92 protein-coding genes, 1 tRNA gene and 1 riboswitch (1 of these 94 only partly in view) are annotated in these 103,994 nt (G+C 64.3%); of the genes, 34 read left to right on the top strand and 59 right to left on the bottom strand.

Features of this window, described 5'->3' with window-relative positions; translation table 11 throughout:
• Positions 1 to 587: 587 nt before the first annotated feature.
• From tyrS to MHX52_RS04110, 4 genes are all read right to left on the bottom strand, one after another.
• Complete coding sequence (tyrS, locus tag MHX52_RS04125; protein WP_035005732.1) at positions 588 to 1,874, bottom strand: tyrosine--tRNA ligase; 1,287 nt, start codon at positions 1,872 to 1,874, stop codon at positions 588 to 590.
• 42 nt (positions 1,875 to 1,916) lie between these two features.
• A complete protein-coding gene (locus MHX52_RS04120) occupies positions 1,917 to 2,084 on the bottom strand; it encodes a Trm112 family protein (RefSeq protein WP_005295682.1) in 168 nt (55 codons plus the stop codon).
• A gap of 66 nt (positions 2,085 to 2,150) precedes the next feature.
• A complete protein-coding gene (locus MHX52_RS04115) occupies positions 2,151 to 2,765 on the bottom strand; it encodes a hypothetical protein (protein ID WP_035005730.1) in 615 nt (204 codons plus the stop codon).
• Positions 2,766 to 2,798: 33 nt separating this feature from the next.
• Positions 2,799 to 4,373: a VWA domain-containing protein gene (locus tag MHX52_RS04110; protein WP_239316716.1), complete on the bottom strand. Its 1,575-nt coding sequence runs from the start codon at positions 4,371 to 4,373 to the stop codon at positions 2,799 to 2,801.
• Between the two features lie 191 nt (positions 4,374 to 4,564).
• Positions 4,565 to 4,678, top strand: a riboswitch (TPP riboswitch).
• On the opposite strand from MHX52_RS04110, the gene thiC reads away from it, so the two are divergent.
• The 6 genes from thiC to MHX52_RS04080 all read left to right on the top strand — a co-directional run bounded on the left by thiC (position 4,678) and on the right by MHX52_RS04080 (position 10,757).
• Complete coding sequence (thiC, locus tag MHX52_RS04105; RefSeq protein ID WP_035005725.1) at positions 4,678 to 6,600, top strand: phosphomethylpyrimidine synthase ThiC; 1,923 nt, start codon at positions 4,678 to 4,680, stop codon at positions 6,598 to 6,600. (Overlaps the previous riboswitch by 1 nt.)
• Positions 6,590 to 7,234 (top strand): thiamine phosphate synthase, encoded by a 645-nt coding sequence (locus MHX52_RS04100; RefSeq protein WP_035005723.1) that lies wholly within the window; start codon positions 6,590 to 6,592, stop codon positions 7,232 to 7,234. The genes thiC and MHX52_RS04100 overlap by 11 nt, the downstream gene beginning before the upstream one ends.
• 41 nt (positions 7,235 to 7,275) lie before the next feature.
• Positions 7,276 to 8,448 carry a glycine oxidase ThiO gene (gene thiO / locus MHX52_RS04095; RefSeq protein WP_239316715.1) on the top strand — a complete coding sequence of 391 codons (1,173 nt, stop codon included), beginning with the start codon at positions 7,276 to 7,278 and terminating at the stop codon, positions 8,446 to 8,448.
• 39 nt (positions 8,449 to 8,487) lie between these two features.
• Complete coding sequence (gene thiS, locus MHX52_RS04090) at positions 8,488 to 8,706, top strand: sulfur carrier protein ThiS (protein ID WP_035005721.1); 219 nt, start codon at positions 8,488 to 8,490, stop codon at positions 8,704 to 8,706.
• 21 nt (positions 8,707 to 8,727) lie between these two features.
• A complete protein-coding gene (locus MHX52_RS04085; protein WP_239316714.1) occupies positions 8,728 to 9,531 on the top strand; it encodes a thiazole synthase in 804 nt (267 codons plus the stop codon).
• Positions 9,531 to 10,757, top strand: coding sequence for a ThiF family adenylyltransferase (locus MHX52_RS04080; RefSeq protein ID WP_239316713.1), 1,227 nt, complete (start codon positions 9,531 to 9,533; stop codon positions 10,755 to 10,757). Before MHX52_RS04085 ends, MHX52_RS04080 begins: the two co-directional genes overlap by 1 nt.
• 12 nt (positions 10,758 to 10,769) lie before the next feature.
• On the opposite strand, the gene argH is transcribed toward MHX52_RS04080, so the two are convergent.
• The 15 genes from argH to infC all read right to left on the bottom strand — a co-directional run bounded on the left by argH (position 10,770) and on the right by infC (position 26,298).
• Complete coding sequence (gene argH / locus MHX52_RS04075) at positions 10,770 to 12,209, bottom strand: argininosuccinate lyase (protein WP_239316712.1); 1,440 nt, start codon at positions 12,207 to 12,209, stop codon at positions 10,770 to 10,772.
• A gap of 53 nt (positions 12,210 to 12,262) precedes the next feature.
• Complete coding sequence (locus MHX52_RS04070; RefSeq protein WP_239316710.1) at positions 12,263 to 13,459, bottom strand: argininosuccinate synthase; 1,197 nt, start codon at positions 13,457 to 13,459, stop codon at positions 12,263 to 12,265.
• 60 nt (positions 13,460 to 13,519) lie between these two features.
• Positions 13,520 to 13,984, bottom strand: a complete 465-nt coding sequence (gene argR / locus MHX52_RS04065) for an arginine repressor (RefSeq protein ID WP_011273446.1) — start codon at positions 13,982 to 13,984, stop codon at positions 13,520 to 13,522.
• Complete coding sequence (gene argF, locus MHX52_RS04060; protein WP_370642215.1) at positions 13,969 to 14,895, bottom strand: ornithine carbamoyltransferase; 927 nt, start codon at positions 14,893 to 14,895, stop codon at positions 13,969 to 13,971. Before argF ends, argR begins: the two co-directional genes overlap by 16 nt.
• Positions 14,896 to 14,935: 40 nt before the next feature.
• A complete protein-coding gene (locus MHX52_RS04055; protein ID WP_239316708.1) occupies positions 14,936 to 16,150 on the bottom strand; it encodes an acetylornithine transaminase in 1,215 nt (404 codons plus the stop codon).
• Positions 16,147 to 17,100, bottom strand: coding sequence for an acetylglutamate kinase (argB, locus tag MHX52_RS04050; RefSeq protein WP_035005705.1), 954 nt, complete (start codon positions 17,098 to 17,100; stop codon positions 16,147 to 16,149). The genes MHX52_RS04055 and argB overlap by 4 nt, the downstream gene beginning before the upstream one ends.
• Before the next feature lie 65 nt (positions 17,101 to 17,165).
• Positions 17,166 to 18,383 carry a bifunctional glutamate N-acetyltransferase/amino-acid acetyltransferase ArgJ gene (argJ, locus tag MHX52_RS04045; protein WP_239316706.1) on the bottom strand — a complete coding sequence of 406 codons (1,218 nt, stop codon included), beginning with the start codon at positions 18,381 to 18,383 and terminating at the stop codon, positions 17,166 to 17,168.
• A 9-nt stretch (positions 18,384 to 18,392) separates the two neighbouring features.
• Positions 18,393 to 19,418, bottom strand: a complete 1,026-nt coding sequence (argC, locus tag MHX52_RS04040) for an N-acetyl-gamma-glutamyl-phosphate reductase (protein WP_239202307.1) — start codon at positions 19,416 to 19,418, stop codon at positions 18,393 to 18,395.
• Positions 19,419 to 19,481: 63 nt separating this feature from the next.
• The gene (gene pheT, locus MHX52_RS04035) at positions 19,482 to 22,040 is read right to left on the bottom strand and encodes a phenylalanine--tRNA ligase subunit beta (RefSeq protein WP_239316704.1); all 2,559 of its coding nucleotides are present in this window, start codon (positions 22,038 to 22,040) and stop codon (positions 19,482 to 19,484) included.
• Positions 22,041 to 22,115: 75 nt separating this feature from the next.
• A complete protein-coding gene (pheS, locus tag MHX52_RS04030) occupies positions 22,116 to 23,171 on the bottom strand; it encodes a phenylalanine--tRNA ligase subunit alpha (protein WP_011273440.1) in 1,056 nt (351 codons plus the stop codon).
• Between the two features lie 81 nt (positions 23,172 to 23,252).
• Positions 23,253 to 24,113 carry an RNA methyltransferase gene (locus tag MHX52_RS04025; protein WP_239316702.1) on the bottom strand — a complete coding sequence of 287 codons (861 nt, stop codon included), beginning with the start codon at positions 24,111 to 24,113 and terminating at the stop codon, positions 23,253 to 23,255.
• A gap of 7 nt (positions 24,114 to 24,120) precedes the next feature.
• Entirely contained in the window at positions 24,121 to 24,822 is a 702-nt protein-coding gene (locus MHX52_RS04020; RefSeq protein WP_049049565.1) for a hypothetical protein, read from the bottom strand.
• A gap of 231 nt (positions 24,823 to 25,053) precedes the next feature.
• Positions 25,054 to 25,437 carry a 50S ribosomal protein L20 gene (gene rplT, locus MHX52_RS04015; RefSeq protein WP_011273437.1) on the bottom strand — a complete coding sequence of 128 codons (384 nt, stop codon included), beginning with the start codon at positions 25,435 to 25,437 and terminating at the stop codon, positions 25,054 to 25,056.
• Positions 25,438 to 25,549: 112 nt separating this feature from the next.
• The gene (gene rpmI, locus MHX52_RS04010) at positions 25,550 to 25,744 is read right to left on the bottom strand and encodes a 50S ribosomal protein L35 (RefSeq protein WP_005295736.1); all 195 of its coding nucleotides are present in this window, start codon (positions 25,742 to 25,744) and stop codon (positions 25,550 to 25,552) included.
• Between the two features lie 32 nt (positions 25,745 to 25,776).
• Positions 25,777 to 26,298, bottom strand: coding sequence for a translation initiation factor IF-3 (infC, locus tag MHX52_RS04005; protein ID WP_077536299.1), 522 nt, complete (start codon positions 26,296 to 26,298; stop codon positions 25,777 to 25,779).
• A 380-nt stretch (positions 26,299 to 26,678) separates the two neighbouring features.
• Between infC and MHX52_RS04000 the strand changes: the two genes are divergently transcribed.
• Positions 26,679 to 29,054 carry a DUF2339 domain-containing protein gene (locus tag MHX52_RS04000; RefSeq protein WP_239316700.1) on the top strand — a complete coding sequence of 792 codons (2,376 nt, stop codon included), beginning with the start codon at positions 26,679 to 26,681 and terminating at the stop codon, positions 29,052 to 29,054.
• On the opposite strand, the gene uvrA is transcribed toward MHX52_RS04000, so the two are convergent.
• Positions 29,033 to 31,879, bottom strand: a complete 2,847-nt coding sequence (uvrA, locus tag MHX52_RS03995; protein WP_239316698.1) for an excinuclease ABC subunit UvrA — start codon at positions 31,877 to 31,879, stop codon at positions 29,033 to 29,035. The genes MHX52_RS04000 and uvrA overlap by 22 nt on opposite strands.
• 74 nt (positions 31,880 to 31,953) lie before the next feature.
• Between uvrA and MHX52_RS03990 the strand changes: the two genes are divergently transcribed.
• The 3 genes from MHX52_RS03990 to MHX52_RS03980 all read left to right on the top strand — a co-directional run bounded on the left by MHX52_RS03990 (position 31,954) and on the right by MHX52_RS03980 (position 36,058).
• Complete coding sequence (locus tag MHX52_RS03990; RefSeq protein ID WP_239316696.1) at positions 31,954 to 32,640, top strand: MBL fold metallo-hydrolase; 687 nt, start codon at positions 31,954 to 31,956, stop codon at positions 32,638 to 32,640.
• A gap of 117 nt (positions 32,641 to 32,757) precedes the next feature.
• A complete protein-coding gene (locus tag MHX52_RS03985) occupies positions 32,758 to 33,609 on the top strand; it encodes a DoxX family protein (RefSeq protein WP_035005681.1) in 852 nt (283 codons plus the stop codon).
• Between the two features lie 133 nt (positions 33,610 to 33,742).
• Positions 33,743 to 36,058 (top strand): ATP-binding domain-containing protein, encoded by a 2,316-nt coding sequence (locus MHX52_RS03980; protein ID WP_239316694.1) that lies wholly within the window; start codon positions 33,743 to 33,745, stop codon positions 36,056 to 36,058.
• 26 nt (positions 36,059 to 36,084) lie between these two features.
• Here the strand turns inward: MHX52_RS03980 and MHX52_RS03975 are convergent, their stop codons facing one another.
• Positions 36,085 to 36,519 carry a universal stress protein gene (locus MHX52_RS03975; RefSeq protein WP_034985051.1) on the bottom strand — a complete coding sequence of 145 codons (435 nt, stop codon included), beginning with the start codon at positions 36,517 to 36,519 and terminating at the stop codon, positions 36,085 to 36,087.
• Positions 36,520 to 36,529: 10 nt separating this feature from the next.
• On the bottom strand, positions 36,530 to 38,677 hold the full coding sequence (gene uvrB / locus MHX52_RS03970; protein ID WP_239316692.1) for an excinuclease ABC subunit UvrB: 2,148 nt from the start codon (positions 38,675 to 38,677) through the stop codon (positions 36,530 to 36,532).
• Between the two features lie 86 nt (positions 38,678 to 38,763).
• Here uvrB and MHX52_RS03965 point away from each other — a divergent pair, with 86 nt between their 5' ends.
• On the top strand, positions 38,764 to 39,708 hold the full coding sequence (locus MHX52_RS03965; RefSeq protein WP_070489116.1) for a YdcF family protein: 945 nt from the start codon (positions 38,764 to 38,766) through the stop codon (positions 39,706 to 39,708).
• Between the two features lie 4 nt (positions 39,709 to 39,712).
• Here the strand turns inward: MHX52_RS03965 and coaE are convergent, their stop codons facing one another.
• Together coaE and MHX52_RS03955 are read right to left on the bottom strand one after the other, a co-directional pair.
• Positions 39,713 to 40,297: a dephospho-CoA kinase gene (gene coaE, locus MHX52_RS03960; RefSeq protein ID WP_239316690.1), complete on the bottom strand. Its 585-nt coding sequence runs from the start codon at positions 40,295 to 40,297 to the stop codon at positions 39,713 to 39,715.
• Between the two features lie 16 nt (positions 40,298 to 40,313).
• Positions 40,314 to 40,661, bottom strand: a complete 348-nt coding sequence (locus tag MHX52_RS03955; protein WP_239316688.1) for a hypothetical protein — start codon at positions 40,659 to 40,661, stop codon at positions 40,314 to 40,316.
• Positions 40,662 to 40,722: 61 nt separating this feature from the next.
• On the opposite strand from MHX52_RS03955, the gene MHX52_RS03950 reads away from it, so the two are divergent.
• A complete protein-coding gene (locus tag MHX52_RS03950) occupies positions 40,723 to 41,979 on the top strand; it encodes a DUF4185 domain-containing protein (protein WP_239316686.1) in 1,257 nt (418 codons plus the stop codon).
• Between the two features lie 70 nt (positions 41,980 to 42,049).
• Here the strand turns inward: MHX52_RS03950 and MHX52_RS03945 are convergent, their stop codons facing one another.
• Complete coding sequence (locus tag MHX52_RS03945) at positions 42,050 to 43,366, bottom strand: acetyl-CoA C-acetyltransferase (RefSeq protein ID WP_005295762.1); 1,317 nt, start codon at positions 43,364 to 43,366, stop codon at positions 42,050 to 42,052.
• 200 nt (positions 43,367 to 43,566) lie between these two features.
• Between MHX52_RS03945 and MHX52_RS03940 the strand changes: the two genes are divergently transcribed.
• Positions 43,567 to 44,913 (top strand): 3-oxoacyl-ACP reductase, encoded by a 1,347-nt coding sequence (locus tag MHX52_RS03940; protein ID WP_239316684.1) that lies wholly within the window; start codon positions 43,567 to 43,569, stop codon positions 44,911 to 44,913.
• A 43-nt stretch (positions 44,914 to 44,956) separates the two neighbouring features.
• Entirely contained in the window at positions 44,957 to 45,886 is a 930-nt protein-coding gene (locus MHX52_RS03935) for a MaoC family dehydratase (protein ID WP_239316682.1), read from the top strand.
• A 172-nt stretch (positions 45,887 to 46,058) separates the two neighbouring features.
• On the opposite strand, the gene rpsA is transcribed toward MHX52_RS03935, so the two are convergent.
• A complete protein-coding gene (gene rpsA / locus MHX52_RS03930; RefSeq protein ID WP_005295768.1) occupies positions 46,059 to 47,525 on the bottom strand; it encodes a 30S ribosomal protein S1 in 1,467 nt (488 codons plus the stop codon).
• Between the two features lie 262 nt (positions 47,526 to 47,787).
• On the opposite strand from rpsA, the gene MHX52_RS03925 reads away from it, so the two are divergent.
• Positions 47,788 to 48,693 (top strand): DUF368 domain-containing protein, encoded by a 906-nt coding sequence (locus MHX52_RS03925; protein ID WP_239316680.1) that lies wholly within the window; start codon positions 47,788 to 47,790, stop codon positions 48,691 to 48,693.
• Between the two features lie 18 nt (positions 48,694 to 48,711).
• Here MHX52_RS03925 and polA read toward each other — a convergent pair whose 3' ends face one another.
• Positions 48,712 to 51,291 carry a DNA polymerase I gene (polA, locus tag MHX52_RS03920; RefSeq protein WP_239316678.1) on the bottom strand — a complete coding sequence of 860 codons (2,580 nt, stop codon included), beginning with the start codon at positions 51,289 to 51,291 and terminating at the stop codon, positions 48,712 to 48,714.
• 75 nt (positions 51,292 to 51,366) lie between these two features.
• Here polA and MHX52_RS03915 point away from each other — a divergent pair.
• Positions 51,367 to 51,440 (top strand) — tRNA-Leu (locus MHX52_RS03915).
• A gap of 383 nt (positions 51,441 to 51,823) precedes the next feature.
• Here MHX52_RS03915 and MHX52_RS03910 read toward each other — a convergent pair.
• The 3 genes from MHX52_RS03910 to MHX52_RS03900 form a co-directional block, all read right to left on the bottom strand.
• Positions 51,824 to 52,147 carry a UTP--glucose-1-phosphate uridylyltransferase gene (locus MHX52_RS03910; protein WP_239316676.1) on the bottom strand — a complete coding sequence of 108 codons (324 nt, stop codon included), beginning with the start codon at positions 52,145 to 52,147 and terminating at the stop codon, positions 51,824 to 51,826.
• 79 nt (positions 52,148 to 52,226) lie between these two features.
• Entirely contained in the window at positions 52,227 to 52,841 is a 615-nt protein-coding gene (locus MHX52_RS03905) for a hypothetical protein (protein WP_239316674.1), read from the bottom strand.
• Between the two features lie 82 nt (positions 52,842 to 52,923).
• A complete protein-coding gene (locus MHX52_RS03900) occupies positions 52,924 to 53,145 on the bottom strand; it encodes a hypothetical protein (protein WP_035005506.1) in 222 nt (73 codons plus the stop codon).
• Positions 53,146 to 53,424: 279 nt separating this feature from the next.
• Here MHX52_RS03900 and MHX52_RS03895 point away from each other — a divergent pair, with 279 nt between their 5' ends.
• From MHX52_RS03895 to MHX52_RS03865, 7 genes are all read left to right on the top strand, one after another.
• Entirely contained in the window at positions 53,425 to 54,333 is a 909-nt protein-coding gene (locus MHX52_RS03895) for an ECF transporter S component (protein WP_239316672.1), read from the top strand.
• Positions 54,334 to 54,459: 126 nt separating this feature from the next.
• Positions 54,460 to 55,071 (top strand): TetR/AcrR family transcriptional regulator, encoded by a 612-nt coding sequence (locus tag MHX52_RS03890; protein ID WP_239316670.1) that lies wholly within the window; start codon positions 54,460 to 54,462, stop codon positions 55,069 to 55,071.
• 69 nt (positions 55,072 to 55,140) lie between these two features.
• On the top strand, positions 55,141 to 56,544 hold the full coding sequence (locus MHX52_RS03885; RefSeq protein ID WP_239316669.1) for a PepSY domain-containing protein: 1,404 nt from the start codon (positions 55,141 to 55,143) through the stop codon (positions 56,542 to 56,544).
• 8 nt (positions 56,545 to 56,552) lie between these two features.
• The gene (locus MHX52_RS03880) at positions 56,553 to 57,509 is read left to right on the top strand and encodes an ABC transporter substrate-binding protein (RefSeq protein WP_049049418.1); all 957 of its coding nucleotides are present in this window, start codon (positions 56,553 to 56,555) and stop codon (positions 57,507 to 57,509) included.
• Positions 57,506 to 58,453 carry an amino acid ABC transporter permease gene (locus MHX52_RS03875; RefSeq protein WP_049049419.1) on the top strand — a complete coding sequence of 316 codons (948 nt, stop codon included), beginning with the start codon at positions 57,506 to 57,508 and terminating at the stop codon, positions 58,451 to 58,453. The genes MHX52_RS03880 and MHX52_RS03875 overlap by 4 nt, the downstream gene beginning before the upstream one ends.
• Positions 58,454 to 58,461: 8 nt before the next feature.
• Positions 58,462 to 59,235 carry an amino acid ABC transporter ATP-binding protein gene (locus MHX52_RS03870; RefSeq protein ID WP_304504279.1) on the top strand — a complete coding sequence of 258 codons (774 nt, stop codon included), beginning with the start codon at positions 58,462 to 58,464 and terminating at the stop codon, positions 59,233 to 59,235.
• Positions 59,236 to 59,327: 92 nt separating this feature from the next.
• Positions 59,328 to 60,449: an HNH endonuclease signature motif containing protein gene (locus MHX52_RS03865; RefSeq protein WP_239316667.1), complete on the top strand. Its 1,122-nt coding sequence runs from the start codon at positions 59,328 to 59,330 to the stop codon at positions 60,447 to 60,449.
• On the opposite strand, the gene MHX52_RS03860 is transcribed toward MHX52_RS03865, so the two are convergent.
• Positions 60,430 to 60,819 (bottom strand): hypothetical protein, encoded by a 390-nt coding sequence (locus MHX52_RS03860; RefSeq protein ID WP_239316665.1) that lies wholly within the window; start codon positions 60,817 to 60,819, stop codon positions 60,430 to 60,432. The two genes, MHX52_RS03865 and MHX52_RS03860, sit on opposite strands and share 20 nt — an antisense overlap.
• A 98-nt stretch (positions 60,820 to 60,917) precedes the next feature.
• Here MHX52_RS03860 and MHX52_RS03855 point away from each other — a divergent pair, with 98 nt between their 5' ends.
• Together MHX52_RS03855 and MHX52_RS03850 are read left to right on the top strand one after the other, a co-directional pair.
• On the top strand, positions 60,918 to 62,285 hold the full coding sequence (locus MHX52_RS03855) for a DUF4921 family protein (protein WP_239316663.1): 1,368 nt from the start codon (positions 60,918 to 60,920) through the stop codon (positions 62,283 to 62,285).
• Positions 62,286 to 62,326: 41 nt separating this feature from the next.
• Positions 62,327 to 63,559: an amidohydrolase gene (locus MHX52_RS03850; RefSeq protein WP_239316662.1), complete on the top strand. Its 1,233-nt coding sequence runs from the start codon at positions 62,327 to 62,329 to the stop codon at positions 63,557 to 63,559.
• Here MHX52_RS03850 and pyk read toward each other — a convergent pair.
• The 16 genes from pyk to hisD form a co-directional block, all read right to left on the bottom strand.
• Positions 63,541 to 64,959 carry a pyruvate kinase gene (pyk, locus tag MHX52_RS03845; RefSeq protein ID WP_051901707.1) on the bottom strand — a complete coding sequence of 473 codons (1,419 nt, stop codon included), beginning with the start codon at positions 64,957 to 64,959 and terminating at the stop codon, positions 63,541 to 63,543. The genes MHX52_RS03850 and pyk overlap by 19 nt on opposite strands.
• Positions 64,960 to 64,992: 33 nt before the next feature.
• The gene (gene lgt, locus MHX52_RS03840) at positions 64,993 to 65,856 is read right to left on the bottom strand and encodes a prolipoprotein diacylglyceryl transferase (protein ID WP_239316660.1); all 864 of its coding nucleotides are present in this window, start codon (positions 65,854 to 65,856) and stop codon (positions 64,993 to 64,995) included.
• On the bottom strand, positions 65,853 to 66,623 hold the full coding sequence (gene trpA / locus MHX52_RS03835) for a tryptophan synthase subunit alpha (RefSeq protein WP_239316658.1): 771 nt from the start codon (positions 66,621 to 66,623) through the stop codon (positions 65,853 to 65,855). The genes lgt and trpA overlap by 4 nt, the downstream gene beginning before the upstream one ends.
• Before the next feature lie 3 nt (positions 66,624 to 66,626).
• On the bottom strand, positions 66,627 to 67,916 hold the full coding sequence (gene trpB / locus MHX52_RS03830; RefSeq protein ID WP_070489069.1) for a tryptophan synthase subunit beta: 1,290 nt from the start codon (positions 67,914 to 67,916) through the stop codon (positions 66,627 to 66,629).
• An 18-nt stretch (positions 67,917 to 67,934) separates the two neighbouring features.
• A complete protein-coding gene (gene trpC / locus MHX52_RS03825; RefSeq protein ID WP_035005418.1) occupies positions 67,935 to 68,744 on the bottom strand; it encodes an indole-3-glycerol phosphate synthase TrpC in 810 nt (269 codons plus the stop codon).
• Between the two features lie 19 nt (positions 68,745 to 68,763).
• The gene (locus MHX52_RS03820) at positions 68,764 to 69,471 is read right to left on the bottom strand and encodes a TIGR02234 family membrane protein (protein ID WP_239316656.1); all 708 of its coding nucleotides are present in this window, start codon (positions 69,469 to 69,471) and stop codon (positions 68,764 to 68,766) included.
• Positions 69,468 to 71,039, bottom strand: coding sequence for an anthranilate synthase component I (locus tag MHX52_RS03815; protein ID WP_239316655.1), 1,572 nt, complete (start codon positions 71,037 to 71,039; stop codon positions 69,468 to 69,470). Before MHX52_RS03815 ends, MHX52_RS03820 begins: the two co-directional genes overlap by 4 nt.
• A gap of 1 nt (position 71,040) precedes the next feature.
• Positions 71,041 to 71,412 carry a phosphoribosyl-AMP cyclohydrolase gene (gene hisI / locus MHX52_RS03810; RefSeq protein WP_035005420.1) on the bottom strand — a complete coding sequence of 124 codons (372 nt, stop codon included), beginning with the start codon at positions 71,410 to 71,412 and terminating at the stop codon, positions 71,041 to 71,043.
• Positions 71,409 to 72,191 (bottom strand): imidazole glycerol phosphate synthase subunit HisF, encoded by a 783-nt coding sequence (gene hisF / locus MHX52_RS03805; RefSeq protein ID WP_035005421.1) that lies wholly within the window; start codon positions 72,189 to 72,191, stop codon positions 71,409 to 71,411. Before hisF ends, hisI begins: the two co-directional genes overlap by 4 nt.
• Positions 72,188 to 73,165: an inositol monophosphatase gene (locus MHX52_RS03800; RefSeq protein ID WP_049049448.1), complete on the bottom strand. Its 978-nt coding sequence runs from the start codon at positions 73,163 to 73,165 to the stop codon at positions 72,188 to 72,190. The genes hisF and MHX52_RS03800 overlap by 4 nt, the downstream gene beginning before the upstream one ends.
• The gene (gene priA / locus MHX52_RS03795; RefSeq protein ID WP_239316653.1) at positions 73,165 to 73,941 is read right to left on the bottom strand and encodes a bifunctional 1-(5-phosphoribosyl)-5-((5-phosphoribosylamino)methylideneamino)imidazole-4-carboxamide isomerase/phosphoribosylanthranilate isomerase PriA; all 777 of its coding nucleotides are present in this window, start codon (positions 73,939 to 73,941) and stop codon (positions 73,165 to 73,167) included. Before priA ends, MHX52_RS03800 begins: the two co-directional genes overlap by 1 nt.
• 69 nt (positions 73,942 to 74,010) lie before the next feature.
• Complete coding sequence (gene hisH / locus MHX52_RS03790) at positions 74,011 to 74,739, bottom strand: imidazole glycerol phosphate synthase subunit HisH (RefSeq protein ID WP_239316651.1); 729 nt, start codon at positions 74,737 to 74,739, stop codon at positions 74,011 to 74,013.
• 11 nt (positions 74,740 to 74,750) lie between these two features.
• Positions 74,751 to 76,100 (bottom strand): MFS transporter, encoded by a 1,350-nt coding sequence (locus MHX52_RS03785; RefSeq protein WP_239316649.1) that lies wholly within the window; start codon positions 76,098 to 76,100, stop codon positions 74,751 to 74,753.
• A complete protein-coding gene (gene hisB / locus MHX52_RS03780) occupies positions 76,100 to 76,714 on the bottom strand; it encodes an imidazoleglycerol-phosphate dehydratase HisB (RefSeq protein WP_005295849.1) in 615 nt (204 codons plus the stop codon). Before hisB ends, MHX52_RS03785 begins: the two co-directional genes overlap by 1 nt.
• A 66-nt stretch (positions 76,715 to 76,780) precedes the next feature.
• On the bottom strand, positions 76,781 to 77,902 hold the full coding sequence (locus MHX52_RS03775; protein WP_239316647.1) for a histidinol-phosphate transaminase: 1,122 nt from the start codon (positions 77,900 to 77,902) through the stop codon (positions 76,781 to 76,783).
• Positions 77,903 to 77,905: 3 nt separating this feature from the next.
• Positions 77,906 to 79,258, bottom strand: coding sequence for a histidinol dehydrogenase (gene hisD / locus MHX52_RS03770; RefSeq protein ID WP_239316645.1), 1,353 nt, complete (start codon positions 79,256 to 79,258; stop codon positions 77,906 to 77,908).
• Between the two features lie 93 nt (positions 79,259 to 79,351).
• Here hisD and MHX52_RS03765 point away from each other — a divergent pair, with 93 nt between their 5' ends.
• Complete coding sequence (locus MHX52_RS03765) at positions 79,352 to 80,608, top strand: hypothetical protein (protein WP_239316643.1); 1,257 nt, start codon at positions 79,352 to 79,354, stop codon at positions 80,606 to 80,608.
• Positions 80,609 to 80,620: 12 nt separating this feature from the next.
• Here the strand turns inward: MHX52_RS03765 and nadC are convergent, their stop codons facing one another.
• The 4 genes from nadC to MHX52_RS03745 are packed head-to-tail and all read right to left on the bottom strand — an operon-like array spanning position 80,621 to position 83,693.
• Complete coding sequence (gene nadC, locus MHX52_RS03760) at positions 80,621 to 81,541, bottom strand: carboxylating nicotinate-nucleotide diphosphorylase (protein ID WP_005295859.1); 921 nt, start codon at positions 81,539 to 81,541, stop codon at positions 80,621 to 80,623.
• 2 nt (positions 81,542 to 81,543) lie between these two features.
• The gene (nadA, locus tag MHX52_RS03755) at positions 81,544 to 82,572 is read right to left on the bottom strand and encodes a quinolinate synthase NadA (protein ID WP_255721312.1); all 1,029 of its coding nucleotides are present in this window, start codon (positions 82,570 to 82,572) and stop codon (positions 81,544 to 81,546) included.
• A 34-nt stretch (positions 82,573 to 82,606) separates the two neighbouring features.
• Complete coding sequence (locus MHX52_RS03750) at positions 82,607 to 83,116, bottom strand: hypothetical protein (RefSeq protein WP_035005429.1); 510 nt, start codon at positions 83,114 to 83,116, stop codon at positions 82,607 to 82,609.
• Positions 83,117 to 83,126: 10 nt separating this feature from the next.
• Positions 83,127 to 83,693: a hypothetical protein gene (locus MHX52_RS03745; protein WP_239316641.1), complete on the bottom strand. Its 567-nt coding sequence runs from the start codon at positions 83,691 to 83,693 to the stop codon at positions 83,127 to 83,129.
• Between the two features lie 67 nt (positions 83,694 to 83,760).
• On the opposite strand from MHX52_RS03745, the gene MHX52_RS03740 reads away from it, so the two are divergent.
• From MHX52_RS03740 to MHX52_RS03720, 5 genes are read left to right on the top strand one after another with little or no spacing between them, the layout of a single operon-like run.
• Entirely contained in the window at positions 83,761 to 84,318 is a 558-nt protein-coding gene (locus MHX52_RS03740) for a TetR family transcriptional regulator (RefSeq protein ID WP_239316640.1), read from the top strand.
• A gap of 10 nt (positions 84,319 to 84,328) precedes the next feature.
• On the top strand, positions 84,329 to 86,533 hold the full coding sequence (glgX, locus tag MHX52_RS03735; RefSeq protein WP_049049570.1) for a glycogen debranching protein GlgX: 2,205 nt from the start codon (positions 84,329 to 84,331) through the stop codon (positions 86,531 to 86,533).
• Positions 86,534 to 86,535: 2 nt separating this feature from the next.
• Positions 86,536 to 87,336, top strand: a complete 801-nt coding sequence (locus MHX52_RS03730; protein WP_239316638.1) for a BRCT domain-containing protein — start codon at positions 86,536 to 86,538, stop codon at positions 87,334 to 87,336.
• A gap of 18 nt (positions 87,337 to 87,354) precedes the next feature.
• A complete protein-coding gene (gene treY, locus MHX52_RS03725) occupies positions 87,355 to 89,718 on the top strand; it encodes a malto-oligosyltrehalose synthase (RefSeq protein ID WP_239316636.1) in 2,364 nt (787 codons plus the stop codon).
• A gap of 3 nt (positions 89,719 to 89,721) precedes the next feature.
• Entirely contained in the window at positions 89,722 to 90,705 is a 984-nt protein-coding gene (locus MHX52_RS03720; RefSeq protein WP_239316634.1) for a GTP pyrophosphokinase family protein, read from the top strand.
• Positions 90,706 to 90,722: 17 nt separating this feature from the next.
• On the opposite strand, the gene MHX52_RS03715 is transcribed toward MHX52_RS03720, so the two are convergent.
• Genes MHX52_RS03715 through MHX52_RS03705 form a run of 3 tightly spaced genes read right to left on the bottom strand, consistent with a single transcriptional unit; the run spans position 90,723 to position 92,124 of the window.
• Positions 90,723 to 91,127 carry an RNA-binding S4 domain-containing protein gene (locus MHX52_RS03715; protein WP_049049475.1) on the bottom strand — a complete coding sequence of 135 codons (405 nt, stop codon included), beginning with the start codon at positions 91,125 to 91,127 and terminating at the stop codon, positions 90,723 to 90,725.
• Positions 91,128 to 91,136: 9 nt separating this feature from the next.
• Positions 91,137 to 91,388: a hypothetical protein gene (locus MHX52_RS03710; RefSeq protein ID WP_049049479.1), complete on the bottom strand. Its 252-nt coding sequence runs from the start codon at positions 91,386 to 91,388 to the stop codon at positions 91,137 to 91,139.
• Between the two features lie 52 nt (positions 91,389 to 91,440).
• A complete protein-coding gene (locus MHX52_RS03705; protein ID WP_239316632.1) occupies positions 91,441 to 92,124 on the bottom strand; it encodes a YigZ family protein in 684 nt (227 codons plus the stop codon).
• 30 nt (positions 92,125 to 92,154) lie between these two features.
• Here MHX52_RS03705 and treZ point away from each other — a divergent pair, with 30 nt between their 5' ends.
• Positions 92,155 to 93,858 carry a malto-oligosyltrehalose trehalohydrolase gene (gene treZ, locus MHX52_RS03700; RefSeq protein WP_239316630.1) on the top strand — a complete coding sequence of 568 codons (1,704 nt, stop codon included), beginning with the start codon at positions 92,155 to 92,157 and terminating at the stop codon, positions 93,856 to 93,858.
• Positions 93,859 to 93,889: 31 nt separating this feature from the next.
• Here treZ and MHX52_RS03695 read toward each other — a convergent pair whose 3' ends face one another.
• Both MHX52_RS03695 and dnaE read right to left on the bottom strand, forming a co-directional pair.
• Positions 93,890 to 95,731, bottom strand: coding sequence for a pyruvate kinase (locus MHX52_RS03695; protein ID WP_239316628.1), 1,842 nt, complete (start codon positions 95,729 to 95,731; stop codon positions 93,890 to 93,892).
• A 107-nt stretch (positions 95,732 to 95,838) separates the two neighbouring features.
• Positions 95,839 to 99,411, bottom strand: a complete 3,573-nt coding sequence (gene dnaE / locus MHX52_RS03690) for a DNA polymerase III subunit alpha (RefSeq protein WP_192816668.1) — start codon at positions 99,409 to 99,411, stop codon at positions 95,839 to 95,841.
• 74 nt (positions 99,412 to 99,485) lie between these two features.
• Between dnaE and MHX52_RS03685 the strand changes: the two genes are divergently transcribed.
• Complete coding sequence (locus MHX52_RS03685; protein ID WP_239316626.1) at positions 99,486 to 100,664, top strand: amino acid deaminase/aldolase; 1,179 nt, start codon at positions 99,486 to 99,488, stop codon at positions 100,662 to 100,664.
• Entirely contained in the window at positions 100,664 to 102,016 is a 1,353-nt protein-coding gene (locus MHX52_RS03680; protein ID WP_049049500.1) for a D-arabinono-1,4-lactone oxidase, read from the top strand. The genes MHX52_RS03685 and MHX52_RS03680 overlap by 1 nt, the downstream gene beginning before the upstream one ends.
• Here the strand turns inward: MHX52_RS03680 and rarD are convergent.
• The 3 genes in view from rarD to MHX52_RS03665 are tightly spaced (each overlapping or abutting the next) and all read right to left on the bottom strand, a layout consistent with a single transcriptional unit that may run on beyond the window.
• Positions 102,013 to 102,888 carry an EamA family transporter RarD gene (gene rarD / locus MHX52_RS03675; RefSeq protein ID WP_035005441.1) on the bottom strand — a complete coding sequence of 292 codons (876 nt, stop codon included), beginning with the start codon at positions 102,886 to 102,888 and terminating at the stop codon, positions 102,013 to 102,015. The two genes, MHX52_RS03680 and rarD, sit on opposite strands and share 4 nt — an antisense overlap.
• Positions 102,889 to 103,533, bottom strand: coding sequence for a hypothetical protein (locus MHX52_RS03670; protein WP_239316624.1), 645 nt, complete (start codon positions 103,531 to 103,533; stop codon positions 102,889 to 102,891).
• A protein-coding gene (locus MHX52_RS03665) for an RluA family pseudouridine synthase (RefSeq protein WP_035005443.1) crosses the window boundary here: on the bottom strand, positions 103,530 to 103,994 show its 3' end. 507 nt of this gene lie beyond the right edge of the window; 465 of the gene's 972 nt are visible here — the last part of the coding sequence; its start codon lies beyond the right edge, outside the window; the stop codon is at positions 103,530 to 103,532. Before MHX52_RS03665 ends, MHX52_RS03670 begins: the two co-directional genes overlap by 4 nt.

The raw sequence follows: 103,994 nt of genomic DNA, 5'->3' as shown, positions 1-103,994 counted from the left end.
AAACTCTCCATAAAAAATGCCATCAGACACATGGTGAGCCTGAAAACCAGGCAAAACAAAAAATTACTGACAAAAGAATTGAAAAAAGGATAAATAAATCACATCAACCAACACCAACAACACAAAACGCTGCTGGCTATTGATCAGACACAACATACATCCCAAACTTTCCAAAACCTCTATCAGCCCAACAAGCACCCATAAAAAGGCGACTCTTGCTGGGATACGCACATTACATATCGTGGAAGCGTTAACCCCACGCTGGCGTAACCACCACCAACCCACAATCCATATGAGCCGATGGAGCACTGAAACAAGTCACAAAAGTGATAAAGACATACAATGCATCAGAATCAACACAAAGGTTGGTCAACAAAGTATCTAAACTTGGTTCATCACGCTATTGAGTTCTCAAACAACCTACGCACACCGAGCCTCTCGAGCCGGTTTTATTTCCCCGCTCGCTCTCGGCGACTTGAATTAATGTACACCCAACGCCAAGAAAGACACAAATCCCCTGGTAGAGGCAGGAAAATGCAACTACCAAGGGATCGGGTTAGGGCATACAGGCCGTGCGGGTGGCGTCACTAAGAAGAAGCACCAACGCGCGCACCGGCGAAACGCTTCTTACCCTTGCGCAGCACCAGCCACGATCCGTGTAGCAGATCCTCGGCGGACGGGGACCACTCGATGTCCTCGATGCGCTGGTTGTTCACGTACGCGCCACCCTCCCCGACGGTGCGTCGGGCGGCACCCTTGGACTTCTCCAGGCCGGACTCGACGAGCAGGTCCAGGATGGTGGCGTCGGCGCCAACCTCGGCAACCTCGGTCTCCTGCAGGGCGGAAGCCAGGGTGGCCTCGTCCAGTTCCTGCAGCTCAGCCTTGCCGAACAGCGCCTGAGCTGCCAGCTCCACAGCCTCGGTGGCAGCCGCGCCGTGCACCAGAGTGGTCATCTCGCGGGCCAGAACTCGCTGCGCCTCGCGCTTGAAGGGCTCCTCGGCGACCTTGCGCTCCAGCTCCGCGATCTCCTCCTGGGAAAGGAAGGTGAACCAACGCAGGTAGTCGATCACCACGGAATCGCCCGCGTTGATGAAGTACTGGTACCAGGAGTACGGGCTGGTCAGCTGCGGATCCAGCCACAGCTTGCCGCCGCCAGTGGACTTGCCGAACTTGTTGCCCTCCGCGTCCGTCACCAGCGGAACCGTCAGGCCGTGCACCTTGGCGCCGTTCACACGGCGGTTCAGATCCACACCAGAAACGATGTTGCCCCACTGGTCGCCGCCGCCAATCTGCAGCACACAGTCGAACTCGTTGTGCAGGTGCACGTAGTCGTTGGCCTGCAGCAGCATGTAGGAAAACTCAGTGTAGGAAATGCCGTCGGATTCCAGGCGGCGCTTCACGGTATCGCGGTCCAGCATGGTGTTCAGCGAGAAGTTCTTGCCGACATCGCGCAGGTACTCGATGACGTTCATCTGGCTGATCCAGTCCGCGTTGTTCACCATCACGGCCGGGCTATCCACATCGCTGTCCTCGGTGAAGTCGACGAATGCCTCTAGCTGCTTCTTGATGGCCACCATGTTCTCACCGATCTGCTCCTCGGTGAGCATGGAGCGCTCGCCCACGTCGCGAGGGTCGCCGATCATGCCGGTTGCGCCGCCGGCCAGGGTGATCGGACGGTGGCCGAACTGCTGGAAGCGCTTCAGCATAATCAGCGGCACCAGGTGGCCCGCGTGCAGGGAGCTGCCCGTCGGGTCGAAACCGCAGTACAGCGTGATGGGGTTCTGCGTGGCCTCCTTCAGCGCCTCCAGGTCCGTCGACTGGTTAATCAGGCCGCGCCACTGCAGCTCGTCGATGATGTTCTTGTTGTCGCTCATGCGTGCTCGTTCTCGCTTTTCTTCTGTGCTTTTTGTGCGTTGCTACTTAACGGGCCAGTCTTTAGCTTCTTCGACCAGCAGTACCGGGATGCCGTCCTGCACCGGATAGGCCTTGTTCAGGCGGGGGTTCACCAAATAGTCACCGTGATCCTCCAGCGGCTGCTTGTCGATGGGGCACGCGAGGATCTCTAGGAGCTTCTGGTCAATCATGCTGTCTACTCTAGCCGGTGCTTCGGGCTTCTTTCTTAGTGACGCCCCCTACGCCGCCCAATACTTCTAGCTTTGTTCGTCGGGCTCATTCAGAACTCCGAACTGCAGCTCCAAGAATGTGCGATTGTCCTTTAGTTCTTGGAGATTGTCCCGCAGGATAGCTTGGTGAACCTCGTCTATCTCTGTCTGCAAAACTGCCAGCGATGCGCGGAAATCTTCAACTGCCTGCCCATGCGCTGCCGTCGGCATCTCCTCCAGGATTCTGCAGGTTTCCGGAAAATAGACATCCATAATGCGACGAACCTTTTCTTCTTGGAAGGGATCCGCTTCCAAGTGGTCCCACTCTTGGACAACGTCCCGGCAGGTTTTGAAGAAATGATCCAGATCCGCGAAAAACTCCTGCCGTTGCTCGCCGGAAAGCTTTATGGATTGCTTTAGCTGTTTGATCCGGGTGCGCATTTCCTGCAGGGACTCGACTGGAGAAACAACGGCGCTGGGTTTCGGCGGTGCTTCCAGTGCCTCTTGTGGATGCCGCTCAGGCGTCAGAACACCGGCGACACCGGCGAGGGCTCCCGCCGTGATTAGCCATAAAGAACCCAGACCCACCGCAGCGTGGGCGGCCACTACGGCGACGAACACGACAAGCGCGACGATGATCTTCAGGGAGTACTTAGAGTTCACGGCTTCTTTCTGCCTAGCGGCCTGTCTTCGTTTCTATTGGTAGCTGCGGATCTCTTCGAACGCCTTGGCCAGGTCACCGCCACGCGCGTTGAAGACCTTGCCACCGGTGAAGTTCGCCAAGAAGTTCATCTCCTCCTCGCTGGCCTCACCGTACAGGATCACAAACACCGGGATCTTGTGGTTAGTCTCGGCCATCTTGTGAGTCATCTTTGTGATGAAGTCCTGGCGACTCGTGCCAGAGTTCGACTCGCCATCGGTCATCAGCACAATCGAATTCAGGGTACCGCCCTCGCCCGCACGATCGTAGGCACGCAACACGGCGTCATAAATCGCGGTTTCACCGCGCGGCTGCAAGCCGTTAACGTAACCCCGCAGGTCCTGCTTCTGCTGTGCATTGTCCGGGTCGTAGTTCTCCTGCGTGTACCCGTCCGCAACCTTGCTACTGAAAGGCATGAGGGTAATCGTCTCTCGGCGGGTGAACCCCTTCGGGTTATTGCTTTCGCCGGCGGTGCCGTCGATGAGCTTATTCAGAATGTTCTTTAGATCCGCCAAACGGTTGCCCCGCATCGAACCAGAAGTATCTAGCAGGAAGTTACTATCCGCTGGTCGGCGCAGTTGATCCCGATACAGGCTAACGAGGGAGACAAGCTGGTCCTCGGACTTCGGGTATTCGTAGTAGCGCTGTATGCCCTTGTTCTCTGCGTCCTCGCCCCAGACGTTCAGGTGGGTCTTCTCCCCTACCTCCACGCTGTGCTCCCTAAACCAATCTGCCAGGGCCTCGACTTTCGCCTGTGCATCCTCATCGGCCTTCTGATCTCCGGGGTTCCGAAGTGCCGAGATGGGGTAATCCGCAGCACCCGCGGCATTACCGGGGACGAATACCTCGATGTCGACGTTGTCGCTTTCTTTCATCGACTGCAGGACTGCCTGATAGTTGAAGATGCCGTCGGCCTTACCCGGGTTCTTCACGAAAGTGTCCCGTAGCCAGCCGGAAGACCCGGAGGTGATCGTCTGGCCGGAGAAAAAGTCCTCCATACGGCGCTCGTCCATGCTCACCTTCGAGGAATCGAAAGCCTGCCCAGGAGTGAAGTCGCTGAATTCCGCGGCTACCGAAAGGAGGGCAAGGAAACCGGAGTTGGATTCCTGCGGATCCGTCATGCCGAAGGTCAGGTCGCCACGGGCTGCGGCATCCGCGATGTCCGCCCACCTAATGTCTTTATTGCGCCACCCCAGGCGATCCACCACGTCCTGCTTGAGCCCCAGAGCTACCGGCGAACGGGCAATGCTGTGATCTTCACCCTGCGATTTTATGCCCTGGGCTTTGGCAAAGGCGTTGGTTGCAAACCAAGTGGCGTCATACTTATCCCTATATGCACCATCATTCAGGTTACGAGTGTTGACGAGTGTGCCGCTGTCGTACTCCATTTCAATGTCGAACCCCAGGTCCGCGGAGGCCTGATGGACAAACGGCTCCATGTCCGTCAGCTCCGTGGCAGCGACGATCTTCAGTGGCTTGCTGGTATCGAAGGACTTCCCGCCCAGCTTTTTGAAGCTGTCGAGGAAATCCCCCGAGCCGACTACGTATGCACCCGCTGCAATCAACAGCAAGATGACAACAAGAAGGAACTTTATGGGGCTCTTTTTCTTACCAGTGCTGTTCAAGCTACTGGGATACGGGGTCGCCATAGGGCTGATCATATTGCACACACAGCTGCTTTTCAGGGCAAATCCAACAACCGAAACGGAAACTAATCAGGCCAGAACTACACGGCTGTGATCGGTGCGTTACAGTGGGGAGCACAACCGAACACGGGCACCCGAGGTATCGGGCTGAGATCGCGCTGAAACCCGCGCGAGTACCGCTAGAACCTGTCTGGTTAGAACCAGCGAAGGAAGAGTCAGGAGAGTCTTTATGACGGATACGTCTACCCAAAACACCACCCCCACCGACGAGTACGGCGCGGAGATCCACCCGAAGCACAGCTTCTCCCCCATCGAGAAGACCGTGGAGTCCTTCGGCAAGACCTTCACACTGCAGGTGCCGGAGACGGAGATCCAGCTGGACGACTCCCCGACCGGCCCGAACGAGCCGGTGCGTATCTACCGCACCCGTGGCCCGTGGGCCGAGCCGACCAAGGGGCTGGAGGGCCTGCGTAGCGAGTGGATCGAAGCCCGCGGCGACGTGGAGGCCTACGAAGGCCGCCGCCGTAACCTGCTGGACGACGGCAACCGCGCGGTCAAGCGCGGCGAGGCCAGTGAGGAGTGGAAGGGCTCCACCCGCCCGACTCTGCGGGCCAAGGAGGGCAAGCGCGTCACCCAGATGCACTACGCCCGCCAGGGCATCATCACCCCGGAAATGGAGTATGTGGCACTGCGCGAGCACTGCGACGTGGAGAAGGTCCGCGAGCAGGTGGCCTCCGGCAAGGCCATCATTCCGAACAACGTCAACCACCCGGAGTCCGAGCCGATGATCATCGGCAACGCCTTCACCACGAAGATCAACGCCAACATCGGTAACTCCGCCGTCACCTCCTCCATCCGCGAGGAGGTGGACAAGCTGCGCTGGGCTACCCGCTGGGGTGCGGACACCGTGATGGATCTGTCCACCGGTAACGACATCCACACCACTCGCGAGTGGATCCTGCGCAACTCCCCGGTACCGATCGGCACCGTGCCGATCTACCAGGCTCTGGAGAAGGTCGATGGCGTGGCCGAGGACCTGACCTGGGAGATTTTCCGCGATACCGTCATTGAGCAGTGCGAGCAGGGTGTGGACTACATGACCATCCATGCCGGCGTGCGCCTGCCTTTCGTACCGCTGACCACCAAGCGCGTCACCGGCATCGTCTCCCGCGGCGGCTCCATCATGGCCGGCTGGTGCCTGGCACACCACAAGGAATCCTTCCTCTACGAGAACTTCGACGAGCTGTGCGAGATCTTCGCCAAGTATGACGTCGCGTTCTCCCTGGGCGACGGCCTGCGCCCCGGCTCCATCGCGGACGCCAACGACGCAGCCCAGTTCGCAGAGCTGAAAACCATCGGCGAGCTGACCCACCGGGCCTGGGAGTACGACGTGCAGGTCATGGTGGAAGGCCCTGGCCACGTGCCGCTGAACATGGTGCAGGTCAACAACGAAAAGGAGCAGGAATGGTGCGGCGGTGCACCGTTCTACACGCTGGGGCCGCTGGTCACGGACATCGCTCCGGGCTACGACCACATCACCTCCGCCATCGGTGCGGCGAACATCGCCATGGGCGGCACCGCAATGCTGTGCTACGTCACCCCGAAGGAGCACCTGGGTTTGCCGAACAAGGACGACGTGAAGACCGGTGTGATCACTTACAAGGTCTCCGCCCACGCCGCCGATGTTGCCAAGGGCCACCCGGGCGCCCACGAATGGGACGACGCCATGAGTAAGGCCCGCTTCGAGTTCCGCTGGCACGATCAGTTCGCCCTCTCCCTGGACCCGGACACCGCGCAGGCGTATCACGACGAAACGCTGCCTGCGGAGCCCGCGAAGACCGCGCACTTCTGCTCCATGTGTGGCCCGAAGTTCTGCTCCATGCGCATCAGCCAGGACATCCGCGATGCCTTCGGCGACGAGATCGACGAGGCGCTGGCCACCGACCAGAAGCAGTCGCTGGTCAAGGACCTGGGCTTGCCGGGCTTCGGCCGACAGAGTGTAGACGGCGTAGACGGCCTCAACGCTGCGGGCGAGGAGGAAATGGCTGAGGAGTTCCGCCGCGCGGGCTCCCAGCTGTACCTGAACCGCGACGAGGCGAAGGAAGTCGCCGAGGATCTGCAGAAGGAGGCGGCAGCGCACAGTGAGCGCTAACTTGGATCTGCGCTGCTACCTGGTCACGGGCGCCCCTCACGAGAAGGTCGTGGACGTGGCCGCAGCCGCGGCCGCCGGGGGTGCGGGCGTGGTACAGGTGCGCAGCAAACCGATCAGCGTGCGCGACCTCGCGGCACTGGCCATCGAGGTCGCCGCCGCGGTGCAGCAGGCCAACCCGGCTACCAAGGTGTTGATTGACGACCGCGTGGACGTTGCCGCCGCCCTCATGCCGGAGCACAACATCCACGGCGTGCACATCGGCCAGGACGACCTGGACCCACGCTTGGCTCGTCAGGTTTTGGGCAAGGATGCCATTATCGGGCTGACCACCGGCACTCTGCCCCTGGTGCAGCAGGCCAACGAGTATGCGGATGTGATCGACTACATCGGCGCCGGGCCTTTCCGCCCCACCCCCACCAAGGATTCCGGCCGCGAGCCGCTGGGGCTAGAGGGTTATCCCGCGCTGGTGGAGGCCTCGCGCGTGCCGGTGGTCGCCATCGGCGACGTGCGCGCGGAGGATGCCGCCGACCTGGCCGCCACGGGAGTTGCGGGAGTTGCGATCGTTCGCGGGTTCATGAACTCGGCCGACCCGCGCGCCACGGCTCGGCAGGTGCTCACTGGTTTTTCTTCGTGACGCCCACCGCTTTCAACCCGCCCCAAAGGAAGTGAATAGAAGTGACTAATCCCAGCCCCACTATTTCCCAGCACTATGACCACATAGTGGTCGGCGCGGGGATCGTGGGCCTATCCACCGCCTTTAAGCTGGTGGATCTCGGGGCGGATCCGGCCACCGTGGCGGTGATCGACCCCGCCCCGGTGAGCGGAGCCTCCTTCGTCGCGGGCGGCATGCTGGCCCCGGTCGCAGAGGTGCAGTATAAGCAGGAGCCTTTGTACCCGCTGATGGTGGCGTCCAAAAACTTGTACGACGACCTGCTGCAACGGCTGGGCGAAAAAACCTCCCTCAGCACCGGCCATAGAACAGAATCGACCTTCGTGGTGGGGGCGGACCGGGCGGACGCGCGGCACCTCACCGAGCTGACCGAGCACCAGCACGGCCACGGTATGGAGGTGCAGCGACTACCGCTGCGCCAAGCGCGCAAGGCCGAGTGGGGGCTCAGTCCGCAGCTATCCGGCGTGGTCGAAATCCCCGGCGACCACCAGGTGAACCCTCGTATGTACTGCGCGGCGCTGCTAGATGCGCTGCGGAACATGGGGGTGGCGATCATCGACGAGCGGGTGAACCGCATCGAGGATGGCGCGGTGACGACCGACGCGGCGACGCACACGGGCGACATGGTGTACCTGTGCAACGGGCTGGGCGCCGGGCAGGTGCGCGGCTGGTACGAGGGCGAGCAGTCACCGCTGAAGCTGCGCCCCGTGCGCGGCGATATGCTGCGGCTACGAGTGCCGGAGGGGATGGAGGCGCCCGTGGGGCGCGTCATCCGGGCGTTTGTGGAGGACCGGCCGGTGTACATCATCCCGCGTACCGACGGCACGATCGCCGTGGGCGCGACCAGCCGCGAGGACTCGCGACGCGGCCCCGCCGTGGATGGGGTGTACACGCTGCTGCGCGACGCGATCCGGATTGTGCCGGGCATCCAGGAGTGCGAATTTATCGAGGCGATCACCGGCGAGCGGCCTGGCACGCCGGATGATCTCCCCTACCTGGGGAAAGTCGGCGAGAAGCTGGTGGTTTCCACGGGCTACTTCCGCCACGGGATTTTGCTGTCTGCGCTGGGGGCTACAGTGGGGGCAGCGCTGGGAATGGGCAAGCCGGTGTCTGCGTTGGAAGCGGAGATAGACCCAGAGATGAACCTAGCCAGCTGCGCGCCACTGCGGCATGCCTAAAGCTGCGGGGCGTATGCACAGAAGATCTAAGGAGGATCGATGAACTACACGGTGAATGAAGAGCCACGGTCGGCTGACAAGGCACCGAGCGTGGCGGAGGTCGTGGCTGCGGAGACGGGCCGCGAAGTTTCCGAGAACGAGGGCGCGAAGGGAGTCGCGGTGGCGGTGAACCGCTCTGTGGTGCCGGCAAGCGACTGGGGGCGTGCGCTGGAGGACGGCGACGCGGTGGACATCCTGATCGCCGTCCAGGGTGGTTAAAGACGGCTAGAGGACAAGATCATGCTGAAGATCGCGGATAAGGAATTCGATTCCCACCTGGTTATGGGCACCGGCGGGGCCAGCAGCCAATCACTGCTGGAGGACGCGCTGGTGGCCAGCGGCACGCAGCTGACCACGGTGGCGATGCGCCGCCACAGCGCCAAGACCACCGGCGGCGGCGAGAGCGTGTTCGAGCTGCTGAACCGCCTGGGCATCGACGTGCTGCCGAACACCGCCGGGTGCCAGACCGCCCGCGATGCAATGCTGACGGCACAGCTGGCGCACGAGGCGCTGGGTACCAACTGGGTGAAGGTGGAGGTCATCGCCGACGACCACACGCTGCTGCCCGACGTGGTGGAGCTGGTGGATGCCTGCGAGATGCTAGTGGCCGAGGGCTTCGTAGTGTTGGCCTACACCAGCGACGACCCGGTTGTCGCCCGCCGGCTGGAGGACGTGGGCGTGCACGCGGTCATGCCGCTGGGCTCCCCCATCGGCACGGGCCTGGGAATCTTGAACCCGCACAATATCGAGCTGATCTGCTCGCGCGCCCAGGTTCCAGTGCTGCTGGACGCGGGCGTGGGCACGGCCTCCGACGCGGCGCTGGCGATGGAGCTGGGCTGCGACGGAGTGCTGCTGGCCAGCGCAGTGAACCGCTGCCAGGACCCGGTAGCGATGGCGCAGGCCATGAAGTCGGCCGTGGAGGCCGGTCGGCTGGCGCGCGAGGCGGGGCGCATCCCGCAGCGCACGCACGCCCAGGGCGCGTTGGCCTCCTCTAGCTTCGACGGTCTGGCCAGTTGGGATGGCTGGGCCGACGAGGTGCTGTGATGCTCGGCGACTACACCTCCGACTACACCACCCTGCCCGCCGAGGAGCTGAAGCGCGTCGCCCGGCAGACGATCCTGCCGGGCCACGGGCTGCGGGAGCAGGAGCGGCTGCACGAGGCGCACGTGCTGGTGATCGGCGCGGGCGGGCTCGGATGTCCCTTGATGCAGGCCCTGGCCGCGGCGGGGGTCGGCGAGATTTCCGTCATCGATGACGACACGGTGGACATCACGAACATTCACCGGCAGATCCTTTTCGGCGCCAGCGACGTCGGCCGCCCCAAGGTGGAGGTCACCGGGGAACGCCTGCGGGAGCTGCAGCCCGGTTTGGTCTTCCACGGCATCCATGGGCGCCTACGGGCCGACAACGCCGCCGAACTGCTAGAGGGCGTGGACGTGCTGATCGACGGCTCGGATACATTCGCCACGAAGTTCTTGGCCGCCGATGCCGCCGAGGCCACCGGTACTCCCCTGGTCTGGGGTTCTGTCCTGCGCTACCGCGGCGACGTGGCCGTCTGGTGGTCCGGCCCTGGCGCCGGCACTGGCGCAGTGCCGGATGACCGGGGCGTCGGCATGCGCGACCTCTACCCCTCTCAACCGGACCCCGACAGCGTGCCAGACTGCGCCACCGCTGGAGTGCTGGGCGTGACGACCTCCGTGGTCGCCGGCCTGATGGCCACGGAGACCATTAAGTTCCTGCGAGCCCCGGACACTCGCGCGCAGCAGGTGGGGCGATTGCTTATTTATGACGCCCTCACGGCCAACATCCAGCACTTCAACGTGGCCGCCGATCCCCAGCGGCAGCCGGTCACCGAGATCGTGGAGGAGGACCTGTCGAGCTGCGCGGTGGATGCCGCTGAAACTCGCACGGCGGAAGAAGATACGGCCGCTTCCCTGCTGAGTAGCCTCGCCGACGGTACTGCGGTTGCCATCGACGTGCGCGAGCCGGGTGAGAAGGCTATCAAGGATCTGCCGTCCTTTGCTGAGCACCCGGGCTACCACCTGCCCACCACTGTGTGGAGCGAGCAGCCGGAGCTGGCCGAGCAGCTGATTGAGAGTCTTGGCTCCGAGGTCAGCACTGCAGCGGGAGCCGTGGACGTGGTGGTGTACTGCGCGTCCGGCAAGCGCTCTGCGAGCTTTGTCGACCGCTTTGCACAGCACGCCGCCGGGCAGGGAGTGCGTTTGCACAACCTGCCCGGCGGGGCGAATGAGCACGGGGTCGGGATCTAAGCCCGCTGACTTTTAGACCAGGCGGGTTTTCTCCGCCCACTTGCGGTCGGCGGCAGCGGCCTCGCGCACACGCTCCTTCTGCTCGGCCACGCGCACGCCGGCAGTTCCGCCGCGGGTAGCACGGGAGGCAACTGCGCCGTCGATGGTCAGCACCTCGCGCACCTCGGGGGTCAGGGCCTCGTGCACGCTCGCCAGCTCCTCATCGGTGAGGTCCACCAGGTCCACTCCACGCGATTCCGCAATGCGGACGCAAGAGCCGGAGGCCTCGTGGGCCACGCGGAACGGCACGCCCTGGCGAACCATCCACTCCGCCAGGTCGGTGGCAAGTGTAAAGCCTGCGGGGGCGAGCTCGCGCAGACGCTCCGGGTGGAATGTCAAGGTACCGACCAGCCCGGCCATCGCCGGGAGCAGCAGATTCAACTGTGCGACGGAATCCGCGATGGGTTCCTTATCCTCCTGCAGGTCGCGGTTGTAGGCCAGAGGCATGGCCTTCAGGGTGGCCAGCAGGCCGGTGGCGTTGCCAATCAGGCGGCCGGTCTTGCCACGCATCAGCTCGGCAACATCCGGGTTCTTCTTCTGCGGCATGATCGACGAGCCGGTGGACCACTCGTCGGCCAGCGTGACGTAGCCGAACTCCGGGGTGGACCAGGCGATGACCTCCTCCGCCAGGCGAGAGAGATCCACCGCCACCTGGGCAAACACAAAGGCTGCCTCAGAGGCGAAGTCGCGGGAACTGGTGGCGTCAATAGAGTTATCCGCAGCAGAGTCAAAGCCGAGCTCCTCCGCGATGGCCTCCGGGTCGAGCGCCAGGGAGGAACCGGCAAGCGCACCGGAACCATACGGGGACACAGCCAGGCGCTTATCCAGATCCTGGAAACGCTGCACGTCGCGCAGCAGCGGCTGTGCGTGCGCCAGCAGCTGGTGGGCCAGCAGTACCGGCTGGGCGGCCTGGAAGTGCGTCTTGCCCGGCATGATGGCCTCTGGGTGGCCGTCAGCCTGAGCCACCAGCGCGTCGACGACGTCGAGCACGCCCGCCGTGATGTCGCGGATCGCGTCGCGCACCCACATGCGGAACAGGGTAGCCACCTGATCGTTACGGGAACGGCCCGCGCGCAGGCGGCCGCCGACCTCGGGGCCAACGCGGTCAATCAGGCCGCGCTCCATTGCGCCGTGGACGTCCTCGTCGCTGGGTTCGGGACCGAAGGAACCATCGGCAACGTCCTCGCCCAGCTTCTGCAGGCCGGCGATGAGCGTGTCGAAGTCCTCGTCGCTCAGCAGGTTGGCCTTGTGCAACACCCGCGCGTGAGCCTGCGAGGCCAGCACGTCGTAGGGGGCCAGAACCCAGTCGAAGTGCGTGGACTTCGACAGGGCGGCCATCGCCTCAGTCGGGCCGCCGGAGAATCGGCCGCCCCACAGGGCGCCCTCGTTCGTGCCGTGTGCCTCGGTGGTCATGTTTGGGTGTGCCTTTCTGCTCTATTTATCCAGTTGCCTAGTTAGCTGGTCACCTAGTTAGCCAGGTCGCGCTTAGCGGCGATCTTGGAGGACAGGCCGTGCAGCTCCACGAAACCGCGGGCCATGGACTGGTCGAAGGAGTCGCCCTCGTCGTAGGTAGCCAGGTTGAAGTCGTACAAGGACTTACCGGAGCGGCGGCCGTTGACGGTGATGGAGCCCGCGTGCAGCACCAGGCGGATGTCGCCGGTGACGTGGGTCTGAGTGGAGTCGATGAACGCATCCAGGGAGCGCTTCAGCGGGCTGAACCACAGGCCGTCGTAAACCTGGTTGGACCACTCGGCGTCGATGCCGCGCTTGTAGCGGGCCAGCTCGCGCTCGACGGTGACCGCCTCCAGAGCCTCGTGGGCGCGGATCAGGGTAATGGCGCCCGGAGCCTCGTAGATCTCGCGGGACTTGATGCCCACCAGGCGGTCCTCAACCATGTCCAGGCGGCCGACACCCTGCGCACCTGCGCGGCGGTTCAGCTCCTCGATGGCCTCCAGGACGGTGACCTTCTTGCCGTCGATGGCCACCGGCACGCCGGACTCGAAGGAGATGATGACCTCGTCCGGTGCCTGGCCCAGGCCCGGATCCTCGGTGTAGGCGTAAACGTCCTTGGTCGGGGCGTTCCAGAGATCCTCCAGGAAGCCGGTCTCCACGGCACGGCCCCACACGTTCTGGTCGATGGAGAACGGGGAGGACTTGGACTGCTCGATCGGGATGCCGTTTTCCTCGGCGAAGGCGATGGCCTTCTCGCGGGTCCAGGCGTAGTCGCGGACCGGGGCGATGATCTCCAGGTCCGGGGCGGTGTTGGCGAAGCCAACCTCGAAGCGGACCTGGTCGTTGCCCTTGCCAGTGCAGCCGTGGGCGACGGCGGTACCACCGTGCTCCTTGGCTGCATCCGCCATGTGCTTGACGATCAGCGGGCGGGAGATCGCGGAGACCAGCGGGTACTCCTTCATGTACATGCCGTTGGCCTTGATGGTCGGCAGGCAGTAGTCGTTGGCGAACTCGTCGCGGGCGTCCACGACGATGGACTCCACGGCGCCGGCACCGAGGGCGCGCTGGCGGACGGTCTCCATGTCCTCGCCGCCCTGACCCAGGTCGATGGAGACGCAGACGACCTCTGCATTGCGCTCCTTGGCGATCCAGCTGATGGCCACGGTGGTATCCAGCCCGCCGGAGTATGCGAGTACTACGCGATCCTTCATTCTTTACGCTTCCCTTCGAAAGTCTTCTTGCGTTCTAGTTGTTGTATCCGTTATTTGATTTTAGCTATGTGCCAGCTGGAAGAAGTACTCCCCCAGCTCCTTGCCGTTGAGCGGCTCCCGTGCCAGGACGAACACGGTATCGTCGCCGGCGATGGTGGCCACCACTCGGTTTACGTCCGAGCGGTCCAGGATGCTGGCCAGGTACTGCGCAGCGCCGGGTGGGGTGCGCAGTACGGCGATGTTTCCGGAGTGGTCGTGGTCGACCAGCAGCTCGGCCAGGACGCGCCGCAGCTTGTCCGGCCCATCCACGCGCACATCGTCGGACAGGGAGTAGTAAACCTCCCCGCCCACGCGCACCTTCTTCGCGCCGAGGTCCACCAGGTCGCGCGACAGGGTGGCCTGGGTGACGTCGATGCCGCGGTTCACCAGGATTCCCAGCAGCTCGCGCTGGCTGCCGACCTTCTCGGCACCGATGATCCGCCCGATCATGTCCTGCCGGGCGGTGCGAGTCAGCGAAGAAGCCATACCAGCAGCGCCTTCTGTGCGTGCAGGCGGTTCTCCGCCTCGTCGAAGACCACCGACTGTGGCCCGTCGATAACCTCCGGCGTCACCTCGCTACCGCGGTAGGCCGGCAGGCAGTGCAGGAAGATCGCATCGTCCTTGGCAGTGCCCATCAGCTTCTCGTCCACCTGGTAGGCTCGCAGCGCGCTGCGGTCTTCGGAGGCATCTTGGCCCATGGACAGCCAGGTGTCGGTGATCACCACGTCCGCCCCCGTGGCATCCACCTTGTCGGTGACGGTCACGGTCGCGCCGGTCAGCTCGGCGCGCTTCTTGGCGCGCTCCACGAACTTCGCCTCCGGTTGGAAACCCTCTGGTGCGGCGATGGTGATGTTCACTCCCGCCGTGGCGAATCCCAGCATGTAGCTGTTGGCCATGTTGTTCGCGCCGTCGCCGAAGTACACCGCGTTCAGGCCCTTGAGCTCGCCCTTGTGTTCCTTGATGGTCACCAGGTCGGCGAGGATCTGGCAGGGGTGGAAGTCGTCGGACAGGGAGTTGACGATCGGCACGCCCGCGGTCTCCGCCATCTGGTGGAGGTTGTCGTGCGCGCCGGTGCGCCAGACAATCGCGGTGACGTAGCGGGACAGGACCGCGCCAGTGTCCTGGAAGGTCTCTCCCTTCCCCATCTGCGAACTTCCGCTGTCCACGACGATGGCGTTGCCGCCCAGCTCGGTGATGCCGGCGTCAAAAGAAAAGCGCGTGCGCGTAGAGGTCTTGTCGAACAGCACGGCGACGGAGCGGCGCTCCAGCAGGTTGCGGTAGCCGTTGCCGTAGCGGTTGTCCTTCAGCTCCTCGGCCAGCGCCAGCACTTCGGCCTGCTCTTCCGGGGTGAGGTCGTCGTCGGCCAGCATGTGGCGCAGCGGCCCCTTGTTCTGCAGGTGCAGGTTTGTCATGTGGTGTCTTCCGTTCTTTGTGTGGTTACTGGTTCTGCGCGCGGTTGTCGTCCAGCATCTGCCTAATCTTTGTGACGCCCCGCTGCACCTCATCCGCCGAGATATTCAGCGGCGGGACCAGGCGGATCACATCGGGCTGGGGCTTGTTGACGATCAGCCCGTAGTCCAGCGGATCCAGGCTAAGGGGCGCATCCAGGACGATGCCCAGCATCAACCCGCGGCCACGGATGGTCTGCACACTCGGGTGATCGGCCAGGCCGTCGCAGATTGCCTGCGACTGGGTGGCGACGTTGGCCAGCAGGTCCTCGGCTTCGATCGTGTCGATGACGGCGTTCGCGGCCGCGCAGACGACGGGGTTGCCGCCGAAGGTGGTGCCGTGCAATCCCTTGGCCAGCAGCTGCGCCTTCGGCAGGGCGAGAGTGGCGCCGATCGGCAGGCCGCCGCCCAGCCCCTTGGCCATGGTGATGACGTCCGGCAGCACCCCGGCCTCGTGCTGGAAGCCGAACCACTGGCCGGTGCGGCCCATGCCGGCCTGTACCTCGTCGACGACCATGAGGATGTCGTGGGCATCGCACAGCTCGCGCACGGCGGCGAGGAAGCCATCCGGGGCGGGGATCACGCCGGTTTCGCCCTGGATGGACTCCAGGAAGATCGCAGCAGTGTCGTCGTCAGCCATCTCCCGCAGGGCTTCGATGTCGCCGTAGGGGTAGTACTCCACGCCGCCGGGCAGGGGCTTGAAGGGCTCCTGCTTATCCGGCTGGCCGGTCAGGGCGAGGGCGCCCATGGTGCGGCCGTGGAAGCCACGCTCGGCGGCCAGGATCTTGGTCTTGCCGGTGGCGCGGGCGATCTTGAAGGCAGCCTCGTTGGCCTCGGCGCCGGAGTTGGAGAAGAACACGCGGGCACCGGCCACCGCCTTGGCGGCCTCCCCGTGCTGCTCTCCCAGCAGGCCTTTCAGCCGCTCGGCGAGCTTGATCACCTGCGGGTGGGCGAACAGGTTAGACGTGTGGCTGAGTGTGGCGATCTGATTCGTCACGGCGTCAACAATGGCAGGGTGAGCGTGCCCCAGAGCATTCACGGCTATGCCGGACAGCAGGTCGAGATACTCGTTGCCTTCCGCGTCGGTGACGATGGTGCCGCGGCCAGAGACCAGCTCGCGCGGCGGGGTGCCATAGGTTTCGAACAGCGCGGCGTTCCAGTGGCCCTGCCAGTCGTTAGATGCGTTCTCTAGGTTCTGGGTCATGGGAGATCCTCCCGATAGTTGATGTCGGGGCTGGTGACGTCTTCCCAGCCCGCGGGGCAGATCATGGTGCCGATACCGCCGGTGGTCATCAGCTCCAAGATTACGGAGTGCGGAATACGGCCGTCGATGACGTGCGCGGCCTGCACGCCGCTACGCAGCGCGTCCAGGCAGGCCTCCATCTTCGGCACCATGCCGGAATCCAGGTTGGGCAGCAGGTCGGAGAGCTGCTCCGGGGTCAGGCTGGATACCAGCGATTCCTTGTTCGGCCAGTCGGTGTACAAGCCCTTGACGTTGGTGAGCATCACGAGCCTCTCGGCGCCCAGGGCACCTGCCAGCGCGCCGGCGGCGGTATCTGCGTTGATGTTGTAGATCCGCCCCTGGTCATCCGGTGCGACCGTGGAGACCACGGGGATGCGGCCAGCGTCGATGAGGTCGATCAGGCTTTCGGCGTCGACGTGCTCGATCTGCCCCACGCGGCCCAGGTCGACCTCTTCCCCATCGATCGTGACCTTGCGCTTAGAGGCGGTGAACAGGCCGGCATCCTCGCCCGAGGCGCCGACGGCGTAGGGGCCGTGCTCGTTGATCAGCCCGACCAGCTCACGGCCGACCTTGCCGAACAGCACCATGCGGACGTACTCCATGACCTCCGGGGTGGTCACGCGGAAGCCGCCCTTAAACTCGCCCTCCAGGCCGACGGTCTTCAGCATCTCGTTGATCTGCGGGCCGCCGCCGTGGACCACAACCGGGCGGGCGCCGATGGCGCGCAGGAAGACCATGTCGGCGGCGAAGGCGCGCTTCAGATCCTCGTCGATCATCGCGTTGCCGCCGTACTTCACCACCACGATCTTGTCGCGGTAGTGCAGCAGCCACGGCAGGGCCTCGGCCAGCACATGGCTGCGCATCTCGGGGGTCAGCCCGGTGGTATCGATGGGAGTGTGTTTGGGGTTCATTGGTGCGTTTCCTGGTAGATCCGTTGTGCGGGTGAGCTCTGGGCAAGCTGGGTGAGCTGGATGAACTAGGTGGAGTATTCCGAATTGATCTCCACGTAGGAGTACGACAGGTCGGTCGTCCATACCGTCGCGCGCCCCTCGCCTACGCCGAGGTCCACCTCGACGGCAATGTCGGCGCCCGAGAGATCCACGGTGCGGGCACCGGGCGCGCCCGTGGAGTTGATGCACACCGGGTGTCCGTTGAAGGACACGCTGATGGCCTCCGGGTTCATCTTCACCGGCGCCATTCCTACGGCAGCCAGCACGCGGCCCCAGTTCGGGTCGGAGCCGAACATCGCACACTTAAACAGGTTGTCGCGGCCGATGACGCGCGCTGCGGTCTGTGCGTCCGCGTCCGTTTCTGCGCCGCCGACGGTGATGGACACTCTCTTTGTGACGCCCTCAGCGTCCGCCTGTAGCTGCATCGCAATATCGAGGCACACCTGGTGGATCGCAGCGTTGAATTCCTCTGCGTCCGGGGTGATGCCGGAAGCGCCGGAGGCCATCAGCAGCACAGTGTCGTTGGTTGAGGTCGCGCCGTCGATGTCGATGCAGTCGAAGGTTGTCGGGGTGGCGCCCGCCAGGGCCTCGTGGGCCATGTCGGCGTTGGGAAGGTGGGCGTCCGTAGTAATAAACACGAGCATCGTAGCCAGCGACGGGGCCATCATGCCGACACCCTTGCCCATGGCGCCGATGGACCAGCCATCGCCGTGGTAGACGGCCTCCTTGGCGACGAGGTCGGTGGTCATGATGGCGCGGGCGGCATCGTTGCCGGCAGTGATGGACTGGTCGAGCTTGCCGGCAAGTTCGTCGACTCCGGCGAAGACCTTATCCATCGGCAGCACGTCGCCGATCAGGCCGGTGGAGCACACGGCAACGTCGCCGGGCTGGCATCCCAGCAGCTCGGCGGTCTTCTCGGCGGTAGCGCGAGCATCCTTGTCGCCCTGGGCTCCGTTGCAGGCGTTGGCGTTGCCGGAATTAACGACGACGGCGCGGAAGGTGCCATCGTTATTCGCCTTGGTGTAACGAACGGGGGCGGCAGTGACCTGGTTACGGGTGAACATAGCGGCGGCGATGGCATCGGGCCCGTCGTTGCGGATCAGAGCCATATCCGACTTGCCGGAGGGTTTGATCCCCGCCGTCACGGCTGCGGCGCTAAAGCCCTTGGGAACGGTCACGCCGAGGTCCGCGGAGGAACCTTGGGCAGTGCTGGTATCCGGATTGTTCTTGTCTGCGTTAGTCATAACTTAGAATCAGAGCCCCGTCTGCGGGAGACCCGCGGTTTCTTCCCAACCGAACATGAGGTTGAGGCATTGGATGGCGGCACCTGCGGTGCCCTTGGTGAGGTTATCGATGGCGCTGGTGGCGATGACCATGCCGTCGGCGACCTCCACTTGGATGTGCACCATGTTGGAACCGACGACGCTCTTCACCTCCGGCTGCTGGCCCTCCGGCAGCAGGTGCAGGAAGGGCTCGTTGGCGCAGAACTTTTCGTAGGCGCGGCGGATATCGCTAGCCTGGCCACGCGCGGGGGCGGTGACGGTGGTAAGGATGCCGCGGGTCAGCGGGGCCAGCACCGGGGTGAAGGTCACGTGGACATCGTCCGAGGAATAGCCGGGGGCCAGCAGCTCTTCCACGCTCTGCTTGATCTCCGGCGCGTGGCGGTGGGTGCCCACGCCATAGGCGCGCAAGTTCCCCATGGTCTCCGAACCCAGCAGGTTCACGGCGGCCTTCTTACCAGCACCGGTGGTGCCGGTGACGGAAACCACGCTGATCTGCGGGGCCATCAGGCCGCTGGCGATGGCGGGCATGAGGGCCATCGTGGCGCCGGTCGGGAAGCAACCGGGGGCGGCAACGTAGTTAGTGGCCGCGATCTCTTCCCGGCGGCCAGGCATCTCCGGGATGCCGTAGGTGCGGGTGCCGGCGTGCGGGGTGCCGTAGAAGCGCGCCCAGTGGTTGGCGTTCTTCAGGCGGTAGTCCGCGCCGCAGTCCACGATCTTCATGGATTCCGGCAGATCCAGAGCGGCGGAGACTCCGTGAGGGAGGGCCAGGATTGCAGCGTCGTGCCCGCGGAGAACTTCCTCGGTCGTCTCTTCGAGCACGCGATCCGCCAGGGCGGGCAGTCCCGGGTTGAGTTCGCCGAATCGCGTGCCCGCGTTGGAACCGCCGGTCAGCGAACCGATTTCGAAGTCCACGCCGTAGCCGGGGTGATTCAATAGGAGGCGAAGAGCCTCGCCACCCGCGTACCCACTGGCGCCTGCTACTGCAATTTTCAACATAGGACGATTCTGCCCTACTGGAACCAAAAATGCAAATTATTCAGGTTTATGGGAATTATGCAGTTAGGCGCGAAGCTGTGCGCCCACCTTCTCGGTGGCGGACTGCAAGGCCGCCTCGCGGGACTTGCTGGCCTCTTCCTCCGTCAGAGTGCGGTCGGGCGCGCGGAAGCGCAGGCTGAAGGTCAGCGAGCGCTTGCCCTCTCCCAGGGACTCGGAGTGGTAGACGTCGAACAGTCGGATCTCCTCCAACAGCTCGCCAGCGCCAGCACGCAGGGCATCTTCAACGTCCTGGGCCGGGGTAGCCTCGTCAACGACGACCGCGATGTCCTGCAACACCGCCGGGAATGCAGACAGCACCGGGCGCGGGAAGGTCTCCCTCAGCGGCAGCTCGTCCAGGTTCATCTCCATGGCCACGGTGCGCGGCGGCAGCTCCGCGCGCTCGCAGACTTGCGGGTGCAGCTCGCCTGCGTGGCCAACGACCTTGTCGCCCACCAGAATCTCAGCACAGCGGCCCGGGTGCCACGGCAGGTACTCCGCGTTGCGCACGGTGATCTCCACGCCGGCGGCACGGGCGACCACGCGGGCGGACTCGATGGCGTCCGCCGCAGTGAATGCCTCCGGCTCGCCCCAGGTGCCCTGCAGCTGACGGCTACCCGTAGCCACAACGGCAACGTGCAGCGGCTGAGCGGGCAGGGAATCCAGCAGTTCCTGCAGCTCCTCTGCACCCGGGCGCTGCTTCACAGAAGGCATCGGGGAGAACGGCTTGTCCGTCTTCGGAACGGATACCTGCTCCACGCCGTAGAGGGCTACGTCGCGCTGACCACGGGTGACGTTGCGGCGGAGGGATTCGATCATGGACGGCAGCAGCGTAGTGCCGATGCAGGCGTAGTCGCTCTCCAGCGGGTTCTGTACCTTCACCGTCAGACGGCGCGGGTCATCCGCTGGCAGGTCCCAGACGTCGAATACGTCGTTGGCGATGAACGGGGTCGGCAGGATCTCTGCGTAACCCGCCCAGGCCAGGGCCTGGCCCACGTTGCGGCGCATCCGCTGGCGTGGGGTGTAGCCGCGGCCAGCCGGGGCGGTCGGGACGATAGAGGGGATGTCCTCCAGGCCCTCCAGGCGCAGAACCTCCTCCACCAGGTCGGCGGGCATCGTCAGATCCGGGCGCCAGGTCGGCGGGGTGACCTCGATCTCGCGGGCGCCGTTGTCGTCGCGGGAGCCGGTCTCGCGCACCTCACAGCCGACCTCCCGCAGGCGGGAAATGGTGGTGCCGTCCGGGTAGATCTTGCCCGCGGTCTTGCCCGGCAGGGAGGTGTGGATGGTGATCATCGGCATCTCCGGGACCGCACCGACCAGGGTGCGCCCCTCCTCCACCTGGCCACCAGCGATGTTCACCAGCAGTGCGACGGCGAAGTCCAGCGCGTCCTCGATAATGGCGGCGTCCGTGCCGCGCTCGAAGCGGCGGGAGGCCTCGGAGGAAAGCTTGTGGCGGCGGCACGTGCGGGCCACGGTGATCTGATCCCAGTGTGCGGCCTCGAACAGCACGTTGGTGGTCGCCTCGGAAATCTCGGAGGTCGAACCGCCCATCACGCCAGCCAGCGACTGGATACCGGACTCGTCGGAGATCACCACGTCCTCCGGGTCGAGGGTGCGCTCCACGTCATCCAGCGTGGTCAGCTTCTCCCCCTTCTTCGCCAGGCGGACGTGCAGCTCTCCGGTGACCTTATCCGCGTCGAAGGCGTGCATCGGCTGGCCCAGCAGGAACATCACGTAGTTCGTCACGTCCGTCGCCGGGTTCACTGGGCGCTGTCCGCACAGCATCAGCTCTCGCTGCAGCCATAGCGGGGACTCCGCCTGCGGATCGATGCCGGTGACCTTGCGCATGCCGAACTTGGAGCACTTCGTGTCCTCGTCGACCTTCAGCGCTTGCACCTCGCCGTCGGTGCCGGGCAGGCCGGCGAAAAGGTCGTTGCGCATCGCCGCTGCTGCCGGATCCTGCGCCGGGTCGCGGAACTGCAGGTCAAAACTGGACGCCAACTCGCGGGCGAGTCCCCTGGCCGACAGCGCGTAGCCGCGGTCCGGGGTGATGTTCACGTCGAAGATGGTGTCCTGCAAACCCAGCAGCCCACGCGCGTCGTCGCCTACCTTGAGGTTGGCGCTGGCCAAATCGGCGTCAGAAATAGTCATGATCCCTGCGTTCTGCTGGCTGGCCAGGCCCACTTCCATCGCAGAACAGATCATGCCCTCGGAGATCTTGCCGTAGGTCTTACGCGCCGAGATCTCGAACGGGCCGGGCAGCACCGTGCCGGGCAGGGCGATGACGACGTTGTCGCCCTCGGCGAAGTTCCGCGCGCCACAGATGATGTGCTGCAGCTCGCCAGTGCCGTTGGCCTGGCCGACGTTGACGTCGCAGTAACGGATCGGCTTCTTGAACTCGGTGAGCTCCTCGATCTTTTCGACACGACCGATCACCAGCGGGCCGGTGGTTTCGGGGATCGCCTCGTACCCCTCGGTCTCGAAGCCAACGCGGACGAAGCCGGCGTCGAACTCCTCGGCGCTCACGCTCCACTGCGGGTTGGAGGTCTGCAGGATTCGGGTCAGCCACGACTGGGAAATAAGCATGATTTTCGAAAGATCCTTGGTTGGGGCTCTAAATGGGGTGCTCTGGGATGCTCTGGTGCTCTGGGGGAAATTGCTCTAGCGGCGAACGCCGAACGGCAGGGTGAAGCGCACATCGCCCTCCACCATGTCGCGCATGTCGGGCAGGCCGTTGCGGAACTGCAGGGTGCGCTCGATGCCCATGCCGAAGGCGAAGCCGGAGTACTCCTCCGGATCCACGCCCGCGGCGATCAGGACGTTCGGGTTGACCATGCCGCAACCGCCCCACTCGATCCAGCCAGCGCCGCCCTTCTTGTCGGCGAACCAGACGTCCACCTCGGCGGAGGGCTCAGTGAACGGGAAGTAGTTCGGGCGGATGCGGGTCTTGGCTTCCTCGCCGAACAGCGTCTTGGCCAGGTGATCCAGCGTGCCCTTCAGGTGCGCCATCGTCAGCCCCTTATCCACGGCCAGGCCTTCGACCTGGTGGAACACGGGGGTGTGGGTGGCGTCCAGCTCATCGGTGCGGAACACGCGGCCCGGGCAGGCGATGTAGATCGGCAGGTCGCGGGAGAGCATCGTGCGCATCTGCACCGGAGAGGTGTGGGTGCGCAGCACCTGGCCGGAGCCCTCCGGAGCGATGTGGAAGGTGTCCTGCAGCGTGCGCGCAGGGTGGTCTGGGATGAAGTTCAGGGAGTCGAAGTTGAAGTACTCTGCCTCGACCTCCGGGCCATCGGCGATCTCCCAGCCCATGCCGACGAAGATGTCAGCGATCTGCTCGGACAGGATGGTGATCGGGTGCTGGGCGCCGCGCTGACCACGGGTGGTCGGCTCGGTGACGTCGATGCGCTCGGCGCGCAGGACTTCCTCGTTGCGCTTGCGCTCGAGCTCGGCCTTGACCTGTGCGAAGCGCTTCTCGACGCGACCCCGCGCCATGTTCACCAGGCGACCAGCGTCCTTGCGCTGGTCCTTCGGCAGGCTGCCCAGGCTACGACGGGCGGCCGGAATGGGGGCATCGTCGCCCAGGTGCTCGCGGCGAGCGGCCGCCAGTTCCTCCAGATTTGCAGCCTCGGCAAAAGCCTTCTCGGCTGCGTCTGCTGCGGCGTTGAGCCCCTGCTCCGAAAGCTCTACCTGGGGAGTGTCCGCGGAATCCGTCACTTCAGTGCGCTCCTCTTTCTACGTGCACGGCTTAACCTCGTTAATAATACCCGGCTGGCCCACTGCCGCACCGAGTTGGGGCTAACAGTCTTCGACTGCTCCCCCGGCAGCCTCACGGGACGCCGCTTGGATGCGGGACGATTCATACATGCAGATGGAGGCCGCAGTGGCAAGGTTGAGGGATTCCGCACGCCCGCGGATCGGGATGGAAACTCGCAGGTCCGCCTCGGCCAGCAGTTCCTCGCCCAGCCCGTGCGCCTCATTACCGAACAGCCACGCAGTGGGCTTGGTAAGGATCTCCCCCGCATCATCCAGGCTGACCTCACCATCGGCCGCAGTGGCGAGAATCTGCAGCCCCTGGGCGCGCAGCTGGCCCAGCACGTCCTTCACGTTGGTGGAGCGGGCCACCGGCACGTGGAACAGCGAGCCCGCGGAGGCGCGAGCGGACTTGCACGACTGCGGGTCGACAGTCTCCCCGGCGAACACCACGGCATCCGCGCCCATGGCATCGGCCACACGGATCAGGGTGCCCGCATTGCCGGGGTCGTTGGTTTCCACTGGAACGCTCACTAGCCGAGGCTGGGGCGTCAATACCTTACCGACAGACCACAGCACCGGCTTGCACACGGCAAACAAACCTGTAGTCGTGGCGGTATCAGAAAGGTGCTTGGCCGCCTTGTCCGTGATGTAGTGCACGTAGATATTGAGGTAGCCGGCGGTGCGGATGATCGGCTCGAAGCGCTCCGCGGCGGCCAGCGTGACGTACACGTCCGTGGCACTTCCGGTGGCAATGGCGGCTTCTACGCTGTTCTCCCCCTCCACAAGGAAAACCCCCGCCTTCTTACGCGCAGCCGCCCGGTGAAGCTTGGCTGCGTTGACAATGCGAGGGGTTCTTTCGGTGAAAAGCTCTTGGGCATCCTGCGGGTTCATACCCCACAGCATAATTGACCTACTTTTCAAACAAAGTAATCTTCTCCTGCTCCGTAGTGGTAACGCCGTTCTTGGATTCAGTGCGCGTCACCGTCCCGTCCTTTACCTCGTGCGCCATGTCGATGAGGTACTGGCCATGAATACGGAGCTGGCCACCGTCCACGACAACGGCTAGGGGCTCCTTCTGCTTCGACTCGATGCCATGCAAGTCCATGTCGATGGAACCAACCGGGAACTTCACCATCGTGCGAGCACTATCGACCTTTGCCTTCTCGGGATGCGCTTTCACCTTAAGCGCGCCGCGGCCGCCGAAGAACCGCCAGACACCGTCGAGGCTGTGGTTCAGGCCAACAACTACCGCACCGCGGTCTTCATCGCTCATGTCATCAACCCCCGCGATGAAGTGACGCACGTTGTACACCTTGTCGGCTACTTCGAAGAGTTCATCCTTCTCTTCGTCGGAGAGCTTCTCGACGTTAGCCACCGTGTTGGCCCGCTTGAGCAACTCTTTATCCTCGCCGGGGAGCCTTTCGATTGTCTTGACCAAAGAGGAATCAAAGTTGGTTTGAATGAATTCCTCGACGGTCTTTGCGGCCTTCGCTGCGAAGTCCTCCTCCGACATATCGGCATAGGAGAGATCCTCATCACCGGCCCTTTCCGAGCCACCTGGGCCTTCCGAGGCTTCCTGCATAGCCCGTTCCGCGTCTTCGTTGGTGCTCATGTTGCATGATGCTAGGGAACCGCCGAGAGACAAAGCCAGGACTGCTGCCAGTGCGGCGCGCGTGTAGGTCTTCAATGCGGATTCTCCTTAGCTTTAACGGACTTCTGCCCGGCTATATCCGGGGCTGCCCCTCCAATCTATCGGGAATCGCCGCGTACATACGGCCCCATACGAGAAAACCCCACCCTGGGTGTCCAGGATGGGGTGCGCGTTACGCGTTTAGGGCTGGCTTTAGGAAGCAGCCGGTGCGTTAACGTCCTCCGGCAGGGCAGCCTTTGCAGCCTCGCACAGAGCGGTGAATGCGTCGAAGTCGTTGACGGCCAGCTCAGCCAGGTTCTTGCGGTCGACCTCGATCTCGGCCAGGCGCAGGCCCTGGATCAGACGGTTGTAGGTCATGCCGTTCTGGCGAGCACCAGCGTTGATGCGCTGGATCCACAGCTTGCGGAACTCGTTCTTACGAGCCTTGCGATCGCGGAACTCGTAAGTCTTGGAGTGGAGCATCTGCTCCTTTGCCTTGCGGTACAGGCGGGAGCGCTGACCACGGTAGCCCTTGGCGGACTTCAGTACTTCGCGACGCTTCTTCTTGGCGTTCACTGAGCGCTTGACACGTGCCACGGTGATACTTCCTTTTCTTTAAGAGTGCGCGCCTCGAACCAGCACTTTCTCAAGCGCTGAATCCACTCGATGACGCGGTTGGGTGAATAGGGGTGGAAAAGTGGGCTTTAAGTTATGCCTTGCCCAGCAGACGCTTCATGCGCTTGACATCGGCCGGAGCGACGTCCTCGGTGCCCTTCAGGCGACGGGTGCGCTTGGAGGGCTTGCCCTCCAGCAGGTGGCGGCGGTTAGCCTGCTCGCGACGCAGCTTGCCGGAACCGGAGATCTTGATGCGCTTTGCGGCACCCTTGTGAGTCTTCTGCTTCATTGGTGAAAAACCTCTAACAACTAGTTCTGTTACTACTTCTTGCCCTTGCGGACCGGGCCCAGCACCATGGTCATGTTGCGACCGTCTTGCTTGGCGCGGGTCTCAACTACGCCGTACTCCTCGACGTCGTTTGCCAGTCGCTCAAGCAACCGGAACCCAAGCTCCGGGCGAGACTGCTCACGCCCGCGGAACATGATCGTGACCTTGACCTTGGAGCCCTTCTCCAGGAAACGAATGACGTTGCCCTTCTTGGTCTCGTAGTCGTGGTCGTCGATCTTCGGACGGAACTTCTGTTCCTTCACCACGGTCTGCTGCTGGTTCTTACGAGCTTCGCGGGCCTTCTGGGCCTGCTCGTACTTGAACTTGCCGTAGTCCATGATCTTTGCCACGGGCGGCTTGGCGTTCGGTGCAACCTCTACAAGGTCGAGGTCAGCTTCATAGGCCAGCTTTCGCGCATCGTCTGTTTTGACGATACCGACCTGTTCGCCGCCTGGACCGACGAGTCGGACCTCAGGGACTCGAATACGGTCGTTGATGCGAGCTTCTGCGCTAATGTGAACTCCTCAGTAGCAGTTTTGGTTAATGTCTTACCGACCCCTGCAGTACTGAAGATCCCCTGTGTTCCCCCACAATCACAGCCACTTTGCGCCGGCGGGAACAACTGCCCTGCATCACGCATTACACTTCTGGATTCTCCTGAACCCATCCGTGCCTGTGGCTACGACCCGAGCCCAACCTCTAAAGGCGGTCCCTAGGTGGGAGAAGGAATCTCCACTTGCAGCCCGTTTCCGTTTGTTTGAGACGAATTTGAGATAAAAGCGACTCAAACTGCCGGAACGAGACGGTAGTGCTTGGAAGTATAACAATCGTCCGAGCATTTACCAAAACCGATACTGCGCCCCTGGCGCGCCGAATAAGAATAAGCTTTTGAGCCATGAACAACTCTTCTAACGGATCCGCACAGCCCACCAACGACCTCATCAAGCGCATCGATGACCTTGCCCGCTCGCAGGTGCAGGCGCAAACGCAGATGATCGCCATTCTGCGGGAGGTCGCCCTAAATCAACAAAGGCTCTCGCAGGCACAACGAGCCGCTGCTCCTTCTTCTTCCTTAGTGACGCCCCCAGCCTCACCTCCCCCGCGCCCCAAACCGGACTTACAGGCCCCGCCGCGTCAGGCTCCAAAAGCTCAGGTTCCACAGAAGCACTCCCCTGCTCCAGCTGAACGGTCGGCTGAACGCAAGATGGAGCGACCTCAAGCTCCCAAACCTCAGCCCGCACAGCCTCAGCCCGCACAACCTCAATCCAAGCCGGCTCAGCGTCAACAGCAGCCACAACAGGCGCAGCACCACCCGGCGCGCCCTGCACAACCGCCGCGCCACGAGTTCGCTCCGCCAAAGCAGCAAGCGCCCGCGCGTTCGCAGGCGTCGCGACCTCAGGCACCCCGTCCGCAGGCATCGCGACCTCAGGCTCCGCGACCAGCTGCCCCTAAGCCACAGCCCCAACCAGCAGCGAAGCAGCAGGAGCCTAAGGAGCCGAACAAGCTGCAACAGTGGTGGGAAAAGGAGGATCTGGTCACTCGCTTGCTGGCGATCATCGGCGGCTCCATCACGGTTGTCGGCCTCACCTTCCTGGCTCTATTGGCCTACGCTTCCGGAATCCTTACTCCGGAGGGAGCGGTCATTCTCGCTGCGGTGATCTGTGGCGGTTTGGCCGTGACGTCGACAATCGTGCACAAGAAGCAACCAGACGGAGTGAGCTCCTCGGCGCTATTGATAGTTGCCACACTGGGCGGTTTGGCGGACCTCTGGGTCGCGGTGTTCAACCTGGGATGGTTCGGTGAGGCGCTCGGTAGCGTGCTGACGGTGGTCATATGTGCCGGCGCATTGGCTCTGGCATATGCCTGGAAGAAGGAAGTCCTCGCGGTGGTCGTCACCGCCTTTGCGCCTCTATTCATCCTGCCGGCGGCAGCGAACTTCCTCTCTATGTTCCCCGCCGACCAGGAAGTGCAACGCGAAATCCACAATGGTTACTTCGCTGGCAGCTTGATCGCCGCCGCTATCTGCGGCTTCGCAGCCCGTTGGGGCCGCCCGTGGTTCAAGCTTCAGACCACCGCGACCATTACTTACATCTGCGCGATGCTGCTGAGTGCACCCTTCATACTTACGACGTTCCTGCTCGGCGTGGTGGGCTTCGCGCTCGTGACGATCATCAGCTTCGTCCCGCCGTTTGCATCCCGCCAGCTTCACCTCAGCGGCGTAGTTGCCGTGGTGATCATTCCGTCGGTGTGCCTGTTGTCCAGCAATTCCTGGGCGGCTGTTGTCTTTATCTCCCTAGTAACTGCATGCGCATACATCATCGCTCGCATCAACGGCGGCATCTTCCAAGCGGACTTCCAGATTCCAGGAACAGAACCGCTTCCACCACAGCTGGCCAACGCGTTCGCTTTCATAATCTCCGCCGGCACTTTCCCCATTGTCTTCATCATCCGCTTCTTCCAGTGGTACGCATTGGATTCTGAACTACGGCATTCCCCCGCTGAGGCCTCGGCGTTTGGCTACGGGAGCATCATCGTCGCTGTGGGTCTGCTGCTATACACCGCAGCCGTTGTATGGGGATTGCCGCGCATGCCTAAGAATGTCGCATGGATCTCGCTGATGTGCTCTTTCCTAGCGGTGTTCACCTACGCACCGCGCAGCTGGGTCGGGGCGGATAGCATGCGTGTTCCGGACTCGGCGATCGTCCTAGTAGTCAGTCTCGCGCTAGCGGTGGCGCTTCTGTATCGCCACCAATACCTCCTCGAAACCGGCCTGCGCGGAATCGCTGGACGCGAGATTCCGGGTAAGCAGTCCAACTCGGAAGTGACGATGTTGGTTATCGGCGTAGTCACCCTTGTGCTCGCCTCCTCCGCAATCCCCGCCGTCGCTATGGCTATCTCCACCACGAAGCTGTCATTCATGGTGGCGCACGTGCTGATCTCCGTCAGCTGGATGTTGGGCGCCGTGTACCTGCTGTACCGCAACAACTCCAAGCCCGGTCTTCTGCTGGCGATCATTGCCACCGCCAAGCTGGTCTTCTACGACCTGTCCGTACTCGGTGGGCTTGTGCAGGCCCTGGCGTTCCTCATTTGCGGCATGGTGCTACTGGTTGCCGCTATCACCCGCGAGAAGCCCAACAAGACTCCCCCGCAGTCGCGAGTGCCGCAGCCGCCATTGCCACAACAGTCTCAGCAGCCGCAGCCGCCGATGCAGCAACAGCCTCAGCAACCCCAGCAGCCCCGGATTCAGGATCAGAGCATGGACCGAAGGTAGCGGCCGGTGTGGGAGGCCTCCACCTCCGCAACCTGCTCCGGGGTTCCCTCGGCAACGACCGTTCCGCCGCCGGAGCCGCCCTCCGGCCCCATGTCCACAATCCAGTCGGCAGCCTTAATGACGTCCAGGTTGTGCTCGATGATGAACACGCTATTGCCCTTGTCCACGAGCCCCTGGATCACCAGCATCAGCTTGCGGATGTCCTCGAAATGCAGGCCGGTGGTCGGCTCGTCGAGGATGTACACCGTCCGACCATTGGAACGCTTCTGCAGTTCGGCGGCCAACTTCACGCGCTGTGCCTCACCACCGGACAAGGTCGTGGCCGCCTGCCCCAGGCGGACGTATCCCAGCCCTACATCCACCAGGGTGTTCAGGTAGCGGGAAATCGAAGTAACGGGTTCGAAGAACTCCGCTGCCTCGGAAATCGGCATGTCCAGCACCTCTGCGATGGACTTGCCCTTGTACTGGACCTCCAGCGTCTCGCGGTTGTAGCGAGCGCCCTCGCAGACTTCACAGGGCACGTACACGTCGGGCAGGAAGTTCATCTCGATCTTCAGAGTGCCGTCGCCGTGGCAGGCCTCGCAGCGCCCGCCCTTGACGTTGAACGAGAACCGGCCCGCGGTGTAGCCGCGTACCTTGGCCTCCGTCGTCTCGGCGAACAGCTTGCGGATCTTGTCGAACACGCCCGTGTACGTAGCCGGGTTGGATCGCGGAGTGCGGCCGATCGGGCTCTGATCCACCTGCACCAGCTTGTCCAGGTGCTCCGTGCCCGTGATTTTCTTGTGGTGCCCCGGCACCTGGCGCGCCTTGTTCAGGGTGTTGCTCAGAGACTTCGCCACGATGCCGTTGATCAGGGAAGACTTACCGGAGCCCGACACACCAGTGATCAGCGTCAGCACGCCCAGCGGCAGAGTGACGTCCACGTTCTTCAGGTTATTTTCCTGGGCGCCGTGTACCGTCAGCACCCGTTCCTTATCGATCGGGCGGCGCTTCTCCGGGACAGCCAGCACCCTTTCACCGGACAGGTACTGGCCGGTCAAGGAATCCTTCGCCTCGAGGATGCCCTTGGGCTCGCCCTGGTAGACAATCTCGCCGCCGTACTCGCCAGCTCGCGGACCGATATCCACCAGCCAGTCGGCCGTGCGGATCGTGTCCTCGTCGTGCTCCACCACGATCAGGGTGTTGCCCAGATCGCGCAGGTGCTGCAGAGTGCGGATCAGCCGCTCGTTATCGCGCTGGTGCAGGCCGATTGAAGGCTCATCCAGCACGTACAGCACGCCCGCCAGACCGGAACCAATTTGCGTAGCCAGGCGGATGCGCTGGGCCTCACCGCCGGAGAGCGTGCCCGCGGAGCGGGACATCGACAGGTAGTTCAGGCCAACGTCCAGCAGGAACTTCAGGCGCGCCTGGATCTCCCGCAGAACCGCCCCGGCAATCATCTCCTCGCGCTTGCTTAGAGAAAGGTTGTCGAGGAAGCTGCTGGCGTCCGCAATAGAAAGATCAGAGACCTCGGCGATGGACAGCTCCTGCTCGCCCGAGGCAATAGTTACGGCCAGAACTTCCGGCTTCAGGCGCGTGCCGTCGCACGTCGGGCAGGCGACCTCACGCATGTAGCTGCGGTAGCGCTCCTTGGACCAGTCGGAATCGGTTTGGTCGAGCTTGCGCTTCAGGAAGGGCATCACGCCCTCGAAGGGTGCGTTGTAGGTGCGCGAACGGCCGTAGCGGTTTCGGTAGCTGACCTTGATCTGCGTCTTGTGGCCGTTCAGGATGGCCTTGCGGTGGGTGGCCTTCAGATCCTTCCACGGGGACTTCGGGTCGAAGCCCATCGCCTCACCCAGCGCATTCACCAGCTTGGTGAAGTACTTGCTGTTCGGGCTAGACGACCACGGCGCGATCGCGTCGACCACGGCTGCGTCCTCGTCAGGGATCACCAGCTTCTCGTCGACCTCCAGGCGCGTGCCCAGGCCGTCACAGGCAGGGCAGGCACCATAGGGCGAGTTGAAGGAGAACGTGCGCGGCTCCAGCTCGTCCAGCTGGATCGCGTGACCATTCGGGCAGGCCATCTTCTCGGAGAAGCGGCGCGTGCGGTGCGGGTCGTCGTCCGGCAGTCCCACAAAGTCCAGGACCACGATCCCGTCGGCCAGCTGCAGCGCGGTCTCGATCGAGTCTGTCAGGCGCTGCTTCTGGGATTCCTTTACCTGCAGACGGTCCACCACTACGTCGATGTCGTGCTTGACCTGCTTTTCTAGCGTCGGCGGGTTGGACAGCTGGTACACCGCACCGTCGACCTGCACGCGGGAGTAGCCCTGCGCGGCCAGGTCCTCGAAGAGGTCCACGAACTCGCCCTTTCGGGTGCGCACCACCGGCGCGAGCACCTGAAACTTCAGCCCCTGCTCCATCGCCAGGATTTGGTCCACGATCTCCTGCGGAGTCTGCCGCTGGATAACGCCGCCGCACTCCGGGCAGTGCGGAGTACCGGTGCGGGCGTACAGCAGGCGCAGGTAGTCGAAGATTTCGGTTACCGTGCCGACGGTCGAGCGCGGGTTGCGGTTCGTGGACTTCTGGTCGATGGAAACCGCCGGAGACAGCCCCTCGATCAGCTCCACGTCTGGCTTATCCATGCGCCCGAGGAACATGCGCGCATAGGAGCTCAAAGACTCAACGTATCGGCGCTGGCCTTCTGCGAAGATCGTGTCGAAGGCCAGGGAGGATTTACCCGAGCCGGACAGCCCCGTAAACACGATCATCTTGTCGCGCGGCAGGTCGATATCCACGCCCTTGAGGTTGTGTTCGCTGGCTCCACGGACAATCAGCTGATCGGCCACTATTCACTCCTTATTTGTTGAAGCATCAACCCTGCTAGTCTACGCCATCGCCCGGACATCGCTAGTGTGGTGCCATGCAGCAAGTTACTGAATTTAGCCATCTTTCCGCACCGCGCGACGTGCAGGTTCTTAGTTCTGACGCCCATACGTACGCAGTGACGACCGTGGGTTCTATGGACAACAATTGCTGGTTGTTGTGCCGGGGCGGCGAGGCGCTGCTGGTGGATGCCGCCGACGATACAGAACACCTGCTGGGACTGGCCGAACAGCTGGGTGTGCGCATCACCGATGTGCTCACTACCCACCAGCACGCGGACCACACTCGCGCGCTGGCTGACGTGCTGAAGGCGACAGGTGCACGCCACCACGGGCCGCGCCTGGATGCCGAGGCGCTGCCCGTGGCGCCGGATCGGGTGTACGGAAACGACGAAGGTGAGCGGGAGCCGCTGGACCTGGCTGGCGCACAGCTGCCGGAGCTGGGCTTGCAGGTAGTCGAGCTACGGGGCCACACCCCGGGCGGCTTGGCAGTGCTGGATCTGGCCGACGGGCGCGTGCCACGAGCGTGGGTGGGTGACAGCGTTTTCCCCGGTGGCGTCGGAAAAACAAACAACCCCGAGCAGTTCCAGCAGCTCCTGGGCGACGTGCGCGACAGGATCTTCACCCTCCCCGAAGAAACCCGAATCCACCCTGGTCACGGGGATTCCACGTCCGTTGGGGAGGAAAAGGGCAAGGTCGATGAGTGGGCCGCGCGAGGCTGGTAGATAGCCCCGGACCTCACTCCCGGTGAGGTTGATTCAGGTAACCTGGGAGATTGTTCGAGCACGACTAAACGCAGTCAAGGGTCGTGCCACCAACTAAAGAGGAGTGTGTAGACCCAAATGTTCCGTACCCTTGCCCGCCCGCTGCTGGCTTCCGCTTTCGCCGTTGACGGCGCCCAGATGCTGCTGAACAGCAACGAATATGCAGAAGACGCAAAGGCTATCAACGGCACTCTGCGTTCCGTGCTGCCGCAGGATAAGGCCGGCCTGATTCCCGATGATGCCGAGACCACCGTGCGCGTGGTCGGCACCACCAAGGTCGTTGCCTCCGCCCTGCTGGCCACCGGCAAGGCTCCGCGCCTGGCCGCCGCTACCCTGGCCGCCGTACAGATCCCGACCGCACTGTCCCGCCACGCTTTCTGGAATGCTTCCAATGGCGCGGAGCGCAAGGAGGAGATCCGCGGCCTGGTGACCGACCTGGCGCTGCTGGGTGGTCTGGTTATCACCTCTGCAGATACCGCCGGCAAGCCGGGCCTGAAGTGGCGTGCGCAGCAGGCAATGCCGGGCAAGACTGAGCAGCAGAAGATGCTGGAGAATGCTCAGACCCAGTCCAAGGCTTTCGCCGCTAACGCTTCCGACCAGGCCCAGGGCTTCTTCGCCAAGACGAAGGAGGTTGCTGGCCAGGTGCAGGATAAGGTTGCCGACTACGTTGACGAGCACCAGGATGAGTGGAAGGAAGCAGCCGAGAACCTGCGCGAGCGCGCAGCTGAGTTCGGCGACCAGGCTTCCGACTACGCACAGTCCGCTGCTGCCAAGGCGCAGGATGCATGGGACGACTTTGACGCCGAGGATCTGAAGAAGGACGTTCAGAAGGCCACCAAGAGGTCCCGCAAGCGCGCCCAGAAGGCGCAGAAGCAGGCCCAGAAGCGAGCAAAGAAGGCTCAGAAGAAGGCGCAAAAGCGCTTCAAGTAAGAGCTAAAAGCACTACGAGCCCCTGGTTAGTTCAACTACCAGGGGTTCTTTGCTATCGAAAGCATCGCGGAGGGAGTAAACTAGCGTGCTCTATACCTAACACCCCACACGCAGAAGGGAATCCCCACCCACCTTGTCGCCCACCGACGACATCGCCGCCGAGCAGCGCTACCTCGACGACCTCCTAGAACGGGTAGACCAGGCCCGCGAGAAGCTGGAACAGCGGCTCAAGGCTGTCCGACTGGAGGCCGATATCGACGACCCGCAGGGTCTGATGGTGCGCGACCGCGAGGCACGCGACATTGCTCAGCGCCTGGATTCCTACTCCGCGGCGGAGGTTGGCCTGATGTTCGGGCGCATCGACGTGGAGGATGCGGAAGCGGAAAACCCCGTCCCCGGAAACGAACACCTGGATCGCCGATACATCGGGCGCATCGGCCTGCACGATGACGACGAGCAGATGCGCACCCTGCTGATGGACTGGCGTGCTCCCCTGGCCCGCCCCTTCTACCTGGCCACCACCCTGCACCCCGACGGGGTGCACACGCGGCGGCACATCACCACCCGTGGTCGGACGGTGCGCAGCGTGGCAGACGAACAGCTATCCACCACGGCAGGACCGACCGATGCGGTAGGTACTGGGTCGCGAGGTGGCGTCGCCAAAGAAGAAGCGCTACTCGATGCCGTCAATAGGGCGCGCACCGCGTATATGCAGGACATCGTAGAGACGATCGCGGCGGAGCAGGACGCGATCATCCGCGCGGCACACCGTGGCGTGACCGTGGTTCAGGGAGCGCCTGGAACCGGCAAGACGGCCGTGGCGCTGCACCGGGCGGCGTACCTGCTGTACACATGGCGCGAGCAGCTCGATAACACGGGCGTGCTGATCATCGGCCCTAACGACCGCTTCCTTTCCTACATTTCGCAGGTGCTGCCCTCGCTGGGCGAAACTGGCGTGGTGCTGGCAACCCCCGGCACCCTGCTGCCGAACCTGCACACCGTGCCGGAAACGAACCTGCTGGCGCGCGAGGTCAAGGGATCGGCGGAGATGCTGACGATCCTGGGCGATGCGATCAAGACGTACCAGACCGTGCCGGAAGACAGCATCGACATCAGCATCGACGGGCTCAACGTGCAGCTCACGCCGAAGATGGTGCGGGCGGCCAGGACTCGCGCGCGCCGCTCCCGCAAGCCGCACAACCATGCGAGGGCGGCTTTCCTGGACCACGGGCTGAATTCGCTGGCGGAGGCTCTGGGCGAGAGCATCGGCGCCGACCCGCTGGGAGGCGAGAACCTGCTGGGCAAGGGCGACATCGCCAGCCTGCGCGAGGAACTCGGTGCGGATCCGGCAGTCGTGGACGCACTCGGGCAATTCTGGCCCGAGCTGCGCCCCACCCAGGTGCTGGAGCGGCTATACGCGGACCCGGCTAGCATCGCCGTCGACTACGACGAGGACACCTGCCGCGGCCTGGCCGCCCACCCCAGCGGCGAATGGACCGACGCCGACGCGCCGCTCATCGACGAACTGATCGACATGCTGGGCTACGTCTCCGACGAGGAAACCGCCGCCGAGGAGCGAGAGCAGTGGCTGGAGAAGATCACCGAGGCGCAGGAAGCTCTGGACATCCTGACCGGCTCGGCCAGCCAGGATCTAGACGATGGGTTCGCGCCCGAAGTGCTGATGGCCTACGACGTTATCGACGCCGAAACGCTGGCCGCCCGCCAGCGAGTCCGCGACCACCGCACCACCGCTGAGCGCGCGGCAGCCGATAGCCGGTGGGCGTTCGGGCACGTGATTGTGGACGAGGCCCAAGAGCTCAGCGAGATGGCCTGGCGGATGGTGTTCCGCCGCTCGCCGAATAAGTGGATGACTTTGGTGGGCGACCCGGCGCAGACCGGCAATCCAGGCGGGGTGGATAGCTGGGCGGAGGCGCTCTCCCCCTTCGTGGCCGACCGCTGGCAGCTGCACCAGCTGACGGTGAACTACCGCACCCCGAAGGACATTGCGGACCTAGCCGCGCCACTGTTGCACGAGATCGACCCCTCCCAGCCTTCTCCCCTGGCCCTGCGCGAATCGGGCACCGGGGTGCGGTACATGCCGGCTGAGGGCGCCGAGCTCGGTTCGAAGGTTCAGGCCGCAGTTGAGCAGGCCCGGGAGCTGACGGGCGAATCCGGCCTGATCGGTGTGATTACTGCGAACCCTGCGCGCCTTCAGGACGTTGTGACGGAGCAGGCAGCGGAGCAGTCCGAGACGGAAACAACTGGCGCGGAGGTTGTGCTCGTGGATACCGCCGCCGCGAAGGGCCTGGAGTTCGACGAGGTGATCTTGGTCGAGCCGGCGGACATTGTGGAAAGCTCCCCCCAGGGGCTCAACGACCTCTACGTAGCCATGACGCGCGCCACCCAGGGACTGACGGTCGTACATGCCCGCCCGTTGCCCTGGGATTAGCCGGGGCTAGCGCGGATCAGGAAGGGCTAGTCCCTGGTGCCGACGGTGTGGACGATCATCACGTCGCACTCCGCCTGGCGCGCCGCATCGGCTGGCACGCTGCCCAGCAGGCGCCCGGTCAGCGAGTTAATGCCACGGTTGCCGACGACCAGCAGGTCCGCCTCCTCGCTCTTGACGATGCTCATTAGCGCCTCCACCGGGTCGCCTTCCTTCAGCACCGCGCGGACCTTCTTCGCGCCCTCGCCTTCGGCCTCTTTTCGTGCGGACGCCAACACCTCAGCCGCAGACATCTCCCCTTCCACCGCAGTGGTCTGCTTGGTCGCGGTATCCGCGTGCTCCCCCACATACGCGCTGGCCAGGACGAGCTCCGCGTCCATGGCGGCGGCTACGCCCGCGGCGCGTCGCACTGCTAGAAAAGAAGATTCTGACCCATCGGTTCCGACCACGACTGTGTTGTACATAACTCTAATATTACAACCCAGCTTCGATCATGCCCCGGAGTTCCTTTTTTAGATCCGCGATTTCGTCGCGGAGGCGGCCGGCGAGCTCGAACTTCAGCTCCTTCGCCGCGGACTTCATCTGCTCTGTCATCTCCTGGATCAGCTTCTCCAGCTGCGGGCGCGCCATGGGTTCGTCGCTGGAACCGCGCACCAGCGCCCAGTCGGCTTCGGGCGATTCGCCCCGTCCGCCGACACTGGAATCGGTATCGGCGCCGCCTGTGGCGTCCGTACCAGATTCCGCTTCGAGCTCCGCGACCTGGTCCAAGATATCGGCGATCTTTTTGCGCAAAGGCTGCGGGTCAATGCCGTGCTCTTCGTTGTAGGCGATCTGCTTGGCGCGGCGGCGCTCGGTCTCGTCGATGGCGTACTGCATCGAGTCGGTGACTTTGTCGGCGTACATGATGACCTCGCCGGAGACGTTACGGGCTGCACGGCCGATGGTCTGGATCAGCGAGCGTTCGGAGCGTAGGAAGCCCTCCTTGTCCGCATCTAGGATGGCCACCAGCGAGACCTCCGGGAGGTCCAAGCCCTCACGCAGCAGGTTGATGCCCACGAGCACGTCGAATTCGCCCAGGCGCAGCTGGCGGAGCAGCTCCACACGCTTGAGGGTATCGATGTCGGAGTGCATGTAGCGGACCTTCACGCCGTGCTCCAGCAGGTAATCGGTGAGGTCCTCGGCCATGCGCTTGGTCAGGGTGGTGACCAGCACTCGCTCGTTCTTCTCGGTGCGCTGGCGGATCTGTTCGATCAGGTCGTCGATCTGGCCTTCGGTCGGGCGTACCTCCACCTTCGGATCTACCAGGCCGGTCGGGCGAATGACCTGTTCGACGTACTCGCCCTGGGCTGCGGCGATCTCGTAATCGCCGGGAGTGGCGGACATGTAGACGCACTGGCCCTTGCGGTCGTCGAACTCCTCCCACGTCAGCGGACGGTTATCCAGCGCGCTGGGTAGGCGGAAGCCGTGCTCCACCAGGTTGCGCTTGCGGGACATGTCGCCTTCGAACATGCCGCCGATCTGCGGGACAGTCACGTGGGACTCGTCGATGATGGTGAGGAAGTCCTCGGGAAAGTAGTCGATCAGGGTGGCGGGCGCGGAACCGGCGGCGCGGCCGTCGATGTGGCGGGAGTAGTTCTCGATGCCGCTAGTGAAGCCCACCTGCTGGATCATTTCCAGGTCGTATTCGGTGCGCATGCGCAGGCGCTGGGCCTCCAGCAGTTTGCCGCGGTTTTCCAGCTCCTCCAGGCGCTGCGCCAGCTCCTCCTTGATGGCCTGCATGGCCTTTTCCATGCGCTCCGGGCCGGCCACGTAGTGGGTCGCCGGGAAAATGCGCAGCTCGTCGACCTGGCGAATCACGTCGCCGGTCAGCGGATGGATGTAGTACAGCGCATCGATGTCATCGCCGAAGAACTCCACGCGCACCGCCAGCTCCTCGTAGGCCGGGATGATGTCCACCGTGTCGCCCTTCACACGGAAAGTGCCGCGGGTAAAGGCGACGTCGTTGCGGGAGTATTGGATATCCACCAGCAGGCGCAGAAACCGATCGCGTTCGACCTCCTCGTCGACCTTCAAGACCACAGAACGGTCCAGGTAGGACTGCGGAGTGCCGAGGCCGTAGATGCAGGAGACCGAGGACACAACCACCACGTCCCGGCGCGACAGCAGCGCGGAGGTCGCGGAGTGGCGCAGGCGCTCCACGTCTTCGTTGATCGACGAGTCCTTCTCGATGTACGTATCCGTCTGCGCGATATACGCCTCCGGTTGGTAGTAGTCGTAGTAGGAGACGAAGTACTCCACCGCGTTGTTCGGCAGCAGGCTGCGCAGTTCGTTGGCCAGCTGGGCGGCCAGCGTCTTATTCGGCGCCATCACGAGGGTGGGGCGCTGTTCCTTCTCGATCAGCCAGGCGGCCGTCGCAGACTTACCCGTACCGGTGGCGCCCATCAGCACCACGTCGCGTTCGCCGCGGTTAAGGCGCTGGTGCAGCTCTTCGATCGCCTTCGGCTGGTCGCCGGCGGGCTTGTAGTCGCTGATGACTTCGAACTTCGCATTCGAGCGTTCGACCTCCCCCACGGGGCGGAACTCGGAGTACGACAATTCGGGACGTTCTGCTGCAAAGGCCATGCCCGCAAGTCTACTTGCCGCCCCGGACAACCCCCTTCGCCCCGGCTGCCCAGCGCCTTTGCCGGTGCCGCTCTAAGGTAAGTCACATGAAGCTTTCCTCCCGCACTCGCGCCGCTATCGCCCCTGTCATCGCTCTTTCACTCTTGGCTACCCCCTCTGCCGTCGCCGCACCTGCACCGTCTGTGCCCGCCGTCCCGCCGATCGTTGCCGGTTCTGCGCCGATCGGCCCCAACACCGTCGTTATTCCTGGCGAGCTGTTGCCGGTAGGCCCCAGCGGTGCGCGTACTGCTCGTACTGTTGATGACGCCTACTCCGCGGCCGCCATCGCTGCCCAGTATCTGAACCAGAATCCACGCCCGGCGTTGGATCGGCTCTCCCCCGCCCGGCGCACCGAGGTCAGCCACATCCTGAAGGTCTTGGAGGCTCCTGTGAAGGCTCCTTGCAAGGCCACCAGCCCGCGTGCAACCGTAGTGGTGCTGGGTAACGGGCTAAACGCGGATGGTTCCGTGCACCCCAACCTGCAGCGCCGCTTGGAGGTTGCCCGCGATTATGCGTTGAAGCACCCAGCCAGCCCGATCATCACCTCCGGCGGCAAGACCGAGCACGGGCACGTGGAGGCCGAATCGATGAAGCGGTGGCTTGTCCGCGCCGGAATCTCCCCGCAGCGCATCCACGTGGAGGGCAACTCCTGGTCCACCATCAGCAATGCGTGGCACAGCGCGAAGGTGTTCGGAAAGATGAACGAGCAGGCCAAGAACGCTCCCCACGGCAATCCGCTGCCGCGCGAGCTGGTGATCGCCACTACTGATAGCCACCTGCACCGTGGCGTAAGCGACTACCGCATTGCTTTCGGACCGCGCACCACTGTCTACGGCCTGGCCTCCAAGTCCGATCCCGTGCAGCAGCGAAACCTGGCCAAGGAGCGCACCTCCCGTTACCGCGACGCGGTGGGGCTATTCATTTTCCCGGAGACAGTTGTGGCTGACGGTCTGCCGCCGATCTTCGGCGCTGGCATCCCCCGCTTCTGGTAGGGCTCTAGAGGCCGGCCCAGAAGTCGTCGACCTGCTCGAGTAGCTGTTCCACGGTTCCGGAGTTATCCAGAACCGTGTCCGCCGCATTGAGGCGGGTCGCGCGGTCGATCTGGGCGGCAAGGCGGCGGCGGGCGTCATCCTCGTCCAAACCACGGTGCTGCACTAGCCGGTCGATGCGCAGCTCGTCGGGAGCGTCCACCACCAACACGTGATCGACCTTGTCCACCTCACCGTTTTCGATGAGCAGCGGCATGTCGTAGACGAGCACTTGCGCGCCGGACTCCCTCCCCTGCTTAAACAGTTCCTCAGTACGGGCGCGGATGCGCGGGTGGGTGATCGCGTTCAGCTTCTCTGTCGCCTCCGGCGTGGCAAAGGCCTGCCGGGCCAGCTCCGCGCGGTTTAACGTGCCGTCGGGGTTCAGCACCCCGTCAAAGGCCTCCGCCAGCTCGGCCAATGCTGGCTGACCTGGTTCGACGATCTCGCGCGCCACCAGGTCGGCGTCAACAATAAAAGCACCGAGCTCCGCCAACCGCGAAGAGACGGTTGACTTGCCCGATCCGATTCCACCAGTCAGCCCAATTGTGATCATGAGGCCATGCTAGCGCCTAGAGCGAGCCGACCAGAGTGTTTCCGGCCAGGCGGCACTGGTAGTAGCTGGCGGCAAGGTTGCCGAACTCCATGCGCAGGCCGTTGGCCTTGTAGATATCCTGTTCGGCGACTGCTTCGTCCCACTGCTTACGGACCTCTTCGATTTGCTGGTCCAGCTTCTGGCAGGCCTTCGGAACATAAGACGAGCCACCCAGGCTGCCCGACGCGGGGGTCTCGACAGTCGGCAGAGGCTGGAGGGTCTCGGGTGCGGTATCAGCGTCTGCGGCGCCGGCGATGCCCGCGGCGCTGGACAGAGTAAGAACAGCAGCGACGGCGGTGGAAGCAATGCGAGAGGAATTAGCCATAGCCGAGAATATAGCGGAGCTCGGCGGGCGCCGCAGGGCACTGTATGCAAATATAACTTGCATGCATAAGATTCCCGCCTCTCGCCGCTCGCTTGCCGCTACCCTGACCGCCGGTTCGATCCTGGCCACCGCCACCGCCGTGACCGCCCTGTCTACGGGGCACGCCGCGGCGGATCCATGCTGGACCTACGCTCCCACCACCAGCGATGGGTTGGCCGCCAGCAGCACCGGGTCGCTAGCCGGTAGCCTTGGCCAACCACAGTGGCTGACCGGCAAGCCCGAGGGCATGCCGAAGGTCACCGGTAATACCGAGGCAATGCACATGCTCACCGGCCGCTTCAGCCCCGACCGCACCGACAAGACGGGTTTGAGCTCCACAGACCTGGGCATCATGTGGGATTCCGGCGATGGGCGCGTGCTGGCAGCGTTCGGTGATTCCTTCCGCTGCGGTGCCGGAAACAACGGCTGGCACTCCAATGCTCTGTACGAGACCGACGATATGGATCCCTCCAACGGCATCCACTTGGGTGGTCCTGCTACGGGGGCGGACTCCGCGGAGTTCCTGCCTGAATCTCTAAAGATCGACGGTGTGGAGAAGACAATCATCCCGACCGCAGGCATCGAGGTAAATGGTGCGCAGTACGTGGACTTCATGTCCGTGCGCGACTGGGGGCGCCCGGGACAGTGGCGCACGAACTACGCCGCGACGGCGAAATCCACAGATGGCGGGAAGACTTTCTCCGTGGTGCCGGGCTCCTACCGCACCAGCTCCGTGGCTTCTAAGGACAGCCGCCTGCCGGACTTGCCAGCACACAGCCGTGGCAACGACTACTTCCAGATGACCGCCTTCGCCAAGGCACCGGAGGGCTCCGCTGCGGGCGACGACGGCTACGTGTACGTCTACGGCACCCCGTCGGGGCGCTCCGGCCAGGCGCGCTTGGCACGCATTAGCGAGGCAGAGTTCCCCGATTTCAGCTCTGCAGAGTACTGGGACGGCAGCGGCTGGACCTCCCGCATGGACGCCGCAAAGCCGGTGCTCGACGGGCGAGTCTCCGAGCTCTCCGTGCAGTACAACGAGCACCTCGGCAAGTGGTTGGCGCTCTACGAATCCACTCAAGGAATGGTGCTGCGCCAGGCCGATAGCCCAGAAGGGCCCTGGAGCAGCGCGAAAACGCTGATCTCCAGGGCCCAGGTGCCGGATATCTACGGCGGGTATATGTACCCGCACCAGACCGATGGGAACTTGTACTGGGTGGCCACCTCGTGGCACAGCTACAACGCGGTGGTGTACAAGACTGATCTGGCGAAGGTGTTCTAGCAACCGGCGGCACGCAACCGCTGGCCGCTAGAAGCTAGCGGCTAACTAGTAGCTAGCGGCTAGCGGCGCTTTAGCGCTCGACGATGGCGACGATGCCCTGACCACCTGCAGCGCAGATGGAAACCAGGGTGCGACCGCCGCCGTTTTCCTCCAGCACCTTCGCAGCGGTGGCGATGATGCGGCCGCCGGTAGCGGCGAACGGGTGGCCAGCAGCCAGGGAGGAGCCCTTGACGTTCAGCTTCGCGCGGTCGATGGCACCCAGGGCGCCATCCAGGCCTAGGCGCTCGCGGCAGTACTCGTCGGACTCCCAAGCCTTGAGGGTGGCGCAGGTCTGGGAGGCGAAGGCCTCGTGGATCTCGTAGAAGTCGAAGTCCTGCAGGGTGAGGTTGTTGCGCTTCAGCAGGCGAGCAACCGCGTAGGTCGGGGACATCAGCAGTCCGTCCGGGGTCATGCCGTCGCGGCCGTTGATGAAGTCCACGGAGGCAACCTCGGAATCCACCAGGTATGCCTTGACCGGGATGTTGTGCTCTGCCGCCCACTCCTCGGAGGAGATCAGGACTGCGGAAGCACCGTCGGTCAGCGGGGTGGAGTTACCGGCGGTCATGGTGGCCTTGGTGCCGTGCTGCTCGGCATCCTTCTTGCCGAAGACCGGCTTCAGCTTGGCCAGCTTCTCCACGTTGGAGTCCGGGCGCAGGTTGGTATCGCGCTGCACGCCCAGGTACGGGGTGATGAGGTCCTCGAAGAAGCCCTCGTCGTATGCCTTGGCCAGCTTCTGGTGGGACTCAGCTGCCAGCTGGTCCTGCTCCTCGCGAGTCAGGCCGAACTCGCGGGCGGTGATGGCCGCATGGTCACCCATGGACAGTCCGGTGCGGGGCTCGCCGTTGTTCGGCTGCTCCGGGGCCAGCTGGGAGGGGCGGATCTGGCCGACCAGCTTCAGGCGGTCGGTGGTGGTCTTCGCGTTGTTCAGCTTGATCAGGGTCTTGCGCAGCTGATCATTGACGGCCAGTGGTGCGTCGGAGGTGGTGTCCACGCCGCCGCCGATGCCGGACTCGATGCGGCCCAGGGCGATTGCGTCTGCAACCTGTACCAGAGCAGCCAGGCCAGTACCGCAGGCCATCTGCAGGTCGAAGGCCGGAGTGGTGGAGGACAACGCGGAGCCGAGGACGGTCTCGCGGGTCAGGTTGAAGTCGCGGGAGTGCTTCAGCACGGCGCCGGCGACGACCTGGCCAAGCTCCTCGCCCTGCAGGCCGTAGCGTGCGACCAGGCCATCGATGGCGGCGGTCAGCATGTCTTGGTTAGACGCGTTCGCGTACTCCTTGTTGGAACGGGCGAACGGGATGCGGTTGCCGCCGAGGATGGCGACCTTGCGGGGTGCTCCGTTAGTCATATTTTTGTGTCACTCCATCGAAGAATGTGAATTGAAAGAACGTATTCCTACACGGTGTGCTCGATCACACCGTATGGTTATACATGAGAACATACATTGTCTCGGCAACGCGCGTGTGCGTATCGCCAACAAGACTTGTATATTTCGCGCCGACTTGCCACCCACTGTGGCGAATTTATAGATATGAGGAGTTAAAGCTAGTGCCTGAAAACCAGGATGCATACCTTAAGTTCATCAACTCGGACCTCGGCAAGAAGATCTCCAAGCAGGCTGGCCTGCCGGTACCGACGAAGCTGCGTCGTTACAAGGAGGGCGAGCCCGCGCTGGACGGCCGTGTTCTGCTGGGCGGTTCCGGTCGCCTGGTCGGCCGCATCGAGGAGCTGCTCGCCGACGACTACAAGGTCTCTACCTCCGCTGGCGATAACAAGTACGCCGGTCTGGTTTTTGACGCCACCGGCATCACCAAGCCGGAAGACCTCCGTCAGCTGTACGACTTCTTCCACCCGGTCATGCGCCAGCTGCAGCCCTGCGCCCGCCTGCTGGTCATCGGCACCACCCCGGAGCTAATCGACAACGCTGACGAGCGCATCGCTCAGCGTGCCCTGGAGGGCTTCACCCGCTCCGTCGGTAAGGAGCTGCTGCGCGGCGCCACCGTCCAGCTGGTGTACACCGCCCCGGACGCTTCCGCCGACCTCGCTGGCCTGGAGTCCACCCTGCGCTTCGTCCTGTCCGCCAAGTCGGCCTTCGTGGACGCTCAGGTTATTCGTGTTGACGCCCAGTCCGCGACCGCCCCGGCCAACTGGGACAAGCCTTCCGAGGGCAAGATCGCCGTGGTCACCGGCGCTGCCCGCGGCATCGGCGCCACCATCGCAGAGGTGCTGGCTCGCGACGGTGCGAAGGTCATCTGCGTGGACATCCCGCAGGCTGGCGAAGGCCTGGCAGAGACCGCCAACAAGGTTGGCGGCACTGCCCTGCCGCTGGACGTCACCGCTGCCGACGCTGCTGAGAAGCTGAAGGAGCACGCGGAGGCTCGCCACGGCGGCCCGATCGACATCATCGTCCACAACGCCGGCATCACCCGCGATAAGCTGCTGGCCAACATGGACGAGGGTCGTTGGGATTCCGTCATCGCCGTCAACCTGGCTGCACCGGTGCGCATCACCGAGAAGCTGCTGGATAACGGTGGCCTGGCCGACAACGGTCGTGTCATCGGCGTGGCTTCCATCGCCGGTATCGCCGGTAACCGTGGCCAGACCAACTACGGCGCTACCAAGGCCGGCGTGATCGGCTTCGTGGATTCCTTCTCCGAGAAGCTGGCTGACCGTGGCATCACCGTCAACGCTGTGGCTCCGGGCTTCATCGAGACCCAGATGACCGCCGCCATCCCGTTCGGCACTCGCGTCGGTGGCCGTCTGCTGTCCTCCCTGCAGCAGGGTGGCGAGACCGTGGACGTCGCCGAGACCATCGCCTACTTCGCCGCTCCGGCTTCCCAGGCTGTCACCGGCAACGTTGTGCGCGTATGTGGCCAGGCAATGCTGGGCGCCTAAGACGAACCCGTCAAGCGAACTGTAGAGAAAGGAGCCACGACCAGTGGTTGACTACAAGAAGCTGGATTCCATCCCAGTGCTGATGGACGAGTACCGCAACGCCGTCAAGGATGTTGTTCCGGGCGTGGGTAGCCCCCGCAGTGCCAAGGACAATCCGAAGACTGCGTTCAAGGTTGAGGGCGTCAAGATCAAGGTGCCAGAGCTGGCTGCCTACAACGCGGCAACGGGCCTGCGCCTGCGCAACGAGCTGCCGATCACGTACCCGTACGTGCTGAGCTTCCCGATTGTCATGAAGATCCTGACGGCCAAGGACTCCCCCGTCAATGCCGTGGGCCTGGTGCACCTGACCAACCGCATCGAGCAGACCCGCGACCTGACCGTGGACGATGTGCTGGACATCCGCGTGCACGCGGAGAACCTGCGTCCGCACACCAAGGGTGTGCTGCTGAATGTCGTTACCGTAGTTTCCGTCGACGGCGAGGACGTGTGGAAGCAGACCAGTGGCTTCCTGTCTAAGGGTGCGAAGCTTTCCAGCTCCTCGCCTTACAAGGACAAGCAGCCGACCGACGGCCGCATTCTGGAGCCGGTTGAGTTCGATGAGTACGACGCGACCCCATCCGCGAAGTTCCGCGTAACCCCGGCGGACATCCAGGAGTACGCGCAGGCTTCGGGTGATAAGAACCCGATCCACGTCTCCAGCGTTGGCGCGAAGGCTTTCGGCTTCCCGGCCGTCATTGCGCACGGCATGTGGTCCGCTGCCACGATGCTGCGTGGCCTGGAGGGCTTGCTGCCTTCCGCTGCACGTTTCAGCGTGGAGTTTGCCAAGCCCGTTACGCTGCCGACCACCGTGGCATTCTTCGCCGAGGCTGCGGGCGACAAGGCCTACCCACGTCCCAGCGAGTGGGATTTGCAGCTGCGCAAGGCTTCTAAGCTAAAGACCCTGCACGCTGTGGGCAAGGTCGAGGCGCTGTAAAGCACGCCTAGCGCTACACGCCTAGATCAAGGGCGCGCCACCGGAGAGCAACCGGGAGCGCGCCCTTTCTTTGTGTCCGCTCCAAAAAACAGAATCAACCCCCGGCCTCCCAGCAAAGGGAAGTCGGGGGTTAGTCGCTTAAAGCTCTACCGAACTAGCGGTATCGAGTGGTTTACTCGCCGCCGGCCAGCTTCTCGCGCAGAGCAGCCAGCTGCTCGTCGGAAGCCAGGGTGCCAGCGTCCTGAGCCGGCGCCTCGGAGGAAGCCGGTGCGGACTCGGTCTGAGTCTCAGAGGAGTAGCCACCCTCGCCGTTTGCAGCGGCCTCGGCAGCTGCGGCGCGGTTGCGCTCGATCTGAGCGGTGTGCAGGCGGTGGCGACGCTCGGACTCTGCGTAGCGCTCCTCCCATGCCTGACGCTGCTCGTCGTAGCCCTCGAGCCACTCGTTGGTCTCCGGGTCGAAGCCCTCCGGGAAGATGTAGTTGCCCTGCTCGTCGTAGGAGTCAGCCATGCCGTACTTGGACGGGTCGAACTCCTCGGTGTAGTCCTCATCAGCCTGCTTCAGGGACAGGGAGATGCGGCGACGCTCCAGGTCGATGTCGATGACCTTGACCATTGCGTCCTGGCCAACGCCAACAACCTGATCCGGAACCTCGACGTGGCGCTCGGCCAGCTCGGAGATGTGAACCAGGCCCTCGATGCCCTCCTCGACGCGGACGAATGCGCCGAACGGAACCAGCTTGGTGACCTTGCCCGGCACGATCTGGCCGATGGCGTGGGTGCGTGCGAATACGCGCCACGGGTCCTCCTGGGTTGCCTTCAGGGACAGGGACACGCGCTCGCGGTCCAGATCCACATCCAGAACCTCGACGGTGACCTCGTCGCCGACTGCGACAACCTCAGACGGGTGATCGATGTGCTTCCAGGACAGCTGGGAGACGTGAACCAGGCCGTCGACACCGCCGAGATCGACGAATGCGCCGAAGTTGACGATGGAGGAGACAACGCCCTTGCGGACCTGACCCTTCTGCAGCTGGTGCAGGAACTCGGAGCGGACCTCGGACTGGGTCTGCTCGAGCCATGCGCGGCGGGACAGCACAACGTTGTTGCGGTGCTTGTCCAGCTCGATGATCTTGGCCTCGATCTCCTGGCCGATGTAGGGCTGCAGGTCGCGGACGCGACGCATCTCCACCAGGGAGGCGGGCAGGAAGCCGCGCAGGCCGATGTCCAGAATCAGGCCGCCCTTGACGACCTCGATGACGGTACCGGTGACCGGCTCCTCGTTCTTCTTGAGCTCCTCGATCGTGCCCCAAGCGCGCTCGTACTGTGCACGCTTCTTGGACAGGATCAGGCGGCCTTCCTTGTCTTCCTTGGTGAGAACCAGAGCGTCGATCTCGTCGCCGACCTCAACAACCTCACCCGGGTCAACGTCGTGCTTGATCGACAGCTCGCGGGAAGGGATGACACCCTCCGTCTTGTATCCGATGTCCAGCAGGACCTCGTCGTGATCGACCTTGACGACGGTGCCCTCGACAATGTCACCATCGTTGAAGTACTTGATGGTGGAGTCGACGGCAGCGAGGAAATCCTCAGCGGAGCCAATGTCGTTAATGGCTACCTGAGGGACGTTGTTGGTGGGCATATGTTGAATGTCTTTCGAAACGAATAGAAATAGAAGATGGACAGTTACTCTAGTTCTGCAAACCCTTCTTTTTGACGCCACCACCAGCGTCAATTACCTGGCGGGGAACCTCTAGGAGCTCCACGTGGGGGCGTCCTAAAGAATCAAAAAGGGGGCGCACAACGGGCATAACGCTACACGACCACAGTGAACAGCGCAAACATGGGCTTTCGGCCGCGAGTTGAGGCGGGGTTGTCGGGGGCGTGCAGTACGATAGTGCGCGATGAAGATACTGCAAATATTAGTAAATATGGTCCGCGGCGGGTTGATTGGCATGGCCGAGCTCGTCCCGGGCGTTTCCGGTGGCACGATCGCGTTGGTTACCGGCGTGTACGAGCGCGTCCTGCACCAGGCGAACCTTTTCCTGGATGCCACGAAGAAGCTGCCGAAAGATCGCAAGGCCGCGTTTGCCCAGTACAAGACGCTGGACTGGATGCTACTGCTCCCCATGTTGGTGGGCATGGCGGCCGTGGTGCTCTCGCTGGCGGGTGTGATGGAGAGCTTCGTGACGGACAAGCCGGTGCACTCGCGCGCGCTGTTCTTCGGCATGGTGCTGCTCTCCCTGGCCGTGCCGATTGGCATGACGGATAAGGAGGACGCGCGCCGGCGGCTACCCATGGCGATCCTCGGCTTGGTTGTGACGGCAGTGGCCACGTTCTTCCTGACGGGCGTTACCAGTGCCCCACAATCCGACCCGAACCTACTGTGGGTCTTCGTGGCTGCGGCGATTGCAGTGTGTGCGTTGGTGCTGCCTGGTGTATCCGGCTCCTTCTTCCTGCTGGCAGTGGGTCTGTACTCCGCGACGATGGCGGCGGTGGATGATAGGAACCTGGTCTACCTGGGCGTGTTCTTCCTGGGCGCGATCACCGGAATTGTGTGCTTCGTGCGTCTGCTGGAGTACCTGCTTAACAACCACCGCACCATCACGCTGTTTGTGATGACGGGCCTGATGCTGGGCTCCCTGCGTGCGCTGTGGCCGTGGCAGGACGGGGATGCGAACCTGCAGGCGCCGGGCGAGCACCTGGGCGCCGCCATCGGCCTGTTCCTGCTGGGCGCGGTGATCGTCGTGGCGATGCTGGCAGCCGAGAAGGCCTCGAACGCAAAGGCCACGCAGGCAGACGCTAGCTAACCCGGCTGGCGCGCGCGACTAGTGCGCTGCCAGGTCCCAGTTATCGCCCGTGCCGGCGGAGACATCCAGCGGCACGCGCAGCTGGGCGGCGGCATCCATTTCCCGCTCGACTAGCTCGGTGATCTGCTCCAGCTCCCCGGGCGCAACCTCCACCACGAGTTCATCGTGAACCTGCAGCAACACGCGGGAAGCCAGCTGCTGGCGGGTGATCTCACGATCCACGCGCAGCATGGCCAGCTTGATGATGTCCGCGGCCGTGCCCTGGATCGGCGCATTGAGGGCGGCGCGCTCGGCATTCTCCCTGGCCACGCGGTTAGAGGAGTTTAGCTCCGGCAGGTAGCGGCGGCGGCCGTAGAGAGTCTCCGTGTAGCCGGTCTCCTTGGCAACTTCCACCACGTGGTCGAGGTAGCGCTTCACACCGCCGAAACGCTCGAAGTAGTTATCCATGATCTTCTTCGCCTCCCCCGCGCTGATCTTCAGCTGCTGGGATAGGCCAAAGGCGGACAGGCCGTAGACCAGGCCATAGCTCAGCGCCTTCACCCGGCGGCGCAGTTCCGGGGTGACCTCATCGACCGGGACATCGAACACGCGCGAGCCGACGTAGTTGTGCAGGTCCTCGCCGCTGGCGTAGGCCTCGATCAGGCCCGCGTCCTCCGACAGGTGCGCCATCACGCGCATCTCGATCTGGGAATAGTCGGCGGTCAGCAGAGTCTCGTAGCCCTCCCCGACCGTGAATGCGGCGCGGATCTTGCGGCCGGCGTCGGTGCGCACGGGGATGTTCTGCAGGTTCGGGTCGGAGGAAGACAGACGGCCCGTCGCCGCGCCCTTCTGGTTGAAGGTGGTGTGGATGCGTCCGTCGTCGCCCACAGCCTCGATAAGTCCGTCGATGGTGGACTTCATCTTCTGATACTCGCGGTGGGCCATGAGGTGTCCCAGGAACGGGTGGTTGGACTGGGCGGCCAGTTTCTCCAGTTCCGCGGCGGCCGTAGAATACCCGGTCTTGGTCTTCTTCGTCTTCGGCAGGTCGAAGGTCTCGAACAGGACCTTCTGCAGCTGCTTCGGGGAGGAAAGGTTGAGCTCCGGCTCCCCCGCCAGCTCGCGGGCGGCGGCGATCTCCTCGTTAAGGCGCGCGCCGTAGTCGTCGGAGAGTTCCTGCAGCGCTGCGTCATCCACAGCAATGCCGGCGTGCTCCATGGCCGCCAGGATCAGGGCCAGCGGGACTTCCAGGTCGAAGTACAGCTCGGACTGGCCGGCGGCCTCGATCTCTGGAGTAAGGGCCTTCACCAGTTCGGCGACAGCCTGAGCACGTTCGGGGCCGGTGGCATTGTCCGACAGTTCGTGGCCCACGTGGCGCTGCACGACGTCCGCCAGGCCGAGCGTACGCACGTCGGGGCGCAGCAGATACGCCGCCAGGGACGTGTCATGTTCCACCCCGTCAAGCTTTAAGCCTTGATTCTGTAGCGTGTGATATGTCTGCTTGGAGTCATGCAACCACTTTGTGGCCTGCGGGTTGGCCAGCCACTCCGCCAGCGCCTTCTCATCCTTCGGGTCCACGTCGGCGAGGTCCTGAACGATGGCAACGTTGTCGCGGTCCAGCAGGGTCAGCTGCTCGCCATCCACGTCCACCACCGTGCCGCGGGTGCGCTTCTTCAGCCACGCCCCCAGCTTCCCCGGCTGCGGCTCCTCCACCGTGACGGGGATAGCTGCACTGTCGGCGAACTCCACGCCCATGATCTTGAATGCCCTATTGCGCAGCCCCGTGCCAAACTGCAGCTCCTCGAACATGCCGAGCGCCTCGTTGGGATCGATGTCGTGGGGACTGAGGGCGTCCAAATCATCAACGAGCTTAAGGTCCCGCACCATTTCCGTAATGTCGCGCGCGAGCACCACATTGTCGATGTTTTCGCGCAGGTTGGCGCCGACCTTCCCGCCGATGTCATCCATGTTGTCGATCACGCCTTGCAGGCTGCCGTACTTGGCGATCCACTTCTGCGCGGTCTTCGGCCCCACCCCGGGCACGCCGGGCATGTTGTCGGAGGTATCGCCGCGCAGCGCCGCGAGGTCCGGGTACTGGGTGGGGGTCACGCCATACTTTTCTTCGACGGCCTGCGGGGTGAAACGATGCAGCTCAGAGACACCCTTAAGCGTGTACAGCACCGTCACATCCTCGGTGACCAGCTGCAACGAATCGCGGTCGCCGGTGCAGATCAGCACGTCCATGCCATCCTTCGCACCCTCGGTAGCTAAGGTCGCGATGATGTCGTCGGCCTCGTAGGACTCTTTATCTAGGGTCGTGACGCCCAACGCTTCGAGCGTGCGACGAATCAGCTCGATCTGGCCCTTGAACTCCTCGGGCGTGCTCGGGCGCTGCGCCTTGTACTCCGGGAAGGATTCTTCGCGGAATGTGGGGCCGGACAGGTCAAACGCGGCGGCCACATGGGTGGGCTGTTCCTTATCCATGAGGGTGAGGAACATGCCTAAGAAGCCATACACCGCGTTGGTGTGCTGGCCACCAACGGTGGAGAAGTTGGCTGCGGGCAGGGCGTAGAAGGCGCGGAACGCCAACGAATGCCCGTCGAGGAGAAGGAGTTTAGCCATGCGCTCAACTCTAACGGAGTGCGGTTTTGGTTGGCTGAAAGGCCGTGGCGTATTATGCTCCGGTAAGCACTTATCGCCCCAGTAGCCCAATTGGCAGAGGCAACGGATTCAAAACCCGTCCAGTGTGAGTTCGAGTCTCACCTGGGGCACAATTTCACCCCCGCCTCCGACCAGTGTAAATGCTGGTCAGGCAGGGGTTTCGCTTTCTTGACTACCCCGCTCGTTAAGCCTCTTTAGGCCTGTTTTAGCCCCTTATGTCGTGGGATTGTCGTGGCGAAATCGTGCCACACAAACACAAAATGCCCCCACCGGGGAGCGGTGCTATCCGAGCCGCAGCAAAGAACGCTCTCTTGCTTTTCCGCTTCTAGGGCGGCTATGCGTTCCTGTGCTTTCTGCAGTTCACTCTTGCCTGCTTCCTCGGCTTCCTTAGCTCGCTCCGCTAGTGGGCGGAGTTCCTTGTTTTCGGTGCGGTACCGTTCGGACACGCGAGAATCCCGAACCACCGAAGCAGAGCGAGGCTCTCTCAAACGAATTAGTCGTCCGGCCAGAGGAGCATTGGAGCCTTTGCCCCGGCAGGGCGACTCAGAGACTTATACGGGAAATCAGATTCTTCATCCAATCCGTCCCAGTCGAGAGTCAAGGCCCAGTTTGTTTGCGTAATCATCCTTTTGAACAGGGCGTTGAATTGATCCAAATACTCATCGGCGAGACTATGCAGGGTGTACTTTCGCTCTCCATCCACGAGCTCCTCAAGCTGAAAAAACCCCTGCGATTCAATTACGGGCGGTAAAAAGCTGGCAAATTCCGCAGTAGAAACATCAGTCTGCAAGAGAATAATCTCCGGGTAGCAACTCATGACGCCTCCCAAAACCAAAAAGTCCTATAGTGCCGCTCTGTTCTCTTGAACCTTGATGGCCATGATCAGTCACAACCAGCTATTTGGCAGCAGTTTGGAACTCGAACTCTATCTTTGCTTCGGTGTCGATAGCGCGGATGATGCCTTCGTAGAAAGTCCTGGCCTGTTCCTTCAATAGTTCATGGTTCAGCTGGATGTGTTCCTTACGCTTTCCCTCATTCAGGACCTCGTTGATACCCTCCGCGGTATCAATATCCGCCGTAGCGAAGCTCAAAACCTGACCATGCTGGTGCACAGTTTTGAATTCCGGATCAGAGAAGCCAATAAACTTGAAGGGCGGAATGGTGAGCTTGAAGTGACCGGGAGCTGTTTCCTCGACCTTTACTTTCTTGCCGTCGAGCCCCAGTTTGGCGGTGAATTTGTACTGCAGGATATTCGTCTTCCGACTTCCGGGGACTCCCCATTTGAAGAGTTTCGCAGTGTTTTGCGTAGTGTAGATCCCCTGGGTAGATGTGGAGAGCAGCACAACCTCTTCCCGGCGTTGCACCGCGAGGATAACCTCCGAGTTGTCTGTCTCAGTGACGGTTTCTACCGGAGAATTGAGGATGGTTGACTTCCCCCACAGGAACCCGCCGCCCAGCAAAGTGAGAACCAGGATGAACCCACCAGCGGCGAACATGATTTTCTTGGCCATAATGAAGTAACTATATACCGGCTGCTCAGAAAACCAGATTTGCGCGGATACCGGCCTATCTCCAGACAACAGCGTTCCAGAACTACTCCAAGAGGTAATCCGCCTCTTCCCTACTGAGCTTGCCCAGTGCCTGTGCGATGGTCACGTCCTCGAAGATTGACGGTGGCGTCCATTTCACATCGTTCAAATCTGGCTGCCTGTAGGGTGGCTGTTCCTTGCGCATGCCTACCCTCTGGCGCGCAACCTCGGCCTTCACATCCTCCGCAGTCGCCTTACCCGCGAGATAGTCGTGCAAAACACTCATGGTGTTTTCCTTTCCGAGCAGCATTACAGCACTTCCCGTGATTATATTCCACAGGCTGATGCAAGATTAGGAAACTTAGGCAGCCCGCCCTGAATACGTGAGATGACTTTTCGTTCGTTGGAATATAGGCGTCAATAAGAAAAGGGCAGCACCCCCGACATGCCGCGACCATCACCTAACCCGTCGGGCTCGAAGGTTGTCCGTTAATATAAGTCGCGAAGAAATCACGCAGCCCTTTCTTAAGGGGTGCTAAGACAGATTCTTGACGCGAGGAGAACCATGACGGACGAGAACTTCGGTTCCAACGACCCGGCCAACAACGGCAACAACGGTGCACCGCAACAGCCGCAGGGCCAGGACTGGAACCAGAACCCCTACGGCCAGCAGAACCCGGCACCGCAGCAGCAAGGCCAGAATGCATATGGCGCTCCGCAGCAGGGTGCACAGAACGGCTACGGCCAGAACAACTTCCAGAACCAGCAGGGCTTCAACGGCCAGAACCAGCAGAACGGCCAGGGCGCACAGTTCGACATCAAGCAGTACCTGGACTTCTCCAACAAGTCCGTAATCTGGCTGCTCTGCGCCGCAGGTGCCGCTCTGATCAGCTTCATCGGCAGCTTCATGCCATGGGGCAAGGTCACGGTTCCCTTCTACGGCACCATCACGGTCTCCGGCACCGACGGTGACGGCATTCTCACCATGTTCCTGTCCCTGATCATCATCGGCGGAATTGCAGCCTACCTGTTCGTAGAGCAGCTGGCCCAGAAGTGGTGGCGCGCCATTCCAGTGATCGCCATCGGCGCCATCCTTCTGCTGATCTCCATCATCGACTGGGCCAGCATCGGCTCTAAGGCCGGTGATTTTGACGAGGACGTTGTAAACGTAAGCGTCGGCGCAGGCCTGATCCTGATTCTGCTGGCCTCCATCGCCATCATCGCCTTCGGCGTGCTCGCACTGCTCAACGACCGCAAGAACAACCCGCAAGCTCCGAAGCAGGCTTTCGCGCAGCAGGGGTACGGCCAGCAGAACTTCGGCCAGCAGAGCTTTGGTCAGCAGGGCTACGGCCAGCAGCCGCAGAACAACTTTGACCAGAACAACTACGGTCAGAACAACTTCGGCCAGCAGCCGAACCAGGGCTGGCAGGGCAACACCCCGCAGGACCCCCAGAACCCGCAGAACCCGCAGTAGTCTAAACGGCTAAAACAGCACTACAATCGCCCCTGTTCTTTAGCATTTAAAGAGCAGGGGTAATTGCTTTTCTTTCCGGGGGCACCTGTTAGCAATATAAATAAAAAATGAACTAATGTTCACTGCATGTCCACCCCGCTTCCCTCAGAAGGAAAACGCCCTCACCGCAAGACCGGCCCGAAGCCCACCTTCGACCGCGAAGACGTCATCAACCAGGCACTTGCAATCGGTCTTGATAAATTCACCATGTCTGAGGTCGCCAAAGGCCTGGGAGTGGCCACGTCCGCGCTGTACCGAATCTACAGCCGCGACACGCTCCTGACCGCCTGCATCGAACACATCACCGATAGCCCACGGGAATACCCCGATGGCGATTGGAAGGAACTGCTCCGCGACTACGCCTACTACCTATCGCGGATGTGCTCCACCTACCCGGGCCTCGCACAAGCCCTGCTGAGCCACCCAAACAGCCTTTTCGCCTACCGAAAGCACGTCACGAATCTTCTGGAAAGGCTTAATGACGCCGGTTTCAGCCGCGGACAGGCCCTATTCGCCATCGACGTAGTCACGAACTTCGTGTTCAGCTCCGGGCCTTTCAGGCACTCCTTCGAGCTTTTCGCAATGACGGACTCGCTGCCCGCAGACCGCGAGGACGACGAGGACATGGCGCTGCGAATCCTCGACAAGAAGCTGGACTTCGTTTTCCAGGCGCTTGAGACGAACCGTCCCTCCTACTAACCACCCCCGGGTGCTACCCCGCTCGTCGCTATTGGGAACCGATTCCGCCAGGCATGCGACTAATGGAGCATGTCTCGCAGAATTATTCGCAGAGTCCACACCCTCGCTGGGCTCTTCATCGCACCCCTCATCCTTGTAGCCGCTTTCTCCGGCTTCTTCTACGCACTCGCCCCCACCATCGAAACGTGGGTCTACAAGTCTGAGCTGACTGCCACCTCAAGCAGTCCAGCGCAGCCGGTAGCCAAGCAAATAGAGGCCGCAAAGCGCATCCACCCCGACCTCGATGTTGCTAAGGTGCAGATCCCAGACGAAGAGGGCAAGACCACCCGTGTGCTCTTCGCCGATCCAACTCTGCCCTCGGAAAGCTACAGCCGAGCAGTCTTCGTCGATCCGGGTGATCTGCACATTACCGGCGAGCTCACCCAGTACGGTAGCGCCGCTTCCCTGCCGTTCCGCGCCTGGCTATCCGAAGGCCACCGCAGCCTTTGGCTGGGGGAGCCCGGTCGCATCTACTCCGAAACCGCCGCGACGTGGCTAGGCCCAATGGCCGTCACCGGCGTGGCCATGTGGTGGTTCATGCGCAAACAGAAGAGCCAGCGCAAGCCCAAGAAAAAGTCCCGCCGCCAGGCCATGCAGCGCCACACCCTCATAGGGCTGATAGCCGCACCGGGGCTGGTCTTCCTCTGCGTCTCCGGCCTGACTTGGTCCCACTTCGCAGGCGACAACATCGCGACTGTCCGCGAAGAACTGAACTGGATGGCGCCCGAACCGAACACGAACATCAGCGGCGAACAGTCTGCGCAAATCGGCGGCTCTGGTCACGCCGGCCACGGCGAGCACGCAGGGCACGCGGGTCACAGCGGTCACAGCGGAACTGTAGAGATCGACCTGGCACAGGCCGATACGGCCCTCCAGGTTGGCCGTAACGAGGGATTGACCGGCACCCTGCAGCTGGCTCCCCCGAGCGAAACCGGCCAGGCGTGGACCGTCAGCGAACCGCGCCAGGCGTACAAGATGCACAACGACGCAATCACGGTGAATGGCGACAACGGCGAAGTTATCGACCGCCTGCCGTTTAGCTCCTGGCCCATCGCAGCCCAGCTGACCAGCTGGATCATCCAGCTACACATGGGAACCCTGTTCGGGCTGGTCAGCCAGATTGCACTGGCACTGCTGGCGCTAGGCATCGGCGCGCTCGTGGTGTACGGGTACATCATGTGGTGGCGCAGGCGCGGCGGCAAGAACAGCGGCGCCCGTGTGGCCCTTCGAGAACTCACCTGGAAGCACTGGCTAGCGCTGGGGATCCTGCTCGGCGGATACAGCGTGATCGCTCCCCTATTCGCGGCAAGTGGCGCGATCCTGTTCGGCATCTCCCTGGCACTCAACTTCCTCGGCGGAAAAAAGACCGGCAGGCCCAACGCGGAGGTTCAGGGAACGAAAGCCATTAAAGAATATTCACATACTCCGATATAATCCACGGTATGAAACATAGCCACCCACGCTCTCTGGCCCGTACCGTGGCCAAGGGCACCCTCGCGATCCTGCTCTCAGCATCGCTGGCGGGGTGTGTGACCAACGAAGAACTCGGCAACCCGGAAGGCTGGGAGGAAATCCTCCCGGCGAAGAACCCGCAGCTCGCCGCCCTTGTGCCCCCGGACGTCCAGGCCAAAGGAAAAATTACCGTCGGCACCAACCCGCCCTACGCGCCCAACGAGTTTAAAGACTCCGACGGAAACATCATCGGCTTCGAAATGGACCTCATCCGCGCCGCCGGTGCCATGATGGGCCTCGACGTCGAAGTCAACCAAATGGACTTCAACCTGATCCTGCCGGCCATCAGCGCCGGATCCGTCGACGTCGGAGCCAGCGCCTTCACAGACACCGAAGAGCGGCAGAAAAACTACGACTTCGTCGACTTCTACAGCGCCGGTATCTCCTGGGCCACCCAGCCCGGCAACGAGGACAACATCGACCCCGACAACGCCTGCGGCCTAAAGGTCGCCGTGCAGAAAGGCACCTACTCCGACACGGACGAAGTGCAGGGACGCTCCGACGAGTGCGAAGCCCAGGGCAAGGAGCCGATTGAGAAGCTGGTCTACGAAAAGGCCGACGCCGCCGCCACCGCCACCATTCTGAAGAAGGCAAACGCCTACAGCTCCGACTCGCCGGTGATCGACTTCGCCATCGCCCGCTCTGACGGCAAATTGGTGCGGGTTGGCGAACCTTTCGATACCGCCCCGTTCGGTATGGGCGTCAAAAAGAACAACCCGCTTGGAAAAGCCCTGGCCGCAACAATGCAGACCATGATGAACGACGGCACCTACGAGGCCATCCTCAAACAATGGGAACTCGAAGATGGCGGGTTAGACGCAGTGACGTTCAACCTCAAGCCCTACCAACTGCCCCACACGCTCGAACCGAAAGAAGGCACCAAGTGAGCACCCCAAACGCCTCCTCCGCAACGCAGCGTAGGCGCCCCACCGAGAACAAAGCGATCCCGCTACGCCACCCCGGCCGCTGGATCGCGGCGGTCATCCTCGCGGCCCTCGTGGTGTGGTTCATCATCTCCGCAGCCCAAAACGAGGCCTATCACTGGGACACTTACTTCCAGTACCTGCTGGATACCCGCATCGTAAAGGCGGCGATGCACACCATCGCGCTGACGATCCTGGCGATGATCATCGGCGTGGTCATCGGTGCGATCGTCGCGGTTCTGCGCATGTCGCCGAACCCCGTGCTGCAGGGTGTGGCGTGGCTGTTCCTGTGGGTCTTCCGCGGCACGCCCGTGTACGTGCAGCTGGTGTTCTGGGGCCTGCTGAGCTCCCTGTACCAGTCCGTGAGCGTGGGCTTCGCCGAAATCGACCTCGAGCAGGTACTGCAGAACGCCTTCATCCTGGCCGTGCTGGGCCTCGGCCTGAACGAAGCCGCCTACATGGCCGAAATCGTCCGCGCCGGCATCCAGGCCGTTCCCGAAGGACAGTCCGAAGCCTCGAAGGCACTGGGCATGACCTGGGGACAGAATATGCGCCGCACCGTGATGCCGCAGGCCATGCGCATCATCATTCCGCCGACGGGCAACGAGTTCATCTCGCTGCTGAAGACCACCTCGCTGGTTATTGCCGTGCCCTATACCGCTGAGCTTTACGGCCGCGCCACCGACATCTCTAACTCACTGTTCCAGCCCGTTCCGCTGCTGCTTGTTGCCGCCACGTGGTACCTGGTGATCACCAGCATTCTGATGGTTGGGCAGTTCTACGTTGAGCGCTACTTCTCTCGCGGATCGTCGCGCCAGCTCACGCAGCGCCAACTCGCCGCTCTTGCTGACGCCGAAGGCGTACCCCCACGCAATATCACTGTCGGGCCGAACGAAAAGAAGGACTAGTAACCACCATGTCTGAAACCAACGCACCGATGATTGCCATCAAGAACGTGTGGAAGCGCTACGGCCGGCTCGACGTTCTGAAAGGCATCGACCTGGAAGTCCCCCGCGGCGGCGTGACCTGCCTGATCGGCCCCTCCGGCTCTGGCAAGTCCACCCTGCTACGCTGCGTGAACCACCTGGAGAAGGTCACCTCCGGACGGATTGAAGTAGACGGCGAGCTGATCGGCTACCGCGAGAAGAACGGCAACCTCTACGAGCTGACGCCGAAGCAAGCAGCGGCGCAGCGCGTGGACATCGGAATGGTGTTCCAGCACTTCAACCTGTTCACCCACCGCACCGTGCTGGAGAACATCATCGAAGCGCCCGTGCAAGTGCGCGGCGAGGACAAAGACGACGCGATCGAGCACGCGCGCAAGCTGCTGGACCAGGTGGGGCTCGCCCACAAGGCTGACGCCTACCCGGTGCAGCTCTCCGGCGGACAGCAGCAGCGCGTGGCCATCGCCCGCGCACTGGCAATGCGGCCGAAGCTGATGCTCTTTGACGAGCCGACCTCCGCGCTGGACCCCGAGCTGGTCGGCGAGGTGCTGAACGTGATGCGCCGCCTGGCCGATGACGGCATGACGATGCTGGTCGTGACCCACGAGATGGGATTCGCACGCGAAGTCGCCGACGAGGTTGCCTTCATGGACGGCGGCGTGATCGTGGAGCATGGCCCGGCCGCGGAAGTCATTGGAAATCCGCAGCACGAACGCACCCAAGAGTTCCTATCGAGCCTGCTCTAGGGGTGAAAATGAGGGGGCGTCACTAAGAAGGGCGAGGGGTTGTCCGGGGCCGTGTGTAAGGTAAGCGGCGCTCGGACAAGAAGGGGGCAAAAATGGATGCCGACGAGATGCGGCGGATGTGCAACAGGGTCGACGCGGCGTATGCCTACAGCGTGATCGACGACCCGACCGTGGCGCGGATACAAGCGCTGCGGAAGGCGGGGACGGCGGATGCGATAGTGTTCTCGCACGCGGCGCAGATACTCGCCGTGATGAACATGCTAGGGCTGGCGGCGCTGAAAGCCGGGGTGATCGGCGTGCGGCACCTCGAGCAAGTGTGGCGGGTGCGCAACGCCTACGCGGCACAGCTGACGGAGCCCGACGAGGCGGGGCAGGCGATCATGGACATGGAACAGTTCAACCGCTACCTGGAGAAGCACGCGGTGGACTGCATCAGTGCACGCGAGGAGGGGCCGACGGCGAAGGAACTGGGCGAATACCTGTGCGAAGTGATCGCGCGGGACTTCCCCACCCCATTTGCCGAAGGCGAAAAGGCGGCGGCGGAGGAACGGTCCGCGACTAAGGGATCAGTGACGACGCTGGGCGGAACCGCCGAGCTTTCCCGGTGGACGCTGAACATGCCGAAAGACCAATCGCAGCGCATGTGGGAAGCAGTAACGAAGAAGGCGAAAGTGCTGGCCGGGGAGCTAGACTGCGACCTCGCGCAAGCACGGATGGACGTGATCGCGGGGCTGATCAGCGGCGAAGAAACCAACACGGTAGTGCACGTCCACGTCTTCCGGTGGGAAGGCGGCCCAGGGTTCATCCCGGGAGTCGGGGCAATCAGCACCGAGCAGGCCGACGTGTACGAAAGCTTCGCCAAACGCGTGGACAGCGTGACTGTGCCGCCGGCCGTGGAACAGTACGCGCCAAGCAGAGAAATGAAGGAATTCCTCGTCGGCCGGGACGGCACCTGCCGCTTCCCCGGGTGCGAACACCCGGCGCCGATGTGCGACAAAGACCACATCGTGCCGTACAACCACACGGATCCTTCGGCGGGCGGCGCGACGGATGTGCGAAATATGCAGTGTTTATGTCGCGCCCACCACAACCTGAAAACTAACGGGCAGTGGCGCGCAAGCACTAGCGACGGCGGTTGGACAATCAAGTGGGTGAACCACCACGGAGAGCAGTTCACCACCCACGCGAGAGGAGTTATACCGAAGCCACAGTGACGTGCCAAGGCACGCGAGGTGTGCCAGGGTCGTCCTGGACCTGGCGCAGAAGCGGCTCGGCAGGTTCCTTCTCGCGGACCGTGAGGAGCTCGGCGAAGTGCATCGCTAGGCCGGAGACGGAGCCGATGTCATAGCGGACAACGTCGACGGTTAGCTCGGCGCCGGTGACGGGGTCGTTGCCCTCGTCGGGGCTCTCGCCGAAAAGCTCCACCCAGGTAGTGACCAGTTCGGGGTCTGCAGCTTGCCCGGACTGGAGATTTAGCGTGCCCTCGAACGCTTCGCCGAGGGCGGAGATCATGGAGCGGAAATCCTGCTCGATAGCGGCCAGCTGCTCCTGGTTAGCCAGCAGCCTGAAAATAATCTTTGGCATTCCCCTAGTGTGGCAGCACGCAGCAGCGAACAGCAAGCACGGCGGCACGTCGGCGGAGTGCACGGCGGTGTGATCGATAGAACAGGAAACCTACTAGAATGTGTGCCGTGATTGGTTCCCATGCTTCGCACCCCGCGCCCGTACCGCCCCTGACCACCCTGCCGGACGGAACGATCAAACAGGTCAACCCGTTTTCCGGCACCGAAGTGTGGACCGTACCCGGCCGCGGCAACCGCCCCATCGCCGAGCACCGTCCAGAGGTGCGCACCGTCGGCGACCGCGACTCCGCCACCGCATTCGGCCTGAACCGCAAGCTGGACACCCCGCCGGAGAAGTCCCGCCTCGTGCTCGACGAGGACGGGCAGGCACACATCCTGCGCGGACTGCCGGTGAGCGAGCTGGAGGAAACCGAACCGCTGTTCCGCCGCGTGGCGAACCTTTTCGAGATCCTCACCTACGACTACTGGCTCATGAACTACGGCTACCGGATGAACCCCGCCGCCGCCAAGCACATGACCGACTACCTGGCCGAGGAAGCCGGCCAGGATCACGTCGAGCAGATCCTGCGCGCCAAGTGGTCTGCCGGCGGCACCACACAAGAAGAACTCGACGAGCTCTTCTCCCCCGAAAGTCGCATGCAAACCCTCTACGAGAAAAGCGCCGGGCTCTTCGCCGGCGGCCACGACGTGATCATCGCCCGCGACCACTACGTCCCCGGCGCAGACACTACCGACCAGTTGGCCTCCAGCGGCACTCTCAGCTGGGAGAACCACCGCCACTTCATCGCCTTCACCGTCGACGGCATGGATCGCCTCTACCGCGCGAACCGCTACGTCCGCTACGTCGCCGCGTTCCAGAACTGGCTCGCCCCGGCGGGCGCCAGCTTCGAGCACCTCCACAAGCAGCTCGTTGCCATCGACGAGCACGGCCTGCAGAACGAGCTGGAGATCGCCCAGGTCCGCGCGAACCCGAACATGTACAACGAGTGGGCCGTCGACTACGCCGCCCGCCACAACCTCGTCATCGCCGAGAACGACCACGCCATTGCATTTGCTGGTTTTGGGCACCGTTGGCCGACCCTCGAGGTTTTCTCCAAGTCCGCCACGACCGAACCTTGGCTGATGTCTGACACCGAACGCGATGCCGTCTCGGATTTGGTTCACGCCTGTCACGTCGCCGCCGGGCCGCACATCTCCTGCAATGAGGAGTGGCTGCACCGTCCCCTCGACGTTGACGTCCCGATGCCCTGGCGCATCGTCATTAAATGGCGCGTATCCACCATGGCCGGTTTCGAAGGCGGCACGAAGATCTTCATCAACACCATTTCCCCGGCGGACCTCCGGGAGCGCGTGCTCAATGCCCTGGTTAAGGCTCAGGAGGAAGGTCAGCTGGCCCCGGGTATCCGCCTTGGCGACGACTGCGCCACCCGCCCCAACATGCTGAAGTACAACCCGGCCATCCGCTAATCCGCTAATCCGCTAATCCGCTAGAAAGGACAAGTTTCGCTTTGCGCAACGCAGATATTGCAGAGTTCATCGCAAACCACGGCGTGGATCTGAGCTGGCAGGATAGCTTCTACCAGTGGATGCACGAGAACCCCGAGTTGTCGTTGCAGGAGGAGCAGACCGCCAAGCACATTACTGCGCGGTTGGCGCAGATGGATTGTGAGGTGACCACGGGTATCGGGGGTTATGGCGTCACCGCCGTGTTCCGTAACCCGAGCAGCGAGGCAACCAGCGCAGACGAGCCAACCGTCCTCATGCGCGCCGACTTCGATGCCCTCCCCGTGCAGGAAACAACGGGTCTGCCCTATGCCTCCAAGAACGACGGGGTCATGCATGCGTGCGGCCACGATATGCACGCCGCGGCACTCATGGGTCTGTGTGCGGTTCTCGACGAGCGCCGCGATGCCTGGCACGGCACCTTCATTGCGCTGTTCCAACCCGCGGAGGAGGTCACCGCCGGCGCCAGCAACATGATCAACGACGGCCTGGCGGAGAAGATCCCCACCCCCGATGTGTGCCTGGGCCAGCACGTCCTACCCGGCCGCCTCGGCACCGTCATGTCCGCGCCCGGTCCGGTGCTGGCAGCCTGCGACACGATCACCATCAAGCTCTACGGCAAGTCTTCCCACGGCTCGCGCCCGCAGGAATCAATCGACCCGACGTTCCTGGCAGCGATGATCGTTGTCCGCCTGCAGGGCATCGTCGGCCGCGAGGTTGCCCCGTCGGACTTCGCCGTCATCACCGTCGGCACTCTGTCCTCCGGGCACACGAACAACACCATCCCGGAAGATGCCACGCTGGTGCTTAACTGCCGCTTCTACGACACGGACGTACGCGACAAGACCTACGCCGCCATCGAGCGGGTCGTCCGCGCCGAGTGCGATGCTTCCGGCTGCGAGCTTCCGCCCGAGTTCGAGTACTCCGCCCACGGCGAGCTCACCGACAATACCCCCAGCACGTTCGAGCACGTACGCCCGGTGTTCGATGCGGTCTTCGGGGAGGATTCTATTGACGCCGAACCCTGGACAGCCTCCGAGGACTTCTCGGAGATCCCCCGCCACTTCGGCGTGCCTTACCTTTTCTGGACTATCGGCACCACGGATCCGGAGCTGTGGGCTTCCGGGGATCCGGTGCCGGGCAACCACCACGGTGCTTTCGCCCCGCGCATTGAGGCGCTGGGCACCTCCACGGACGCGGCGTTGGCCGCGACGCTGAGTTACCTCTTCCGCTCCTGACCCAGCAGGTGCACCTGGATCATGTTGGTGTTGCCGGAAATCCCGGGTGGGGAGCCGGCAACAACGACCATCATGTCGTCGTACTTGTACTCCGGCATGGCCAGCAGGTGGTGGTCGACGGTATCCATCATCTCGTCGGTGGACTTCACGTCCTCGATAAGGAACGTCTCTACGCCCCACGTCAGCGCCAGCTGCGATCGCACGGCCTGGGAGGGCGTGAACACCAGCAGCGGCAGGTGGGAGCGTAGGCGCGCCACGCGCTTGGCTGTATCGCCAGAGGAGGTGAAGGCCACCAGTGCCTTCGCGTTCAGGCGCTCGCCGATGTCCTTGGCTGCGTAGGAAATCACGCCGCGGCGGGTGCGCGGGCGGTGCGTCAGCGGCGGCACTTCTCCGTCGATCTCTGCGGCGCGGACGATGCGGGCCATCGTCTCCACGGTGGTGATCGGGTGCTTGCCGATGGAGGTCTCGCCGGAGAGCATCACGGCATCCGCACCGTCGAGCACGGCGTTGGCCACGTCGGAGGCTTCGGCGCGCGTCGGGCGGGAGTTCTCGATCATGGAGTCCAGCATCTGCGTTGCCACGATCACTGGCTTTGCGTTCTCGCGGGCGATCTGGATGGCGCGCTTCTGCACCAGCGGCACGTCCTCCAGCGGCACCTCCACGCCCAGGTCACCGCGGGCGACCATGATTGCGTCGAAGGCCAGAATAACCGGCTCCAGCGCGTCGACTGCTTCCGGCTTCTCCAGCTTGGCGATCACCGGCACGCGGCGACCAACTTCGTCCATGATGTCGCGCACCAGCTCCACGTCGGAGGGGCTGCGCACGAAGGACAAGGCGATGAAGTCCACGCCCAGCTGCAGGGCGAAGCGCAGGTCTTCGGTGTCCTTCTCGCTCAGCGCCGGCACGGAGATGTTCATGCCTGGCAGGGAGACACCCTTGTTGTTGGAAACCGGGCCACCCTCGGTGACCTCGCACACGACGTCGTTGCCGTCGACTTCCTTGCACACCAGCGCGATCTTGCCGTCGTCGACCAGCAGGCGGTCGCCGGGGCGGGCGTCGCGGGCCAGGCCCTTGTAGGTGGTGGACACGCGGTCGTGCGTGCCCTGCACGTCGTCGACGGTGATGCGCACGGTCTCGCCTGTCGCCCAGACGGTTGCGCCCTCTGCGAAACGTCCCAGGCGGATCTTCGGGCCTTGCAGGTCGGCGAGGATACCGACGGCCTTGCCGGATTCATCGGTGGCCTGTCGAACCCAGTTGTAGTTCTGCTCGTGGTCTGCGTGCTCGCCGTGGGAAAAGTTGAGGCGCGCAACGTTCATTCCTGCGTCTACGAGCCCGCGAATCTGCTCCTTCGAAGCGACCGCGGGACCCAGGGTGCAAACAATCTTGGTTCTTCTATTCACGGACTCGAGGATAGTCCCGCGCCGTTGTCCCCGCTACTTCGTTTCTTCTTTTGTGACGCCCTCAGCCTTGCGTTGCTGCACTGTCCACCAGACGAACAGTGCTGTCGCGGCGAGGAACACCACTGCGGAAACGACAACGTTGATGCGCACGTCGCCGAATACGGTGGTGGCGGCGTCTGTTCGCATGTTTTCGATGAAGAAGCGGCCGAAGGTGTAGCCCATGACGTAGAGGGTGAACAGCCTGCCCCCGCCAACGCGCCAGTAGCGTTCCGCGACGAGCAGCAGTACGACCACGAGCAGGTTCCAGATCAACTCGTAGAGGAACGTCGGCTGGACGGTGGCCAGCACTTCCCCAGTGGAGTGCCCGGTGATGGGCGCGGAGTAGCCGTTTTCGTCCACACGGCGGTAGATCTCCAGCGCCCAGGGGGCGTCGCTCGGCCCGCCGTAGAGTTCCTGATTGAACCAGTTGCCCAGCCGGCCGATGGCCTGCGCCAGCGGTACCGTCGGCGCCACGGCGGCGGCGAAGGTCCCCAGCGGCAGCCCCTTTGCCTTGAACAACAGCCACACGGCCAGGGAGCCCAGGACAACTCCGCCCCAGATCCCCAAACCGCCATTGGTGATGTTGAACACCTGGGTGGGGTCTTTGCCCTCGCCGAAATACTTATCGTGATCGGTGATCACGTGGTAAATCCGGGCGCCGATGATGCCCGCGGGCACGGCGACGAGCAGCGCGTCGACGGTGACCTCCGGGTCCCCGCCGAGCTTCGCGTAGCGGCGGCGGGTCCAGAAGTAGGCCACGATCACGCCCGTGAGGATGCACAGCGCGTAGGCGCGGATGGGAATGGGGCCTAGCTCCCAGACACCCTGCGGTGGCGAAGGAATGGCCGCCGCGATCATGCGCGAACGCCTCGCGCCAGCTCTGCGGCCAGCTCGCTCAGATTGCCTTCGGCTGCGGCTTGGATCAGCGCGGAGCCGACGATCACGCCGTCTGCGTAGGAGGCGATGTTCGCCGCGTGCTCGCCGGTTTTCACACCCAGCCCCACTGCCACCGGCAGATCCGTGGCCTCGCGAACGCGGGCGACCAGCTCCTCGGCGGAACTGGAGACCTCGTCCTGCGCGCCCGTCACACCCATGTGGGATGCGGCGTAGATGAAGCCGTCGCCGGCGTCAACAGTAAGGGCCATGCGCTCCGGCGTGGTGGAGGGCGCGACGAGATAGACCGGCGATAGGTCGTTGGCCTTGCAGGCCTCCGCCCAACGGCCGGCTTCCTCCGGCAGCAGGTCCGGGATGATGGATCCCAGTCCCCCGGCGGCGGCCAGGTCGGCGGCGAACTTCTCCGGGCCGTACTGCAGCACGGGGTTCCAATAGGACATGATGACGGCCTGGCCGCCGGCCTCGGTAACGGCGCGGACGACGTCGAGAGTGTCCTTCACCCGAAAACCATTGGCCAGCGCTTCGTTGGCGGCGGCCTGGATGGTCGGGCCGTCCATCATCGGGTCAGTGAACGGAATACCCACCTCGATCAGGTCGGCGTGCTGGGCCAGTTCGGCGACAAGCTCCTTGGACTTAGCCACCGTGGGATAGCCGGCCGGGAAGTAGGCCACGAGTGCGGCTCGCCCCTCGGCGCGCGCGTCGGTGAAAACCTTAGAAAGTCGGGAGGTCATGGGTTAGCTGTCCTTCTCGCTCTTCTGATCCAGCATGTCGAACCACTTCGCGGCAGTGTTGACGTCCTTGTCGCCGCGGCCGGAAATGTTCACAATCAGCGTGGCGCCCGGCTTCTCCGCGGCCACCTTGATGGCGGCGGCCACGGCGTGAGAGGACTCAATGGCGGGGATGATGCCCTCCAGGCGGGTCAGCTGCTTGAAGGCGTCCATGGCCTCGGAGTCGGTGATCGGCAGGTAGCGGGCGCGCCCCTCCGCGTGCAGCTTAGAGTGCTCCGGCCCCACTCCCGGATAGTCCAACCCGGCGGAGATGGAGTGCGATTCGATGATCTGCCCGTCCTCGTCCTGCATCAGGTCGGCGAAGGAACCCTGGAACACGCCCTGCAGCCCCAGGTTGATCGGCGCGGCGTGGCGCCCAGTCTCCACACCGTCGCCCGCGGCCTCAGCGCCGACGATGTCCACGCCTTCGTCCTCGATGAACGGGTGGAACAGGCCGATCGCGTTGGAGCCGCCGCCCACACAGGCCACCACGGCGTCGGGCAGCTTGCCGGTTTCGGCCAGCAGCTGCTGGCGCGCCTCCACACCGATCACGCGCTGCAGGTCGCGCACCATCTGCGGGAACGGGTGCGGGCCGGCGGCGGTGCCGAAGCAGTAGTAGGTGTCGTCGGCGTTGGAAACCCAGAAGCGCATGGCCTCGTTGATGGCGTCCTTCAGGGTGCGGGAGCCGATCTCCACTACCTCCACGTGGGCGCCGAGCAGGCGCATGCGGGCAATGTTGAGGGCCTGACGTTCGGCGTCCACAGCCCCCATGTAGATCCGGCATTCCAGGCCGAGCAGCGCACAGGCCGTCGCCGTGGCCACACCGTGCTGGCCCGCGCCGGTCTCCGCGATCACGCGGGTCTTGCCCATGCGCTTGGCCAGCAGCACCTGCCCCAGCACGTTGTTGATCTTGTGGGAGCCGGTGTGGTTGAGGTCTTCGCGCTTCAGCCACACTTCGGCACCCACGGCCTCGGAGAAGCGGGCCGCGTAGTACAGCGGCGACGGGCGGCCGGTGTAGGTGCGGTGCAGCTCGTCGAGCTGGTCCAGGTAGCCCTGGTCCGAGCGGGCCTTCGCCCAGGCATCGGTGATCTCCTCGATCACTGCCATGAGGGCCTCGGGGACGTAGCGGCCGCCGAAGTCACCCCAGTGTCCGCGCTCGTCGGGCTCGTGGTGGGTGGCGGTCGCCAGGATCTCGCCTACCGTCGGCAGGCGCTTGCCCTGCGCGTCGGCGTTCTTGAAGGTCTTCTCGGTAGTCACAGTTTTATATGCTATCGCTTAGGAATTTTTTTGGGGGCAGGCGGGGTGCTTCCCCGCTGCGGCAAGGTCCCGGCACGCCTGTGCTGGGTTACCTGCGGTGACCAGGCCTTCGCCGACGAGCACTGCGTCCGCGCCCGCTGCGGCATAGGCGTTGAGGTCGTTTTTATTCTTGACGCCCGATTCTGCGATCTTCACTACGTCGTCCGGAAGTGTTGGGGCGATTTTGCTGAACACCTGCGGGTCGACGTCCAGCGTCTTGAGGTTTCGGGCGTTGACGCCAATGACCTTGGCACCGGCGGCAACAGCGCGTTCGGCCTCCTCGGCGGTGTGGACCTCCACCAGGGCGGTCATGCCCAGGGACTCGGTTCGGTCCAGCAGGGATTCCAGGCGCTGCTGCTCGAGGGCGGCGACGATGAGCAGCACAATGTCCGCGCCGTGCGCCCGCGCCTCGTGGATCTGGTACGGGTTCACCGTGAAGTCCTTGCGCAGCAGCGGGATGTTCACCGCGCGGCGCACCGCGTCGAAGTCCTCGAGGGAGCCCTTGAAGCGGCGCTGCTCGGTGAGGCAACTGATGGCGGTGGCCCCGTTGTCCTCGTAGGCCTTCGCCAGCACTTCCGGCTCGGCGATCTCGGCGAGATCTCCCTTAGAGGGGCTGGCGCGCTTCACCTCGGCGATGAGGCTGACCCCGGGGGCGGCCAGCGCGGCGTGGGCGTCGAGCGCCGGAGGTGCGTCCAGGGACATGGCCTTGATCTCCTTGTATGGAATCTTGGCTTCCCGCTCGGCCTGGTCTTCTAGCACCCCGGCGATGATCTGGTCGAGAACAGTCATGTGTGTCACACCTCTGAGCTTATCGCCCCTGCTTGGTGCGGGAGAAATCGGATTCTTCGGTCGGATCCACCCCCGCATCCAGGGCGTCCCACAGCACGCGGGTTGAATCTGGATTCTCCGCGAGGTCCTCCTCCGCGTCCGCGCGGCGCACCTCCGGGGTCTCGTAGCGGCTGTGCCCCCTGGACTCCTGGCCGGGCCGCAGAATCAGGATCGCACCACCGATCACACCGATTGCCGCCGCGACAAGCACCAGCACGATGCCCAGCGAGTGCACATCACCGCTGATCACTCGCGCCCATTCGGAGATCTGCACCGGGTCGGATTCCTTTTGCGTGGCCGCGCCGCTTCGCAGCAGGCTCTGCGCGCGAGCCAGGTCCACGTCGCTGCTTAGAAGCTGCACTGCGCGGAAGCTGGCGGTGGCCGCCAGCGCGACGATCACCACACCCAGCACCCGCCGGACCATGGGCTGCACCGCCATCGAGAGGATCAGCGCGGCCACCATCGCCAGCGCCAGCGGCACCAGCGCGGGGTCCCACACGGATCCCACGAGCTCCTTGGTGGAGGCCCCGGCCTTGTCGTCGTCGACGGCCACGGTCACAAACTTCAGGCGGCTTGCTCCCCACAGGCCCGCCGCGCTCAGCACCACGCACAGCAGCGCGATCTGCCGGATGCGCTTGGCCTTCTGGGTTACGTCCCCTTTTATGTCCTCTGCCGTGCTCTTGCTCACTGCTTCTCCCCTGCGTTCTTCATGGTCTCCGCCGCAGCCACCGCCCGCAGCACCGCCGCGGCCTTGTTGCGGGTCTCCAGGTCCTCCGCCTCCGGGTCGGAGTCCGCTACGATTCCGCCGCCAGCTTGGACGTACACAGTGCCGTCCTTGTACAGCCCAGTGCGGATGGCTATGGATTGGTCGGTGTTGCCGGAAAAGTCGAAGTAGCCGACCGTGCCGCCGTACACTCCGCGGCGCGTGTCCTCCAGCGTGTCGATGATCTTCAGCGCCGAGGGCTTCGGCGCGCCCGACAGGGTCCCGGCCGGGAACGTCGCATTGAATGCATCCACCGCCGTCTTCCCCGCGGCCAGCTTGCCGCTGACACCGGATACCAGGTGCATCACCGCCGAATAGCGCTCCACGTGGCGGAAGTCGTGCACTTCCACCGTGCCGGGCTCGCTGACCCTTCCGAGGTCGTTGCGCCCCAGGTCCACCAGCATCAGGTGTTCGGAGTTTTCCTTCTCGTCGTTGACCAGCTCGCGTTCGAAGGCGAAGTCCTGCTCCACTGTCTCGCCGCGCGGCCTGGATCCGGCGATGGGGAACGTCGTGACATTGCCGTCACGGACCTGCACCAGCGATTCCGGGGAGGAGCCGATGATGTGGAACGCGGTGGCGTCAAAACCCTCGGTAGGCACGTTAACCAGGAACATGTAGGGCGAAGGGTTCGATACCCGCAGCATGCGATAGATGTCGATCGGGTCGACGTCGGTCTCCATTTCGAAGCGCTGCGAGAGCACCACCTGGAAAGCATCGCCGGCCTTGATGTGCTCCTTGACTTTGCCGATGCGCTCGCGGTGGTCGTCGTAGGTGCGCTGCCTGCGGTACTTAGGTGTGGGGGTTTCGAAGGTAGTGACGCCCCCTGCCGCGCCTGTGGCCAGCCGTTCCACCATGGTGTCTAGACGTGTGACTGCCTCGGCGTATGCCTCGTCCACGCGCTCGTCGGAGTTATCCCAGTTGATCACGCTGGCGATCAGCCAGATGGTGCCCTCGTAGTGGTCGACGACGGCCATGTCCTCCACCAGCAGCTGCACCATGTCGGGAATGTTCAGGTCGTCGGTGCAGGTGTCCGGCACATTTTCGATGTAGCGGATCATGTCGTAGCCCATGTAGCCCACCAGGCCGCTGGTCAGCGGTGGCAGTCCGGGCATCGGGGCGGTCTGCAGGTGTGCCAGCGTGTTGCGGATCGCATCTAGCGGGTCGGTGCCCTCTGGGATGTCCACCGGAGGCTGGCCGATCCAACGTGCCGCGCCGCCGTCCACGCCACCCTTGACCGTCAGCGCGCAGCGGGCTCCGGTGCCGATGAAGGAGTAGCGATCCCACGACTGGCCGTGCGCCGCCGATTCCAGCAGGAACGTGCCGGGTCGGCCGTCGGCGAGCTTCCGGTAGGCGGACAGGGCGGTCTCCCCATCGGCGAGGACCTTGCGAACCACGGGCACCACGCGGTGGTTGGCCGCGAGCTCGCGGAAGGTCTCAAGGCTTGTCAGGTCACCGATGGACTTGCTGGAAGTGTTGTCACCCATGTCTGACATGTTAGGCCAAGCGGTCGGCGTCAAAACAAGTGCGGTCGCCGGTGTGGCAGGCCGCGCCGGTCTGCTCGATCTTCAGCAGCACCGTATCGCCGTCGCAGTCCAGGCGCACCTCTTCGACGCGCTGGGTGTGGCCGCTGGTCTCGCCCTTGATCCAGTAGGACTGGCGCGACCGGGACCAGTAGGTGCCCTTCTTGGTGGCCAGGGTGTGAGCTAGGGCGTGGTCGTTCATCCACGCCATCATCAGCACGTCACCATTCGTGATGTCCTGGACGATGGCGGGCACCAGGCCGTCTGCGTTAAAGCGGACGCGCTCGGCGATGGCGCGGTCTAGCTCGTAGCTTGCCGGGTCTGTGTTGGAGTCTGCACTGCTCACAGCCGTACCTCGTAGCCCGCATCGGCCAGGGCCTGCTTGACCTCGCGGATCTCCACCTCGCCGAAGTGGAAGATGGAGGCCGCCAGTACGGCATCCGCGCCGGCCTCCACGGCTGGTGGGAAGTGTTCCGGGGCGCCAGCGCCGCCGGAGGCAATGACGGGAATGGAGACGGCTTTGCGCACGGCCTGCAGCATCTCGATGTCGAAGCCGGCCTTGGTGCCGTCGCCGTCCATGGAGTTCAGCAGGATCTCCCCCACGCCCAGCTCCTCGCCCTTGCGGGCCCACTCGATGGCATCCAGCCCGGCGGATTTGGTGCCGCCGTGGGTGGTGACCTCAAAGCCGGAGGGGTACTTTTCCACCTCCGCGGGGTCCTTCACGCGGCGGGCGTCCACGGATAGGACGATGCACTGCGCGCCGAAGCGCTGGGAGAGCTCGCGCAGCAGCTCGGGTCGGGCGACCGCCGAGGAATTGACGCTGACCTTGTCGGCGCCGGCGCGCAGCAGGGCGTCTACGTCCTCCTCGCTGCGCACTCCCCCGCCGACGGTCAGCGGGATGAACACCTGGTCGGCGGTGTGACGCACGACGTCCAGCATGGTGCCGCGGCCATCCTTGGAGGCGGAGACGTCCAGGAAGGTCAGCTCGTCGGCGCCCAGTGCGTCGTAGCGCTTGGCCAGCTCCACGGGATCACCAGCGTCGCGCAGGCCCTCGAAGTTCACACCCTTGACGACGCGGCCGTTGTCCACGTCCAGGCACGGGATAACGCGCACGGTAACACTCATCGGATGCCCCCTCGATCGCGGATCTCCTGGGCGTTGCGGGCGGCGGTGCCGATCGGCACGGCCTGAATGTGCTGCAGGATGGTGGCGTGCACCTCCGGCTCGCCTGCGACCAGGCCGGAAACGCCCGGGCGCCACGGGTTGCCCGCGAAGTCGGTGGCAATGCCGCCGTTTTCCTCCACTGCGAGGATGCCCGCCGCGTTGTCCCACAGGTTCGGGCTGAAGGTGACCGTACCGCCGAACACGCCGGCGGCGGTGAAGGCCAGGTCGATGCCCACCGAGCCGGTGACGCGCATGCGGGGATAGGACTTGCCGATCTCGTTCAGCATGTCCTGGCGGTAGGAAATCGGCAGGTTGCCGCGGCGCTGCGACAGGATGGAGCCGAAGCTGATCTGCGTCACGCCCGGATCCGACGGCGGCATGGCGCGGGCCGGGTGGCCGTCCACCAGCAGCCCCTCGCCTCGGCGGGCGGTGATGCGCTTGCCCAGCAGCGGCATCTCGGTGACGGAGACCATGGTCTGCCCCTGGTGCACCAGTGAAACCAGGATGCAGGCAAAAGGATTTCCCACAGCGTAGTTGGCGGTGCCGTCGATGGGGTCTACCACCCAGAAGGTTTCCGGCAGTTCCTGGTCCCCGACCTCGAGCGACTTGCGGCGCGGGCCGTCCAGCCCGTCCGCCATCGCGTCGCTGGGGTTCGGCTCGGTGATGTTCTCCCCCGGGATCTCGCCGGGGCGCACCGTACCGAATTCCTCGCCGTGCACGGGCAGGCCGGTGTATTGCGTCAGCAGCGTGCGCAGCTGGCGCTCGACGCTTAAGTCCGCCTCGGTGGCGAAGTCGCCGGGGGACTTAATGACCTCCGGCTCCGCGCCGACGGCGGCGGTAAACGTCGTCTCGGCCTCGTCCACCGCCGCCTCGGCGATGGCCAGCAGCGAGCGGGTATCCAGTTCCTCCGGGGACAGTCCGTGGAAGGCTGTCATTAGTTGTCGCTCCCCCTTGCCGTTTCCTGGGCCGCTTCCAGGGCCTCCTCCAGGGTGAACTTGCCCGCGTACAGTGCCTTGCCCACGATCGCGGAGTCCACGCCCTCGTGCACCACAGCCGCCAGCGCGCGGATGTCGTCCAGGCTGGAGATGCCACCGGAGGCCACTACCGGCGCGTCGGTGGCAGCAGCCACCTCACGCAGCAGGTCGATGTTCGGGCCGTTTAGCATGCCGTCGCGGCTGACGTCGGTGACCACCAGGCGGGAAACCCCTTGGGAATCCAGGCGCTCCAGTACCTCCCACAGCTCGCCGCCGTCGGAGGTCCAGCCGCGGCCGCGCAGGCGCCACTCGCCGTCGACCTCGCGGGTGTCCAGGCCGATGGCCACCTTGTCGCCGTAGCGGGAGATGACGGACTCGCACCAGTCCGGATCCTCCAGCGCAGCGGTGCCGATGTTCACGCGGCGGCAGCCGGTGGACAGAGCGCGCTCCAGCGACTCGTCGTCGCGGATGCCGCCGGACAGCTCCACGTTCACGTCCAGCTGGCCGGTGACCTCCTTCAGCAGCTCGAAGTTGCTGCCCCGGCCGAAGGCTGCGTCGAGGTCCACCAGGTGGATCCACTCCGCGCCCGCGTTCTGCCAGGCCAGGGCGGCCTCGATCGGTGCTCCGTAGCTGGTTTCCGTGCCCGCCGCGCCCTGTACTAGGCGGACGGCCTGGCCGTCGGCTACGTCGACGGCGGGAAGCAGGGTCAGAGCACGGGAATTATCAGTAGAAGCCATAGGAAGAATCCTAACGTGTATCGAGGCCGTCGAAGATCAAATCCAGGAAAACTAGTGCTATTTCTAGAGCTAGAGCGTGTCCACCCAGTTTTGCAGCAGCTGCAGCCCTGCCTCGCCGGACTTCTCCGGGTGGAACTGGGTAGCCCAGAGCGGACCGTTTTCCACGGCTGCGACGAAGCGGCTGCGGCCGTGGCTCGCCCAGTGCACCAGCGGCGGCTCGGTGCGCCCATCAGTCAGCAGCTCCCACTCCTGCACTCCATACGAGTGGACGAAGTAGAAACGCTCGGACTCCTTGATCCCGGCGAACATCTTCGTCGGTTCGGCAGCGGGCTTGCCCAGCGCGCTGGCCGACGAACCATCGCCGACCCCCACGGTGTTCCATCCCATGTGCGGCAGCACATCGGCATCCAGCTTCTCCACGGTGCCGGGCCACTCGCCCATGCCCTCCGTAAAGGCTGCCTCCCCCGCGCCAGCTTCTCCCGTGCCTTCCGCGAACTCCACTCCCCGGTCGAAGAGGATCTGCATGCCCACGCAGATGCCCAGCACCGGGCGCCCGCCCGCCAGTCGCTGACCGATCAGACGGTCCCCATACACGCTGTGCAGCTGCTTCATGCACGCACTGTAGGCTCCCACACCCGGCACTAGCAGCCCGTCGGCCCGCTGTACCGTCTCCGGGTCGCGGGTCACCTCGACCTCGGCGCCTGCCCTTTCAACCGCTCGCTGGGCGGAGCGTACGTTTCCGCTGCCGTAGTCCAGGAGGGCGACATGTGGGCGTCGAGAAGAAAGAGAAGAATTCATAACTGGTTATCCTAGCCGGACTTACCCGGGCGCAGTTCACGCCGTCGCACTCGGCGCAATGTTTCGCGCACATTGCCGTACTCGGCGACGCGGTGACGCCCCACAATCCGGTCGAGGATAGCGACCACAAAGCCGAACGCGGCGACCACCCCGGCGGTGATGAAGGCCCCCTGGTAGGTCAGCGCACCGGCCACGAATCCCAGCAGGATCGCGCCCACACCGGTGCCGCCGTCGAAGGTCATGTTCCACAGCGCCGAGGCCTTGGCGGATTCAGCCCTGGGCAAGCGGTCAAAGAGCATCAGCAGCGCCTCGGTCTGGTTGATGCCGAAGCCCGCGCCGAAGAACGCAGCCGACAGCAGCGACCAGAGCAGCAACACCCCGCCCGTGGGGTGCACGGCCAGCATGATCGCCGCGGAGGCCAGTCCCACCATGCACAGCACCAGGCCTAGCGCGTTCAGGCGACCCGGCTCGCCCACGCGGTCGGCGTACCAACCGCTGAACAGGCGGGAGCCGATCTGCATCAAGCCCACCACACTCAGCGCCAAGCCGGAGATGGTGGCGGCCACTGCCACGTCGATCTCGCCGGCGGCGGGCGCTAGGAACGTGCTGAACCCGGCGAAGCCCACGGCGGCCGCACCGATGGAAAGCCCCGGCACGGTGGCCAGCTTCCACGTGGCCACGCGCGGCGCCTCCGGCGTGTAGTCCGTCTGCGCGGTTGCATTGTCGGGAATATCGGCGGCCACACCGGGCGAGTTCTCGCGCTCGACCTTCGGCAGCTGCAGCGCAGCCAGGGCACCCACGGCCGAGTACAGCGCCGCGGCCGAGCACACTCCGACCAGGCCGAAGCTGCCGTAGAGCCACATACCCAGCGGGAAGCTAATCAGCTGTGTCACACCCACCGTCGCGCCGAACACGCCAGAGGAGCGCCCCACCAGGCGCGGCGGCACCAGCTCCGCAATCAGCGCGGCCTCCGTCACCGTCACCGCACCGAAGCCCACGCCGCGCACGGCGGCGATGGCCAGCACCGTCACCGCGGACATGTCGGCCACATACGCCAATGCCGGGAAGCCCAGCAGCAGCGCGGCACCCAGCATCACGGGCGCATAGCCCACGGCGCGCAGGAGGCGCGGGGTGAAGGCCTGCGTCAGCACGGTGGCGGCCATGAACACGCCCGTGGACAGGCCCGCCACGCTATCGGTTCCGCCCCCATCGATCACGGCCAGGGGGATGACCGGCAGGAGTAGCGCCCAGCCACCGAACGCACAGAAGACCGACACCAGTGTGGCGATCAGGCCAGGGGCCTTCCACACGGAATCGATCTTTTCTAGTTCTTCAATGGTCAGCGCCTTCGGGCGCGCCATTACAGAGTTCCCTTGGTCGACGGAACCCCGCCCACGCGCGGGTCGTCCTCCACGGCGGCGCGCAGCGCGCGGGCCACGGCCTTGAATTCCGCCTCGGTGATGTGGTGCGGGTCGCGGCCGTACAGGCAGCGCACGTGCAGGGCAATGCGCGAGTTCAGCGCCAGGGTCTCAAAGAAGTGCTGGTTGATGACGGTGGCGTAGTGCCCACCGATCACCGCGCTGAGCATCTGCTCAGGCTCCCCCACGCCCACGTAGTACGGGCGGCCAGACACGTCCACAGCAGCGTGCGCCAGCGTCTCGTCCATCGGGATGAAAGCATCGCCGAAGCGGCGGATCCCCGCCTTGTCGCCCAACGCCTGCGCCAGGGCCTGCCCCATGACGATGGCGGTGTCCTCGACGGTGTGGTGCGCGTCGATCTCCACGTCGCCGCGGGCGTGCACCTTCAGGTCGAAGGAACCGTGCGCGCCGAGGGCGGTCAGCATATGGTCGAAGAACGGCACTCCCGTATCGATGTCGGTCTTTCCGGTGCCGTCCAGGTTCCACTCGACCTGAATATCTGATTCTTTGGTGGCGCGCTGGGCCTTCCCGATGCGCGGGGTGGGGTTCGTGGCCACGGTGGCTTTGCACCTACCTCTCTGGTCTCGTTCTCTAAAAGCTCTTGAAACGTCTGTCTAATGTGTCTAATCGTCCATCATCTTGGCGGCGGCGGCAAGAAACGCATCGTTTTCCTCCGGCAGCCCGACAGTTGCGCGCAGCCAGCCTGCCACACCGACGTCGCGGATCAGCACCTCTTGGTCCAGGAATCGCTGCCACACCGCGGCCGAATCGCCGACGCAGTCGAAGCCGCCGAAGAACACGAAGTTCGAGTGCGAGTCGATCACGTCGTAGCCCAGCTCGCGCAGGCGGGCAACCACTCGGTCGCGCTCCTGGCGCAGTTTCGCCACCGTCTGCAGCGTGGCCGCGGAGTGTTCCAGCGCCACTTCCGCCGCCGCCTGCGACAGGGTCGCCAGGTGGTACGGCAGGCGCACCAGCATCACGGCCTCGATAAACGCCGGGTGGGCCACGAAGTAGCCCAGCCGCCCGCCGGCGAAGTCGAAGGCCTTGGACATGGTGCGGGAAACCACCAGCTTCGTCGGGTACTGCTCCAGCAGCCCCACCGCGCTCGGCTCGTCGGAGAACTCCGCGTAGGCCTCGTCCACAATCACAATGCCGGGGGCTGCCTGCAGGATCCGCTCGATGTCGGCCAACGGTGTGCTGTTGCCCGTGGGGTTGTTGGGCGTCGTAATAAAGATGACGTTCGGCTGGCGCTCGTCGATGGCGGCGAGTGCCTCGTCCACGTCGATGTCGAAGCGGTTCTCGGCGCGGCGCTCGACCGTAACAAACTCCGTCTGCGTGCCCGCCGCCAGGATCGGGTGCATGGAGTAGCTCGGCACGAAGCCCATCGCGCTGCGCCCGGGCCCACCGAAAGCCTGCAGGAGCTGCTGCAATACCTCGTTGGAACCGTTGGCTGCCCATACCTGTTCTTTAGTGACGCCCACACCCGTCTGCTGGCTAACGTACGCCGCCAGGGCCTCGCGCAGCCCCACTGCGTCGCGGTCGGGATAACGGTTCAGCTGCTTGCCCAGCTCCGCCACGCGGCGGGCGATGCCCTCGACAATCTCCGGCGACGGCGGGTAGGGGTTTTCGTTGGTGTTTAGCTGGTTGGCTACGGACAGCTGCGGGGCTCCGTAGGCGGACTTGCCGCGCAGCTCTTCGCGCAGTGGCAGGTCGGCCAGGGAGATCTGGTTGTTCTGCTCGGCCATGGTCTAGACCTCCGTTCCGTTGGTGTTTGCGGTGCTGGTGCGTGCACTGATGGCTTCACCGTGGGCGGGCAGCCCCTCGGACTTCGACAGGGTGATCACCGTGTCGGCCACGCCCCGCAGGCCTTCCTCGTTGTAGTCGATGACGTGCACGGACTTCAGGAAAGTCAGCGTGGACAGCCCCGAGGAGTGCCGCGCCGTCCCGGAGGTCGGCAACACGTGGTTGGAGCCAGCGGCATAGTCTCCCAGCGGTACCGGGCTGAAGCGGCCGATGAAGATCGCACCGGCGTTGGTGATCTGCGCTGCTACCCCGTGGGCGTCCTCGGTGTGGATCTCCAGGTGCTCGGCGCCATAGGCGTTCGCCGCGCGGATGCCCGCGGCGATGTCGTCCACGAGCACCACTCCGGACTGCTGTCCGCTCAAGGCCTCGGCGACGCGCTCGGAGTTTTCGGTGATGTGGTAGCGCTCGTTCATCTCGGCCACGACCTCGTCGGCCAGCTTCTCACTGTCCGTGATCAGCACGGAGGCCGCCATCGTGTCGTGCTCCGCCTGACTAATCAGGTCGTAGGCGATCTCCACCGCGTTGGCGCTCTCGTCGGCCAGCACGGCGATCTCTGTCGGGCCCGCCTCGGAGTCGATGCCCACCACAGAGCGGCACAACCGCTTGGCAGCGGTGACGAAGATGTTGCCCGGGCCGGTCACCATATCCACCGGCTCCAGCTCCTCGCCGCCTTCTGCCGCGGAGCCGTGCGCGAGCAGCGCCACGGCCTGCGCCCCACCGACGGCCCAGACCTCGTCCACGCCCAGCAGCTTGCAGGCCGCCAGCACGGTCGGGTGCGGCCAGCCGCCCTCCTGCGGCGGGGAGGCCACCACGAGGGACTCCACCCCGGCCTCCTGGGCTGGCACGACGTTCATGATCACGCTCGACGGGTACACCGCGTTGCCGCCCGGCGCGTACAGGCCTACGCGCTGTACGGGGATGAAACGCTCGGTCACAATGCCGCCCGGCGCGACCTCCACCTGCTTGTCCTCAGGCCGGATCGCAGAGTGAAAGGCACGCACCCGCTTGATGGCCTCTTCGAGCGCAGCGATCACATCGTCGGCCAAAGTCCCCACGGCGGCGTCAATAACCTCGGCAGGAACCCGCACCGATTCCGGGGTGACGCCATCGAAGCGCTGCCCGATCTCCAGCGCCGCGCGTGCCCCGCCCTCGCGCACCTGGTCGACGATCGGTGCAACGGTGGGGATCACCGAGTCCACGTCCGTGCCACCGCGCGGCAGCCGATGGCGCAGCTCGGCGGTAGTCGGGGCCTGACCCCGCAGATCGATCCGGCTAAAGTCCAGCTGGGCGCTAGTCATCGTGTACGCAGCTTCCTTACTGATTAATACTGATTAAAACTGGTTGATACTGGTTAATTATGTGCGGTTATGTACTGGGCTAAAGTTTACGCCATGGCCCAGACACTCCTTTCACTGCTCCGGGACAGCCGCGCCGCCGCCCAATCGGGGGCTTCCGCGGCGACGAGTTGGCGCCTGGCCAGCGACTTCGCCCGGCAGTACTGGCTGGCCACCCCCGACGAGGTCCCGGACGAGCTGGTGGGCGAGTTCTACAGCATGCGGGCCAGCGCCGCGGATCACCTGGGTTTCGCCGACGAGGCCATCGCCGCCTTGCGGGACCTGCGAGCGTGGGCGCGCAGCAACGACGATCACGCGCTGGCGCTGGAGGCTTTGGCGCTACTGGCTCACCAGTCGCTGACTCTGGAGGAACGCCCCGCCACCCTGGCCGAGCTGCATTCGCCGCGCGAGATGTTGGCACAGCTGGCCCAGGGCTTCGCCGACTATCGCCCGGACCCGGATTCCCCCACCCTCGCCGAGGCGCCGCACATCACCCACCGCGACCTGCCCAGGTCGATCGCCGCGCGGTTGACCTCGGCCGCTACGACGGGCTTTGCTGTGGCCACGAATCTTTCTGGTTCTTCTGATGACGCTGATAATGACGCCACAGCCTTCGACTTCGCCGACACCTTTGCCCAACTCGTGCGGAGGTTCGGCTCGAAACCCCCGAGCACGGCCGACCGCCAGCTGTGGTTCGCGCAGGAGGCCTGGTTCCGCGGGCGGCGCGAGGAGGCCTACGACCGGGTGACGGCGCTGATCGACCGGTTGGAGGAGGATTCTCTGCTGGGCGGCAACACAGACGCGCAGATAGTTTCCCTCTACGAGGCGCACGACATGCTGGCGCACTTCGAGATGTTCCGCGCCACCGAAAGCGTCGGCGATGATTCCTCCCTGGCCGCCGTGGCGGATCACTGGAAGGAGTGCGTGCGCTTGGCCGGGAAGCTGGACGCGGAGGTCATCGCCCTGCAGTGCGCGGGCCTGGCGGCGATGGCCCTGCTTGGCGAGGGGCGCGAGGGCGAGGCCTGGGAGCTCGCCAGCGCGGAGCTGGCCGCCACGGAGGGCTGCCCCCTATCTCCCGCCATCCTGAACCTGCGCTACACCCTGGCAGAGGCGGCCCTGAACTGCGGACTTTTTGAGGAAGCCCTGGCGAACGCGCGCCTGGTGGCGGAGTGGTCGGAGTTCAGCGCCGACGACGAGCGCACCATCGGCGGCTATTCCATGGCGCTGGTCGCCGCCGCGGAGCTGGGCTACGCGGAAATAGCCGCAGAACTCGACGAGCGCCGACGGGCGGCGCTGGAACGCTGGGAAGCCTAAAAGGCCAGGCCCCTAGTCCAGGCCGATGTCCAGTGCCCGCACGCTGTGGGTCAACCCGCCCACGGCCACGGACTCCACGCCCGCGGCGGCGTAGTCCCCGGCGACGTCCAGGGTGAGCCCGCCGGAGGATTCCAACAGCACCTGCGGAGCCAGCTGGTCGCGCAGCTCCACGGCCTTGCGCGTGTCCTCCACCGTGAAGTTATCCAGCAGCACCTGCGGCGGGCGAGCCTTGCCCTCCGCCAGCAGGTCGGAGAGCTGATCCAGGGTATCCACCTCGACCTCTACCCACGTGGTGGCGTCCTCCCCCAAGAACTCCCGCACCCGGGCATACGCCTCGGCTGCATTCGAGAGCTCCACGTGGTTGTCCTTGACCATCACCTGGTCGCCCAGATTGTAGCGGTGCGGGTAGCCACCACCGTGGACGATCGCACGCTTTTCCAGCATGCGCATGCCGGGCAGAGTCTTGCGGGAATCGCGAACCTTGCAGCCTTGCGGGCTGGTGGCCGCGGCCTCGACCGCATCGACCCACGCGCGGGTCTGGGTGGCGATGCCGGAGGCGTGGCTCAGGATGTTCAGCAGAGTGCGCTCGAGCATGAGGATGTGCTGGATCTTGCCCTCCACCCGGGCAACCTCGTCCCCGGCCTCCACGCGGTCACCGTCAGCGACCAGCGGGACGAGCTCCACGTGCCGCTCGTCGGCGACCTCCGCGACGATGGCCAGCGCATCCAGCCCGCTGATCACACCGGCCTGGCGGGCGCGCATGACCTTCGTGCCGGTAGCGTCGGCGGGTACGGTCGCCAGGGTGCTGACGTCCGCGCCGTCGCCGAAGTCCTCCTCCAACGCGACCTTCGCCATGCGCAGATACGCTGCGCGGATGCGGGTGGGATCGGTCAGCTGTGCCGGGTAGGGAAGTTCCACTGCTTGCTCTTCCACGCCTACTCCCCGCTTCCCGGGTTGCCGATGGCGATCATGCGCTCCACGGAACGACGGGCCGCTGCGGCGGTCTCCTCGTCCACCGTCACCTCGTCCTCGCCCAGCGCCAGGCAGCGCAGCAGGGCCGCCGGGGTGATCATCTTCATGTACGTGCAGGCCGCCCGGTCGTTCACGGCGCGGAAGTCCACCTCCGGGTTGGCCTGGCGCAGCTGGTGCAGCATGCCGACCTCGGTGGCGACCAGCACGGTGGACTGGTTGGTGGACTTGGCCTGCGAGATCATGTCGCCGGTGGAGAGCATCTTCACCCGCTCCGGCTCCACAATGCCCTCGCCCGCCAGGTAAATAGCGGAGTTGGCGCAGCCGCACTCCGGGTGGATAAACAGATCCGCCGTCGGGTTGTCGTGCGCCTGCTGGCTCAGCTCCTGGCCGGAGATTCCGGCGTGCACGTGGCACTCGCCCGCCCAGACGTGGATGTTGTCCCGCCCGGTCTCGCGGCGCACGTGAGCGCCGAGGAACTGGTCGGGACCAAACAGCACCTCCTGATCCTCCGGCAGGCTGGCCACCACGTCCACCGCGTTGGAACTGGTGCAGCAGATGTCCGTCAGTGCCTTCACGTCGGCGGTGGTGTTCACGTAGCTGACCACCACGGCCCCCGGGTGCTCGGCCTTCCACTCGCGCAGCTCGTCGGCGCTAAGGGAATCGGCCAGGGAGCACCCCGCGTTGGCGTCAGGAATAAGAACAGTCTTTTCCGGCGACAGGATCTTCGCCGTCTCGGCCATAAAGTGCACGCCGCAGAAGACGATCACGTCAGCGTCCGTCTCCGCCGCGATGCGCGACAGGGCGAGGGAATCGCCGGTGTGGTCGGCAATGTCCTGGATCTCCGGCAGCTGGTAATTGTGCGCCAGAATCAGCGCATTCTTCTCTTCCTTCAGCCGGCGGACTTCCGCGGCCCACTCGTCGGTGGAGATGCTATCCGGCATGGTCCAAAGGCCATCCACGCGAGTAATACTCTCTATGGTTTTGTTAAGCATTCCCCCACTTTAGTCCCTAGCAGCGCGTTTCTACCTAATCCTCAAAGTCCTCCGGGTCGGCGAAAGTCGCCGCCATCCAGTAGACAATCAGCGCCAGCGCCGGGGCCACGACCATCCCCACCGAGGGGCCCGCGGCGTCCAGAATGTGGAAGACATCGCCCACCTGCGGGTGCTCCGGGAGCGGGTCGGCGTGCAGCCTCTCGGCCACGCTGACGCCCACCGTCCAGGCCGCCACAGCGCCCCACAGCACAGCCAGGGTGGTCCACAGCATCATCAGCAGCCCCCGCATGCGCGTGCGAAACGCCCACAGCGCCACTGCGATGCCACCCAGCGCCGTCAGCGCCACGTAGTAGGTAAACCCGCGGAACGAGGCATCCTCGGTTCCCGGCGCGATCTCCGCACCGCCGTCGGCGGTCACCACTAGCTCGGAGGTCGGGTGGATCACACCCCACAGCACTCCCAGCAGCAGGAAGCTCACCAGGGTAATAAAGAGGACCTGCGCCGCCTCCCCGATCGGGCGGGGGATCTTGAAACTTCTGCTCAATGCGCTATACCTACTCGCCGTCCTGGGTTTCCGCGGTTTCTGGCATGCCCACGGCGTGACAGAACTTCCACTTCTCGTCCTCGCGCTTGAAGTACATGCGGTTGGAGTCCTCGCGCTCGGCCTCGGAGATGGTGACCGTGGCGTGTGCGTTGTCGCCCTCGGCCATCACTTCCTGGATGTCGGTGATGTTCGGGGTGCGGCCCGGCTGTTCGTCGAAGTTGCCCTGCCCGGCGGAGGCATCGGCCTGTTCGCGCGCGGCTTCCTCGCCGCCCTGCTGCTCAATGTCGGCTCGGCAGGTGTTGTCGATGGTCCAGTGCAGGTACTCGTCCATGGGTCGGGCACCGTTGCTCAGCTCGTGCAGCAGGTTGACGATCTGCTGCTTGTCTTCGTCGCTGGCCGGGGTTTCGTAGACCGGCCCCTCGGGCATCGCTTCTTCGGCCTGGTCGACCTGTTCGGCCTGGCTAGCTTCGTTCGCTGGATTCGACTCGCCGCTGCTTTCTCCGTCGTCGGATCCGCACGCCGTGAGTGCGAGGGGCAGGGTGCACAGGGCAGCTAGGCATGTCTTCCGAATCTTCATGTCGCTCACCCTACGGCAATGTAGTCCACTACCCTTGGACACCGTGCAGTTAAACCGCAAGAAAATCGTGAGCACCGCAGTCGACATCCTGCAGCAGTACGGCCTGGCCGACCTCACGATGCGGCGACTCGCCCGCGCTCTCGACGTCGCCCCTGGCGCCCTGTACTGGCATTTCCCCAACAAGCAGGCGCTTTTGGGAGGTATCGCCGAGTCGATCCTCACCGCCGTGCCCGCCCACCCCGGCAGTGCAGCGGATTATTGTTCTTTTCTTTTTGACGCCCTCACCTCCCTGCGCGACGGTGCCGACATCACGCTGGCGGCGGTGGCCAGCGGGACGCTTGACCGGGACTTGGCCGAGGAAGTAAGTGCAGAGCTCAGCGCGGAGCTGGGCGCAGAGCACAGTGAGGAACACAGCGCGTTGGACGGCGCGAAGCTCCTCCTGCGCTTTGTTTTCGGTTCTGTGCTGGAACTCCAGGCACGCCAAAGCGTCGCCGTGAATTTGGGGGCGTCAGTGGGCGAACAGAAACAGGATAAAGACCAGGAACAAGGTGTACCTTCCGAAGCTCGCGCACGCCAGGAAGTAGTGCTGGGAGTAGAAACAATACTGCGCGGTCTTAGCCGTTAGAATGGTGGCCATGACTTTCGGACTGTCAGATAAAAGTGGATTGCGTGCGCCCGGCGAGCCTTTGGTCGGGTGGCCCGGAAAGCCCTACCCTCTCGGCGCCACTTTCGACGGCAATGGCACCAACTTTGCCCTATTCACAGAGGTCGCGGAATCCGTCGAGCTCTGCCTTTTCGACAGCCAGGGCGCGGAGACCCGGGTGAAGATGGAGGAGGTAGACGCAGACATCTGGCACTGCTACCTCCCCGGAATCGTCCCCGGCCAGCGTTATGGCTACCGCGTCGACGGTCCGTGGGACCCGGCGCGTGGCCTGCGCTGCGATCCCTCCAAGCTGCTGATGGATCCGTACGGCAAGTCCTTCGACGGCGCCTTCGATGGCGATGCCTCCCTGTTTAGCTACGACATCAACGATCCGGATAACCCGGAGAAGCGCAACCAGGAGGATTCCGCCCCGCACGCGATGCGCTCGGTGGTGATCAACCCCTACTTCGACTGGCACCACGACCGCCGTCCGAACATTGAGATGCACAAGACCGTCATCTACGAGACCCACGTCAAGGGTCTGACGATGACCCACCCGGACGTCCCGGAGCACCTGCGCGGCACCTACGCCGGACTGGGCCACCACTCCATCGTGGAGTACTTCAAGGACCTGGGCGTCACGGCCGTGGAGCTGATGCCGGTGCACCAGTTCGTCCACGACGACCGCCTGCGCGAGCTGGGTCTGCGCAACTACTGGGGATACAACACCCTGGGCTTCTTCGCCCCGCACCGGGACTACGCGGCATCCCCCAGCGCGGAGGGCGCGATCGCGGAGTTCAAGCAGATGGTCCGCAGCTACCACGAGGCGGGCATCGAGGTGATCCTGGATGTGGTCTACAACCACACCAGTGAGGGCAACCACATGGGCCCCACCCAGAACTTCCGCGGCATCGACAACGCCGCCTATTACCGCCTGGTCGACGGAGACGAGGCGCACTACATGGACTACACGGGCACGGGTAACTCCCTGAACGTCCGCCACCCGCACACCCTGCAGCTGATCATGGATTCCCTGCGCTACTGGGTGACGGAAATGCACATCGACGGCTTCCGCTTCGATCTGGCCTCCACTCTGGCCCGCGAGTTCCACGACGTGGATCGCCTCTCCGCTTTCTTCGACCTGGTGCAACAGGATCCGGTGGTCAGCCAGGTCAAGCTCATCGCCGAGCCGTGGGACGTCGGCGAGGGCGGCTACCAGGTGGGTAACTTCCCGGCCCTGTGGAACGAGTGGAACGGTAAGTACCGCGACACTGTGCGCGACTTCTGGCGCGGCGAGCCCTCCACCCTGGGCGAGTTCGCCTCCCGCCTCACCGGCTCCTCGGACCTGTACACCGGCCGGCGCCCGACGGCTTCCATCAACTTCATCACCGCCCACGACGGCTTCACCCTCAACGACCTGGTCAGCTACAACGAGAAGCAAAACGAGGCCAACGGCGAGGACAACCGCGATGGCGAGAGCCACAACCGCTCCTGGAACTGTGGCGTGGAAGGCCCGACGGATGACGAAGAGGTTTTGCAGCTGCGCGATAAGCAGCGCCGCAACTTCCTGACCACCCTCATGCTCTCCCAGGGCACGCCGATGCTCTCCCACGGCGACGAGATCGGCCGTACCCAGGGCGGAAACAACAACGTCTACTGCCAGGACAACGAAATCGCCTGGATGGACTGGGAAAACATGGATAAGGATCTGCACGCCTTCACGCGCTACCTTATCCACCTGCGCCAGGCGCACCCGGTGTTCCGCCGCCGTCGCTTCCTGGCGGGCGGCCCGCTAGGCCAGGACGTGGCCAAGCGCGACATCGCGTGGCTTACCCCGGACGGCGACCTGATGTCCGATTCCGATTGGAACGCGGACTTTGGAAAGTCCCTGATGGTTCACCTCAACGGCATGGCCATCGAGGAGCCGGATCCGCAGGGCCGCCCGGTGGAGGACGATTCCTTCATCTTCTGCTTCAACGCCCACCACGAGCCGATCACGTTCACGCTGCCGCGCCGCCACAAAGTGATGCACGTGGAGCCGAGCGAGGAGGAAAGCTGGACCGTCGTCGTGGATACCGCAGAGCCGATGGGCGTGCCGGAGGAGACCCGCCGGTTCGCCGGTGGCGACACCCTGGAGGTCGACGCGCGCAGCACTGTGGTCCTCCAGCGCCCGATCACCACGGAGGTAAAGCTCTAGGCATGGCTGCCGCTTCGTCCCCCTCCCCCGCAACCTTCCCCGCCCGCGGCGCGGAAGTCACCCTCTCCACCGAGGAGATCCGGGTGACCCGCTCGCCGCTGGCTTCCTCGCTGTACCCGGATGTCGCTCGCCCCGCCGACGAGCTCATCGGCTGGTACAAGCAGGCGCCCGAAGGCTGTTCGCCGGGGTACATCCAATTGCTTTTTGACGCCGAACGTCCCCGCGTGAACTTCTCTCCCTCGCAGACCGCGGAGTTCGCCGCACTGGATCTTCAGCTCACCAACCTGCAGGCGGGCTACCCCCTGGAAGCCGGGTCTGGATCTGCCGGGGCGGGCACTGCAGACGCTGCTGGCTCTGCAGACTCTGCAAACACTGAGAACACGGAGATCTCCGCCGCGGAATGGGTCAGCTCCGCTGAATACGCCGGCGGCGGGAACGAGGGGGCGTCACCAAAAAAGACACCAAAGAAGCAACAACAGCGCGCGCCGGCGCCGTGGGCGAAGGTAGCCACTCCTGACGAAGTCCCCGAGACGAACGAGGAGGCGGACATCGACGGGCCCATCTACGGGCAGACGGTGTGCGTGACCGGCGACGTGGAGCCCTACGACAAGGGCGAGGTGTGGGACATGATCGCCTCCCGCGGCGGCGTGGTGGCCAAGAACGTGACGAAGAAGACGACGATGCTGATTGTCGGCGAATGGCACTCCATGACCTCGAAGGAAAAGCGCGCCCGCGAGCTGCAGGATAAGGGGCAGGAGCTGCAGATCATTGGGTTCCAGGAGTTCCTGCAGCTAATCAAGTAGGCAAGTAGCCTAGAGGGCATGTCAGCGACCTATCGCCTTCAGCTCCGCGGACCCGGATCCGACCCCACCCAAGCCTTCACTTTCGCAGATGCGGAAGAGCACCTGCCCTACTTTTCCCGCCTCGGCGTTTCGCACCTCTACCTCTCCCCGGTGATGCAAGCGCCGAAGGAATCCACCCACGGCTACGACGTCACCGACCCGTCGGTCATCAACCCCGAGCTCGGGGGCATCGACGGTCTGCGGTCCCTGGCCGAGAAAGCCCACGAGGCAGGCATCAAGCTGCTGTTGGACATCGTGCCGAACCACGTCGGCGTGGACGATCCACAGCTGAACCCCTGGTGGTGGGATCTGCTGAAAAACGGCAAGGAATCCGAGTACGCGGAGTACTTCGACGTGGACTGGTCCGAGGACAACGGCGCGGGCGGACGTCTGGGGCTGCCGGTGCTGGGCAGCGAGGACGATGTCGCAGAACTGCGGATCGAAGATGGCACAGAAGGCACAGAGGGCACAGAGACAGAGCCGATGCTGTGCTACTACGACAACCGCTTCCCCATCGCCGAGGGCACGCTCGGCGGCACCCCGCAGGAGGTGCACGATCGCCAGCACTACCGCCTGATGTACTGGCGCGACGGGGTGATCAACTACCGCCGCTTCTTCAGCATCAACGGGCTGGCGGGCCTGCGGCAGGAAGACCCGGTGGTGTTCGAGCACTCCCACCGCATCCTGAACCAGCTGATCGCGGCGAACATCATCGACGGCGTGCGCGTGGACCACCCGGATGGCTTGGCGGACCCCTTTAACTACCTAAAGCAGCTGCGCAAGCTGATCGGCGACGAACGTTGGCTGCTGGTGGAGAAGATCCTGGGGGTCACCGAGCCGCTGGATCCCCGCCTGACGGTCGACGGCACCACCGGCTACGACGCGCTGCGCGAGCTGGACGGCGTATTCGTCCACCGCCCGGCCGTGGGCACCATGGCCAACCTGGCGCTGGACATGACCGGCTCGGAGTGGGACGCAGAGGCCTTTGAGAAGGCCGAATACGAGCTGAAGTCCGAAGTCGCCGGGCAGGAGCTCGCGGCCGAGGTCCGCCGCCTGGCCCGCGCTGTGCGCAGCGACAACTGGTCCACCTCCGGCGAGGCCGTGTCCGACGAGGAGCTGCGCGAAACCCTGATCGAGCTGATCGCCTCTATGCCGGTCTACCGCGCGGACTACGAGTCCCTGTCGCGCGTGACCAGCACCGTGATCGCCCAAATGATCATCCGCTACCCGGAGCGCGCCGACGCGCTGGACCTGATCGCCACCGCCTTGATCTCCCGCGGCGAGGCGAACGTGCGCTTCGCGCAGGTCTGCGGCGCGGTGATGGCCAAAGGCGTGGAGGATACTGCCTTCTACCGCGGTTCCCGCCTGGTGAGCCTGCAGGAGGTTGGCGGCGCGCCGGGCCGCTTCGGCGTGTCCCCCGCCGAGTTCCACCTGCTGCAGGCCGAGCGCGCCCGCCTGTGGCCGAAGGCGATGACCGCGCTCACGACCCACGACACGAAGCGCGGGGAGGACGTGCGCAGCCGCATCAGCTGCATCACCGAATCCGCGGAGCGCTTCGCGGAGCTCTGCGACGGCATCGATTACGTCGACGGCGGCACCTGCCACTTCCTGCTGCAGAACATGATCGGCGTGTGGCCGGTGGACGGCAACGTCACCGACGAACTGCGGGAGCGCCTGCACGCCTACGCGGAAAAGGCCATGCGCGAGGCCGGCGTGCACACCACCTGGTTCGACGTGAACGAGGAGTTCGAAGCCTCCATCCACCAGTGGATCGATTCCACCATCGACACCCAGGGTGAAGAGATCACCGCGTTCGTCGCGGAGATCGCCCCGGCGGCGGAGGTGGTCTCCATCTCCAAGAAGCTGCTGCAGATCATGGGGCCGGGCATTCCGGACATCTACCAGGGCACGGAGTTCTTCACCGACTCGCTGGTGGACCCGGACAACCGCCGCAAGGTGGACTTCGCCGAGCGCATGGAGGCCCTGGATCGCGTCTCCCGCGGCGACGTGCGCAGCATCGACGACGAGCGCCTGTACGTCATCGCCACCGCCCTGCAGATCCGCAACCAGTTCGAGCTGGACGAGGCCAGCTACCTGCCCGTCATGGCCACCGGCACCATGGAACGCCACGTGCTGGGCACCCTGCGCGGTGAGGACGTCATCACGCTCGTCACCCGCCGCCCGCTGGACATCCTCCGCGACGGCTGGGGGGACACGACGGTAGCCCTGCCCGAGGGCGTGTGGGAGGATCGCCTCTCCGGCAGCATGTGGGAGGGCAAGGTCCCGCTGGACAGCCTATTTAGCGAGCGCGGCCAGGCGATCCTCACGCGCATGGGGGCTTAAGCCTTGGCCAAGAAAGCCCGCCGGGCACTGCAGGACTACGACACCTGGATTCAGGCGCACCCCACCGTCGCCGCCGATCTGGAGGCGCACATTATTGATGTTCTTGATGACGCCGGCCTCACGTTTGACCGCGTGAGCGTCCGCATCAAGGACCGGACGAGCTTCGCCCGCAAACTCGCCAACGAGGCATACCCGGACTACGGCTCGTTTACGGACGCCCACGACGTGATCGGCGTGCGCGTGATCACCTTCCACTCCTCGGAGATCCCGCAGCTCAAGGACGCGCTATCCGGCCTATTCACAGTGGTGCGAGTGATCGACAAGGCCGCCGAAACCGCCCGCGAGGGGCGCTTCGGGTACGCCAGCCAACACCTGATTGTCTCCGCTAAGGATGAGCCGTGGGCGGCTGAAGACGGGGCGTCACCAAAGTACATAGAGATACAACTGCGCACCGTGCTGCAGCACGCATGGGCCGAGTTCGAACACGACGTGCGCTACAAGAACCAGCAGCATCCAGAGACCAGCTCCCCCGAGGTGCAGCGCGCATTCACCCTGGCCGCGGGGCTGATCGAGCTGGCGGATGAGCAGTTCGACAAGATCGCGGGCATCATCGGCACCTCCGGCGAGGAGGTCGAGGGGACGCTCGACGAGGAGTCGCTGCCGCGCGTGCTGAGCCGCATTGTGGGGTCGAAGTACCCGACCTCGCGCGTGGACTACTACCACTACGCCATCGAGATGCTGGCCGCCCACGACATCACGACGGTCGCGCAACTCCGCGAGCTGCTGGCGCCGAAGCGGCTGAAGGCGCTGCGCAAGGCGATGAACTACCCGTACTACCCCGGCCAGGTGCGACTGGTGGACGACATGCTGCTATTCGCCTACGGGCGCGAGCACATCCGCAAGACGGTACACATCGGCGACAATGCGCAATCCCGCCCCGGCAGGCTGGGCAACAGGTGGCAGCAGCTGGGGCAGAAGACCGGCTAGCCCCGAGAAAGAGCCAGTTAGAGCTCGCCGCGCTTGAAGCGCTCCAGCTGGCGGCGCTCCCGCTTCGTCGGGCGGCCCGCACCCCGATCCCGGCGCGGCATGGCGGGGATCACCGGCGGGGGTGGCGAATGGTCAATATAGGCCTTGCGGGCCAACTCCGCGCCCACGCGCTTGGAGAGCAACTGCGTGACCTCCACGATGTGCTCACGGTGGTGGATCCACACGCGCACCGTATCGCCCACCACGACCGGCTGGGCGGGCTTGACCGAGACGTCGTTGATCTTCACGTGCCCGGCGCGGCAGGCAGCGGCGGCCTGGGCACGGGTCTTGCACAGGCGAACGGCCCACACCCAGGCATCGATGCGGACCTTACTGGGAGCGCTGGAGGTGCCGGAAGCGCTAGAAGTTGCGGGGCTGGCCAACGGGGTGCGTCACCACTGATCTTTGTGCTCGATGATGCCCTTGATCTGAAAGCCGCTGTAGGCGATAAACGCCACCGCCAGGATCGGCACGATGATGGCGAAGAAGGTGGTGGGCAGGATCGTCAGGCCACCGATCAGACTGACCGCGCCGATGCCACCGGCGATCTGGATGTTCCGGGAGTGCTTGCGAACCTCCGCCTTGCGCTGGGCGATGGGATCGTTGCCCGGGCGATTGGCGGGCAGGTTGCCATAGTTGCTCATGCTTAGCCAGTGTAGTTAATCGTCCAGCGGGTGCTCGATAACCTAAAGCAAACTACAGCGCGTCCTCGATCCAGCGCTGCCCCTCCAGGTGGGCCTCCACTGCCCCGCTGGTGACGCTGGCCAGGAAAGCCGGCAGCGGCGCGCCGGGTTCGCAGGCGATCGCTAGCTCCGCTGCGGCCTTGTATTCCACTCCCACCACTGTGTATCCGGCGGCGCGGACTTCGGCTTCCACGCGCCCGGCGTCTGCGTGCGGCACCTCGCAGGTGTACAGGTCCAGCTGGCGGCGCAGCACCAGCGGCACCTGCTGCAGTACCTCGCGGGTGGCCTCCTGGTAGGCGCGCACCAGCCCGCCGGTACCCAGCTTCACCCCGCCGAAGTAGCGCACCACCACGACCGCCACGTCCTGCAGCGGCTCCGGGTCGTGCCAGCCCTTCAGTACTTCCAGCATGGGCTGGCCCGCGGTGCCGGCAGGCTCGCCGTCGTCACTGGAGCGTTCGATCGGTTGCGCGGCATCCACCTGCACTACGAACGCGCTGCAGTGGTGGCGCGCGTCCGGATACTCGCGGCGGATGGCGCCTATGAAGTCGCGCGCCTCGTCCTCGGTGGCGCAGCGCGCGGCCAGGCCGATAAAGCGGGAGCGTTTGATCTCCACCTCCGCGGAATACCTACCCGGCTGCGGGCGGACGTACGAGGGTTCGGGGTGGGAGGCGCTCTGCGGCGCTGTATCGTCAGGCATTCTCCCATTATCGCAGCTAGGGTTGAACCCATGTATTCCGTGTGGGCTCCCCTGGCCGAAAACGTAGAACTAGTCCTGCAACCTGCGCAAACAAGCACCGGTGCCGAACAACGCATCCCCATGACCCGCGAGGCGGATAACTGGTTCCTCGCCGACGTTCCCGCCAACCCCGGCGACCGATATGGCTTCTCCGTCGACGGCTCCCCTGTCTTCCCCGACCCGCGCTCCAAGCGCCAGCCCGACGGCATCCACGGTCTGTCGGAGGTGTGGCAAATCGACGAGCCACGCAAGCAGCTGGGCCGCCCGCTGCGCGGCGAGGTTCTCTACGAGCTGCACATCGGCACATTCACCCCGGAGGGCACCTTCGACGCCGCGATTGAGAAGCTCGACGAGCTTAAAGCTGTGGGCGTCACCGCCATCGAGCTCATGCCCGTGCAACCCTTCGGCGGCGAGCGTAACTGGGGCTACGACGGCGTGATGTGGCACGCGGTCACGGACGTTTACGGTGGCCCGGACGGACTGTTGAGGCTTATTGACGCCGCCCACGACCGCGACCTGGCCGTGGTGTTGGACGTGGTGTACAACCACTTCGGCCCCGACGGTAATTACACCGGGGTGTTCGGCCCCTACACCGCCGGCGGTTCGACCGGCTGGGGTGACGTAGTGAACCTGCAGGGCCGGGACTCCGACGAGGTGCGCACCTACATCCTGGAAGCCGTGCACCAGTGGACTCAGGAGTTCGGGGTGGACGGCCTACGCCTGGACGCGGTGCACGCGCTGGACGACACGGGCGCGGTGAGCCTGATCGAACAGATCCGCGATGCAGCCGAGCCCGCCTGGATCATGGCCGAATCCGACCAGAACGATCCCGTGTACACCGAGAGCTACAAGGTCGCGCAGTGGAACGACGACATCCACCACGCGATCCACACCGTGGTCTCCGGCGAGGATCACGCCTACTACTCCGACTTCGGCACGGTGGAGGTGCTGGCCACGGCGTTCCAGCGAGTGTTCTGGCACGACGGGCGCTATAGCTCCTTCCGCGGGCGCACTCACGGCAGGCCGGTGACGGATCCGGAGCTGTGGCGCTTCGTGACGTACACGACCACCCACGACCAGACAGGCAACCGCGCGGCGGGCGACCGGCCCAGCATGAACCTGTCGGTCGACCAGCAGCTGGCGAAGGCCACGCTGGTGCTGACCAGCCCGTTTACCCCGATGCTGTTCATGGGTGAGGAGTGGGGTGCCTCTACCCCGTTTGCCTTCTTCGTCGACCACGAGAACGAGGAGCTCAACCAGGCCACCCGCGAGGGCCGCATGCGCGAGTTCGCGCGCGCCGGGTGGGACCCGAAGGACGTTCCGAACCCGGCGGCGGAGGAAACCTTCCGGAACAGCGTGCTGCAGTGGGCGGAGCGCACGGAGCCCCCGCACGCAGAGGTGCTGCGCGGGTACACGGATCTGCTGGAGTTCCGCCGCACCCACCGCCTGGCCGAGGCGGAACTGCTGGACGTCCGCTGGTGGGCCGACGGCGAGGAGCCGGTCAGCGAGGCCCTGGCTGGAGTAAACCCGACGGTGCCGCCGGTGGACGCAGACGACGAGCTGGCGCACGGCCGCTGGATCGAGCTGACCTACCAGGCTCCGGAATCGCTGGTGAAGGTTACCGTGAACCTGGCCGACGCGCCCCACGATCGCCTGGGGCTCGGCCCGTGGGAGGCCCGCTACAGCGCCGAGTAGCCGGCCATAGCTGGCCACGCAGGCCGCGCGGCTACTGCCAGCTGCGCACGTGGTGCAGCAGCATGCGGTTCTTGCGCTGCGAGCGGTCCATCTTCACGCCGATCTCCCGCAGGATCGCGATGGCCTCCGGAATGTGCGGCCCCTTGTTCAGCATGATGCACTCGGCGCGCAGCGCCCACGCCACGTCGGTGATCTCCGCGCGGGTCGGCAGCCCGGACTTCGCCATCGATTCCAGCACCTGGGTGGCGATGATCAGCGGCACGTGTGCGGCCTCCACCATCGCCATCACCTGGCCGGGCACCTCCGCCATGCGGGCAAAGCCCATCTCCACTGCCAGGTCGCCGCGGGCCAGCATCACGCCGAACTTCGCGTGCCGCATGCCCTCCAGCAGGATGGTGGTCAGGTTCTCGAAGGCCGGGATCGTCTCGATCTTCAGCACCAGGCCCAGGTCGTCGGCGCCCAGCTCGTGGAACTTCTCCAGCACATAGGCCACGTCCTCGCGGGAGCGGATGAAGCTCACCGCGGCCATATCCGCGTGCTCGGCCACGAACGCCAGCGCGGCCTCGTCCTCCTCGGTCAGGCTCGGCAGCGGCAGCTCCGTGTCGGGCAGGTTGATGCCCTTGTACTCCGCCAGTTTCGCCCCGCCGCGGGTGACCAGCAGCTCCGCCTCGACCGTCTCCTCTGTGCTCTCTGTATCCAGGGTTCCCCGCTTCCCCACCACCTTCGCCGCGATCGCGCCATCGTCGAACAGCACCTGCTGGCCCACCTCCAGTGCCCGCACTGCCTCCGGCAGCGTACAACTGATCTTCGGGATGTCACCGTCCTGCGGGTCGCACACCACATCGGCGCTGGTAAGCACAATCCTATCCCCGGTTTGCGGCCGCAGTTTCTGCAGCACCTGCGGCACCGACCCCACCGCCGTCTTTGCGTTCTCCGTTTTCAGCTCCGCGCCGAGCTGCAGGTAGATGTTCTGCTGTCCCTCCGCCAGGGCGCCCTCGCTGTCTTTCTTAATGACGCCCAGCTTCCGCTTCTTGCCGCGTGCGTCCTCCACACGGATCGTCTCTCCAACCTCCAGGGCATCAAAGAACTCCCGGGAGACGTGCACGCTCACGATTGGGCGCCCCAGCGTGTTCTCCGCCATGGGGGCCTCAGCCAGCTCGCGATCCTCCGGGATCATCCACAGGCGGCAAGGCTGGATGACCGTGCCCGCGTCGTCCCGCTGCACACGCACGCGCACCACCGCCGGACCCGGCGCGATGCGGCCAGTGCGGATCTTCGGCCCGGCCAGGTCCATGCTGACGGGGATGTAACGCCCCGCGGCCTTACCGGCCGCGCGGACGTTGTCGATCATCCGCTTCCATACCTCCGGCCCGTCATGGGCGCAGTTGATGCGCGCCAGCTCCATGCCGGAATCCACCAGCCGGGCTACCAGCTCCTGGTCGTAGGCGGCCTCGATCGGCAAGGTGACCATGATGTACGAGGAGTCCCCTGGCAAAGCCTCTACCCCGAAGAGAGCCTCCGTGTGCTGTTCAAGCAGCTCATCGGCCCCCACGATGGCGTCAGAAACGTCCTCCTCAGCGAACTGCGGCGAGCGACCATCCAGAGCAGAGACCACGTTGTGCGCGGCTTGCAAGCGCGCCTTGACTGCTGGCTCCGCAGTGGACAGGCGCGTGGCTCCCAGGCTCTCCAGATTCCCCTGCAGGCCGCGGCGGTCGCTGGTGCGCAGCGTAGTGTAGTGCACCAGGTTGCGGGCGCCGACGAAGTGGGTCGGCGCGGTGGCGCGGATCTCCGGGTACCAGTGCAGGGTTTGGCTATCGAGTTCGTCGAGGAGTTCCTCGATCGCTTCTAGGACGGCTTGCTTGTTGACCTGCATGGTGAAGGGACATCTCCTTGGGAAGTGCGCGGCTGTGTCGACGGCCTCGCGAGCGTTGTGTCCCGTCTATCGTGTCAGGTTGGCCGGGGTTGCGCTCGGCAACTGCTTTAGGAGAAGATGCCCTCCCACGTGGACGCCTTCAGCGCCCCCATGAGCGACGGAGACTTGTTCACGCGCATCTCCGGGGCCAGGAGGAACTGGACCTCCTCCTCGCCGTCGATGAGGGTGAGGTAGACATCCGAATCGCCCTTGTTCTGGCTGAGCACGCGGCGCAGATTGGCCATGTTGTCGGGAGTTGCCTGGTCTACGCGGATGTTCAGGCGCAGCGGCACGCCGGAGCCCGCGCCGACGGTGAGCTCTGCCGACTTGATGTCCTGGCAGAACAGGCGCATATCGTCTTCGCGGTAGTTGATCTTCGCCTTAGCCAGAACGATGGCGTCCTCGACGATCTGCGGGGCCACAATCTGGTAAGTCTTCGGGAACACCAGTAGCTCCACCTGCGCGCCGTGCTGGTCCTCCAGCGTGGCGATCGCCCAGGGGTTGCCGTTGCGGTCGATACGGCGCTCGACGGCCGAGATGATGCCACCGATCTTCAGGTCCTTGTTGTTCGGCAGTTCGCCGGACAGCACGGTGGTCAGGGGCGTGTCGACCTGCGCATCCAGCGCGTCCTCGAAGCCGTCCAACGGGTGGCCGGAGACGTACAGGCCCAGCATGTCGCGCTCGAGGGCCAGCTGGTGCTTGCGCTCCCACTCTTGGTCGGGAACCTCCACGCGGAAGACATCGCCCGCGCCATCGTCGCCGCCCAGGCCTGCAAAGAGGTCGAACTGGCCCTTCGCAGCGGCCTTCTTGGTGGCGGTGACGGCATCCACCGCGTCCTCGTGGACCAGCACCATGCCCTTGCGCGGGTGGCCCAGCGAGTCGAATGCTCCGGCCTTAATCAGAGACTCGGTGACGCGCTTATTCGCCGCTACCAGGTCGATCTTGTCCAGGTAGTCGGAGAAGTCGGTGAACGCACCCTTTTCCTCGCGGGAGGCGATGATGGAATTCACCACATCCTCGCCCACGTTGCGCACCGCGCCCAGGCCGAAGCGGATGTCCTCGCCGACGGACTGGAAAGTGTAGCGCGAATCGTTGACATCCGGCGACAGCACCCGAATGCCCAGGTGGCGGCAGTCTGCCAGGTAGATCGCGGACTTGTCCTTCTTATCCGCCACGGAGGTCAGCAGCGCGGCCATGTACTCCGGCGCATAGTTGGCCTTCAGGTACGCGGTCCAGAAGGAAACCAGACCGTAGCCTGCGGCGTGGGACTTGTTGAAGGCGTAGCCGGCGAACGGCAGGATCGTATCCCACAGCGTCTTGATGGCATCGGCGGAGTAGCCGTTGGCCTTCATGCCGGATTCGAAGGTGACGAACTCCTTTTCCAGCACCTCCGGCTTCTTCTTACCCATTGCCTTACGGAAGCCATCGGCCTGGCCGGCGGTGTAGTTCGCGACCTTCTGGGAGATCTTCATGATCTGCTCCTGGTACACGATCAGGCCGTAGGTTTCCTCGAGGATCTCGTGCAGCGCCTCTTCCAACTCCGGGTGGATCGGCACAATCGGCTTGCGGCCGTTCTTGCGGTCGGCGTACTCCCAGTGTGCGTCCACACCCATGGGGCCCGGACGGTACAGCGCCAGCGCGGCCACGATGTCGTTGAAGCCCGTGGGCTTCATGCGCTTCAGCAGCTTCTGCATGCCCGCGGAGTCCAGCTGGAACACGCCCAGCGTCTCGCCGCGCGCCAGCAGCTCGTAGGTGGGGTCATCCACCGTGTCGAGGTTTTCCAGGTCCAGCTCGAAGTCGCGGTTGGTCTTGATGTTTTCGAGGGCGTCACCAATAACCGTAAGGTTTCGCAGGCCCAGGAAGTCCATCTTCAGCAACCCGATGGCCTCACAAGCGGGGTACGGCCAGCCGGTGATCAGCGCGCCGTCCTGCTTGCGCTTCCACATGGGGATGCAGTCCAGCAGCGGCACGCTGGACATAATCACGGCACAGGCGTGCACACCGGCTTGGCGGATCACGCCTTCCAAGCCGAGTGCGTCCTTGTAGATCTTCGCCACGTCAGGGTCGGTTTCGATCAGCTGGCGAACCTCGGCGGCCTCGGGGTAACGCTCGTGCTCGGGGTCGGTGATGCCGTGGAGCGGAATGTCCTTGGCCATGATCGCCGGCGGTAGGGCCTTGGTGATCCGGTCGGCCATCTGGAAGCCCGCCTGGCCGTAGTGGGCGCGCGCGGAGTCCTTAATGGCCTGCTTCGTCTTCACCGTGCCGAAGGTGATCACCTGGGCGATCTTGTCCTCGCCCCAGCGGTCGGAGGCGTAACGGATCATCTCGCCGCGGCGGCGATCGTCGAAGTCGATATCGATATCGGGGGCGGACGGGCGCTCGGGGTTCAGGAAGCGCTCGAACAGCAGACCGTGTTCCATCGGGTCGATGTTCGTGATCGTCAGGGCGTAGGCGACCAGCGCGCCGGCGGCCGAACCACGGCCGGGCCCGACGCGGATGCCAACGGAGCGAGCGTACTTAATCAGCTCGGCGACGATCAGGAAGTAGGACGGGTAGCCCTTCATGTCGATCACGCTGATCTCGTACTTCGCGCGGTCGATGTACTCGGCGGGCACCTCCTTGCCCGGGAAGCGCTCCTCCAGGCCCTTCATCACCTCGTGGGTCAGCCAGGTCGTCGGCGTGTGACCTTCCGGCACGTCGGCGATCGGCATGCGGTCGTGCGGGTGCTCCTCCCAGATCTCGGAGTAGTCCTGCACGCGCTCGGCCACCCACAGGGTGTTGTCGCAGCCCTTCGGCACTTCCTTATCCCACTGCGCGCGGATGTCTTCGGCGCTACGCACGTAGTAGCCGGTGCCGGAGAACGCGAAGCGCTTACCGCCCTGGTCCAGGGTCGGCTCGTCCAGCGTGGAGCCAGTCTGCACGCACAGCATCACCTCGTGCGCCGGAGCCTGCTGCTCCAGCACGTAGTGGCAGTCATTGGTCACCAGCGGCGGCAGCTCCAGCCGGCGGCCGATCTCCAGCAGGTCGTCGCGCACCCGCTTTTCGATCTCTAGGCCGTGGTCCATCAGCTCCAGGAAGAAGTTGTCCTTGCCGTAGATGTCCTGCCACATTCCAGCGGCCTCGAGGGCCTTGTCGAACTGCCCCAGGCGCAGGCGGGTCTGCACGTCGCCAGAGGGGCAGCCGGTGGTGGCGATGATGCCCTCGGAGTGCTGGGCGATCAGCTCTGCATCCATGCGGGGCCACTTGCCCAGCTGGCCTTCGTAGCTGGCCATGGAGGACAGGTAGAACAGGTTGCGCAGACCCGTCGCGTTCTCCGCGATCATCGTCTGGTGCAGGTATGCGCCGGAGGCCGACACGTCGTCCGACTTCTGCTCCGGCTTGCCCCAGCGCACGCGCTGCTGGTTAAAGCGGGATTCCGGGGCGATGTAGGCCTCGATGCCGATGATGGGTTTCACCCCGGCGTCGGTCATCGCACGGTAGAAGGCGTCCGCGCCGTACATGTTTCCGTGGTCGGTCATTCCGACGGCGGGCATCCCCTGCCGCACCACCTCTTTGGCCAGGAGGTCGACCTTGGCCATGCCGTCGAGCATGGAGTACTCGGTGTGGTTATGCAGGTGGACAAAGGAGGAACCGCTCATGATTGGCCATCATAGCGCGTCGCAAAAATCGCATTTTTCGGCACATGCGATTCCTTATCGCTATACAGTTATTTTTCATGAAGAAAGATATTCGCCTCGCAGTGGCGCACCTGGACGCACCCTTCGCGGTGTTGGATCTGGATGCCGCCAGAGCCAACGCCCAAGACATGGCGCACCGTTCACGCGGTACCCCGATCCGAGTGGCCAGTAAGTCGCTCCGCATCCGCTCGCTGATCTCGGAGGTCCTCACCCTCCCCGGCTACCACGGCATCTTGGCTTATAACCTCAACGAAGCCCTGTGGCTGTGTGAAGAGCAGGTCAGCGATGACATCCTCGTCGCCTACCCCTCCGCCCACCGCGAAGCCCTGCACCGCCTGATCCACGATGCGCGCGCCATGGAGTGCGTGACCCTCATGGTGGATTCGGTCGCTCACCTGGATCTTATTGACGCCGTGGTGCCGCCCCATGAGCGTGGTGAGGTACGGGTCTGTATTGATATTGACGCCGCACTGCGCGCCGGCCCCGTTCACATCGGAGCCCTGCGTTCCCCCCTGCACACGGCTGACGAGGTGCGTGAGATCGCCCGGCAGGTCCTTCAGCGCGAAGGCTTCCGCCTGGTCGGTTTGATGGCTTACGAGGGCCAGGTGGCGGGCACCACCGACACTTCCCCGGCGATCGCGGCGATGAAGGCGCTGTCCGTCCGCGAGCTGGCCGGCCGCCGCGCGAAGATCGTCGCCGCCGTCGCAGAGGAACTGCGGGTGGCGGGTCTGCCTCCGCTGGAGTTCGTCAACGGCGGCGGCACCGGCTCCATAGAAACCACCAGCGCGGAGGCCGCGGTCACCGAGATCGGCGCGGGCTCCGGCATCATCGGCCCGGCCTTGTTTGACCACTATCGGCAGTTCCAGCCCACTCCGGCGGAGTGGTTCGTCGTGCCGGTCGTGCGCCGTCCCGCGGAGGACACGGTGACGGTGGCCGGTGGCGGCCGCATCGCCTCCGGCCCGGCTGGCAAGGACCGACTGCCGGTCGTCGACTGGCCCCGCGATCTGAAGATGGCACCCCTGGAAGGCCCGGGTGAGGTGCAGACTCCCCTGACCGGCCCTGCCGCCCGCAATCTCCGCCTCGGCGACCACGTCTGGATGCGCCACGCGAAGGCCGGCGAAGCAACTGAATACATCGATACCGTGCTGGTCGTCTCGGCCGGCGAAATCATCGCGGAGTGGCCCACCTACCGCGGCGAAGGAAAGAGTTTTGTCTAATGAGCACCACCACTAAGAACCGCAAGCCCGCATACAACTCTCGCTGGGTGAACTGGTCCGGTGTCTCCACCGCCCAGCCGCGCAAGCAGGTCGCCCCGCGCGACGAGGCCGAGCTGATCCAGATTATTCAGCGGGCAGCTGCCTCCGGCGAGAGGGTCAAGCCCATCGGCGCTGGCCATTCCTTCACCTCCGTGGCGGCCACGGAGGGCACCCAGGTGAGCCTGGACAACCTGGCCGGGCTGATCCACTTCGACCCGGAGAGGATGACCGCCCGCCTGCGCGCGGGCACCCGGCTGCGGGACGTGCCGGGCATCCTGGCTCCCCTGGGCGTGGCGCTGGCCAACCAGGGCGACGTGGATCCGCAGTCGCTGGCAGGCGCGATCGGCACTAGCACCCACGGCACGGGGCTGGGCTTCACCGGCTTCGCCGGTATGCTGCGCGCCTTCCGCATCATCACCCCGGACGGCCAGGCGCACGAGTGCTATCCAGGCGCAGACGGCATCGCCGGCGAGCTGTACGACATCGCGCGCGTTTCCCTGGGCGCCTACGGCATCATCACCGAGGTGGAGCTGGACGTTGTGGATACCTTCGTCCTCCACGCTGTCGAGCGCGCAGAGCCGAACGACGATGTGGTGGAGAACTTCGCCGAACGGGTGCGTGGCAAGGATCACCTGGAGTTCTACTGGTTTCCCGGCACCGACGTCGCCCACGTGAAGACGAACACCCGCCTGCCGGGCAACACTCCCACCAACCCCATCCCCCGCTGGAAGGAAGTGCTGGACGACGAGCTGCTGAACAACGGCGCCTACCGGGTGATGAACGACTTGGCGCACCACTTCCCCTCCCTTAGCCGGCCTTTCGCCAAGCTGAGCGCGAAGACGCTGGCGCAGCGGGAGTACTCCAACGTCGCCCACGACGTGTTCGTCAGCGCCCGCCGGGTGCGTTTCAACGAGATGGAGTACTCGGTTCCACTGGCCGATGCCCGCGAGATCCTGCGGGACGTCCAGCACACCATGAACACTTGCGGCGAGCAGGTGCTCTTCCCCATCGAGGTCCGCGCCACGGCGGCGGACGACGTGCCGCTATCCACGGCTAAGGGCCGCGAGTCTTGCTACATCGCCATCCACCGCTATAACAAGGACAGCCACCAGGCGCTGTTCCGTCACATCGAGCCGATCTTCAAGGCCGCCTCCGGTGGCCGCCCGCACTGGGGCAAGCTGCATACCCTCACCCACGAGGATCTGCTGGAGCGGCACGAGGATCTGGCGCGGGCCTGCGAGATCCGTGCGAAGGTGGATCCGCAGGGCATGATGCGCAACGCGATGATCGATCGCGTTTTCGGGCTGGCCTAGCTCAGCTTCTTCACCCGCCGCACCCGCGGCGGGCGGTTGCGCACCAGGTCGACGATGAAGACGATCACCGCGATCCAGATCAGCACGAAGCCGACCCAGCGGGCGGGTTCGATGTGCTCGTTGTTCACGAATACCGCCCACAGCATCTGAATCACGGGCGTGATGTACTGCACCATGCCCAGACTGGTCAGCGACATTTCCTGCGCGGCGCGGGCGAAGCACAGCAACGGCAGCGCGGTCACCACGCCCGCCAGCATCAGCAGTGCTGCGTGGCCCGCGCCCAGCTGCACAAAAGTGTTGGTGCCCTGGGATTGCAGGAATCCCAGGTAGATAAGCCCTACCGGCGCCAGTACAAGAGTTTCGGCGGTGAGGGACTGAATGGGCGTCAAACGAACCTGCTTTTTCACTAGCCCGTAGAACCCGAAACTAAAGGCCAGACCCAAAGAGATGATCGGCGGCGAACCGAGTGCGACCGTCAGAACGACCACGGCGATGGTGGCGATGCCGACGGAGACCAGCTGCAGGCGGCGCAGCTTCTCCCCCAGCACGATCACTCCCAGCAGAACGCTAACCAGCGGGTTTACAAAGTATCCGAGGGCGGCGTCCGCGACGTGGTTGTTGTTCACCGCGTAGATGTAAAGCCCCCAGTTCACGCTGATCAACACCGCGGCGGCCGAGACTATCCACCACTGGCGGGCCGTGATTGCCCGCAGCTGCTTGTACCCGCGCAGCGCCGCGAGCAGCAACAGCATGAACACCAGCGTCCACACAAAGCGGTGCGCCAGGATCTCCATCGGCGTCGCCGGCTGCAGGAGTGGGAAGAACGCGGGGAAAAGTCCCCACATCAGGTAGGACAGCAGGCCCCAGATCACTTATCTAGCTCCCATCGGTCGAATTCCAATACGCCCGTAGACCGCCTCGGGGTCGGCGGGTTCCACGGCGTAGGCGCGCTGTGCGAGCTCGCGGAGCTGCTCGGGCGTGGCATGGACCAGCACACCGTCGATCCGGAGTTTGTCCGGCTCGGTCTGCGCACCGCGGGCCATCCGCCCCACCGCCTGATTAATTACATCCGCGCGGGTACGGCCCACCGCCGGCTCGGGCAGAACGGCCTGCGCAGTCGCTCCGAAGTAAAGGGTACTCACACGCATATCGAGCCCCTGCACCAGGTCGATCACCCCCTTAGAGTCCCAAGGGTGCTCCGGGTCGGGGGAAACCAGCGCCCAGCGGGGTTCGTCCCCGGTCATCTGGTCTAGCTGCTCGCGTGCATGCTCCCGGTACTGCGCCGGGGTGCCGTCGAAGGGGCCGAGCTGGTCGCCGTTGATGTTCGGCGGTTTCGAGGTCAGGTCCGAGGTGCTCATGGCGATGACGCCCAGCCCCATCGCAATGAGGCACAGCCCGGAAAGCCAGGCCACCCAGGCGGGCCGGCGCGTATCTTCCCAGTCCAGCTGGCGCTGCCGCTTCTTATTCGCCTTCAACTGCTGGGGGCTGCGCCCCCGATACTGCTGCTCCTGGCTCACGGGCGTGCCTCTTCACCGGAACCCGGCGCGGCAATGCCGTTGGCATCCCGCAGCCTGTCGAGGGCCAGCTGCAGATCCTCCGGGTACGGCGAGCGGACGGTCTTCCACGAGCCATCCGGGTGTGGAAATCCCAGCTCCACGGCGTGCAGCCACTGGCGGGTGAGCTCCAGCTTCTCCGCCAGCTTCGGATCGCTGCCGTACATCGGGTCTCCACACAGCGGGTGGTGCAGTGCAGAGAAATGCACGCGGATCTGGTGGGTCCGGCCCGTCTCCAGCTTTACTTCCAGCAGGCTGGCCTGGCGGTGCGCCTCCAAGGTGTCGTAGTGGGTGATGGCATGTTTGCCGTCTTCACGCACGCTGAAGCGCCAACCCGCGGACGGGTGGCGGCCGATCGGCGCGTCGATAGTGCCGGAGGTCGGGTCCGGATGCCCCTGAACCAGCGCGTGATAGGTCTTGGAAAC

The sequence above is a fragment of the Corynebacterium sp. ACRQJ genome (assembly GCF_022346045.1).
Lineage (GTDB): Bacteria > Actinomycetota > Actinomycetes > Mycobacteriales > Mycobacteriaceae > Corynebacterium > Corynebacterium evansiae.
This window is presented reverse-complemented; position numbering and strand designations above follow the sequence as displayed.

Excerpts from the sequence above, each read along its gene's own strand:
- MHX52_RS04000 (WP_239316700.1), top strand. The coding sequence starts at position 26,679 with ATGAACAACTCTTCTAACGGATCCGCACAGCCCACCAACGACCTCATC.
- MHX52_RS04055 (WP_239316708.1), bottom strand. The coding sequence starts at position 16,150 with ATGACCCAGAACCTAGAGAACGCATCTAACGACTGGCAGGGCCACTGG.
- MHX52_RS04080 (WP_239316713.1), top strand. The coding sequence starts at position 9,531 with ATGCTCGGCGACTACACCTCCGACTACACCACCCTGCCCGCCGAGGAG.
- MHX52_RS03705 (WP_239316632.1), bottom strand. The coding sequence starts at position 92,124 with ATGCCTGACGATACAGCGCCGCAGAGCGCCTCCCACCCCGAACCCTCG.
- MHX52_RS03955 (WP_239316688.1), bottom strand. The coding sequence starts at position 40,661 with ATGGCTAATTCCTCTCGCATTGCTTCCACCGCCGTCGCTGCTGTTCTT.
- MHX52_RS03965 (WP_070489116.1), top strand. The coding sequence starts at position 38,764 with ATGAAGCTTTCCTCCCGCACTCGCGCCGCTATCGCCCCTGTCATCGCT.
- MHX52_RS03815 (WP_239316655.1), bottom strand. The coding sequence starts at position 71,039 with ATGTCAGACATGGGTGACAACACTTCCAGCAAGTCCATCGGTGACCTG.
- MHX52_RS03905 (WP_239316674.1), bottom strand. The coding sequence starts at position 52,841 with ATGGCCAAGAAAATCATGTTCGCCGCTGGTGGGTTCATCCTGGTTCTC.
- MHX52_RS03860 (WP_239316665.1), bottom strand. The coding sequence starts at position 60,819 with ATGCCAAAGATTATTTTCAGGCTGCTGGCTAACCAGGAGCAGCTGGCC.
- lgt (WP_239316660.1), bottom strand. The coding sequence starts at position 65,856 with ATGATCGCGGCGGCCATTCCTTCGCCACCGCAGGGTGTCTGGGAGCTA.
- MHX52_RS03765 (WP_239316643.1), top strand. The coding sequence starts at position 79,352 with ATGGCCCAGACACTCCTTTCACTGCTCCGGGACAGCCGCGCCGCCGCC.
- treY (WP_239316636.1), top strand. The coding sequence starts at position 87,355 with ATGTCAGCGACCTATCGCCTTCAGCTCCGCGGACCCGGATCCGACCCC.
- MHX52_RS03800 (WP_049049448.1), bottom strand. The coding sequence starts at position 73,165 with ATGACAGCCTTCCACGGACTGTCCCCGGAGGAACTGGATACCCGCTCG.
- argC (WP_239202307.1), bottom strand. The coding sequence starts at position 19,418 with ATGTTGAAAATTGCAGTAGCAGGCGCCAGTGGGTACGCGGGTGGCGAG.
- pheT (WP_239316704.1), bottom strand. The coding sequence starts at position 22,040 with ATGCTTATTTCCCAGTCGTGGCTGACCCGAATCCTGCAGACCTCCAAC.
- treZ (WP_239316630.1), top strand. The coding sequence starts at position 92,155 with ATGTATTCCGTGTGGGCTCCCCTGGCCGAAAACGTAGAACTAGTCCTG.
- argH (WP_239316712.1), bottom strand. The coding sequence starts at position 12,209 with ATGACCACCGAGGCACACGGCACGAACGAGGGCGCCCTGTGGGGCGGC.
- priA (WP_239316653.1), bottom strand. The coding sequence starts at position 73,941 with ATGGCTTCTACTGATAATTCCCGTGCTCTGACCCTGCTTCCCGCCGTC.
- glgX (WP_049049570.1), top strand. The coding sequence starts at position 84,329 with ATGACTTTCGGACTGTCAGATAAAAGTGGATTGCGTGCGCCCGGCGAG.
- hisD (WP_239316645.1), bottom strand. The coding sequence starts at position 79,258 with ATGACTAGCGCCCAGCTGGACTTTAGCCGGATCGATCTGCGGGGTCAG.
- MHX52_RS03950 (WP_239316686.1), top strand. The coding sequence starts at position 40,723 with ATGCATAAGATTCCCGCCTCTCGCCGCTCGCTTGCCGCTACCCTGACC.
- MHX52_RS03870 (WP_304504279.1), top strand. The coding sequence starts at position 58,462 with ATGTCTGAAACCAACGCACCGATGATTGCCATCAAGAACGTGTGGAAG.
- MHX52_RS03775 (WP_239316647.1), bottom strand. The coding sequence starts at position 77,902 with ATGGCCGAGCAGAACAACCAGATCTCCCTGGCCGACCTGCCACTGCGC.
- MHX52_RS04020 (WP_049049565.1), bottom strand. The coding sequence starts at position 24,822 with ATGAGCACCAACGAAGACGCGGAACGGGCTATGCAGGAAGCCTCGGAA.
- MHX52_RS03985 (WP_035005681.1), top strand. The coding sequence starts at position 32,758 with ATGTTCCGTACCCTTGCCCGCCCGCTGCTGGCTTCCGCTTTCGCCGTT.
- hisF (WP_035005421.1), bottom strand. The coding sequence starts at position 72,191 with ATGAGTGTTACCGTGCGCGTTATCCCGTGCCTGGACGTGGACAACGGC.
- MHX52_RS03855 (WP_239316663.1), top strand. The coding sequence starts at position 60,918 with ATGTGTGCCGTGATTGGTTCCCATGCTTCGCACCCCGCGCCCGTACCG.
- MHX52_RS03900 (WP_035005506.1), bottom strand. The coding sequence starts at position 53,145 with ATGAGTGTTTTGCACGACTATCTCGCGGGTAAGGCGACTGCGGAGGAT.
- thiS (WP_035005721.1), top strand. The coding sequence starts at position 8,488 with ATGAACTACACGGTGAATGAAGAGCCACGGTCGGCTGACAAGGCACCG.
- MHX52_RS03975 (WP_034985051.1), bottom strand. The coding sequence starts at position 36,519 with ATGTACAACACAGTCGTGGTCGGAACCGATGGGTCAGAATCTTCTTTT.
- rpmI (WP_005295736.1), bottom strand. The coding sequence starts at position 25,744 with ATGAAGCAGAAGACTCACAAGGGTGCCGCAAAGCGCATCAAGATCTCC.
- MHX52_RS03730 (WP_239316638.1), top strand. The coding sequence starts at position 86,536 with ATGGCTGCCGCTTCGTCCCCCTCCCCCGCAACCTTCCCCGCCCGCGGC.
- MHX52_RS03990 (WP_239316696.1), top strand. The coding sequence starts at position 31,954 with ATGCAGCAAGTTACTGAATTTAGCCATCTTTCCGCACCGCGCGACGTG.
- MHX52_RS04085 (WP_239316714.1), top strand. The coding sequence starts at position 8,728 with ATGCTGAAGATCGCGGATAAGGAATTCGATTCCCACCTGGTTATGGGC.
- MHX52_RS03685 (WP_239316626.1), top strand. The coding sequence starts at position 99,486 with ATGAAGAAAGATATTCGCCTCGCAGTGGCGCACCTGGACGCACCCTTC.
- MHX52_RS03880 (WP_049049418.1), top strand. The coding sequence starts at position 56,553 with ATGAAACATAGCCACCCACGCTCTCTGGCCCGTACCGTGGCCAAGGGC.
- tyrS (WP_035005732.1), bottom strand. The coding sequence starts at position 1,874 with ATGAGCGACAACAAGAACATCATCGACGAGCTGCAGTGGCGCGGCCTG.
- MHX52_RS03890 (WP_239316670.1), top strand. The coding sequence starts at position 54,460 with ATGTCCACCCCGCTTCCCTCAGAAGGAAAACGCCCTCACCGCAAGACC.
- coaE (WP_239316690.1), bottom strand. The coding sequence starts at position 40,297 with ATGATCACAATTGGGCTGACTGGTGGAATCGGATCGGGCAAGTCAACC.
- MHX52_RS03710 (WP_049049479.1), bottom strand. The coding sequence starts at position 91,388 with ATGAGCAACTATGGCAACCTGCCCGCCAATCGCCCGGGCAACGATCCC.
- MHX52_RS03680 (WP_049049500.1), top strand. The coding sequence starts at position 100,664 with ATGAGCACCACCACTAAGAACCGCAAGCCCGCATACAACTCTCGCTGG.
- thiC (WP_035005725.1), top strand. The coding sequence starts at position 4,678 with ATGACGGATACGTCTACCCAAAACACCACCCCCACCGACGAGTACGGC.
- argJ (WP_239316706.1), bottom strand. The coding sequence starts at position 18,383 with ATGACTAACGCAGACAAGAACAATCCGGATACCAGCACTGCCCAAGGT.
- nadA (WP_255721312.1), bottom strand. The coding sequence starts at position 82,572 with ATGCTTAACAAAACCATAGAGAGTATTACTCGCGTGGATGGCCTTTGG.
- MHX52_RS03945 (WP_005295762.1), bottom strand. The coding sequence starts at position 43,366 with ATGACTAACGGAGCACCCCGCAAGGTCGCCATCCTCGGCGGCAACCGC.
- MHX52_RS03785 (WP_239316649.1), bottom strand. The coding sequence starts at position 76,100 with ATGGCGCGCCCGAAGGCGCTGACCATTGAAGAACTAGAAAAGATCGAT.
- MHX52_RS03695 (WP_239316628.1), bottom strand. The coding sequence starts at position 95,731 with ATGCAGGTCAACAAGCAAGCCGTCCTAGAAGCGATCGAGGAACTCCTC.
- MHX52_RS03885 (WP_239316669.1), top strand. The coding sequence starts at position 55,141 with ATGTCTCGCAGAATTATTCGCAGAGTCCACACCCTCGCTGGGCTCTTC.
- MHX52_RS03925 (WP_239316680.1), top strand. The coding sequence starts at position 47,788 with ATGAAGATACTGCAAATATTAGTAAATATGGTCCGCGGCGGGTTGATT.
- argB (WP_035005705.1), bottom strand. The coding sequence starts at position 17,100 with ATGAACCCCAAACACACTCCCATCGATACCACCGGGCTGACCCCCGAG.
- trpC (WP_035005418.1), bottom strand. The coding sequence starts at position 68,744 with ATGACTGTTCTCGACCAGATCATCGCCGGGGTGCTAGAAGACCAGGCC.
- MHX52_RS03865 (WP_239316667.1), top strand. The coding sequence starts at position 59,328 with ATGGATGCCGACGAGATGCGGCGGATGTGCAACAGGGTCGACGCGGCG.
- MHX52_RS03895 (WP_239316672.1), top strand. The coding sequence starts at position 53,425 with ATGACGGACGAGAACTTCGGTTCCAACGACCCGGCCAACAACGGCAAC.
- MHX52_RS03910 (WP_239316676.1), bottom strand. The coding sequence starts at position 52,147 with ATGAGTTGCTACCCGGAGATTATTCTCTTGCAGACTGATGTTTCTACT.
- uvrB (WP_239316692.1), bottom strand. The coding sequence starts at position 38,677 with ATGGCCTTTGCAGCAGAACGTCCCGAATTGTCGTACTCCGAGTTCCGC.
- MHX52_RS04025 (WP_239316702.1), bottom strand. The coding sequence starts at position 24,113 with ATGCTGTGGGGTATGAACCCGCAGGATGCCCAAGAGCTTTTCACCGAA.
- MHX52_RS03745 (WP_239316641.1), bottom strand. The coding sequence starts at position 83,693 with ATGAAGATTCGGAAGACATGCCTAGCTGCCCTGTGCACCCTGCCCCTC.
- trpA (WP_239316658.1), bottom strand. The coding sequence starts at position 66,623 with ATGACCTCCCGACTTTCTAAGGTTTTCACCGACGCGCGCGCCGAGGGG.
- rpsA (WP_005295768.1), bottom strand. The coding sequence starts at position 47,525 with ATGCCCACCAACAACGTCCCTCAGGTAGCCATTAACGACATTGGCTCC.
- polA (WP_239316678.1), bottom strand. The coding sequence starts at position 51,291 with ATGGCTAAACTCCTTCTCCTCGACGGGCATTCGTTGGCGTTCCGCGCC.
- argR (WP_011273446.1), bottom strand. The coding sequence starts at position 13,984 with ATGGCTTCTTCGCTGACTCGCACCGCCCGGCAGGACATGATCGGGCGG.
- hisH (WP_239316651.1), bottom strand. The coding sequence starts at position 74,739 with ATGAATTCTTCTCTTTCTTCTCGACGCCCACATGTCGCCCTCCTGGAC.
- MHX52_RS04120 (WP_005295682.1), bottom strand. The coding sequence starts at position 2,084 with ATGATTGACCAGAAGCTCCTAGAGATCCTCGCGTGCCCCATCGACAAG.
- MHX52_RS04070 (WP_239316710.1), bottom strand. The coding sequence starts at position 13,459 with ATGAAGGATCGCGTAGTACTCGCATACTCCGGCGGGCTGGATACCACC.